We start from the raw sequence: 115,343 nt of genomic DNA, 5'->3' as shown, positions 1-115,343 counted from the left end.
GATGAAATACATGGGGACCATTTCAGGAATATGGATTATAAACCTATAGCCTTTGATGGTCTCATCGGACTTTCGCAAATCAATGTGCCCGCTAAAATAAGTTCCTTGAGCCTAAAGGAAATTGCGGGAAAACCCTATTATTGGATCAATGACCAATATTTGGTGGATGCCAAAAGTGGTAGCCTTAAAAAAGGGATTTCCGAACAAGAAGCCCTGGCCGTTGCAGAGCGGCAAATGTCACCGGATCTAAAGGTCAAAAGAGTGGAGGTCATCGATGAAACCGATAAGCATCATGAGTATCGGGAAAAAAAGTTACCTGCCTTTGTGATTTCCTATGATTCTTCAGAAGACATTAAGGCCTATGTGTCGGTGGAGGATGGTTCTTTTCAAACGGTGCGACACCGGAATTGGCGTTGGTTCGATTTTCTTTGGATGACCCACACCATGGATTATGAAAGCAGGGATGATTTTAATACCACCTTGCTTCGTGCCTTTTCCCTGTTGGGGTTGATAACCGTATTGAGCGGGTTCCTGCTATGGTTTATCAGCTCGCCCACAATTCGAAAACTAAAAAAGGGAAACAATAAACACTAAAATTTTAAAACCATGGAAAAATCAAAACATTCAAACAAGGGAAATTACAAAACCTTTTTTAGTATGCTGGCCTGCTCTTTCGTGGCAATGTACATCACAATGTATCTCAATACCTATGAATTCGACCACGTCTGGTTCAGTTTGACGCGATTCTATATGGTCTGTTTGGGAATAGCTGCAATGGCGGTCATAATGTGGTTCTTTATGCGCAAAATGTATACCGACAAGAAAATGAACATGGCCATATTGTTAGGTAGTTTGGTCTTGTTTCTTGGCTCCCTATTTCTTGTACGCGACCAAAAATCCACGGTAGGCGATGTGCTATGGATGAAGGCGATGATACCGCACCATTCCATTGCCATCCTGACCAGTGAACGTGCAGACATCAAAGACCCAGAGGTAAAGAAACTGACAGAGGAGATCATTGAGACCCAGCGTAGGGAAATTGCTGAAATGGAAAAAATGATCGAACGATTACAGAACGAAAAAAAATAGTGTGATGAAAAAGGAAAATATCATTTACATCGGAATTGCTGTAGCCATCGGATTGTTAATAGGGTACGTTATATTTGGGGGAAATTCCGAAACCACCATCGCGGATGATCATGACCATGATGCCGAAATGGCCTCGGAACAAATGTGGACTTGTTCCATGCACCCACAGATCATGCAGCCCGAACCTGGGGATTGCCCTATTTGTGGAATGGACTTGATCCCGGCCCATTCCTCTGGGGAAGGATTGGCCCAGGCACAGATTCGGATGACGCCGAACGCCATGGCCCTTGCAGGTGTGGAAACCATCACGGTAGGGATGGGCAGTTCGGACAACGGGGGACGTGCAAGACTTTCGGGCAAAGTGGCCGTCAACCAAGAATCCGATGCCGTGCAATCTGCCTATTTTGATGGAAGGATAGAAAAACTGAATGTCAATTTTGAGGGTGAGGAAGTCAAAAGAGGACAACTTTTGGCCACCATATACGCCCCCGAACTGGTTTCTGCCCAGCAAGAATTGATCACGGCCGCCAGTTTGAAATCGAGTCAGCCCGCATTGTACGCTGCGGTGCGCAACAAGTTGAAAATTTGGAAGTTATCGGATACCCAGATAGACCAAATCGAAAAGTCTGGACAGGTACGCCAAAACTTCCCAGTCTACGCCAACGTTTCTGGAGTGGTGTCCGGGATTTTGGTAGAGGAGGGAGACTACATCAAAACAGGCTCACCTTTGGTGAGGGTGGCCAACCTGAACACCGTATGGGCCATTTTTGATGCCTATGAAAACCAATTGGCCCTATTTAAAAAAGGTCAGACTTTAAAGGTCCATACCAAAGCCTACCCCAATGAATCCTTTGAGGCCAAAATATCCTTTGTGGATCCCATATTGAACAACAATAGCAGAACCTTGGAGGTCCGTGCCTCATTGGATAACCGAAAGGGGCTTTTGAAACCAGGGATGTTCGTCACAGGAGAAATCGAATTGTCGGGCAATGCAAATACTGAGACATTACAGATTCCCGAAAGTGCCGTACTCTGGACAGGGAAACGTTCTGTGGTCTATGTGAAACCCCATCCGGATGAAGCTGTTTTTGAAATGAGGGAAGTGCAGTTGGGCAATTTGGTGAACGGAAACTATGTGGTCGATTCAGGATTGCAGAGCGGAGAGGAAATTGTGGCGAAGGGAACTTTTACCGTGGATGCCGCTGCCCAGTTGCAAGGAAAAAAATCCATGATGAACCCAAGTGGTGGTGTATCCATGACAGGACATGAAGGCCATGGACAGATGAACATGGACATGGATTTTTCATCTGTAGTGAAAACTGATTTTAAAGGAATTTTGGAATATTACCTCAAATTGAAAGATGCCTTGGTGTCATCCCATCAGGAAAAAGCACAGCAGTTTGCAAAAAAGGGTGCCGAGGAGTCGGAAAAAGTGGCAGGAATGCAAATGGGCCCAAATGAAAAAACCTATTTTTCAAAATTGACGAACCAATTTTTGGCCCTATCCAAAGAAAGTTCCCTTGCTGGACAACGGGAAAAGTTTGTCCTTCTTTCCGAACAGATGATTGAAATCGGGAACCAAATGCAAGGCGTGGGGCAAACCATCTATGTACAAAAATGTCCGATGGCCAATAAAAATGAAGGGGCGAACTGGTTGAGTCTGGAGAAGGAAATCCGCAATCCGTACTACGGGGAAGCTATGCTCACTTGCGGGAGTATTGTACACGTTATCAATTAAAAAGAACCCCAAGATATTTTAGTTAATTTTTAGCCAATAAAAATCTTCGGATTTAAAACTGATATACATTTACTCTAGTTTTTTAATTTATTGACTTATGAAAAACGCAAAGTCAACTGGAAAGTCATCTCCTGCAAAAGCTGCTGCAAAGCCTGCTGCAAAGAAGACTACCCAAGCTACTGGTAAGAAGAAGTAACTTGGTATTTTTGGTTCCAAGCGAACCATTTACTGGATACAAAAAAAGAAACGCCCTGATGAAAATCAGGGCGTCCTATTTTTATAGGGTTTGGAATCTTACATCATTCCTGGCATTCCGCCGCCCATTGGAGGTCCAGCGGGTGAATCCTCTTTAATGTCAGTCAATGCACATTCTGTGGTCAAGATCATTCCTGCAACAGAAGCGGCATTTTCCAAAGCGATACGGGTCACTTTCTTAGGGTCGATGATCCCTGCTTGTAGCATGTCCACATACTTGTCGGATTTGGCATCGTAACCAAAATCTTTCTTGCCTTCAAGTACTTTGGCGATCACTACGGAACCTTCGCCACCGGCATTTTCAACGATGGTACGCAAAGGCGCCTCAATGGCCTTGGCAACGATCTGTACACCTGTGGTCTCGTCCAAAGAATCGGTGGCCAATTTTTCAAGCACTTTTTTGGCCCTTACCAAAGCAACGCCACCACCGGCCACGATACCTTCTTCCACAGCGGCACGCGTAGCGTGAAGGGCATCATCTACACGGTCTTTTTTCTCTTTCATTTCCACTTCGGAAGCGGCACCTACATAAAGAACGGCTACACCACCGGCCAATTTGGCCAAACGCTCTTGCAATTTTTCCTTGTCATAATCGGAAGTGGTGGTCTCGATCTGGGCCTTGATCTGGTTTACCCTGGCCTTGATCTCGGAAGCCTTTCCGTTTCCGTTCACGATGGTCGTATTGTCCTTGTCGATGGTCACGGTCTCGGCAGTACCCAACATATCCAAAGAGGCATTTTCCAAAGAGAACCCTCTTTCCTCAGAGATCACGGTACCTCCGGTCAAGATGGCGATGTCTTCCAACATCGCTTTTCTTCTGTCCCCAAAACCTGGTGCTTTTACAGCGGCAATTTTCAGCCCACCACGCAATTTGTTCACGACCAAAGTGGCCAAGGCTTGTCCTTCAACATCTTCGGCAATGATCAAAAGGGGTCTTCCAGATTGGGCCACTGGCTCAAGGATGGGAAGGATTTCCTGTAGGTTGGAGATTTTCTTGTCGAAAAGGAGGATATAAGGATTGTCCAGGTCGGCAATCATCTTATCGGTGTTGGTCACGAAGTAGGGCGAAAGGTATCCGCGGTCAAACTGCATTCCTTCCACTACGTCTACATAGGTATCGGTACCTTTTGCTTCTTCCACGGTGATCACACCTTCTTTTCCAACTTTGGCAAATGCGGTGGCGATAAGGTCACCGATTGCTTCATCGTTGTTTGCGGAGATAGAGGCCACTTGCTTGATCTTGTCAGAATCGTTGCCCACTTTTTTGGCCTGCTTTTCCAAATCGGCCACCAAGGTCTCAACAGCTTTGTCGATTCCTCGTTTCAGGTCCATAGGGTTTGCACCAGCGGCAACGTTCTTAAGTCCTTCTTTCACGATGGCCTGTGCCAATACGGTAGCGGTCGTGGTACCGTCACCGGCTTGATCATTAGTCTTGGAAGCTACTTCCTTCACCATTTGGGCACCCATGTCCTCTAGCGGATCTTCCAGTTCAATTTCTTTCGCCACGGATACACCATCCTTGGTCACTTGGGGTGCGCCGAAGGATTTGCTGATGATCACGTTTCTTCCCTTGGGTCCCAAGGTTACCTTAACGGCCTCGGCCAATTTGTCAACACCGCGTTTCAGGCCGTCGCGTGCGTCAATATCGAATTTAATGTCTTTTGCCATTTTACTATTTTTTTGTTTGAAAATTTAGATGCCCCAAACCTAATTTCTGTATTCCAGATAGGTCAAGGGAGTCACAGTTTCTATTGTTTTGGAAAATTCAATTATATGATTGCCAAAATATCACTCTCGCGCATCATCAAATAATCGGTACCGTCCAGTTTGAGCTCGGTACCGGCATATTTTCCATAGAGAACGGTATCGCCCACTTTTACGGTTACTTTTTCATCCTTTGTGCCAGGTCCAACCGCCACAACGTTTCCTTTTTGGGGTTTTTCCTTTGCGTTGTCAGGGATGATGATACCGGAAGCAGTCTTGGTCTCGGCCTGTAGAGGCTCAATCAATACCCTGTCTGCCAATGGTTTGATGTTTACTTTAGCCATATTTTTAATTTTTAGGTGTTTGTTTTTATAAAATTCTCGAAACATTTGGGCAGAAATTATGCCATTGCCCAAAAACTGACATTATGGAAAACAAAAATGCCAGCTTGTCATTCAAGCTGGCATTTTTGTAGGCTTTGTCACTATCTACTAGTTAAGGGTGTCCGTAGGATCGACATCTGTGGCAGGAACTTGTTCCGGGATTTCCTCGGGAACAGTTTCAGGGATCGTGGTCTCCGTGTCGTCTCCTTGCAACAGCTTGGAATCTGCCTGGCCATAGCTTCCCTTAAGGGAAACATTGGAAAGCAGGATCAACACGATCAGCAAAGTGGCCAGTGTCCAAGTACTTTTGTCCAAAAAGTCACCGGTCTTCTTCACACCTCCCACAACTTGGTTGCCCCCTCCACCGAAGGAAGATGACAGCCCACCACCTTTAGGGTTTTGGACCATGATGACCAACACCAACAAAAGGCACACGATAATGATCAATATCAAAAAAATTGTAAACGTGCTCATTTCTTATTCTTCTTTATCTCTTTGGAGGTTCTTCACCGCCTGAATTTGGTCTGCAAAGAAACCACTTTTTTCTGGATATTTCAAACTCAATATTTTATAGGCCTGAATTGCCTTTTTGTACTTTTTTTGCTCCAGATATACCTTGGCCAAAGTCTCTGTCATCAACTCGTTTTTATCAAACTTCGTAGACTCTTTTATGTTGACTTTCGGCTTTGCGTTTTCCTGCGGCACTATTTTGGGATTGCTCTCGATGAACTTGTCCAGCAACTCGAACTTTTTCTTCCGATCCAGTTCTTCCATCACCTCCTTGCCTGTCTCTGTCTCCTCGGTTTTGGACGTCAGTTGCAGCCATTGGGTGAAGGAATGTTTTTCCTTTTTGGTGAAAGGAAGGGGCTTGCCCAACTGCAGGTCGGTTTCCGCTTTGGTTTTTTCTTCCACGGGAATGGATGGTTCCTCGGGCGTTTTGGATTTGAACAGTTCTGGGTTCAAGATCTGTTCTGCGTCCTTGATGTTCTGGGGCAAGGCAAGCTCGTCGGCTTCGCCCATCATGCTCTCGGCATTTGGGTTGGGTTCTATTTCCTCGGAAATGGCTTTTTGGTCCTCCAGTTTGGAGCCCCGTCCCGCAATGGTATCCGCAATGTTGTTCTGGATAAATTCTTTGGAAGTGATGTAGTCGAACAGCACATCCCTGTCCGTGGTATAGGCCGCCGTGGTCTTCAGGGCGTTGTTGTACTTGTAGCTGTCCAGATTTTTCAATCCCTTCAAGTGCAGGGCCCTTGCCGCTTGAAAATAGGGATATTCCTCAATGATGTCCTCCAGTTCCCGGGTCTGTTTGGGGGACAGGATGGTATTGGAGTTTTGAAGAATATGTATAAAATCCGTTACGTTCATACGCGGTTACCAATTGCCCAAGGAAGCATTGAAAATGTCCTGTGTGAGGCGTTCAAATATTTCTTCATGCGCTGCTGCCTGAACCGATGTCAGGGAAGCGGTTGCATCAAAATCATAAAAAAAGGAGAAACGGCGTTCAAAATCCGCATCTTCCTTGGTCCTGTTGAAGAACCGTACGTTCACGCTCATGGTGAGGCGGTTCTGGGCGGTCCGTTGGTCGGAGGTGGCCGTCATCGGGATCACTTTGTATTCAATGATCTCCCCTTCGTACAACAGGTCACCGTTGCTTCCGGTAAGGGAAAGACTGGTGAGGTTGTTGATCATGTTCTGTAAAGCCTGGGTAAAATCCCGATCCAGTCCGGGCACAATGATGGAGCCCGGCGTTTGGTCGGCATAGTTCTGGAAAAAATTCACCTGAAAACTTTTGGCAGTCCCAATGTCCGCTCCTGAAAAATTGTACGCGCCACAACCGGATAAGAAGAAAATCAATCCCAGCAATCCAATCTTAAAACCATTTTTTTTCCTCATGGTATGTCCAAATAACATCATATCAAATTAGAGATCGTACTGTTTGATCTTTCGGTACAGGGTCCGTTCCGAAATACCCAACTCGGAAGCGGCCGCCTTTCGCTTGCCCCTGTTCCGCTCCAGTGATTTTTTGATGAGCTCTATCTCTTTTTCCTGTAAAGATAGGGTTTCTTCCTCTTGGATCTCTTCGGCAAAGTGGTATCGATCCTCCTGCGGCTGTTGTACTGGGGGTTGTATTTTTCCTTCTACAATGGGTTCGGGCAAATGGAGCACTTCGGCCATGGCTTCCTCTTCTTGCTCAATGTCCTCTTCAGGTTTCCCATAGATCTTGCGGATCAGGTTTTCATTTTCCTTCTGTACCTTTTTGGAATCGTTTTCCTTGAGGAGTTCCAAGGTCAGTTTTTTGAGGTCGTTCAGGTCTCCCTTCATGTCGAAGAGCACCTTGTAGAGGATTTCACGCTCATTGCTGAAATCACTTTCTTTTTTGGTCTGGCCTACCACGGCGGGCAGATTGGAACCGATGGCATCGGGCAGATAGCTTTTCAAAGTGGGGGCGGAGATGGTCCTGTTTTCCTCCAATACCGAAATCTGTTCGGCGATGTTCCGCAATTGCCTGATGTTCCCCGGCCAACGGTATTTCAACAATAGATGGACTGCATCGTCCTCCAGGCGAATGGTGGGCATTTTGTATTTCTGACCAAAATCCGAAGCAAATTTCCGGAACAGCAAATGGATGTCTTCCTGCCGTTCGCGTAGCGGGGGAATGTTGATCTCCACTGTGCTCAACCTATAATAAAGGTCTTCCCTGAACTTTTCCTTTTCAATGGCCTCGAACATGTTCACGTTGGTGGCCGCCACGATGCGGACATTGGTCTTTTGTACTTGGGAGGACCCAACTTTCAGGAATTCCCCGTTTTCCAACACACGGAGCAAACGCACCTGGGTGGTGAGGGGGAGTTCGCCCACTTCATCCAAGAAGATGGTTCCGCCATCGGCCACTTCAAAATAACCGCTTCGGGTCTGCGTGGCTCCGGTGAAGGCTCCTTTTTCGTGACCAAAAAGCTCACTGTCGATGGTGCCCTCGGGAATGGCCCCACAGTTCACTGCAATGTATTTGGCGTGCTTGCGGTGCGATAGGGAATGGATGATCTTGGGAATGGCTTCCTTTCCGACCCCACTTTCCCCTGTGACCAACACGGAAATGTCGGTCGGTGCCACTTGGATGGCCTTTTCTATGGCTCGGTTGAGCTTCACATCGTTGCCGATAAGCTCGAACCGTTGTTTTATCGATTGGATGCTCTCCATTAATATAAATTGTTCTTTGAATATTCAATGGCCTCGCCGATCAAGGTGGCAGAGGTACATTCATTGATCTTTACGTTTACAAAATCGCCCACTCTGTAGTGTTCCTTTGGAAAGACCACCACGGTGTTCTGCGAGTTTCGGCCCATCCAATGGGCATCGGATTTTTTGGAGGTTCCCTCTATGAGTACTTCTTCGGTCTTGCCCAGATGCTCTTGCGTGCGATAATGACTGTGCTTTTGTTGCAGGTCGATGATTTCCTGAAGACGTCTTTTCTTGGTCTCTTCGGGAATGTCATCCTCCATTTTACGCTCGGCCAAGGTTCCGGGTCTTTCAGAATAGGCGAACATGAACCCAAAATCGTATTTGACGTATTCCATCAAACTCAAGGTGTCCTGATGGTCTTCTTCTGTTTCTGTTGGGAAACCGGTGATCATATCCTGACTGATGGCACAATCGGGAATGATTTTTTTGATGTTGTCGATCAGTTCAAAATATTCCTCACGGGTATGCAGGCGGTTCATGGCCTTCAAGATCCTGTTGCTACCACTCTGTACGGGCAAGTGGATGTATTTGCAGATATTTTCATATTTGGCCATGGTCTCGATCACGTCCAAGGTCATGTCCTGCGGGTTGGAGGTGGAGAAACGGATGCGCATTTTGGGCTGTGCTTGGGCCACCAGTTCCAAAAGTTTGGCAAAGTTCACAGATGTGGCCTTTTGCATGTCCGAGGCCTTTTCAAAATCCTTCTTCAAACCGCCGCCATACCAAAGGTAACTGTCCACATTTTGTCCCAAAAGAGTAACTTCCTTAAACCCTCTTTCCCAAAGATCGTTCACTTCCTCCAAAATGGATTGGGGGTCACGGCTGCGCTCCCTGCCACGGGTAAAGGGCACTACACAGAAGGTGCACATGTTGTCGCAGCCACGGGTGATGGACACAAAAGCGGTCACCCCGTTGGAGTTGAGCCGTACAGGGGCCACATCGCCATAGGTTTCGTCCTTGGAAAGGATGACGTTCACGGCATTACGGCCCTCATCGATTTCTTGGATGAGGTTGGGCAGGTCCTTGTACGCATCAGGTCCCACGACCATGTCAACAATTTTTTCCTCTTCCAGGAATTTGCTCTTCAAGCGTTCCGCCATACATCCCAAAACGCCGACCTTCATGCCGGGATTCGTCTTTTTGACGGCGTTGAATTTTTCCAGACGCTTGCGCACGGTCTGTTCCGCCTTTTCGCGGATGGAGCAGGTGTTCACCAGGACCAGGTCGGCCTCTTCCAATAGCTGTGTGGTATTGAACCCTTCCTTGGCCAAAATCGACGCTACGATCTCACTGTCGGAAAAATTCATCTGACAGCCATAGCTCTCAATGTAGAGCTTTCGGGTGTTCTTTTCGTCCTTCTCCATAGCCAGGGTGCTTCCCTGTTGGCTTTCGTCTATTGTTTTCGCTACGCTTTCGTCCTTGATCATATTGGTGCAATGGGGTGCAAAGATAATGCTTATTCCATTTTAGTGACAATATGGCAGTATTTTTTAGGATTATATTGTGGATTCGGGAGTTAATGTTACCTTCAACACAAATAACATAACCATTGCCGATATGGATTTTGCCCATGTGTCCCAGCGTATTAGCGAAAGTGGCCCCACAGAGTTTGGGAGTGTGTTCAGCCGATCAGTGGAACTTTTCAAAAAAGTGTGGTTGCAAGGATTTATTACCTTGCTATTGACCTTTGCTGCATTGATTCCCTTTTATATTTTGATCTATGTGCCCATGCTGGCCATGGGAATCTCGGACCCCGAAGCCTTTGAGCATAACGAGATGCCACCCTTGTTTGCAGCCATCATGGTTATGGTCATGCCTATTTTTTCTGTTGGAGTGATGACCATTGGTCTGTGCTTGAACGCTGCTTTCTTGCGCATTTGCCGAAAGTATGATATGGATGAAATGGGCAGGGACGATTACTTTTTCTATTTCAAAAAGCCCTATTTGGCCAAGGCCCTTGTACTTTCGTTGTTGATGTTCGGACTCTCCTTGTTGGGATTGCTGGCCTGTGGACTTGGCATCATCTATTTGATGGTCCCCATGTCCCTTTTTCCCGCTTTCTTTGCTTTTGACCGGGAGCTGACGGCCATGGAAATCGTGAAATCAGGGTTTGCATTGGGCAACAAGAACTGGCTCATCATATTTGCCTTGGTGCTTGTGGCAGGATTGATTGCCCAATTGGGGGTCATCCTCTGTTTGGTGGGTGTTTTCTTTACGGCAATGTTTTCCAAGATTCCCATTTACTACATATATAAGGATGCCATCGGTCTGTCCATGGATGCTTGAATTTTTATAAGAGTTCGACGCAACTTTTTGAGAGATTTTTATCTATAAGGTTAAAATGCCGACTATTATGAAAAAGAAAATCCTTTTATTGCCATTTATGGCCCTACTGTTGTTGGTGTCTTGTACCGATGACGATTCCAGTGACAAATATGCCGATTATATCGTGGCCCGTCCGTTGGTGATGAGCAAGACGGAATTTGCCAACAGTGTTGACATCATAGCACCCAGACCCATTGAAGAATCGGGAAAGGTCTATACCTATAAAGATTACATTTTTGTGAATGACAAATACCAAGGCATCCATGTGATCGACAACCGTAATCCACAACAACCCGTGAAAATTGGATTCATCAACATTCCCGGCAATGTGGACATTTCGGTGAAGGACGATTATCTTTTTGCTGACAGCTTGGCGGATCTGGTGGTCATCGATATTTCCGACATCGACAACATTGCGTTGGTGAACCGCTTGGAAAACGTATTGCAGGGCGGTATGGTCTTCCCTTTTGAGGCCAACATCATAGAAGATGCGGAATACGATTACGAAAATGAGATCATTATAGGGTGGACGACCACTACAGAAAGAAGGCTGATCTCCGAAGCGGAAAAACAGGGTTGGGGCTTTTTTACGAATGACATGCTCGCCATGGAATCCGCAAATGGTGGAACAACGGGCCAAGGAGGTTCGCTCGCGAGGTTCAAGATCGTGGAAGATTATCTCTACGCCGTGGACAGCCATAACATCAATGTGTTCAATATCTCCGATATGGACAACCCACAGGCGTTGGAAGACGTGTATGCGGGTTTTGATATAGAGACCATTTTTTACAATGGCAGCTACCTTTTCTTGGGCAGCATGCGCGGAATGTATATATATGACATCACCGACCCTGCGGCTCCTTCCAAGGTTTCCGAGTTTGAGCATGGAACGGCCTGCGACCCGGTCGTGGTGGATGGCGATTATGCCTATGTGACCTTGCGCGGGGGAAATTGGTGCGGTGCCACCGAGAGCGGATTGTTCATTGTGGACATTTCGGACATTGCAAATCCCGAACTGGCAGTGCAGTACCCTATGGATGAACCCTATGGGTTGGGCATCAGGGAAGAAAAACTTTTTGTCTGTGATGGATCTTCCGGGCTGAAGGTCTATGACAAGACCGATATCAATGACCTGAAAGAGCTGAACCACTTTGAGGACATCGTCACTTTCGATGTCATTCCTTTGGAAAACCATCTGATCATGGTAGGGGACGGCATCCTGTATCAATATGAGTATCTGGACGGGGGCATCAAGCTTATCAGCCAGATAGGACTCAACTAAAAAGCACAAAAACCAAGTCAAATATCCCGTTTTCAGCGGGATATTTTTTTGATATGGGTTCCATAAAAACCCAAAATCGAAAAATTGATATACTTTTGTTACGACAAAAACCAGTGCATGCCAAAGAATTTAGTTATTGTAGAGTCCCCCGCTAAGGCAAAGACCATTGAAAAATTTCTAGGAAAAGAATACCAAGTCGAATCAAGTTTTGGGCACATAGTGGACCTTCCCTCAAAAGAACTGGGGGTGGATGTGGAAAACGATTTCAAACCAAAATATACCGTTGACAAGGATAAAAAGGCCTTGGTGAAAAAACTCAAGGACCTGGCCCAAAAGGCCGACACCATATGGCTCGCCAGTGATGAGGACCGCGAGGGAGAGGCCATTTCGTGGCACTTGGCGGAAGAACTGAAACTGGACAAGAGCAAGACCAAACGTATCGTGTTCAACTCCATCACCAAATCGGCGATCCAGAAAGCCATAGAAAACCCTAGGGACATCAACTATAACTTGGTGAATGCACAACAGGCCCGAAGGGTCCTTGACAGGTTGGTGGGCTATGAACTTTCACCTGTGCTCTGGAAAAAGATAAAACCGGGACTCTCCGCAGGTAGGGTGCAGTCCGTTGCGGTGCGGCTCATCGTGGAAAGGGAGCGGGAAATCGAGGGCTTTGCCCCCGAGGCATCGTTCCGGATAAAGGCAGAGTTCAAGACCGATGGAGGCAATGTCTTTTCGGCCAGGTTGAACAAGACCTTCCCGACCAAGGCAGAGGCCGAAAGCTTCCTCAAACAAAACATTGGCGCAGATTTTTCAGTGGCCGATCTGGACAAGAAACCGGCAAAGAAATCCCCGGCAGCACCGTTCACCACTTCTACCTTGCAACAGGAAGCCTCACGAAAGCTCTATTTTTCCGTCAGTCGCACCATGCAGGTTGCACAGCGGCTCTATGAAGCAGGTCTGATTACCTACATGAGAACGGACAGCGTGAACCTTTCCAATGAGGCATTGAGCGCCGCCAAGGAAGCCATTGTCCAAAACTATGGCGAGAACTATAGTCAAACAAGAAACTTTACGGGCAAGACCAAAGGAGCACAAGAGGCCCACGAGGCCATTCGCCCAACCGATATGAAATTGCAGTCCCCTTCCCTTGAAAGGGACCAATCCAAACTCTACGAACTGATCTGGAAACGGACCCTGGCCTCCCAAATGAGCGATGCACAGCTGGAACGCACCAATGTAAAGATCAAGGCCAGCACCCATCAAGAGGAATTTACCGCCAATGGTGAAGTGGTCAAGTTCGATGGGTTCCTTAAAGTATATCTGGAAGGTACCGATGATGAAGAGGGAGCGGAAGAGCAGGAGGGAATGCTGCCGGCCATGAAGGTGGGCGAGGCATTGCAGAATGTTTTTATTTCTGCCACGGAACGTTTTACCAGACCTCCCTATCGCTATACAGAGGCCTCTTTGGTGAAGAAATTGGAAGAACTCGGCATCGGAAGACCATCCACCTATGCGCCCACCATTTCCACCATCCAGAACAGGGGCTATGTGGAAAAGGGAAGCATTGAGGGCACGGAGCGGAAATACTTCCAACTGGTTTTGGAAAAAGGAAAGGTCGCAGAGGAACAACTTACCGAGATGGTAGGTTCGGACAAAGGAAAACTGGTCCCCACCGATATAGGAATGATCGTGAACGACTTTTTGGTGAGCAATTTCACCAAAATATTGGATTACAATTTCACGGCACAAGTGGAGGAGGATTTTGATGAGATAGCTACCGGCGAAGAGGACTGGCAGCAAATGATGAAAAATTTCTATAAGGACTTCCATCCCAATGTGTTGGAGGTCGAGGAAAATGCCGAAAGGGCCAGTGGGGAACGCATCTTGGGCGTAGATCCCAAATCGGGCAGGCAGGTTGCCGCCAGATTGGGCCGTTTTGGACCCATGGTGCAGATTGGGACCGTGGATGAAGAGGAAAAGCCGCTGTTTGCCAGTTTGCTCCCCGATCAGTCCATTGGGACCATCACTTTCGAGGAGGCGATGGAACTTTTCCAGTTGCCCCGGCAATTGGGGGAATATAAAGGAGAGGAAGTAGAGGCGAACGTGGGTCGGTATGGCCCATATGTCAGGTTCGGGAAAAAGTTCATCTCCTTGGATGCGGGCGAAAGTGCCTTTGATGTGGATCTGGCCCGTGCCATAGAGCTTATCAAGGAGAAGGAAAAAGCGGATGCGCCCATCGCTACCTATGAAGGCAAGGAAGTCACCAAGGGCAAGGGCAGGTTCGGTCCTTTCATCAAATGGGACGGCATGTTCATCAATGTGAACAAGAAATACGATTTTGACCATCTTTCCCAGTCCGATGTAGAGGAACTCATCGAGGACAAGAAGAAAAAGGAGGCTGAAAAAGTGGTCCAGGAGTGGCCCGAGGAAAAGATCAGGATAGAAAAGGCGAGATGGGGAAGGCACAACATTTTGAAAGGCAAGGTCAAAGTAGAGCTCTCCAAGGATGTGGATGCCACAAAGATCACTTTGGAAGAGGCAAAGGCCCTTTTGGAAAAGAAATCACCTAAGAAAAAAGCCAAGACAAAGAAATAATATGGCGTTCGATTTTTTGGTTCCCGTAAAGGACAGGGTGCTGGCACATATGGAACTGCTGCCCCAACAAGCCGTCGGCAAGAACATCCACATGCATACGGAAAAGGACGGACTTCCCGTGTTCGCCCATGCCGATGTGGCCATCTTTGGCGTATTGGAATCCAGGAACGCATTTGAAAAAAAACCCGAAAAATTGGATGTGGACGAAGTGCGCATCCAACTCTACCGCCTCATGATGGGCAACTGGAACTCCACCATCATAGACATCGGGGATGTGGAAGAGGGCGATACCGTCGAGGACACCTATTTTGTGGTAAAGGAAATTGTGGCGGAATTGCTGGAGGAAAACATCATACCTATTATAATAGGATATACCCAGGACATCACCTACCCCACTTACCGTGCCTTTGACAAGATCAAGGACATGGTGAACCTTGTGGCGATAGACAGCCGTTTTGATTTTGGGGAGGATGAGGAACTCATTTCCTCGCACTCCTACATGAGCAAGATCATCACTGACAAGCCCAACAACCTTTTCAATTTTTCCAACATAGGGTACCAGAGCTATTTCAATGCGCAGGAAGAAATCGATCTTATGGAGCGTCTTTTCTTTGATGCCTACAGGTTGGGCGAGATTGCCGCGAACATAGAACTGGCAGAGCCCATACTGCGCAGTAGCGATATCGTAAGCTTGGACCTTAGGGCCATACGCGCAAGCGAGATGGGACTGTCCAAGAACTTTTCCCCCAATGGCTTCACCGGAAGGGAAATATGCGCCATAGCCCGGTATGCCGGGATCAGCGACAGGGTCTCCCTGTTCGGGATCTACGAAGGGGAGAACTCCAACCAGGCCTTTCAGATGATTGCCCAGATCATCTGGTATTTCATAGAAGGGTTATCCTTTAGGATAAAGGAACAACCCAGCTCAAAAAGCGAAGACTTCACAAAATTCACCGTACCCACGGACACGGAAGAGCTTATCTTCTACAAGAGCCACGTGACCGAACGCTGGTGGGTGGAGGTGCCATCAATTTTGGGCGAGCATACTAAAACAAATTCGGTGGCGTTATTACCATGCACCGAAGGGGACTATTTGGATGCTTGCAACCAGAACATTCCCGAAAGGTGGTACAAAGCCTATAGAAAGGGCTTTCACTAAACAAATTAAATTTTACGCATTAATTGTTCTTGCACAATAATTTATTCAAAAATTAGTTTTGAGAGTAATGAATTTGTGTATCACAGTTTATAATCTTGAATCGAAAGTAATTTAACCTAAAGTATGAGAAAGCTATTCTTTTCATCCATGGCGCTTGTTTTTTTGCTCACCAGTTGTGGGTCCAAATCGAGGTCGAAAGGTGAACTAGTTGGGGTCAGTGGAAAAAAATGGCATCCAGAGAAGCCCTATGGCATGGAACTGATCCCGCGCGGCGCCTTTGTAATGGGGAAGGCCGAAGAGGATCAGGCAAAAGTGTTGAACGCCCCCACCAGAACGGTCACCGTACGTTCCTTCTATATGGATGATACGGAAATCACGAATAGTGAGTACCGACAGTTTGTGGAGTGGGTAAAGGATTCCATAGTCAGGACCAGATTGGCCATTTTGGCCGATGAACTTGGAATCGGACCAGAAGATGAGGGTATTGGAGAGTACGCCTTCAAGGATACCGATACCACCGAACTTTCAGTATATGACAAGTACATGCTCGACAATTATGCAGGACTTGGTGATACTGGTTATGAAGGAAGGGCTCTGAACAAGGATGTGGACCTGGTATGGGACACTTCCGAATATCCGGATGAGTATTACGCAGAAGTAATGGATTCCCTTTACATTCCCGAAGAGGAAAGCTATAACGGATTGAGGACCATCGACGTTACCAAATTGAAATACAAGTACAGTTGGATGGACATTGAGGCCGCTGCAAGAGCCAAGTCTGGAAGGAGAAAGGACTTCATCCGACACGAAGAATTCGAGATATACCCAGATACCACGGTTTGGATCAGGGATTTTGAATACTCCTACAACGAGCCCATGCACAACGACTATTTCTGGCACGATGCTTATAGTGACTACCCTGTTGTGGGTGTGAACTGGATGCAGGCCAAAGCCTTCTGCAACTGGAGGACCAAGTTCAAGAACGATGACCAAAAGTCGCGCGGCAAGCAGTTCGTGAACCAGTTCCGGTTGCCAACCGAGGCTGAGTGGGAATATGCCGCAAGAGGTGGAATCGAAGGAGGAACCTATCCTTGGGGTGGACCCTACGTGATCAGTGACACGGGTTGCTTTATGGCGAACTTCAAGCCACAACGAGGTGATTATGCAGCAGATGCAGCTTTATATACGGTAGAGGCCAAATCCTTCGAACCGAACGAGTACAACCTCTACAACATGGCCGGAAACGTATCTGAATGGACCAACTCCAGCTTTGATCAGAACGCCTACGAATATGTGTCCACCATGAACCCCAACATCGGTTCAGGGCAAAACCAAAGAAAAGTGATCCGCGGTGGATCTTGGAAAGATGTCGCCTACTTCCTTCAGGTAAGCACCAGGGACTATGAGTACCAAGATTCGGCCAGAAGCTATATCGGCTTCAGGACCGTCCAGGACTACATGGGCGAGGAGGACTCCACTAGGGGCCAAGGATTGCCGGACTAATTGAAACAATAAAAAAGAAAACAGAGAACATTATATAAATAAGCTTAGTTAGTAACCAAATACTTATTATTTATATAACTTAATTAAAACTAGAATTATGGCACAGTCAAAATCAACAAAAAAATTGTTTAACATGGCCTACGGGCTTGGGGCATCGGTAGTAATCATCGGTGCATTGTTCAAGATCCTTCACTGGGAGTTTGGACCACTTACCGGTGGACTTCTTCTTGCAGTTGGACTTATTACCGAAGCATTGATCTTCGCCATCAGTGCATTTGAACCAGTGGACGACGAATACGATTGGTCTTTGGTTTACCCAGAATTGGCAGGTGGCCAACAGAGTGGTTCCAAAAAGCAGGATGCCAAGGATGCCAAAGAAGCTGAAGGAATCCTTTCCAGAAAATTGGACGAGCTTTTGAAAGAAGCCAATATCGATGCCAAACTGTTCTCCAGTCTAGGGGAGAGCATCAAGAGTTTTGAAGGTGCCGCCAAAAATATAGCTCCTACCACGGATGCCATCCAGCACACCAAAAAATACTCTGAGGAATTGTCGCATGCCGCAGCCCAAATGGAATCTTTGAACAGCTTGTACAAAGTACAATTGGAAAGCGCCAGCCGTCAAGCTTCCATCAACGAGGAAGTGGTACAGAATGCAGGTGCATTGAAAGATCAGATGCAATCTTTGGCAACCAACCTTTCTTCATTGAACGGTGTTTACGGAGGTATGCTATCCGCCATGGGCAGCAGAAACTAATTAGAGATAGATTAGTCAAAACCAAACCCAGATCAAATTAATTTTTAAAATCTAATTAGAAAAACATGGCAGGAGGAAAACAATCACCACGTCAGAAGATGATCAACCTAATGTACTTGATCTTCATCGCGATGTTGGCCCTTAACATGAGCAAGGAAGTACTTGCGGCTTTCGGTCTGATGAACGAAAAGCTGGAGACGTCCAATGCAAAAACAACAGAAAACAACTTGGCATTCTTGGGCAGCTTGGAAACAAAGGCTTCCGAAAACGAAGCGGAATATGGAGAGCTGTACCAGAATGCACAGAAAGTCAAGGAACTTTCAGATTCGTACTATGACTATCTGGAAGGATTGAAAAAGGAAATGACCGCCGATTTGGAAAACCCAAAGGATTATGTGGTCATGGACAAATCCGATTATCTAGATCAGAAATTCTTCCAAGGGGACAATTTGGGCCCAGAAGGAAAGGAGTTCATGAAACAGATCAACGATTATCGTGAGGGAGTGATCAATGCTTTGCCAGAAGGTAAGTTCACCTCTGTGAAAGAAGCTGTAAAAGTTCGTTTTGCGACAGGTGACGCTGATGGTAAAGTGGAAAAAAGGGACGGTACCCGTCAAGATTGGATCAACTATCATTTCGAAGGGTTCCCATTGGTGGCCTCTTTGACCAAGTTGACCCAGTTGCAGGCAGACATCAAGACCACCGAACAAGAGGTGTTGAAAAACCTTTTGGAAGGTAACTTGACCGCCGCTGTTTCCTTGACCAACTTTGCAAGTTCATTGTCCGCTCCAAAAACTGCTTACTATGCAGGTGAAAAATACGATGGTAAGATCATCGTGAGCAAAACGGACAAGACATCCACTCCGGTGAAAGCCGAATTGACCTTGGACGGAAGACCAATGACCGAAGGCAAGGATTACGCGCTTGAGGCAGGAGGAATCAAAATGTTGATCAGTGCAGGAACCCCAGGTGACCATACCATTAAAGGGACCATGTACTTCATGCAGGATGGAAAAGAGGTGCCCGTTGAAGTGGACAACACTTTCGCGACCATCTCCATGCCCAACGCTGCTGTGATCTCTGCAGATAAGATGAACGTGGTGTACCGCGGTGTGGCCAACCCAATGACCATCTCCATTCCTGGTATTCCTGACAACAAGGTAACAGCTTCGGCTCCCGGACTTACCAGAAGAAGCGGTAGCAACTACATCATGAACCCTGGAACAGGAAGGGAAGTGACCATTACTGCCTCAGGTACATTGCCTGACGGTAAAGGGATCAGAACTTCAACAGAATTCCGTATCAAGGACATTCCAAGACCTAGTGGTACCGTTCGTGGTGAGGCCGGAAGCGTAAAAATGCCAAGGAAGAATTTGGAAATCGCTACGATTAGTGCTATGTTGGAAGACTTTGACTTCGATCTCAACCTTTCTGTAAGCGAGTTCAAGTTCAAAGTTCCTGGACAACCCACCGTAATCGTTAGTGGAAACAAATTGGATAGCAGGGCCAAATCTGTTCTGAGCAGGGCAGGTAGGGGAGAAAGCGTCCAGATATTTGATATCCAAGCTTACATCACCAACAACAAGGACTACAAGTTGAAAAAAGTATCTCCTGTAGTGGTCGAGCTTACAAACTAAAAAAAGTATACAAGTTATCATGAATTGGAAAAATGCATTACTGATCGGATTGTTGGGCGTGTTGCCCGTATCAATGATGGCACAGGCAAACATTTTGAATGCCAAACTGCCCAGCGATATTGGTAAGAAGACCCAGGCTCAAATTGAGCAGGACGCCGATGCCCCATTGAAATACGGATATGTGGATGACAGGGATATCCTCTGGTCCAAGACCGTATGGGAAATCGTTGACCTGGACGAGCGCGTCAACTTTCCATTGTACTACCCAACCGATACCATAGGTATTGGGGCGGACAGAAGGTCGCTGTACGATGTTTTGATGAAGAACATCAGGAACGGCAAGTTGACAGAAATCTATACAGATTCCTATTTTACCGAAAAGAGGAAGTTGGAAGACCTTTCTGCGACCTTGAGCAAAGTCGATACCACCGACCTCGGATACGAGCAAATGAATGCCGGAGAGCGTATTTCCCCAGAGTTCATCAACCAAAGGGACCTGACCGCTGCCGACATCGAAGAATACCGTATCAAAGGAATCTGGTATTTCGACAAACGCCAGGGAGAACTGAAGTACCGTCTATTGGGGATTGCACCCGTTGCTCCTGACGTCAACTTTATAGATGACGAATCCATGGATCCAGGGGAGAACAAAGTGGAACTGTTCTGGGTGTGGTATCCTGCTGCAAGGCAGATCCTGCACGAAGCGAAGGTGTACAACCAACGCAACTCGGCAAGGCCCATCTCCTTTGATATGCTTTTGAACGCAAGACGTTTCAACGGTGTGATCTACAAAGAGGAGAACGTCCATGAAGACCGTAAGATAGACGAGTATATCTTCGACAATGCATTGTTCCAGCTCTTGGAAGCCCAGAGGATCAAAGAGACCATCAGGGACAGGGAGCAGGATATGTGGGCGTATTAATGACGCTCAGCTTTGAAGGCCCTTGGGCATATCAGAGTTGTAAGCGGAATTAATCCCGATGAAAATCGGGGCCCCACCATATAATTTTCCAATTCAATATGAAATTACGCCGCAATGATCATTGCGGCGTTTTTTTGTGCCATTGTGGATGGAAGTTTGGTCACAATACGACACAGATGGTTAATTTTGTCCCATGTTGGACTATATAGTTGTCGGTATCGGGTTGGCAGGAATCTCCTTCTGCGAGACCCTCGAAAAGTATGGAAAGACCTTCAAGGTCGTCTCGGATGGATCCCAAAGAGCATCCCAAGTAGCCGGAGGGCTCTACAATCCAGTCATTTTAAAGCGCTTTACCATGGCTTGGAAGGCCCAACTCCTGATGGAACAGGCCATGCCTTTCTACAAAGACCTGGAGAAGAAATTGGGTGTCACACTGGACCATAAACTCCCCGTACTGCGCAGGTTCGCATCCATAGAGGAGCAAAATCTATGGTTTGAGGCCTTGGACAGACCAGGATTGGACCATTTTCTTTCCACTGACATTCTTCAGAACAACAATCCAAATCTGGATGCGCCTTTCGGGTTAGGAGAAGTCAAACACACTGGAAGGGTGGACACCGCCACCTTAGTGGAATCCTACAAAACGCATTTGGAGAGCAAAGGGATGCTGGAAACGGAATCCTTTGATTTTTCCAATTTCGGGCATCAGGAAGACCATGTTCAATATAAATCGATGACCGCCAAACGTATTGTTTTTGCATGTGGCTATGGTCTTAAGAACGACCCATTTTTTGGGTATTTGCCCCTGAATGGCACAAAAGGGGAACTGCTGGTCATCAAAGCTCCCGATTATAAGGAGAACAGCGTCATCAAATCATCCGTTTTCACTATTCCGTTGGGAGATGGACATTACATGCTCGGGGCTACCTACAAATGGAAGGACAAGACCAATGAGCCTACGGACGAATCCAAAAATGAGCTGTTGGACAAGTTGGGGACATTTCTGAAATGCGATTTTGAGATTGTGGACCATGTAGCCGGAATCCGGCCCACGGTAGTCGATAGAAGGCCATTGGTGGGGCAGCACCCTACCCACAAAAACCTGTATGTGCTGAACGGTTTCGGTTCCAGGGGAGTGCTCATAGCCCCTTATGCATCAAGCCAGTTGTTCAATGCCATAGAAAAAGGAACCCCATTGGATCCGGAGATGGACATCCAAAGGTTCACCAAGAAATACTATTCTGCCTAACCTTCCACTGCATGATGATGTTTGCTTGCTGAGGCATCATATTTGATGAAGAAATTGATCCAGATATTTCGGGACAAGCGGATGATCACGGGCATAAAAACAATCAACGTACCCACAATCGCAATAAAGGTGTTCACCAAATTGGTGCCGATGAAAAGGTAGGATATCACAAAAGCGGCAACGGCAAAGGCAATCCCCACCCCATAGCTCACATACATGGAACCATAAAAGAACGAGGGCTCAATCTTGTACTTGGTGCCACAATGGGAACAACGTTCATGCATCTTGAAAATTTGGGAAAGGGCATACGGATTGGGGTTCACATACATGCTTTCCTCATGGCACTTAGGACAACTTCCTGTTAAAATGCTGTACAGTTTGGTTCCTTTTTTTAACATTTGCACCGATTTTTAAGCAAAAATACGGATAAAGCCGCTTTTGCTATGTAATTCAGGTCACATAAAATGATAAATGTCCATAATCTTTCCGTAGCCTTTGGAGGCGAATATCTTTTCGAGGAAATCTCTTTCCGTCTGAACGGCGGTGACAGGGTAGGCCTCATTGGAAAGAACGGTGCGGGAAAGTCCACATTGCTCAAATTGCTCGCCAAGGAAATGCCCTTGGATGGGGGAACCATAGCCACAGAAAAGGAAATCAAGATCGGTTTTTTGAAGCAGGACATCGATTTTGATCTCGGAAGGACCGTTTTGGAAGAATCCTACCAGGCATTTTCGGAAATAAAGGCTTTGGAAGAGAAATTGGATCAAATCAACACTGGTCTGGCGGAGCGGACCGATTATGAAAGCGAGGGCTATCACCAACTGATGGTGGACCTGAACGATGTGACCCATCACTACGAGATTCTTGGAGGGTACAATTATCAAGGTGATACCGAGAAAGTTTTGCTCGGACTCGGTTTCAAAAGGGAAGACTTCAACAAGTTGACCGACACTTTTTCGGGCGGATGGCGTATGCGTATCGAGCTGGCCAAGCTTCTGTTGCAAAACAATGATGTGTTGCTGCTGGATGAGCCAACCAACCACTTGGACATCGAATCCATCATTTGGTTGGAGCAGTTCCTGAACAACTATTCCGGGGCGGTGGTCATCGTTTCCCACGATAAGATGTTCCTCGACAATGTCACCAACCGCACCATCGAAATCTCTTTGGGCCGGATCTATGACTACAACAAACCTTACAGCAAGTTCCTCGAACTCAGAAAAGAGATCAAGGAGCAGCAGCTCAGCGCCCAAAAGAACCAGGAAAAACAGATACAACAGACCGAACGATTGATAGAGAAGTTCCGCGCCAAGGCCAGCAAGGCATCCATGGCCCAATCGTTGATCAAGAAACTTGACAAGATAGAACGGATAGAGGTGGACGAAGAGGACAACGGAGTGATGAACCTTAGGTTCCCGGTGTCCGTGACGCCAGGAAAAGTGGTGGCCGAGCTGGAAAACCTATCCAAGAGCTACGGAAAAAAACAGGTACTGCAAAATATTGACCTGTTGGTGGAACGTGGCAGCAAGACCGCATTTGTTGGGCAGAACGGACAGGGTAAGACCACTTTGGCAAAAATCATGGTGGGCGAACTGGAGCATGAAGGCAGCATCAAGATGGGTCACAATGTGCAATTGGGCTATTTTGCCCAAAACCAGGCCGAATATCTGGATGGCAGCAAGACCATTTTGGACACCATGACCGATGCCGCCAATGAAAGTAACCGTAGCAAGGTCCGGGATATATTGGGCTCATTCCTGTTCAGGGGCGACGATGTGGACAAATACGTGAAAGTGCTCTCAGGAGGGGAACGGAACCGACTGGCACTGGCCAAAATGCTTCTTCAGCCCTTCAATGTGTTGGTGATGGACGAACCTACCAACCACTTGGACATCAAATCCAAAAATGTCCTGAAACAGGCCCTTCAGAACTTTGAGGGGACCTTGGTGCTCGTTTCCCACGACCGGGATTTTCTCCAAGGGCTCACCGACCGGGTGTATGAGTTCAAGGACGGGGGCATCAAGGAATATCTCGGGGATATCGATTTTTACTTGGAGCAGCGTAAGGTGGACGACTTTAGGAAAATCGAAAAGAAAGACGTCAGGGAAGAGAAAAAAAACCCCGTCGAAACCAAGGAAACGGATTACCGTACCCAGAAGAAGGAAAAATCCCTCAAGAACAGATTGAGCGGAGTGGAAAAAAAGATTTCCCAACTGGAACAGGATATAGCCGATATAGACCACGAACTTTTGATGGATTATGATGCCACTATAGCCAAACCTAACTTTTTTGATGGCTATCAGGGTAAGAAAAAACAACTGGAAGAGCTCATGGAAGAGTGGGAAAACATTTCCCACGAGTTGGAATCATTGGATTGATTTACCTTTTCTAGGGTTTAGACCACGTATTTGAACTGATTCACAACAATCCCAGTTCCATTTGCCGATTAAATTTGTAGGTTTTTTCATCTTTCACTTACTTTGTAGGTAAATTCTGTGTATCAAATAAGTAATCCATGATTCGATTGGCCATTTTCTTCGTATTCGTGACTTCCTTTGTAGGAATGTCATTTGCAAAGGGTCAAGTTCCCCACAATGAAAAAGAAGCTCTTGTAGCTTTGTATAATGGTACTAACGGGAGCCAGTGGAAGGTCTCTTGGGACTTGAATGCCCCGGTGGACACCTGGAAAGGTGTTGAGGTCAAGGACGGCCACGTTGTAGGAATAAACCTGTTCATGAACAACTTGAACGGTGTATTGCCCGAGGGAATGGGCAAATTGAAGCACTTGACACATTTGAACCTAGCTTTCAACAATATTACGGGTGTTCTGCCCAAGGATATCGTAAAGCTGGAAAAACTCAAAGTATTCCGCTTGGAGATGAACAGGATAAAAGGTTCACTTCCTGAAGGGATCGGCAGCATGCAACAATTGGAAGTGTTTTCCATGTTCAATAATTTCTTGACCGGAACTGTTCCTGATGGCTTTGGGAATCTTCACAATTTGAAGGAACTCAACCTGTCCAGTAACAATCTTGAGGGAAATATTCCAAAATCCATTGGAAACCTTACCAAGTTGGAAGTACTGGGCTTTTTTGAGAACAAGCTGAACGGAGGCATTCCGGCAGAGATTGGCAAATTGGGCAATTTGAAGGAACTGGTACTGGCCAACAACTACTTGGATGGGGAAATTCCAGTGGAGTTTGGACAACTCGCCAGCCTACAGATCCTACAACTACAGAACAACCGATTCAATGCCTATACAGGTCTTGAACACATGAATACGGACCAATTTCTGGTCTTTGACTCCGACAACAAGGCGTTGAACCCAAAATTCAACCAGATCCAAATGGACCGCACCCGTATGGCGGACACCAAGTTTGAGGACGACAACGAAAATTGAGTAGTTAGTTTATTACTTTAGTTTGTTTGGTTTGGGGATACAAAGTATCCCCTTTTTTATGGACTGAATTTTGGAAATGGGCATATCTTTGTTGTGAACAGGTATGATCAACTGCTATGGATGAGCATTTTTTCCAATGTCCGTATTGTTGGGAGGAAATTTCCTTTCTTTTGGATAGTTCCGTTCCCCGGCAGACCTATGTGGAAGATTGTGAAGTCTGTTGCAACCCCATAGAAGTGTCCTTGACCTTTGAAGAGCAAGAACTGATTGCCTTTGAGGCCCGCGAACTTGGGCAATAGAAAAGGCCGAAACTTTTGGTTCCGGCCCTTTCCGTGAGTGACACCCTATTGCCACAATTATGAAGTTGATTGAAGCAATGCCAGCAACAATGCTATTTTTGCACTATAAAGTTTACTGGTAAATCCTTACATAATCAATTTCCAAAGTATCTTCTGAAAAAGAATCGGGTACATCCCCACCCAGGTTGCCACCCATGGCAATGTTGAGGATGAGGTAGTGTTCTTTGTTGTAGGGCTTGTTGGGAGCATTGGCAAATTCATAGACCAAATTGCCATCCACATAGGTTTTGATGCTGCCACTGTTCCATTCCATGGAAAATACATGGAACTCAGATGATGCATCGGAAATGGAGACTTCACCACCTTCGTTTTGGTATTCCTCGGTATTCAGGTCGCCCCAGTGGAAGTGCGAAATAACCTTGTTTTTGTCCCATCCGGTCTGTTCCATGATGTCGATCTCGCCACACAAGGGCCATCCGACACTGCCATATTGATCACCAAAATAGTTTCCGGTCTCATTGGAGTTGGCCCCCAAGGTCCAAATGGCTGGCCAAGTTCCCGCTTCGCTTGGAAGTTTCGCCCGTACCTCGACACGCCCGTAGGTAAATGCAAGCTTCGCGTTCAATCTGGCCGAAGTATAGGACTTGGTGGAACCGTTATAGGTGTATTCTTCCTTCAGGGCCTTGATCTTGAGGGTGCCATCACTCACAAAAGAGTTCTCTGGCCTTGCGGTATAGTGTTGGAGTTCATTGTTGTGCCAACTTCCATTGTTTGGTGGAATGATCTGATAGTGCCATTTTTCCGCATCCGGGGCGCCGTCGTCATCAAACTCATCTGAAAAGACCAAGGCTGCAAACTCCTCGTCGGACCTGTACACTTCAACGGCCACGGTTTGGTTGATGAACTCCCCTGATGCCGAGTAGGCCCAGACCACAATATTATAGGAATGGGTGCCATCTTTGGTAAAGGTATATTCCATGGTGCCTGTTTGGCTTTCCATTTGGTCCGCACTTTCGAAGCGGAAGGCATACCTAGTGGCATTCTTGGCCGTTGCGGAAACCTGGACCTTTCCCGAACCATTTCCGTTGGGATTGGCATCGTTGGCCCCCACAAGGGTCACGTCCACCACCAGCTCGGTAGGGGCTCCGCCCGTTTCAGAATCGCTGGAACTGCAGGACAATGCAAAGACCAGGGTCAATAAGGATATGTTGAATACATTCATTTTGAATAGTTGAAGGATACGTGTTTTGTTCTTTTTTTTCATGGCAATCTGTTTGGGAAATCGGCCCCCACCTTTTGGCGGGAGCCTTTCCATTAACTAAACTAACTCAAACCAATCCATGGGAAATGGATTTTGCTTCATTTTTTTGATTATTTGTGGAAATACACATTGTCCACGAACAGCGTCATGGATCCTGCGGGCATGCCTGCATAGATCAATTGTGCAATATTGGCCCTCGTGGTCAATCCTGTAAAGTCCGAAAGTGGAATGTCCAATGAGATCCAAGTGTATTGCTCAGGATTTTCGATGGTGATTTCATGTTCCACGTCATCACCGCCACCATCGTAGGTGCCGTTGGCGCCAAAATCGACCAGTTTGATCCTGATCTGGGTGGCATCGGCTGTCCAGACATCGGTGTGGAAATGGGTCATTTCCGTAGAGTCGATTTGATTGGCCACGGTCTCGATTCCCACAAAGTTCAATCCGCTGTATTTTTTTACGTCGTCACCGTCAACCAAAACATCTTCGAGCGTGGCCGCTGACCAATCCGTTCTCCAGGTGTCCACGGGCACATTGGTGTAGGCATTGCTGAACATGGAGATCACATTGGCCTCAGGAACCGTTGGTGCAGTGGCTGCGGCCATGGGCTCTGTTGGAGGCGGTGTAAAGAAATAGATGTTGTCCAAAAAGATGGTGCCATTACCATCAAACTTCAATTGAATCACATCGGTCAAATCGACAACACTTGAGAATTCCGATAGCGGAATGTCCACGCTAACCCATTCACCGTTGGCAATGTCAAAGGCATAAGGAGTTTCCGCAGGCCCAGTGCTTATGAGCGATAAATTCAGACTTGAGGAATCCGCTGTCCAGAAATCCACGTGGATCATGGTCATTCCAGATACATCCAATGGAGAAGCGAATTGTGTGCCCTGATAGTTCAAGTTTTCATATTTCAAGGTGTTGTTGCCCGCTATAACCACTTGTGAAACAAGGGTTGCTTGGCCCCAATTGGGGTTGAAATCCGTTCCAGCTACATTGGTATAGGAATCGCTGAACACGGAGATGACACTGCCTTCAGGTACGATAGGTTCCGGTGCTCCGGATATCGGTTCGGTGGAGACACCTGCTTCATCGTAGAAATACACATTGTCCACAAATACGGTGTTTTGCTTGGAGGGTGCTCCCACAAAGATCAACTGGGCGATGTTGGCCCTAGTGGTCAATCCAGCGAAATCTGAAAGGGGAATGCTCAGGCTTACCCATTCTTCCTGTGCGGGATTTTCGATCACAATCTCGTGTTCCACATCGTCACCTCCGCCAAAGGCGGCATCTGCTCCAAAATCAACCAATTTGATCCTGAACTCCGTAGCATCTGCGGTCCAAATATCTACATGGAAATGGGTCATATCCGTGGCGTCGATTTGGTTGGCCACAGTTTCAGCACCAACAAAGCTCAGCGCACTATATTTTTTGACAGCATTGCCTTCAATGGTAATGTCTTCCAATGTGGCATCGGACCAATCGGTCCTCCAGGTATCCACAGGAACATTGGTATAGGCATCACTGAAAAGGGATATTACCTCCAATGGATCCACAGTGGGCGCGGGTGCCGGACTTGTCGGTTCGCCTGTTTCCCCTGGTTCTTCGGTGGTTCCGCCTTCGCTCATGACAATATCATCAAAATAGTGGGTGGTGGCGGCACCTTTGTACCCATTGAAGTTGAAAAATAGGACCAATCGGTCAAATTTATCGGTATCGCTAGGGGAGAAGGCAAAAGAGAGTTCTTCCCATTCGTTGGCCACAGTGGTGGTGGACTGTACTTCTTTGGCGATGGAACCATCCGCACTGTCCTCGAATTTCAGGAGTACGTTTTGGTCCGCCGCAGGGGAATATACCTTGATCTTGATGGTCTGCAATTCCGAGAAATCCACTTTGCTGGCCAAATCAAAGAAGAAACCGGCCCAGGGCTCCACACCTTCGGTTTGGGTATATTCCACGACTCTTTCGGAGGTGTTGATGCCGGAGGGATCAGGATTATCTACATATTCCACAGTGAACGAACCGTCCTTCTCGCCAAAAAAGGTAACTTCGGGACCACCACATTCAAAATCGATGCCGTCAGCAATTTCGGGCACAATGGTGGAAAACGTACAATCTCCTCCTGGTTCGGGCTCTGGTTCAGGCTCTGGTGCCACATAGGCGGAAGGTGGTGGCAAATCGTCCTCGTTTTCACAAGAAATTAGGACTGCCAAGATTCCCAATACAACGAATAGTGATAGGAAGTGCAGTCTTGGGCTTGGTCTGTTCCTGTTATTTTTATACTTGTTCATTTCTCGATGTTTTAGTTAATTCGGATTAGCTGACCGTTAGTTGTACCCATCGTTTTGTGGGTAATTGGGGCCCAAAAGGTCCATTTGTTGTTGGGGAATGGGCCAGTTCTGCATGTATTCCCTCAAAAGCACCTTCGGGTTTCCTTCGGGATAGGACTCGTTCATGTTGTCGTTGTTCATGTGGTCCAGAAGGAATTCGTACAGTTTTCCAGTTCTTTTCAAGGTGAACCAACGTTGTCCTTCAAAGGCGAGTTCACGGGCCTCTTCATCCAAAATGGCCTGTAAGTCGATGGTGTTCACAGGGTCCGTATTGGCCCTTTCCCTTACCTCGTTCAAGTATTCCAATGCCTTGGGAGTATTGTTCAGCATCATATGGGCCTCTGCTCCAATCAGATAGGTTTCTGCCAATCGGTAGATCATGATGTTCTTGAAATGGTTCCTATCGGTGGGTTCCACGGTTTCATCAAAGAACTTGAGCACGCCTGGATTCTGTCTCCTGTAATAGAGCATGAACTCATTTTGGTCGGTTTCGCTGTTCTCATAAAGATCCAATGGATCACCTAGCTGTTTTCCGGGAGGAAGTGCGGTTTCATCGTTATAGGCATATTCAAAGATGTAATAGGTGTTGTTTTTCCGGTTGTCGTCGGGATCTTCATTGAGCAAATCTATCATGTATTGGTTCAATGAAATGAATCCTGCACCGGCCCCTCCATTTTCAATGGATTGGATGAGTCCTGGCGCATCTGCATTGGAGGATACCATGTTCCAACTCATGATGTGGGGGCTGCCCCCGCCTATGGTTTCCCTTTCGAAATTGATGGCAAACAAGGTTTCGGAATGGTTCAGCTCGCCGGCGAACACCTCTTCCGTGGCCACTAGGCTGTGGTTGCCGCTATTGATGACAGCATCCGCTTGCGCTGCAGCTTCGGCCCAGTCTTCTTCCCAAAGGGCAACTTTGGCCCTAAGGTGCCTTGCGGCTCCCTGACCCCATCTTCCAAATTGCGCTGGATTATAGTCCAAGTGCTCGATGGCAAAATCCAAATCGGAACGCAGTAGTGCAAAAATCTCTTCTTCGGAAGATTTGTCCTGTGGCACATCGAAGGCATTTTCGGGCGTGGTCGGCTCGGTCGTGATGAAGATGTTGTTGAAGAGTCTGTAGAGGGTGAAAAAAGCATTGGCCCTCATACACTTGGCCTCCGCAAGGATTTGGTTCCTTCTATCCTCGTCAATGTCCTCCAAGTTCTCTGCCCCTCGGATCACGGCGTTGGCCCTGTCCACCATGCGATAATTATGCTCCCAATGGGCATTGATTCCGGATGTTGTACCATAATCCCCAAGGCTTGCGCCCCAAAGCAACCTACTGTACAGGGAAACCTCCCCGGTGATTCCCACACCCAAGTCACTTTTTGCTTGCAGGATGAGGGGGTAAGTGCCGTTCAAGCTAAGGTCCTGGTAGATGTTCCTGTTTAGGGTGTACAGACCTACCACAGCATTTTCCAATCCTTCAGGAGTGGTGTAAAGGAATTCGACTGAATCGTCAGAAAAAAGTTCATCTTTCAGAAAATCTTTTTCACATGATGTGAATGCGGCTAAGACAATCAGTATTACCAATGCTTTTTTTGATATTATATATTGAAATATATGTTTCATGACAAGTTTTTTTAGAATCCTAATTTGACACCAAGGGTTATGTTCCGTGTTTCAGGAAATGCAGTTTCTTCGCCATTCACTGGGTTTTGTTCCGGGCTATATGATTTAAAGTCCGTGAACGTGAAGAGGTTGGTCCCCGTGACATAGACCTTGGCATTTTGTAGTCCAATTTTGGAGAGCGTTTCCTTCGGGATGTTGTAGCCCAAAGTGAGGGTCCTCAAGCGCACATAGGAAGCATCTCTTACGGCAAAGGAATAGAGATGTAAATGGGTGTCCGGTTTTGGCCTTGGGTATTCCGTGGAGGGATATTCGGGCGTATAGTATTTGGTCCTAATTCCATTGATGGCCCCTTTCCACAATTCTCCATTGGCAAGTACAGGGTTTAACTTAGTGGCTCCTTGAACAATGAAAATGTCGGCAAAGAGGTCAAAATTCTTGTAAGATATGGTATTGGTTATTGAACCATACCAATCGGGATCGGCGTTGATGAACACATTGTCCCTGTCATCGATCTGTCCGTTTCCGTCTTGGTCAACGACCCTTACGTCCCCGGGTTGCGCCAATGGGTTTCCAGAGCCGGCAATATCGTCACCCACTTGATAGATTCCATCATATTTCGGCCCCCAAATAGGGTTCAGGGACTGGCCCACGGACAACCTTCTTCCCGATGTGTCAGTGATGTCGATTGGAATTCCATTTTCATCAGTTTCACCTGTAAGAGAAATTACTTCATTTCTATTACTGGAAAAGATAAGTCCCAAGGACCAACTAAAATTTTGTTTTCTTATCAGGTTTGAGGTCAATGTAGCTTCAACACCTCTGTTTTGAACCTCACCCACATTAAAGCGGATTACATTGAAACCGGTCGTTCCTGCAATGGTTCTATTTAGCAATAAATCGGTAGTATTAGCTTTATAATATTCCACACTGCCTTCAAAGAAATTGTTGAACAGCCTGAAATCGACCCCAGTGTTCAAGGTAGTGGTGGTCTCCCATTTTAGGTTTGGATTAGGGAGTCGTGATGATGCTGTAGAACCTGCAACAGTTTCCGTGGATTGTGTGGAAGTATTATAAAAAACGTAGGGGAGGTTATCCGCCACTCCCAAGGATTCCAACGGGTCGATGCCCTGATTTCCTGTGGCACCGTAGCTGACCCTTAGTTTCAATTCGTTGATGGCCTCAACATTTTGAAGGAATGGCTCGTTCTGCATTTTCCAAGCCACGGAAACCGCAGGGAAGAATCCCCATTTGTTGTTTTCCGCAAAAACCGATGCGCCATCCGCCCGGGCAGTGGCTTCCAATAGGTAGCGATCTAAGTAACCATAACGTACCCTTCCCAAAAAGGAAAGGAGCCTACGTCTGGAAACATCCCTTGGGTTGTTGAGCAAGGTAGTGGCATTACCATTGTAGCCTAATGCATCATAGGTGAAACCAGACTTATCTATTTGGGTGTACTCGTTGCGCTGCTCATCAAAGGCTTGCACAAAGGTTAGGTTTAGATTGTGGTTATCATTGATTTGTGGTGAGTAGTCCACAATGTTTTCCACAAGAGCCTGTTTGAACAGGGTGTTGGACAATACGCCAAGCCCATCCATGCCCTCATCCCCTGCCGAATGCAGTGAGCTTCTGTAAATGCCCCTGTTGGTATTCCTGTTCCGCAGGAAAGTCTTCAGGGTATAGCTTAGGTTAGGTGTGAAGTTATAGACCAAACTGAGGTTCACGTCCGTAAGGTTGATCTTGGTTTCGTCGGTGGATTCCCTTTGGTCCCAAAGAGGATTTATATTGTCCGTTGCCGTAGGGCCCAAATAGAACTTTACCAGCTCGCCTTCATCATCGAAAGGCTTTGCCAAAGGAGTGATCGTGGTGAAGTCCAACCCACCGGTTTCCCTGTCTTGGTTTGCGTTTTGGTAGTTGATGATCCCCCTGAACACCAATTTGTCCGTAAGCTGCTGCTCAATGTTCAGTTTGAAGGTGCCCCTGTCAAAACTGGAATTGGGGATAATCCCTTCCTGGGTAAAATAGTTGACACTGGAGAAGATCTTGGTTTTCTCCGTCCCAGAAGAAAAACTAAGGGAGTGGCTCTGGATCACGGCATCACGAAGCACAAGGTCTTCCCAGTCCACAAAATTGCGGTTTTCTATGGCTTCCAGTTCAAAAGGGGAGAAAATGTTCTCGTCGTTGAGGTAATCCCCCGTGAACCTGTTCCTGTTGGCCTCCCTTCTAAGGTCGATGAACTGTTGGCCGTCATATTGGTTAAAATTCTTGGTCAATGTCTGAATGGTGGTATATCCATGGTAATCTATGGTTGCCTTTCCCGTGCGACCTGTCTTTGTGGTGACCAAGATGACCCCATTGGAAGCCCTAGATCCGTAAATGGCGGTGGAAGAGGCATCCTTTAAGATCTCGATGTTGGCAATATCATCTGGAGCCACATCGTTGAGGTTGTCAAAAGGCAGACCGTCCACAATGATCAAGGGTGAGTTGCCGTTCGGTGCCACCGATACATTTCCACGAATCACAATATTGGAGCCTCCACCGGGCCGTGCATCACCCAGATTCACCTGTACCCCCGCAGCCCTACCTCTCAACATTTCAGAAACGTTGGTGGTGGGAACATTGGTGGCTTCCTCTACTGCAACACTGGTCACGGAACCAATGACGTTACTTTTCTTTTGGGTACCATACCCGACTACGATTACCTCGTCCAAGGCCTGGGTATCCTCCTGCAGGACGATGTTGATGACATCCTGTGCGCCCACTTGGACTTCCTGCGTCACAAAACCAATGTAGCTGAATACAAGAATATCAGTGTTGGAGACACCATCAATGGTGAATTCCCCATCAAAATCCGTCACGACCCCATTGGTGGTGCCTTTGATCAGGACATTGACCCCGGGCATGGGGCCAGTGTTGTCAGATACTGTTCCTGTAATGGTCTTTGTTTGTGAAAATCCATAAGCAGTGCATAGGAGCACCAGCAATTTTACAATGCCATATCTCATTTTGAGTAATTTAGTTTGATGGTAAAGTAAAACGCTTAACGTCTTCTTAACAAAAGATATACCTCTATATAAAACCTACATTGGCAATTGAGAGGGGGTTAATTTGAGATATTATCAGAAAATCCCTTTAAAATATGATGATTTGAAAATATTGTGCCAATTGAATTATGACGGTGTAAATCGATGGAAACGCATCCAAAAAAGGCAATTGTAGGGTCAATGTAGAGGTGATTTAAGTATTTGTAGAGTAATGCAGTACCGAAGTAGAGTTCCCCTAGAAGTTCAAAATATACTCTATCAGGTTATCCTCGTGTGGGAGGTCGAACTTTTTGCGTAGCCTATAACGTTTCATTTCAACACTTTTCACGGATATGTTAAGGAGTGGGGCTATTTCCTTGGACGAAAGATTTAATCTTAAATAGGCGCAGAGCCGGAGGTCGTTGTTGGTCAAGCTGTCGTGTTTTGCCTTGATCCTTTTCAAAAAATCCTTGTCCGCATTGTTGAAGGCGTCCTCAAAAAACTTCCAATCGTCCTCGCTGTTGATGTTCCTGTCTATCTCCCTGAGCACGGATTTGATATTGCTGTCCTTGTTGGGAATGTTGTTCAACTGTGATTTCAGGGAGGAAAGAAATTTATTCTTCTTCAGGATGCTCATGGTGGATATGGCCAGTTCCCGGCTCTTGTTGTCTATCTCGTCCTGGAGTTTTTCGTTCAATAATTGGGAAATCCGTTCCTTTTCCTGCAGTTTTCTCCGTTCCAGTTCCTTTTGGTTCTTCTGGATGAGGGACTCCTGTTTTTTCCTGTAATATCTTTTATAAATTCGATGGACCAAGAAAAACAATAAGGACACCGCGAGGATATAGAGAAAGACGGCCAAGTTCGAAAGATACCAAGGACGCATCACGGAAAAGCTGTAGGAGGCCACGTTTTCGGTGAGGTTGTTTCCCACCATGGCCCTTACGCTAAAAGTGTATTCACCAAAGGGCAGGTTTTTAAAAGTGGTCTCTGGGGTATCGGACCATCCGCTCCAATCGTTGTAAAGACCTTCCAGTCTGTGTTGGTACCTCACTTCGGTATATTTGTCAAACTCAGGGACGCTGTACTCGAAAATGAGATTGTTGTCGGCATATTTGAATTCTCCTTCCAACTGGATAGGCGCCTTGGTAGAGACATCACGGTAATCCCCATAATAGATGGTGTTGATCTTGATGCTGCTCGTGATCGGTCTCACCTTATCCAGATTCAGGGACACATATCCGTTAGAGCTCCCGATGAGGTATTCGTTCTCTGCAATGATGGAAATATTCTCAAAACCGGATACACCCAAATTGCTTCTCAGGGCACTGGGCATGGAAATGTGGGTGTCGCTCAATTTCCCGCTCAAGGTGCTTTGGGTGATATATTTGATCCCATTGTCGGTAAAGAACCACAATTTTTGGCCCGAAGTATCCGGAATAATGATGCTGATCGGCCTTTCATTTTCTTTGAATACCATCTGGGTCATACTGCTGTCCAAGGAGATTTGCTTTAATTGATCTTCAACGGAATATATGCCAGTATAGGTTTTATAATACAATCGATTCTTGAACTGGAAAATATTGGAGCTATGTCCGATGGGTTCCACGTTCGTCATGTTCGTCACGCGGCGGAGGTCCGGGTCCAGTTCAATTTGGTATAGCCCCTTTTGTTCATGGTTGACCACGACTTCGAGGGAATCTATCTCAAAAAATCGACTGGAAATGGTGAAGCCCTCGATGACATTGCGCAGTGACCAAGCACCCATTTTCTTCTCCAGAACGCTGAGTCCATTGTAGTTTCCTTGCAGGACAAGGTTTTCGGTATGTTTCAAAGGTTTTACGGCCCAAGTGCCCCTAAAATCGGATACAAGTTCCGCTCGATTTTCTTCCACCACAAAAGTTCCACTATTATGCCCACAGAAAATGGTGGAGTCCACCAATTGCAGGCTCCAGACCTGGCCTTCCGTACCATTTATCAATTTAAATTCATCGGAAACATCCGTTCTTCTTGAAAAAAGACCTTGATTGGTACCCAAGTACAGACGATTTTTGTGGCGCATAGCGGCATAGACCAACCCTATTTTCCCAAGTTTGTCCACATATTCGTTAAAGGGCGAATATAGGTTGATGACACTGAGGCCGTTGTCCAGGCCAAGCCATAGATTGTGGTCCATGTCCTCAAAAAGGGAAAGTACGGTGTTGTTGTTGAGCCCCTTGGCCTGATTGATGTTCCGTATCAGTTTGCCTTCCTTCGATAAGTGATAAAAGCCATTGGAAATGCTGCCTAGCACAAAGGTGCCATCATCCAATCTGATACTGCTGTACAGTTTGACAAACGTGTCATCCATGTCCGTTGGCCATGGTGTAAGTATCTCAAAATCATATCGATAAAACTTTGCATCCTCAGTAATGACCAAAAGAACATCGCCCAATTCATACAGGCCGATGATGGATCTGTTCGCCAAAATGGGGTCGTTTTCCACTAGTACAGGTTCTCCGTTTTCAATGGTGAAAAGACCTTGTTTCGCCCTTTGGAAATAGACTTTGTCCTTGATCAGATGTAGTTTGGCCTTGGCCGAATTGGCCTCTAGCGCCCGGAAAGTGTCCTCTGCGTTGTCATAGATGTAGATCCTGTCCAATGATTGGAACAGCACCCAATGGTCCAGCGCTAAGATGTCCCAGAATTCCTCGTCTTCGGAGAGCGGGGAATCCAATCGGTCCGATAGCGAGGTGTAGGAAAGTTGTCCGGTTTCTTCTTTGGTCCAGAAACCAAATTCCCGATACGATCCTGTGTAAATTTTTTCCCCAATGGCCTTTACCGACCGAATAATGGAAGGGGAAGGCAGTTGATATTTATGCCAAGTGTTCCCATCAAATTCCAATAAACTGAAATGGTTGGCAATGTAAATGTTCCTTGTGGAGGACTGGGAAATGCCCCAATTTTGGTATTCCCCATTGTATTCTTTTGGGCTATAGTTCTGGATGGGGGGTAGTTCTTGCGAGAGCAATCCCCAGCAGAAGGATAGGAGAAAATAGGTATAAAAGGACCTCAATCCAGTCAGGTTTTTTGTCAGTTGATGGATGGTGAAGATAAAAAAATAGCACAACACTTGAACCCTCAACTTTTTAGCGTGTGGTGATAGTGAAAAATGGGTAGATTGAGATTATTACGAACAGAAAGCCTTCTCCCTTTCCCTTTTGGCAATGGATTTTTGGAAATAAAGGATAGCGATTCCGATGCACGCTCCGGTCAACGCAAGCAAGGCGCCCACAACGCTGGAATACGGCACCCCGAGCCCAAAGACCATGGGGAGGCCCCCGAGATAGGCCCCGGAAGCGTTGCCCATATTAAAGGCACTTTGGTTCATGGAGGACCCCAGTTTCTCCGCCCCTTTGGCAGCTTTGATGATGGCCGTTTGAATGGGAGTTGCTACAGAAAAGGTAATCACTCCAATAATAAAACTGATGATGAATATGGCAGTGGTACTGTGGGCCATCAGTGCATTGGCAATGAGAATAACGGTCATGCTGAGCAAACTTATGACCACGGATTTGACCGGACTGAAGATTTCCACCATCTTGGCGCCCAAAAAGTTACCGACGAACATCCCCAATCCGGCCACGATCATTACGTAGCTCACACTGGTTTCGGGAAGTCCTGTGACCGAGATGACCAATGGGGCGATATAGCTGTACCAAGCAAAGAAGCCTCCCGTACCCACGGTGGTCAGGGCTATCAGGGCCCATAATTTTTTGTTCTTGATGCCTTTTGTCGCAGGTTGGCCTTCTTGAATCTCCGATTCGTCGAACGAATCCTTGGGCATCCAAAAGAAGAGACTCGCCAAAGTGGCCAGTCCAGCTACTCCGACCAGCAAAAAGGATAGGCTCCAGTGCCACTCTTGTCCAATATAGGTTCCGAGCGGAACGCCTATCACGTTGGCGATGGTGAGCCCCGAGAACATAATGGCCATGGCCTGTGCCGCCTTTCCGGGTTTGGCCAAGTAGCCCGATACCACTGCGCCGATACCAAAAAAAGCACCGTGGGGCATTCCTGATAAAAACCGGAACAAAAGCATGATCCAATAGTTGCCCGAAAATGCGGATAGGGTATTGAAGACCGTGAACCATAGCATCAGGAACAAAAGTGACTTTTTTGGGGTAAGCTTGTTGGTCAACCGGGCCATAAAAGGGGCACCTATCACAACGCCCAGGGCATATATAGCGATAAAGTGGCCCGATGTGGAGATGGAAATGGCCATGGACTCCGCTATGTTCGGAAGAATGCCCATGATCACAAATTCCGTTAGACCAATGCCAAACCCACCTATGGCAAGGGAAAGCAAGGCTTTTTTGTTTGTATGTCCCAAATTGTCGTTCAAGCTTAAAGTCTTTTTGAAGTAAAGGAAACAGCAAAAGTACGGAGGATCTGGGAAAAGGCCTGCAAGCATTTTTTCCAAAACCTATTTGATATTATCTTTTGTGGAAAGCCAAACAAATCGATAACAGAAAGTGAAGATAACCGCTTTGGTTGGAACAGCCCTGGACAAAGGTGACAATTCAATAAAATTCAAAAAATGAGCTAATGTTTTTGAAGAAGAAAATAGGCCAGGGCTGTTTTATAGGTCCAATGTAGGTCCATGGATAGCAATAGGGGGAAATCCTTATCCAAGATTACCCTTGCCGATGTAGGAGAACTCTTTTTTATAATGCAGAAGCCCCGCTACTTGGAGCGGGGCTTCTGCATATATTGATATTTAAGGAAAAGGTGGGCGGGGAAGGAATATGATAGCTAATTCAAACAGACTCCTGAGAATTCAACAAAACTTAATGGATTTTGTCTTTTTAGAAGTAAGTCCTATTGCCGCCCAACCTTGTTTCATCATCTATGACAAAGCAACCAATTAGTGGAGCCCAAAGAGTACTTTTAAAACGGCAAGTACTTGTTTTAACATAAATTTTCTTTCTTTAGGCCATTTGCATTTCATACTTATGGGCAGCACTCCTATAATCATTGGGGCTGATTCCTATATTCCTTTTAAAGGCGGTATAGAAACTGTTCTTGCTGTTGAAGCCTACTTCATACATGATGGCTTTGACGCTCATGCTTGGGTTGGATGTCAATAGGCGTTTTGCTTCCTTGATACGGTATTCGTTCAAGAACGAATAAAAGTTCATGGAAAAATAGGTGTTGATGACCTGGGATACTTTGTATCTGTTATGCTTGATGTGTTTTGCAAGGTCATCAAGGCCCATATCGTTGTTTCGGTATATTTTGTCCTCGTCGAAGGCTTTCATGATCTTGGCCCTTATTTTGAAGGCCTGCTCTTTGGTCAATCCAGACTTTTCATACTTTTTCTGGTTGCTGTGTGAAGTTATTTTGTTGTCCTGTTCGTTAAAATACTTCAATACGATTTGTTGGAGTATTCTTTTCATGTGATTGATGATTTTTGATTGATGATGAATGTGGTTACAATTTAAGAAAATATGAAGCCAGAATGCCTATGGTCTAGATTTTAAAGGAAGGCTAGAAGACAGGTTTATTTGAAAAAAAGTATTGTAAATAATTGATTTTCAAACTTATAATATTATTGTGCCTTGCTGTAAGAGTCATGTTAAAGTTTTGTCAATGCTTTTTATAAAAGAATAAAAGACAACTTAGGGATTTCCATGTTAAAAACAAGTCAAAAATGAACAAAGTGAACAATTCGGTGATATCGGTATCAAGCGACACTTTTTTGATAGGGACTTTGCCGTTTTACCACGGCACAGACCCTAAGGACAAGCTTGTTTCGGACATTGTTGAGGACCAACATTTTGTTCTTTCCCTCCCCGGCCTTTCTTTCATAATAGGCCTTCAGTTCCGGATCGTGCCTGACTGCGGCAAGTGCGCACATATGCAACTGCTTTTTCATCGTCTTGTTTGCCATATGGTGCACCCTGGCACGTTTCTGGATACTGGAACCGGAGGTGTGCTCGAAGGGCACCACGCCACAGTAGCAGGCAAGCTGTTTGGGATTTTCGTACTTGGTGAAAAAATTGGTGTAGATGGTAAAGTATAGGGCCGTGAACATACCTATCCCCGTGACGGAAGTCGCCAGTCGCACCGTGGTGTTCAATCTTTCATGGGAGAGCACAAGGGCCTCTATCTCGGCCTCCATGCGGCGGATCTCGTCGTTGAGGCACTTGGTGGTCTTTTTGATGTGCCTTTGGACCAGTTTTCCAAGTTCCGGGTCAAAGGTCTTGAGTTCATTGGGGTGCTTGCCCAGGTCCGCCCTGAACCTGACCAGTTGGTCCCTTACCTTGAGCAGGGCATTGACCTTTTCCAGGATCTCAGGCACCGGTCTGTACAGTTCGATCTCGTTGTGGTTCTTGGCGGCGTACCGTGCGATCCGGATGGCGTCCAGCCTATCGTTCTTGCCACGCTGTATCCCTAGGCTACGTGTGATCCTCAACGACATCTCGACACAAAGATTGGCCTGTTTTTCGAGCAGCCTTGCGATGACCAGCCTGCCGTATATACCGGTATGTTCCAGACAGACCAGGGTGTTTTCCAAGGGTATGCCCCTGTTCTTGAGCAGCCTTATGAACGCCCTGGTACCCTTTTGTGAATTGTCGAACACGAACGAGGCCGTGTCGTCCCCTTCGATAATGGCGATGTCAAAGGACTTTTTGGATATGTCCACGCCAACAAAATACTTGAAGTCAGATTTTTCCATGATAAAAAAGTTTAAAAAATGAGAGACCCATGAATTAGACACAACCGACAACTGAACGATTATCCAATCCCTGATAATAGGCCTTCAAGCCTGAATTTCCATATGATGCAGGCCCAGAAGATGACCGATAAAGCATTTAATCCTACCTTATAAGTCCTGAACTTTGAATAGCAATTAATACGTCTTTATCGGTCTGGTTGCCGTCCAATATCATTGAGGTTCCAAGGTAGGCAATACCCGAATCCTTCTCAATGGACAGCGATATATGTTCCGGTCCTATACCAAGGGATATTGATGTAATGATATCTGAACCATATCGAAACCCTGGACAATAGGCCTTGAAGCCTGAATTTCCATCTGATGCCGTTCAGAGATGACCGATAAAAGGATTTGAAAAGCATAAGTCCTGGACTTTCCCTGCGCCTAATCCTCCTTTATCGGTCGGTGGCCACTTACGGTCACCGAGGGTATTCCCGAGTTAAAGACGACCTTTATTCAAACAACGATCATCTTAAAGGAAAAGCTCTATGTAAATGGTCGACGCTAAACTAAGGGAATAGCAAGAGGGTGATGCGCAAAATGCGCCATCACGGTTGTTTTCGGGTCTTCAACAAATTGAAAACCAGTTAATTAATTTGATTTTGGAATACAGTACAAAATCGGGGTCTACAGTAGGATTTTCCGAAATCTACTGTAAATCCTTTGGGAAGCCCTGTAAACACTGGAAATTTTTGACGAAAAAATTGGCGCAATTTGACGAAAAAACAAAATTGGGCCTTTGGAAAAGCAATCAACAAATCACAGAATAAAGAAAGGAACCGGTGGTCAAGAACTGTTTTGGAAAGAGTTATCTGAAGTTTGAAGTAATGGAATGGAGATTGAAACGGAATTAAATTGAAGCCAACAAACCTTTGGATTATCTCAAAGGATGAGAGGAATGTTTTGATGGATGGAATTACCTCGCTCAGTAAATTAGTTAAGGGTAAGATTTGGGGCTTGCAGCACTCCACTTCGTTGCGTTCGCCTTTATCCTGATTTCCAATTGGGACCAGGAGATTTTAAAGCACCGTTTTATTGAACTTTTAGTTTGAAACGATTCTACTGATTCTAAAGAGTTTACTTTTTCCGTACACTTAATTGGTTTCCCACTTAGACCCTTTTTTACCCCTATATTTAAACTCTATTTCTCAATACTGATTGACCACTATTCTATCCTTTCGCCGAAAACCAAATTTTAACAACTAGAAAATTCCTACATTTATAAAAGTTCAAAAAAACGATGAAGGATATTAATGAGAAAAGCTTATTGAACATTTTAAAAATTGCTCATGATGTATCCATGCGTGGAAAAGGTATTTCATTGGATACGGCCATTAAAAAATCAAAGTACAACAATATTAGACCCTTCTTAACGGCAGAAATATTAGAATCATTTATAGCCAAGAATGAATATTTGATAAATGAGTGGGTTATGTATTCTGAAGACAAACGAACCGTCGGAGGTTTTTATATTGGTAAAAATGAAATAGGAAGTTGTAAAAATCCAGAATTTAAAATTAATTATGATTCGATGAACCAAACAGTCGCAAATTATATCCTAAAAGAATTGGATTACTGGATAAATGAAAACTAAAGTTAATGGCCTCAATCAAACAATGAAGTATTACTTTCCATTGATTTTAATATTCTTGTCATGCAATCAGAATACACGGTTTGATAGTGTGAAATGGAAGAATGCTGGAGGTGAAAGTATAGTACTGGATAAAAGATTCAAATTTTATTGTGAATAGGATACTGAAAATATTTATACTAGTGCTCTTTGGAAGTAATTTTATTCTTTATTTCTGGTCCATAAATGAGGGTAGGCAGGTACTTGGATATACAGGAAACTACTATGAAAATATTCCGAAAACTTTTGAATATTATTTTTTATGGGTTATCCCATATTGGTGGTTTTATTTACTCATTTTTAGTTTCTTCTTTTCTATTTTAATACACATGACAAAAAGAGGTAAAAGAGCCGAAAATGAAACACTCTAAAGTTCAAATAAACGATTAGTAACTCCATGAGATATTTCTGTTTGTCAGTTTTTTTTATTCTGGTTTCAACTGAAATCTTTTCTCAAGATTCTTTTAGTCTAGGATACTCCAATAAAGGATGGAATTATGGATCTGCTGGAGCAATGTTTCAAAGAAGTGTTTTGGTATTGAACAGAGATAGTACTTATTTAGAAATCCATGAATCCTATTTAACGAGGAAATTGTATAAGAAGAACCTACCGTGGGACTTGAAAAGGACTTTCGGGGAATTCAAGGTTACTGGAGATACATTGATTTTAAAAGATAAAGATAACCCGAGTAGGATACCTGAGATTTTTATCATCAAAAGTAACAGGCGAATTAAGCATTTTGATAGTGATTTGAAAACCGAGTACCCAAAAAGTTGGAAAAAAATATTGTCTCCTAAATTAGGGGACTTGCGAATTAAATAATCAAAGTTCAAACAAACGATGAATCACGAAATTCTAATCTTACAGCAATCACCAAGAATAGAGATGGTATTCTATGAAGATGAATTTGAAATGAAGAAGTCTGGTTCCGTATTAATTGACAAAATGAAATATTCTCAACTTAAAAGTGTTGAGTTTGTTAAAGGAAGAATTCCATGGTTCTCAGGAATACTCACAACTATCATAGATTTGATAATGGGACACGGAGTTGGACAATGGAAAAGAGGCAAGGGGAAACTTGAATTGACCACTACTGACCATAGTTATACCGTTGAGCTTGTAAATTATGATCGAGAACAAACTCCTGAAGCTGTGAAAATGATTAACGAAAAGTTCAAATAAACGATTAATAAGAAAGTAGCGGATTGAAATTCCTAAAAGTCATATCAGATAAATTGAAAACTAATAGAGTCCAAAGATTAGTTTATGGCTTAGGACTACTCCTTTGGATTATTATATGGATTGATGATATTAAGTTTTACAATTTGGAAAGTTCAATTGGAATAAAATACTATTGGATAATATTGATTCCAACTTTTATTCTGATTGGACAAATTATATTTAACAGCAAAATTTTATGGTTGGCTTCTGTTGCTCTTTTTGGGTTTTATACTTTATGGACAATTTGGAATATTATTTTTCTAGGCATCTTAATTGATTACCATCGTGATTTTGTTCCTGAATCTTTCTGGACATTTGATAGGATTTCCATTTGGGTTTTTATAATCCTGATATTAGTAATAATAAACTGGTTGATTTGGAAAATCAAACCAATTGAAAAAGACCTGCAGAATAATTAAACAAGCTAAAGTTCAAATAAACAATTCCAATAAAAGATGATCAGATACATCGATTATATTCCATTTTAGGTGTATATAGATGTATTTCACATCTATATAAACTGTAAGCTCCCCCTAAATAGAACTGCGTTCTTTTCCAATTTCACCAAGATTATTGTCTTAAATTTATTGAACAAAAATTCATAATGCACCAAAAAACATCAAATTTTTTGTGCCAAAATAAAATTTTTTGGATTCTGTACCTATTCTGTACCCATGGTAAAAAATAAAGGCCCCCGATTTCTCGGAGGCCTTGCCTGCTCTAGTAGCGGGAACTGGACTCGAACCAGTGACCTTCGGGTTATGAGCCCGACGAGCTACCTACTGCTCTATCCCGCGATGTGGACGGCAAATATACAACCTTTTTTGCATCATTTCCAAACTAAAGTCAATATTCCTTTTTCATTGGGGTCTTTCCAGACTAAAATCCATAAATTCGGACTTTTGACTTTATGAAAGCAATCAACGATTTTCTGTCCTGGGTTTTGCCCTACACAGAATGGCCCATGTTCATCCTGCTCATTGGTGGGGGACTCTTCTTGGTTTTTTATTCAAAGTTTGTACCCTACCGGTATTTTGGCCATGCGATAGCCGTGGTCTCTGGCAAATACGATGACAAAAACGCCAAAGGGGATGTGAGCTCCTTTCAGGCCTTGTCGGCAGCTGTGGCGGCCACTGTTGGTCTGGGGAACATATCGGGTGTGGCCATTGCCATACATGACGGAGGGCCAGGGGTCGTTTTTTGGATTTGGATGACCGCTCTTTTGGGCATGGGCATCAAGTTTTATTCCGGGAGCTTGGCCATTATGTTCCGGGATACCGATAGCGACGGAAAATTACAGGGCGGCCCCATGTTCTACATTACCAGGGGCATGGGCAAATGGGCGCGTCCCATGGCCGTTTTTTTCAGTATTTGTGGACTCTTCGGGTTTTTGGGGGTATTTACCGCCAATCAGTTTACGGAGGCCTTTATGGGCGTGGTGAAACCACAGGAAACCCTTTTTGTGGCCAGTGAGTTCAACTGGAAACTGGGAATTGGTTTCCTTTTGGCCATTATTACCTCCATTGTCATTTTCGGGGGACTTTCCAAAATTGCGAAGGTGGCTTCCGCTATTGTTCCTTTCATGGTAGGGGTATATCTCATAGCGGTCATTTTTGTGATGGCCAACAATTCAGGACAAGTGCTTCCTGCCCTCAAAATGATTTTTGTGGAAGCCTGGAATTTCGATTCCATTGTCACCGGGGGCTTTTGGGGCCTCGTCATTGTTGGTGTGCGCCGTGCCATGTTCTCCAATGAGGCGGGTCTGGGAAGTGCACCCATGTACCACGGGCAGTCCCGAAACGATGAGCCCACAAAGGAAGGATTGGTGGCCATGCTGGGCCCTTTCATCGATACCATCATGGTCTGTACATTCACCGCGGTGGTCATCATTTTGAGTGGGGCCTATTTGGAGGATGGTAGTGGCATCACCATGACCATGTCCGCTTTTGAAAAGACCCTCTACGGTTTTGGGGACATCCTTTTGATGGTCATTGTCACGGCATTTGCACTTTCCACCCTGTTCACCTATTCCTATTATGGGGTAAAGTGTCTTTCATTTCTCACCACCCCAAAAATTGGAAAGTGGTACAATGTATTCTTTGTAGTGATGGTCGTTTTTGCCACGGTGGCCTCTTTGGATTTGGTAAAAAACCTTATCGATCTATCTTATGCGCTCATGGTGATACCCAATATGATCGCAGTGTTGTACCTTGCACCCAAAGTGAATGCGGCATCCAAGCAGTATTTTATAAAAAAGAAGCAAAGTGGCACATAAGGCAGGTTTTGTAAATATTATAGGCAACCCCAATGTGGGGAAATCCACGCTGATGAACGCTTTTGTGGGCGAGAAACTGTCCATTATCACTTCCAAGGCGCAGACCACTCGCCACCGGATTTTGGGAATCGTCAATGGGGACGACTTCCAAATGATCCTTTCAGACACCCCAGGAATCATAAAGCCGGCCTACGAACTCCAGACCTCCATGATGGATTTTGTGAAATCCGCTTTTGAGGATGCCGATGTGCTCCTCTACATGGTCGAAATCGGGGAGAAGGCCCTCAAGGACGAAACTTTTTTCAAAAAAATAGAACACAGTCAGATCCCGGTACTGTTACTGCTCAACAAAATTGACACCTCGGACCAGCAAGTGTTGGAAGAGCAGGTGCAACATTGGAAGGACCTTCTGCCCAATGCCGAGATCCATCCCATTTCCGCTCTGGAAAACTTTAATGTCAAGGAAGTGTTCGACCGCATTTTGGAACTTTTGCCCGAGGCTCCTCCCTATTACCCCAAGGACCAATTGACGGACAAGCCCGAGCGATTTTTTGTGAACGAGACCATCCGTGAAAAGATCTTGTTGCACTATAAAAAGGAAATCCCCTATTCCGTGGAAGTGGAGACCGAGGAATTTCTGGAAGATGAGGACATTATCCGGATACGCTCCGTGATCATGGTGGAGCGCGATACCCAAAAGGGGATCATTATCGGCCATAAGGGGAGTGCCCTAAAAAGGGTCGGGGTCGAGGCCCGGAAGGATCTTGAGAAATTCTTTGACAAACAAGTACACATCGAACTGTATGTGAAGGTCAACAAGAACTGGCGCAGCAATGCCCAACAGCTACGCCGGTTCGGATATAACGGATAGATTTTTTCAGACTTTTTGAAAACCGGCTATGGTTTCCCTGAACATGGATTTCAACTGGTCCATTTGTCCCGCTCCCTTTGATTTTCCCAACCGCCCAAAAGCATAAAGGGCAAACCAGATCACGATCAAAAAGAACATGCCCACCATCAAAAAAGTAATATCCTTCCCCAAGGAATGGTTGGAGTAAGCAAAAATGCCCAAGATGATAAATAGCGTGCCCACCCCAAAATGGAGGAACATAAAAAACGTCCAAAGTGTCGGGTTGGGACCAAATACCCCACGGATGTTGCTCACGCCCTCTTCGTAGGAAGAAAGTTCGAGGTGCAATTGGGGGGTCCAGAAGTTGGTCTCCGCCTTTCGGAACTTGATAAAGATGTGTTCATCGAGCCTGCTGATCAAAAAACCATCCTTTTTGTGGGTGTCGTAGGTGCGCTTCAACGTTTCCATATCGGTCCGTAAGGCAACATGGAATCGGGGCCTTAAAACAATCTCGTGGGTCAGGTCGCTCATAACAGTTTGAAAATGATAAAAAAAGGTATCATTTTTTCTTCATAATAAATGGTACTTTTGCCAAAATTTAATGCAGATGGGAGCTATCGTAGCTATCGTAGGGAGGCCCAATGTGGGCAAGTCCACTTTTTTTAACCGATTGATCCGTCGTCGTGAGGCAATCGTGGATGCCGTGAGCGGCGTTACCCGTGACCGCCATTATGGAAAAAGTGATTGGAACGGCAAGGAATTTTCGTTGATCGACACCGGAGGATACGTATTGGGAAGTGACGATATTTTTGAAAAGGAAATCGACAAACAAGTGGAACTGGCCATTGGGGAGGCCGACGCCATCATTTTTATGGTGGATGTGGAATCTGGAGTCACGGGCATGGATGAAGATGTGGCCAAACTGTTGCGAAAAGTCAACAAGCCTGTTTTCCTCGCCGTGAACAAAGTGGACAATGCCCAGCGTATGGCCGATGCCGTGGAATTCTATGCCTTGGGATTGGGTGAATACTATACCCTGTCCAGCATCAATGGCAGTGGGACCGGGGAATTGTTGGATGCCTTGGTGGAAGTGCTTCCCGATGTGAAGGAAGAAGAAAGTGAACTGCCCCGTTTTGCGGTGGTGGGTCGCCCGAATGCGGGAAAATCATCCTTTATCAATGCGTTGATCGGGGAGGACAGATACATCGTTACTGATATTGCCGGGACCACTCGGGACAGTATCGACACGCGGTACAACCAGTTCGGTTTTGAGTTCAATTTGGTGGATACTGCCGGAATCCGCAGAAAATCCAAGGTAAAGGAAGATTTGGAGTTTTACTCCGTGATGCGCTCCATCCGGGCCATTGAGCATTGTGATGTATGTATCTTGATGTTGGATGCCACAAGAGGTTTTGACGGACAGGTTGAAAATATCTTTTGGTTGGCCCAGCGCAACAATAAGGGCATTGTGATCTTGGTGAACAAATGGGACTTGGTGGAAAAGGACACCAACTCTGTGAAGGAATACACGGCCATGATCAAGGAGGCCATCTCCCCATTTGAGGATGTCCCCATCCTTTTCATATCGGTGATGACCAAACAACGTATCTACAAGGCCATTGAAACGGCTGTGGATGTGTACAAAAACCGTTCAAAGAAAATCGTGACCCGAAAATTGAACGATATCATGTTGCCCATTATCGAGAACACCCCGCCTCCGGCCTACAAGGGCAAATATGTGAAGATCAAGTTCTGTACCCAATTGCCAACGCCTTATCCCCAATTTGCGTTCTTCTGTAATTTACCGCAGTACGTGCGCGATCCCTATAAACGCTTTTTGGAGAACAAGTTGCGCGAAAACTTTGATTTTACCGGGGTTCCGATTACCATTTTTATGCGGAAGAAGTAATATGTTCAACTAATCTTCCGAAGCCCTTCGGACCTGCACTTCTTGTTGTATGCGATTGCCCAAATTGTCCACCGCGGTAAGGGTATATTCCCCAGGTCCAATATCCAAAATAAGCTCGTGGAAATTTTCCGTTTTGCCCACATAGGCATCATCCACATACCAATAAACAATGGCATTGTTCTGTTGATGGGCCAACTTTAGAACAATGTCCTGGGATTTGGTGCCGAGGTCTTTGGGCAGTAATACAGCTTCATCGGGTTTCGGATAGATGAATTCCATCAGTTGATTGTTCATTTCGGAACAATTGTCCATGAAAGGTGGCAATTGTTTGTAATTGGGGTTGGAAAGTGCGTAATAGTACTCTAGGGTGGGGGGCAGCACAAACCAGTTTTGGGCCACCATGTTTTCCAAGGGATAGCATTCCGAGTTGACCCGATAGCTTTCCGAAGCGTCCAAAAACAACTGCTGGTGAAAGGGGCAAGGCCCGCTTCGGGTGCCATGGGTGGGCACATATTCTTTTTTGACATCGTCACAAAAAACAGAGGCCCGATACCCACTTTGCGAACAAATATCCACCTCCACAAGGTCATCAAAAGGTTCTTGGAACCATCCACTTTGTGGGAGGGCGTCCAGCACATCGAACAACAAGGGGGCAGCTGCAGTGATTCCCGTCAGGCCTGGTCTTCCCTCGCCATCGGCATTGCCGGCCCATACCCCAATGGCATATTTCGGCGTCACCCCAACGGCCCAAGCATCTTTGAACCCAAAACTGGTGCCCGTTTTCCAGGCAATGGGCTGGGAGGAATCAAAAAAATGCCAGTTTTCGTCTCCTTCGGGCCGGTTCACCTCATACATGGATTGGAAGGTGGCATAAATAGCCCCGGCACCAAAAATGGGAGGGTCGAACTGCTGTTTTCCAAAATCGATTTCTTCTTCGATCAAATAACTGGCTTTGACAAATTCGTTGGTGCGATAGGTGCTGGAATGGGTCACATAATGGTTCAGGCCCGATGCCAGCGAGGCATAGGATTTCGTGATTTCCCAAAGGGAACTTTCGGCCCCACCCAATATCAAGGAAAGGCCATAATGGGAAGAAGGCCTGTCCAGTGATTTCATGTTCATTTTGTGGAGCTTGTTGTAAAATTTTTGAAGACCGTATTCCCGTAACAACCGCACTGCGGGCACATTCAAAGAGCGCGACAGGGCCCTGCTGGCAGGTACGGCTCCCATATAGGTTTTGTCAAAATTTTGGGGATGGTAGCCGTTGATCACGGTCGGGACATCCTCCACCAAGCTATGGGGCAACAACTGGCCTTCATCCAGTAGGGCGGCAAACAAAAATGGTTTTAAGGTGCTACCCGTACTTCGGCTTTTGGTGATGATGTCCACGTAATTGGCATGCTCTTCTCCGGAAGGCGAATTGCCTACATAACCCAATACGTTGCGGGTTTTCACATCGAGCACCAAAATGGCCAGATTATGGATTTCGTTGCTCTTCAATTGGCGATAGTGCCTTTCGGCCAAAAGGTTCAATCGTTGCTGTAAAAATCTGTCAATGGAAGTGGTGATGCGCTCCCCTGGATGTTCGTTTCGGATGCGTTCCGTAAGATGGGGTGCCACATCGGGCAAAGGGACCGGTTTTTGGGGCAAGGGCTCTGCAATGGCCAGATCATAGGTGGTGGCGTCGATGCTGCCTTTTTCCTTCAATTTTTTCAATAATGCGTTTCGTTTTTCCAATAATAATTGCTCATTCTTGCCCGGGAAAATGAGCGATGGGGCATTGGGCAATACGGCCAAGGATGCGGCTTGGCCCCAACTCAATTCGTGTGCGGGGATACCAAAATAGCGCCAAGCGGCAGTTTCCAATCCCACTACATTCCCGCCATAAGGGGTGTGGGAGGCGTACAACCGTAAAATCTCTTTTTTGGAGGACCTCAATTCCAATCGGGTGGCCATGAAAATTTCAACTACTTTTTCTGCATAGGTCCGGGACTTGTTCTTTCTGCTCAATCGGATGACCTGTTGGGTGATGGTGCTGCCTCCCCTTCGGGATTTTTTGGTCAGATTATGGCCTATGGCCTTTACAATGGAGACGGGATTGAAACCGGGATGCTGGTAAAAATATTCATCCTCGAACATCAGGATGCATTCCTCAAAACGATTGGGGACCGAGTCCATTTCTGGGAACCGCCACTGACCATCATCGGCAATCCGCGCCCCGATCAAAGTGCCCTCGGAGCTGTTCACCACTGTTGAGGTAGGGTCTTCAAAAAGATTTTTGGGCAGACAGAACAACCACAAAACCAAGAAGGCCATGAAAATGGCCAACTTGATCTTATGTCGGTATGCAAATTTTTTCGATCGTTCCCAAAAATCGTTCATGCAAAACTCATCACTGTACCACTTTGATCCAATTGCCTTTGTTCCTCGCTTGGTAGTTGTTATCGTACATGGCCTCCACTTGGGCTCCGGGCAAATAATACCCACCTAGGAAAGAAGCATTCAGTTTGATGGTAAAGGTGGTCGATTTTTTTGCCCCCAAATCAAAATACAGATGGGTACGGTCGTCACGGGTATCCACATAATCTGCTTTGGCAGCATTGGCATCGGCACCGCCCGCATAGGAAGTATCCACAATTTCCCATCCACTGGGCACAATATGGGTCAATGCCACATTCTCGACATAGTCGTTGGAATTATTGAAGACCGTGACCACCGCTTGGAATTCTGTTCCTTGTCGTAGCTCGGAAACATCCATCGCATTGCCCAGGGCATCTTTGTAGGCCACATTGAGGCTGAGGTTCTGCTGTTGAGCCAGCTCTTCTCCCACGGGCAATTTCCCGGTCTGGGTCAAAGTGGCATAAATGGTATTGCCCTGTTTGTTGCTCACTTGTATTTCATTTTTGAAGGAAGTGATGACAAGTCCCCGTTGCGCAATGGCCCTATCGGTTTTGACCACCACCTCTTTTCCGTTGTTAGTATAGGCAATGTCGATGGATTTACCGCCATTTTTCATCACCATTTTGGAAAGGGACAATAAGGCAAATGCAGTTTCTTGGGTGCTGTACCAACTTTGGGAAGATAGGTTTTTGGCCAAGGAAACGGAAAGTTCCCGCTGCTGGGAATCCCCCAAAATCACCATGGTTTCCAACGCCATGGCCCTGTTTCGGAAAACGGAACCATAGGTTCTATAGTTGTAATTGTTGGGCGTAAAGTTGATGTTGGCCTTTTGCGCAATCTCCTGGGCCACTTCTTTCTTTCCGGCCAAGGCATAGGCAGCTGCCAAACGCCATTTGGCCTCATTGCTCAAATTCTTGGTTTCACGAAGACGGTTCATGGCGGCCAACTCGGGCTGCTGTGCCAAGGCCAAGGTATAGAGGCGATACGCTTGAGAAATATCATCATTGTAACCCGAACTTTGATTGCTCCATTGACGGGCGGTCATTTTCTGGTACTTCAACCAGTTGGACAAGAAGGTCAAGGGCAGTTGATAGCCCTGTTGTTTGGCTTCCAGCATAAAATGTCCTGCATACGAAGTGCCCCAATCATCGGCATTTCCATAACCGGGCCAATAGCTGAGACCACCTTCGGGGGTTTGGAAATCACCCAGTTTTTTGATGGCCGCCTTTACATTTTTCTCGATGTCCTTTTTTCGTTCAAAAGTGATGTCGAGCACATCCGCCAAGAACAATTGTGGGAAAGCTGCCGAAGTGGTCTGTTCCACACAACCGTGGGGGTATCGCAACAGGTAGTCCATCCGCTTGCTGAAGTCCATGGGGGGCAAGGTCGAGAATTCGATAAAGGCCTCATTGGTGCCCGAGGTGCCAAAGGTTTCAAAAGGAATCGTCATACTGCCATTGGCATCGATGGTGTAGAGTTCGCTTTTGGTGGTGATGGGATTGGGATTTTCCACATCGATCTCCGTTTTGCTGCTCGCACTTTCCCCGGCGCCACTGGCCGAAACGGTAATGGTCTGGAAGGCGGAAGCGGGTTTTACTTTGAAATCAAAGTTCACGATCTGTTCCCCAACGGCATTGAACGTGATGTTCTTGGTGGTTTCCCCGATGGGTTCCAAAGCCTTGCCTGCCTCGATGGAGACCTTTACGTTTTTCACTTTGGCTTCCATGGCGAAGACGGTCACCGGAATGGTCACGGTTTCTCCGGGGGACAATTTCCTTGGGATGGAGGTCAGTACCATCAGAGGTTTACGAACGGGTGTGGTTTTCTCGGCATTGCCGTAAGCGCTGTTTTTGTTTCCAGCCACGACCATGGTGCGCACCGAGCCCACATAGTTGGGCATATCGATGGTATGCGATGCCTTTTCGCCTGCCTTCAAGGTGAATGGGCCCAAATAGGTGACCACCGGCTTGAAGCGTTGTGCCTTTCGGTTTTTGGCCCCCGCTCCAATGTCACCTCCACCGATGGCGTAGATGTTGTCCACACTCACGGAATAGGCACCCATCACATCATCAAAAATATCGAAGGTCTTTACGCCCAAAGCCTGTCGGGCATAAAAGGAAGCATGGATGTCTGGGGTTTTAAAACGGGTCAAATCCAAAAGACCATCATCCACAACGGCCAAAGAATAGGTCATGGGCTTTTTGTTGGCTTCTGAAACGGTGACTTTGTACGATGTCTCGGGTTCCAGTACTTCGGGCATCGAAATTTGTGGCTCCAGCAAGGTGGCCGGATTCTCCACCAACAAGGGCACGACGCCATACAAGCGGATGGGCATGTCGTTCGCCACTTGTCCATGCGGTTGCAACAACGAGATGTTGATGTAGGCATTCGGTGCCATCTCTGCAATAATGGGAATGGTGGCCTTGGTTTCCTTAGCGGAGGTCTCCACCCATTGTTGTGACAATACTTCAGTGCCATTTTCGATACTGATCAAGGCTCTTCCGCCCCTGTCCGAAGGGAAGGTGATAGTGGCCTGCTCACCCAGTTTGTAATTTTCTTTATCCGCGGAGAACACCAAGATCTTGGAGCTTTCGGAATCGCCTGAAGGTCTTCTCCACCAATTGCGGTAGAAATAGGCTGTGCGTCCTGTGGCATGCCCCGCCTCATCGATCACCCGAATAAGGAATCGCCCGCCATCATCATCGGGAACATTTAGGTTGAAGCTGCCCTTGCCATCCGCTCCGGTGGTCACCGTCATTTCCTTGAACGGACTGTGTACGGTGGCATTCTCATATCGGGAAAGATTGTCGTACCCCCGGTTCCACCACCAGCGCCATTCAATTTTGAACACTTGGACCTTTAGTTTCCGGTTTCCGGATGGTCTGCCTTGGTCGTCCACGGAAATCACACCAAAGGTGTTGTTCTCATCCGTGAGGAATGAACCGTATTGTTTGGCTTCCGGTGAACGCAATCCCACAAAATGGGAGTAAGGGGCCACATTTTTACTGAAGACATCGATGGAAAAATCCCCCCCGCCTTCAAATACCTTGGTGGTGAAAGTGGCCTGCAACATGCCGGGCGCATTGCCGTTCACATTGATTTTTTCGTTGATGGCCAATTCCCCGTTCGCATCCAGTTTGGAAGAGACCCATTGGAGCTCGGTTTCATTAAAATTGCGTGCAGGGTCTTGGAAGACATAGTCCTTGAATTTCGGGAACGGATTGTATGCTTGGTTCAAAGTGGCGTTGATGTCGATTTTCAGGTTACGGGCGGGAGCTCCGTGCAACCATTGCACGATGGCCTTACCACTGTTGTTGGTGTTGGCCTTCAGTACCTCATTGTCAAAGGAAAAATTCACTTTCAAGCGGTTGGGCTTCACAGTGGCCACTTTCAATGTTTTGTTGAACTGGGCACCGCCCACAATGATCTTTGCAAACCAGTTGCCGGTTGGTGCATCGGCTTGGGTAGGGATGGGGAAGTAGTAGAAGTTTTGCTCTTTTTTGGCGAACAACCCTTCGGAAACAGGGATGGTTCCCTCGGTCAATACATTGCGTTGAACCAGTTTGCCACGGGCATCGCTTACCTCTAAGGTGACTGGGTGCCCTTTGGGCAGTGGATTGGCCTTGTCATCCAATGCAAAGGTGAGGTGGATCACGTCGCCAGGACGGTGGACACCTCTTTCAGTATAGACAAACCCTTGCAGGCCGCGTTGCAATTCTTCCCCGGAAACATCGAATGTGCTCAGGGATAGGGCATTACCGTCGGCCAGTTTGGCATAGGCAAAATTGTTGTTCTTTTCGGCTACGGCGAAGGAAACATTCTTTTCCCCGTCATAAATAGTGAGCCCAGATTCGTCCGTGGTGACTTCGCCCATCAATTGCTGCTGGAAATTATACAGTTTGATCTTGGTATTGGCCTCCGGTTTGGTGGTCAATAGGTTGGTGGCCGCAAAATGGTAGGATTGGTTTTTTCCTTTTTTCACGATGAGACCTAGGTCACTCCCCAAAAGGTTGGTGGCCGCAATCCGCTCATAATTGTAGTAGGCCCTGTGGCATGGATTGTCACGTTCCTCCCAATTGTAATCGTAGTTTCTCCAGTAATAGACTTCATTGTCCCAATAGCGCTCTTCCAAGGACTCATCGTCCATATCTTGGGAGGCATAGTCGGTATCGGTTTCCTCAGTGGTCTCGGGTTCATCACAGGCATAGGTGGTATGTTCCTTTTTGAAACTGAACTCGACACGGTATAGAGATCCTGGGTGCACTTTGATCAAATTGGATAGGTCCAAGGCATGGGCCTTCCAATAGCTGGAATTTTCGTTGTTGTTTTCGGTCAAGGAAATCACTTTGTAGGCCACCCTTCGTCCCACAGGTCTCATATCCGGATCGTAGTCTTGGGTAAGATTGTAGTTTTGGAGGTATTGGAGCATGTTGTTCTCAAAGACCTGGATGACGCGCACTTCAACTGCGGATAGGTTCACGGTCTCAAAATAGATGGGCGTGGACGCGGCATTGGGCAAAATGGTTCCTTTGGAAATTAGACGCACGGCCGGTTTCAATTGTTCAAAGGAGACCAGTTCGGAAAAGGTGTTCTTGAGGGCAAACCCATATTCACTTTTAATGCCCTCAAAGGCGTTCACACGCACCTCGCCCAAAATACGGTTGGAAGGATAGACCCGCAGGACATTGCCATCAATTTCGTAGCGAAGGCTCTCGGCATTTTCGATGGTCACCAGACCGTTCAGGTTTTGGTTTTGTTTGAGAGGTTCGGAGAAATTCAGGGTCAATACCGCATTGGGGGACGATGAGGTCCTGGCATCGACTACCACAAATTTGTTCAGCCCGGGAATGGTATAATTTTCCGACCCTTCGTTTTCGATGCCCAGTTCCTTGCCTGTCCAACTGATGGTCAGTTCGCTATCTTCCGTTTTTCTGGAGATACTGTCGATCTTGAAACTGAAATATTGTGCATTTTCAGAGGCATTGTCCCATTTTACGGCAATTGGTTTGTCGCCCTGCTTCACGGAAAGAATGCTGCCCACTTTGTCCCCTTGCAAAATATCGGATGCATCCAAGGTTCCCGTCAGATATTGCCAGTCCTTGCTGTACGATTGTAGGTTGCCCAAGTTGATCTTGAAGTTTGGAGCAATGGTCTTAAAGCTAAAGGTGTATTTTTTGAACTCACTTTCAATATCCTCAAAAAGTTTGTTCAGGGCCAGTGTCACCACATACTCCGTATTGGGCTTCAGGTATTCGGAGGGTTGGAAGGTGATTTCCCTGCCATTTTCGATGACCAGTTTACCCTCGACGTTCGGGGAGATCTTTAGATATTCCTTTGGAAGTTCCTGGGTCAGTTCAAACTGCTCCAACTGTTGTGCAAGGGCAATCTGGATAGGGGAGGAAATACTTTGGTTGCCTTGGGTGTGGTAACTGATGTAGTCCTTGAATTTGAAGAGGTTGTCGGTTTCACTGGAATCTCCTTTTTTTTTACAGGAGACGACCAAAATCAGCAAGAAAACGGAGATGATTCTAACATATTGGGACATGGTAAAGCTTGGAATTGATTACACTTGATTTTGCCCCACCAAGATAGCTAAAATTGGACAAGGTGCCGGGTTAAGTTTACGGATGGCCGTTTTGGACTGATGTGTGGCAGAAACCAAGGGTTTTTGTTGTGAAAAAATTAAGATTTGAGGCATTTATCCACAAACTTATCTCAAAGTTTAGTTAAATCGCCCCGACCTAATTTACCAAACTGATATTTTGGAGTCCAAACCGATATGAACCAAAAAAACAAACAAGCCATTGAGAAGAATCTTTACCTATCTCGCTTTTGTTTCCCTCTTTTTTTCTTTTACGTCAACTTACGGTCAGGACTTCCTGATCAAGGGAAAAATTGTTGATGCCACAAGTGGTAACCCCCTTGAAGCAGCAACCATTTATGCGGAAACTGTCAAGGACAGTGTCCTGATCAGCTATACCATCACCAATGCGGATGGAAATTTTACACTGGAGGGGCGAACGTCCTACAAGAAGGCCAGATTGGGCATTTCCTATAATGGCTATAAGTCCCGTTCAATGGAAGTGGACCTCAAACCAAGTTTGGAATTGGAGAACATTGCCTTGGAAGAGCAGGCCCAAGAACTGCAAGGGGTGGACGTTGTGGGGGAGCGCGTGCCCATCACCATACGGCAGGATACGCTGGAGTTCAATGCCGATTCCTTCAAGACCCGACCCGATGCCACTGTCGAGGATGTGCTGAAAAAGCTCCCCGGCGTTGAGGTGGCCAGCGACGGTACGATTACGGTGAATGGAAAAGAGGTGAACAAAGTTTTGGTGAACGGGCAGGTGTTTTTCAGTACCGATCCCAAAGTGGCCACCAAAAGTCTTTCCAAAGATGTGATCAGCAAGATCCAAATTTCCAATAGCAAGACGAAGGAACAGGAGTTCATTGGAGAGGAAGGAGATGGGGAGAACAAGACTATCAACCTCTTGCTCAAGGAAGACAAGAAAAAGGGGTATATGGGACGGCTTTCCGGCGGATATGGTACGGACGACCGCTATCAGGCCAATGGACTGGTCAACTATTTCAACGACACCCAACGGATAAGCGTTTTGGGGAGCAGCAACAACATTAATAATCCCGGTTTTTCCTTTGATGAGATCTATGAAATGGTCGGAAATTCGAGGGGCGGGGGCATAGGGTTCAACCGCAATGGCGGTTTTTCCATAGGAAATATGTCCTTTGGCTTTGGGGAGGGAATCACTACCTCGTCCACCATCGGGACCAGTTATGCGGACCAAAAGAAGGACAAATACCGGATGGATGGCAATTATTTCTATGCCTTCAGTGATTCCTATAACGATGAAAAGACGGCTAGGGAAAACATTTTGCCGGACGGAAGTTTCTTTACCGATACCGAATCCAATTTTGTGGGCACCACCATTTCCAACCAGGCAGCGGCCAATCTGGAATTTGATGTGGACAAGACCACGAGGGTGACCATACAGCCCAGTTTCAGTGTGAACAACACCAATTCGACCAACGCGGAGAATACCGTTTCCACGGATGAGGAAGGAAATGTCATCAACGACAATATGTCCTTGGAGACTTCGGATGGGTTCCAGCGCAATTTCAGCAACAGGTTGGAGGTGATGAAGAAACTGGATACGTTGGGAAAATATGTCCGGGTGTATTTTGAAAACAACAACCGGGTGAACGACTCGGAGTCTTTCTTGAACTCTGAACGGAACATTTATGGGGACGATCCCAGTCAGCAGATCTTGGACCAAAGGACCACGATCGACAATGCCAACGATTCCTACGAACTTGGGGCCTCTTTCCGTCAACCGCTGAACAAGGACCTCTATTTGGATTTTCGCTACAGTTACAACAACAATGAGCAGCAGAACGAGCGTTCCGTTTCCGATTTTGATGAAGGTACCGGAGAATACATTTACAACTCGACCCTCAGCTCAGACTTCGATTTCAACGCGAGGAAGCATGTTCCCGAAATTGGGATAGGGTCCAACGGAAAGAAATTTAGGTTCAATGTCAGGGCCAGAATGGAGCAGATAGCGCTTGACAATGAGGATTTCATACAAGCTACATCCTTTTCCAAGAATTATAACAACCTGCTTTTCGGTTCCCATTTCAATTATAATATTGGGGCCAGCAAAAGGGCGAGTATCAACTACAATACAAGGCTGAATGTGCCTTCGGTGAACCAATTACAGCCGGTGCCCAATGTGAGCAACCCTTTGAACATAATTGTGGGTAACCCCAACCTGGGTCCGGAGATCACCCATAGCCTTTACCTCAATTACAATGACTACAATTGGAAAGATAGAACTGGACTCTTTGTCTATTCGGGGATGAACTTTGAGAAGGACAAAGTCGTTTCCATAACCACCACCGATGAGGACTTTATCCGGACGACCACTTATGAGAATGTGGGGGGCAATTACAGCATGTGGGCCGGGGTAAATTTTTCCAAACAAATCAAAAGGGACAGTCTGTACACATTGAAGTTCACGGTGAATCCCTATACCAATATCAATCGACAAGTTGGATTCACGAATGGCAGTAAGCTGGAAGCCATGAACGTGAGCCTCAACCCAAGGGTGGGCCTTATGTTCAATTATAAGGAAATGATCGAAGTGGAACCCGAATATACCCTTGGCATCAATTCCACGAGGTACAATCTGGACAATGTGGACGATATCGACTTCACCACCCACAACATGACATTTAGATTGACCACCTATTGGCCCCAAAACTTGGTCTGGGGCAATGACATTACCTATAGCTACAATGGCAATTTGGGAGCAGGGTTCGATAAGGATGCCATTTTTTGGAACATGAGCCTAGGGCTTCAGATGTTCAAAAAGAAGGCAACGCTCAAAGTATTGGCCTATGATTTGCTCAACCAGAACATCAACACCCGAAGGACCACAGGACAGGATTTTGTCCAAGATTTCCAAGGAACGGTGCTCAAACGCTATTTCATGGGCAGTCTCACCATCAAGTTTGATTCTTTTGGAGGTGGTGGCGCTCCCGAACAAGGTAGGGGAGGCCGTCGCTTTATGAGGCTTTGATTTTAATGGAAAAGATATAAGAAAAAGGTTGCTTGGAGTTTTGGCGTAAGAGGGATTTACCAACCACCTGAGGCACCGCCTCCGCCAAATCCTCCGCCGCCGAAGCCTCCACTGAATCCACCGCCGCTAAAACCGCCGCCGCTTCCAAATCCGCCCGAGGAACCGGAGCTACGGCCCATATTGCTCAGGATGATCATGTCCCAGATGTCGAGGCCACTGCCCCTGCGTCCGCCGTTTCCACCGCCGCCCTTGTTCTTTCGGCTCCATAGAATGATCATGATCACGATGAAGATGATGAAAGGAAAAAGAGCTTCAAAAGGGAAGCGTCGGTTGCCAAAGGTCCTGTCCTCCGTAAACTCGCCCGTAAGCACTTTGAAGATGGCATCAGAACCCTTGTCAAGACCGCTATAATAGTCCCCCTTTTTAAATTCGGGAATGATGACGGACTCGATGATGCGTTTGGACATGAGGTCGGTGAGTGCACCCTCTACGCCGTATCCAGTGTTGATGGCGATCCTTCTATCGTCCCGGGCCAAAAGAATCAATATGCCATTGTCCTTGTCCGCTTGGCCAATGCCCCATTGGTGTCCCCATTGGGCACCCAAATAGGTAATGTCCTCCCCCTCGGTGGTGGCGATGATGGCCACAACGATCTGGGTAGAGGTGCTGTCGGAATAGTGGATGAGTTTTTGCTCCAGGGCCCTGTTCTGGGCATTGGACAGAAGGTTCACGTAGTCATAGACACTGGTCTGCTCTTGTGGTTTTTTGGGTATGGTGAATTGTCCCCAAGCCAAGGAGACGCACAACAAAGCCAGTATGAGGTTACCCTTTGGATATGGCATCGCTCAGTTCGTTGGTGTCGTTATGGTTCCATGGAAAATGGGTCTCCAGTTCTTTGCCGGCCATCAAAATGCCGTCGACAATCCCTTGCTTGAAGTCCCCTTTCTTAAAATGGGAGGCAATGACATCTTTGGTGGTGTCCCAAAATCCTTTGGGCACAGCGCGGTCAATGCCACTGCCGCCATAGATCACAAATTTATGGTCATCCACGGCAACGTAGATTAGGACTCCGTTGTCTTCCTTGGTGTTGTCCATCTTCAGAAAATGGAATACCTGTTGTGCCCTGCTAAAGTGGTCCATTTTTGCTGTGGCCTCGATATGGACACGGATTTCCCCGGAAGTGTTTTTTTCTGCCTTGACAATGGCGTCAATGATTTCCTGTTCCTCCTCGGCAGTCAAAAATTCCTCTACGTGCGACATGCTTAATCGAATTCAAAGTTCACGTCCGGCGCATTCTCAGATCCGGGATTGGAACTGAAGAGTGCGATGGGATCAAAGTTGGCGATGCTGGCAATGATGTTGGTGGGGATCTGTTGGATCTTGATGTTGTATTCCCCGGCCAGTTCATTGAAACGGTTGCGTTCCACATTGATCCTGTTCTCCGTACCCTCCAACTGCGACTGCAGTTCCAAAAAGTTTTGGTTGGCCTTCAGGTCGGGATAGCGCTCCACGGTCACCAAAAGCCGGGAGAGAGCGGATGACAAACCGGTCTGGGCCTGTTGGAATTCCGCAAGCTGTTCTGGGGTGATGTTGTTCGCGTCAATGGTGGTGGAGGTTGCCTTGGCCCTGGCCTCGATCACATCCGATAAGGTCTCGCGCTCAAAATCGGCAGCACCCTGAACGGTCTTCACCAAGTTGCCGATGAGGTCGCTTCGTCGTTGATAGGAGCTTTCCACATTGGCCCATTGCTTGGTGGCCTGCCCCTTCATGTTCACCAGTGTATTGTTCGTGCTCACGTACCACCCCACCAATACCACGGCTAGGACGATCAGTACAATGACGGCTATGATGCCTTTTTTCATTTTCGTTAGGTTTTAGTGTTATAGTTGTTCTTTGATCTTTAGTAGCTCCGCCCTTACCTTTTGCAGTTTTTGGATGACATCAAAGGTGGACAGTGTTTTTTCCTTTTCCTCGTTCAGATGGATTTTGGCACCTTCCAGGGTAAAACCACGTTCTTTCACCAAGTGATAGATCAGTTGTAGGTTTTTGATGTCGTCCGGTGTGAATTTTCGGTTGCCCTTGGCATTTTTCTTGGGCTGCAGCACGTCGAACTCCTTTTCCCAAAAACGGATCAGGGAAGTGTTCACCCCAAAGGCCTTGGCCACTTCGCCAATGCCATAGTATCGTTTTTCAGGAAGGTCTATGTGCATTAATCCAAGGATTGGTTCTCTTGATTGGCATATTTGAGCATGTTCTCAAACTCTTCTGCCGTCAAACTTCCGTAGTAGAAGTTGATGGGGTTGATGCGCTCCCCGTCCTTGAAGACCTCGTAGTGCAAATGTGGTGCTTCCGAACGACCTGTGTTCCCCACAAAACCGATAAGATCGCCCCGTTTCACCTTTTGACCCACCGTCACGTTGTACTTGCTCAAGTGTCCATAGAGGGTAATGTAGCCATATCCGTGATCGATCCGGATGTGCTTTCCATATCCCGAGGATTGGTTGTCGGCACGGGTCACTTTCCCATCGCCCGTCGCATAGATGGGGGAGCCACGTGGAGCCGTAAAGTCCATTCCCCAGTGCATTTTCCGGGCCTTGGTGAAGGGATCGGACCGCCAGCCGTAGCCCGAGGCCATCCGTGTCAAATCTTCATTGCTCACCGGTTGGATGGCAGGGATAGAGGCCAAAAGCTTCTCTTTTTCCTCGGCCAACTTGGCAATCTCATCCAAGGATTTCGATTGGATCACCATCTGTTTTTGGATGATGTCCAAACGCTTGGTCGCATTGATGATGATATCGGAATTGTTGAAGCCTTCCAGGGATTTGTACCTGTTGATTCCCCCGAAACCAGCCTTTCGCTGCTCTTCGGGAATGGGATTTGCCTCAAAATATAAGCGGTAAATGTTGTTGTCGCGATCTTCGATATTGGCCAGTACCTGCTCCATTTGCTCCATCTTCTTGTTCAGGATCTCAAATTGAAGCTCATAGTTCCTGACCTCACGTTCTAAGGAAAGTTCCTTGGGCGTGTTCACCCATTTTGTGTTGAGTAGGATGACGAGCCCCAAAAAACCAAATAGCGCGGAACCCAGGACGAACAGAAAGATGTTTCTGTACTTCTTGGATTTTTTCGGCTCTATCTTTCGATAGGAAAGGGTATCCGGGTCGTAATAGTACTTAACTTTAGACATGAATGGATTTTATCCTATTTTTGCTGACCTGTTGGACAGGCTCTTTTTATCAAAACAAGCAAATATAAAAATTGTTTTGCTATGAGTGTTAAATTTAAGAAAACCCTAGGAATTCAATGACATCCCAAGAAGTTAGAACCCAATATTTAAACTTTTTCAAAGAAAAGGGCCATAAAATCGTGCCCTCTGCCCCCATGGTGATGAAGGACGACCCGACCCTCATGTTCACCAATGCGGGTATGAACCAATTCAAGGAGTTTTTCTTGGGGAATTCCAAACCCAAACACCCAAGGGTGGCCGATACCCAAAAATGCCTTAGGGTGAGCGGCAAGCATAACGATCTGGAAGAAGTGGGCAAGGACACCTATCACCACACCATGTTCGAGATGCTGGGCAACTGGAGTTTTGGGGATTACTTCAAAAAAGAAGCCATACAGTGGGCCTGGGAACTGCTCACCGAAGTCTATAAAATAGACAAGAACAATCTATATGTGTCTGTTTTTGAGGGCAGCGATGATGATGGACTGGCCATGGACCAAGAGGCCTACGACCTTTGGAAGGCCATTGTGCCCGTAGAGCGCATCATCATGGGCAACAAGAAGGACAATTTCTGGGAAATGGGCGATCAGGGACCCTGCGGCCCCTGTTCCGAGATCCATGTGGATATCCGTTCCGCGGAGGAGAAGAAGAAAGTGCCGGGTGCCTCCTTGGTGAACCAGGACCATCCGCAAGTGGTGGAAATCTGGAACCTGGTCTTTATGCAATTCAACAGAAAGGCAGATGGAAGCTTGGAGAGCCTTCCCGCAAAACATATTGATACAGGAATGGGCTTTGAGCGTCTGTGCATGGTGCTGCAGGGTGTCCAATCCAATTATGATACCGATGTATTTACGCCCCTTATTCGCGAAATAGGAATCATCACGGGGAAAAAATACGGAAAGGACGAAAAGACCGATATCGCCATTCGGGTGATCGCGGATCATGTGAGGGCCGTTGCCTTTTCCATTGCCGATGGACAATTGCCCAGCAACACCGGGGCAGGGTATGTCATCCGAAGGATCTTGCGCCGTGCCATCCGATATGGGTTCACCTTTTTGGATACCAACAAGCCGTTTATCTATAGGTTGGTCAAAGTGTTGGCCGAGCAAATGGGCAAGGCGTTCCCCGAATTGAAGGAACAATACCAGTTGATCGAGAATGTGATCAAGGAAGAAGAGAGTTCGTTCCTGAGCACTTTGGAGCAGGGATTGGTGCTGTTGGACTCCGTGATCAAATCTTCGGAGGACAAAACCATCAGTGGCGAAAAAGCCTTTGAACTTTACGATACCTTCGGTTTTCCGATCGACCTTACTTCTTTGATCTTGGAGGAAAAGGGGTATCAATTGGATGTGGCAGGCTTCAACAAGGCCTTGCAGGAACAAAAGGACCGATCCCGGGCAGCATCCGAAGTGTCAAAAGGCGATTGGACCGTGCTGAAACAGGATTCCGAGCAGGAATTTATCGGGTACGACAGTCTGGAGGCCAATGTAAGACTGGTGAAATATCGAAAAATCAGTAGTAAAAAAGAAGGGGACCAGTACCAGTTGGTGTTCAATCTGACCCCATTTTACGCAGAAGGAGGCGGTCAGGTCGGGGACAAAGGCTATCTGGAGGCCCCCAATGGCGACGTCACCTATATTGTGGACACCAAACGGGAGAACAACGAGATCGTACATTTTGCAGAATCGCTTCCTGAAGACCTGAAGGGGAACTTCAAGGCGGTGGTGGACAAAAAGCAGCGTTGGCGAACGGCGTGCAACCATACTGCTACGCACCTGTTGCACCAAGCCCTGCGTGAGGTTTTGGGTACGCATGTGGAGCAAAAAGGCTCTGCGGTACACTCGAAATACCTGCGTTTTGATTTTTCCCATTTTGCCAAGCTTTCCGTGGAGGAACTGCGAAAAGTGGAAAACTTTGTCAATGCCCGTATCGATGGTCATTTGCCGTTGGAGGAAAACAGGAACGTTCCCATACAAAAAGCCATGGAGGAAGGGGCGATGGCCCTTTTTGGTGAAAAATATGGCGATACCGTCCGTACCATCCGCTTTGGGCAGTCCATTGAGCTTTGTGGTGGGACGCATGTAAAGAACACGGCGGATATTTGGCACTTCAAGATAGTGTCCGAAGGAGCCGTGGCAGCCGGAATCCGAAGGATCGAGGCCATCACCTCGGATGCCGTGAAGGAATTCTATTTTACGAACAACCGTATGCTCTTCGAGATCAAGGACCTTTTGCACAATGCCCAAGATCCCGTGAAAGCCGTGGCAGGGCTGCAGGAAGAAAATACCGCCCTCAAAAAACAAGTGGAGCAATTGCTGAAGGATAAGGCCAAAGGATTGAAAAGTGAGCTGATCTCCGAATTGGAAACAGTGGGCGATATCCAGTTTTTGGCCAAAAAGGTAGATCTGGATGCTGCGGGCATCAAGGACCTTTCGTTTGAGATCGGGGGGCAGGTGGAAAACCTCTTCCTTTTGCTTGCCGCTGAGAACGATGGGAAAGCGTTGCTTTCCTGCTACATTTCCAAGGATTTGGCCACGGCCAAAGGCCTGAATGCAGGCACCATAGTCCGGGAACTGGGCAAATACATCCAAGGCGGTGGCGGGGGGCAACCCTTCTTTGCGACCGCTGGGGGCAAAAACCCAGAGGGCATCCCGGAAGCACTTGACAAAGCGAAGGCATATCTTAGCTAATGGATCTACAGACCAAAGTACCTATACAGCCAGCTGACAATCCCATCGATTATCAGGGCAAAGTGCTGTTGTTGGGTTCTTGTTTTGTAGAAAATATGGGGGCAAAGTTCGGTTACTTCCAGTTTCGGAACAGCTTGAATCCTTTTGGTATTTTCTTTCATCCGTTGGCCATCGAAAATTTGGTGCAGCGTGCTGTGGATGAATCAATCTATTCAGCAGATGAAATTTTTGAGCAAGACGGTATTTGGCATTGTTTCGATGCCCATTCCGAATTGCGCTCCAATGACAGGGACACTCTCCTACAACTCCTCAACCAAAGGTTGATGGAAACCAATAGAAGTCTGGAAACCGCTTCCCACATCATCATCACATTGGGCACTGCTTGGGTGTACCGAAATGTCGTTTCAAAAAAGATAGTGGCCAATTGCCATAAAGTGCCTCAACGGGAGTTCCAAAAAGAATTGTTGGCCCCAGAGGAAATACAGACCAGTTTGGAAAACTGCCTGGCACTGGTGAGAAAAATGAACCCGGGTGCCCAGTTGATTTTTACCGTTTCGCCAGTGCGCCACCTCAAGGACGGTTTTGTGGAAAACCAACGGAGCAAGGCGCATCTTATCTCAGCAGTTCATTCCGTTTTGTCATCTCGAGCGCCCGCCTGCCGGACGGACAGGCAGTCGAGAGAACTGGCGTATTTCCCTGCATACGAAATCATGATGGACGAGCTTCGCGACTATCGTTTTTATGGGAAGGACATGCTGCACCCCAACGAACTGGCCGTGGACTATATTTGGGACAAGTTCAGGTCGGTTTGGATCTCTCCCGAAAGTGTGTCCCTAATGGAGGAAGTGGACAGCGTCCGAAAAGGGTTGGCACACAGGCCTTTCAACCCGGATTCCCATAGCCACCAAAAGTTCAGGACATCGCTCCAAGCAAAAATTACGTATCTTCAAGAGAGGTTTCCTTTCATGAAATTCGAATAGATGAAGAAAGTACTTATAGGAGCGGTCATTGCGCTGGCCTCGGTTTTGATCTATAGATCATGCGCCGATGACCGGGAGCAAAAGACCATTTTGGAGGAAAATTCCATGCTCATACAGCAAGAACTAAAAAACGTTTCCAAGTTGATCGTCACCGAAGGGCATTTTGCCGAGGTGTACAACTACAAGGATTCCAAAGAACTGTTCGGTCCGCTCATCACGGCCCATAAAAAGGCCTTGGTGGTGGTCAACGCCGATGTGACCATCGCCTACGACATGGCCCAGATCCAATATGAGGTGGACGAGGAAAACAGGGTGTTGAAGATCACCCAGATTCCGGAGCCGGAGATCAAGATCAGTCCCGATTTTGAGTACTACGATGTTACGGCGGACTATCTAAACCCCTTCAATGCGGGAGATTACAATGCCATCAAACGAAATGTGAACGCTTCGCTGATGAAAAAAATCGAGGCTTCTTCCCTGCGTTCCAATGCCGAAAACCGTTTGGTGAGCGAACTTTCCCGAATCTTGGTGCTCACGAACACCATGGGTTGGACCTTGGTCCATGAAAATATGCCTGTGGAAAATATGGGGCAATTGGAACAAATTTTAGATTGATTTGTCACATTTGGCATTTTGGTGCGTCTATAAGGTAGATCAATCAATACAATCTATGTTTAAAAGAGTTCTGCCAACCGCCCTTTTAGCCATTTTTTTATTTTCCTGTCACCAAAAACCCGAACCGGATATCAGTTATGCCATAGCTCCCGTCATGGTTGACAGCACAACGCAACTCCAGATCAGAATGACCTTGCCGGCAAGCCCGGACGGTACCACCCTTCTGTCTTTTCCCAATGAAGCATGGGGACAGGAAGGACTTTTCGGGACGTTGGGGAAGATGCAATTGCTGAACGTGGAGGGAGCGTTGAAAAAGGATGTGGATAGCAGTCGCATTGTGCTGATGCATCCGAAGGGCATCAAAAAGTTGGAGTTTGAGTATTTCCTCAAGCAGGATTTCGATGACGGACTTTCAACGAGGAGAATTTATCGGCCCATCATCAACAACACCTATTTCCATGCATTTTCCCATAATATGTTCATGGTGCCCCAACAGAGAGAGGGCCATCAGAACATTGTGTTGGACTGGTCGGCCTTTCCGAAGGATTACACCATTCACAATAGTTTTGGAAGCCAGGAAAAGGTGCAAGTGTTGAAGGATATGGATATGGACCTTTTTGGAAACGCCATTTTTGTGGGGGGTGATTTTCGGGTGTCCCAGGGGAATATCCAAGGCAATACGATCAGTCTGGCCACCCGCGGTGAATGGGTGCCTTTTCAAGAAGAAGATGTTTTTCAAGTGTTGGAACAAACCCTGACCTGCCAACGGAATTTTTGGAACGACCATTCCCAGGAATACTTCACCGTCACCTTGCAGCCCTTTCCCCAAGAGAACGGAAGCAGTTTTCAAGGTACGGGTTTGACCAACTCCTTTGCCACCTCCATTTCCAACAACGATTTTACGGATATCGAACAATTGGTGTACCTGTTCAACCATGAGTTGATGCACAACTGGATCGGACATACCATCAAGAACGACAATGAGGAAGAGCAATATTGGTTTAGTGAGGGTTTTACCGAATATTATACCTTCAAAAATATTGCAACCAACAAGATCAATGGTTTGACTGGGGCCTTTTATATCAACGAGATGAACCGTACCATACGTGATCTCTATGCTTCCCCAGTGGTGGAAGCCCCCAATGCCGATATCAACTACGATAATTTTTGGGGCAATCGGGATTATTCCAAATTACCCTATTGGAGAGGGGCCGTTTTTGCTTTTTATCTGGACCAAAAGATCCAACAGATCAGTAAGGAAAAACAAGGTTTGGACGATGTGATGCACCAGATTTACACCGATGCGACCACCAAGGGCCAAAAATTGGAACACGATTATTTTATTGGGGTGATGAACGGATATTGGGAAGGGGACTTTGAAAGTTTCTTCCGCAAACATATCATCGAGGGCCAAAAAATCGATCTCGGAGGGTTTTTTGATGGGCTGGGATTGGATTATGAGCCCATGAGCGACATATACGAACTAGGATTTGAGTTTGATGGGGACCGAAAGAAAATTGAGCGGGTAGTGGAAGGAAGTAAGGCTTGGGAGGCTGGACTTAGGGAAGGGGATGAGGTCTATTCCCGAAGTATTTGGCAGGGAAGTATTGAGCACCAAGTGGAGCTTGGACTGAAACGTAATGGTGAAAAATTCCAGGTCGCTTATTACCCGATCAGAAAGGCAGAGGTGCCCCAATTGAAACCAACTGCCTCCAACATAAAAAAACTGGGTTTTTAACTCACCAAATGGGCATTCACCAGTTGTATGCCGTCATCTATCAAATGGCCCACTTTGGGGTTGTCTCGTTTGATGTTTTCCAAATGCTCCAAGATTTCTTGCTGAAACCCAAGATCATTGCCCTGTTTGGCCAATTCGTACAGTTCCGTGGGCAATAACCAGTCCTGTGGGTGTTCGTTCTTGAGGGCTTGGAACACTTTGTTGCGGGAAATGGTGGTGTTCTTTCCTTCCCTGAAATCACGGATTTGCTGGTAATACTGGTCCAGTTGGATCCTTTTTGGACTCTTTTTCGGTTTAATAGTGCTTTCGGTAATCTGATGGGTGATGAGGTCAAAGCTGTGCAGGTCGGCAGGTCCGTTGTAAGCCGAGACCACTTTTTGGCCCACGGCCATGTGGTACAGCCCCCATTCCGGTTGGAATAGCGTTTCTCCCTTGTAGGTCACGGTACAGTTCTCAAAAGTGATCAAGATGATCTTGCCCATCAGGTTGCGCGTACCGGTAATGATGGTGCCCTCCACCGTGATGCCTCCTTCAAATTCCAAGGCAATCTGTTCGCCTTCATAGATTTTATAGGCCTTGAGGTCACGTGGGCCCATGTCCTCGATGGCAATGTTTATCCCCTTCAGTTTTCCGATGGGGGAACCGAAACCATACGCATGGTGGGCAGTGCTGTGCCCCACCAGTTCCTTTTCACGGTAGGAGAGTGCCGTTGCACCCTTCGTTTGGATGTAGATGGGCTTGCCCTCATGCTCGATCACCTTGTGGAACTCCCCGGAAATCTGTAGGCCCGTGCTCAGTTCCACCGTACCCAATGCTTTGGAGGCAATCAATTTTTGGATGCCGGAAAGGCCACCCGTACGCAGGGCCATGGAATTGGCAAAATCCTCCAAAACTTGGCTCAAAAAGGCAAAGTCTGGGGTAACGAACAGTTGTGGCTGAGGTTTGGTAATGTCAAATTCGGTATGGACCGCCTCTAGGGAATACGGCAATTTCTTCACTTTGTCGGTCATGCACCAAGCACTTTCCCCAATGGACGATAAGAGGCCTGCTCCATAAATTTTCGGGTTGTCCACCGTACCGATCAGGCCATACTCCACCGTCCACCAATGCAGGTTGCGGATAAGGGCCATTTCGCTGGGGGTCCCCATGTTCTCCTGCAAGTGTTCAATGTGCTTTTCCGCCTTGTCAATATCTTCCTGTGGTGTGCCATGGGCCTCTTTGATGATGGAAAGATGCCGCACGGCGTTGTAGAGTTCATAGTCCTTGGCACTCGATATCGCTTTGCAGCCAATTTCCCCGAAGCGTCTCAGGTATTCCGCATATTCCGGATTGGCGATGATGGGCGCATGTCCGGCCCCTTCGTGGATGATATCGGGAGCAGGGGTGTATTCAATGTTTTCCAATTGGCGGATGTCCGAAGCGATGACCAGCACATTGTAGGCTTGGAATTCCATAAAGGCCGATGGCGGAATGAATCCGTCCACCGCAACCGCCGCCCAACCAATTTCCTTCAAGATGCGGTTCATGCCATACATGTTGGGGATATGGTCAATGGAGATGCCTGTTTTCTTCAATCCATCCACATAGGAACTGTGTGCCACACGGCTCAGGTAGTCCACATTTTTTCGCATCACATAGCGCCATACGGCCTGGTCTATGGCCGTGTACTCCTCATAGTTCTGTGGTTTGATGAACTGTTTTAAGTGTTTCGGCAGTTTGTCCAGTATGGGATTGGATTCGTAGCTCATATGTACTTTTATATTATCGTTGTGCAATCTGAATGAAATTTGTCAGTTCGAGTGATTTTTCGAAAGAAAAATTATATCGAGAACCAGAATTTCAAGTCTAAAAACCGATTCTCGATACTAAATTCCTCTGGAATTTCACTCGAATTGACGGTTTTTGGAATAACTGGCCTTTATGATGCACATTAAAATTTATATGATTTAAAGATACGAAATAGGAAATGGTTTCTCCCATCAAGGAAAATGAAGTGCAATAAAAAACCGCCCTAAGGGCGGTCTATATCTTAATTGGAAGCCACGGACATGTTGGGCGGATATTCCTGAAGGATCTGTGAAACAAATTCCTTGATGCGCTGCTCTTTTTTCTCGATGCTCTTGGTGTTGTTCAGCGTGCCTACACCACGTCCTTGCCACACCAATTCTTTTTTGTTGGCGTCGATCACATCAATGTAAAGGGAACCTTCGGTACTGGTGCTCACGTTGTTGCCTCCCCAGCCCCAGCCCCAACCGGGACCCCAGACCCAAGGATTGTAGAAACCTCCATAGCCCCAGCCAAAGTTGTTGTTGTACACGTCCACACGCTCACGCTCCTTGGTGAAGATGCTGATGAGCACATCTGGGTTGTCGGATTTCACAAAACCACGGGAGCCTAGCTCGGCCTCAATGGCACGAAGAATGCGTTTTTTGTCCAGATCCGATATTTGGGCTTTGTCAATACCCGTTTTGTAAAAAGCATAGCTTTTATAGGTGTTGAAATCAGCTTTTTGATCGTAATCGGAAACGACCCGTACCGAACTGCACGAGGCCAAAAGAACAAGGGTCAATGCGACCAGCGGAATGAGTTTGAAATTTTTCATGGCACTTTTTTTATTTCTTTGAGATTATGATGAATACGGCACAAATATTATGCCGAACACGATCTTAGTTTCTCCTATTGATCTTCGCATTGTAGCCATACGGACAATGGCGGCATCCACTTTCGCAGCAATATCCCCGTTTGAGAAGGTATTGCTCGGTAAAGACCCGATAGCCCTCTTCCGAAAGGTAATAATCGCCCTCTTCCAAGGGAATGCGTTCTTTCATGCGCAGCATCAATTCGTCTTATAAAGTTAAGTGATCTTGATGAAAGCCCCTAACGTTTTAAGATTTTGGAAGCAAGGTGCTTATTCACCGAAATTGTTGATGGTATTGTCGGCTGTGGCCAATTTCCTGTGTTTTTTGCTGTTATATTTGTTGGGAACCCTTGAACGTTTTCAGGTGATAGTAGTCTTTAGACATTTCTTCTATAAAAATTATGTGGGACTCTCGCTTTGGCCCTTCATCATCCTAAAAGAGGATTCCCTGAAGGACGACGCCGTGCTCATCAACCATGAGCGCATCCACCTGAAACAACAGCAGGAACTCCTGATAGTGCCCTTCTACCTGCTCTATATTTCCGAATGGCTCATACGGACCGTCCTCTACATGGACAGTTACCGGGCCTACCAGAACATCAGTTTTGAACGTGAGGCCTATGCCAATGAAGCGGATATGCAGTATCTTTCCATGCGGAAAATCTTCGGGTTTTTGAACTATTTGATGCGATAATATTTAGTGCCGAATACTAGGTAAGCGTTGCACAGGTTTAGCTGAGAAGCTTTTCAATTTTATCGGGGTCCTGGAAATTGCCCCAAAAATATTCCACTTCGATCAATTCATCCAAAATCCTATAAAACATGGTGGTGTGCTTGGTGATGAATGCCTCGCGGCTTACCCTGTTGTATGGGGAGACCTTGAACATTTCAGGATGGGTTCTGATGTTTTCAATGGTCTCTTCCACTAGGTCTATGAAAGCAAGGGCCTCTTTTTGGGTCCACACTTCCATAAGGTAGTCCAATATGGCATTAAAGGATTTCTCGGCCTCGAAGGTCCAGACTACCTTCACCGGGAAATTCTTTTTCTGGCATCGGAGATAACGGATTCGTGTTTCAAAACACGACCTGCTGCACTGTCTTTGCGGCTACGCTCTAGGGCTTGTTTGATTTCAAAAGCTTTGGCATCCTCAGGGAAAAGAAGCGTACTCAATTTGACCATCTCGGAAATACTGAAACTACGCTTTTTAAGTTTGTTGTAGAAAGTGGCCCTAGAAACACCCAACTCATTGATAATGTGTTCTTTTTTGAATTTACTTTCCTCTATATATATGTGGAGGTTTTCAAGCAGGGTTTTATAATTCAGGACTACGTCTAACATTTTGATTTATATTTGTCTATAAAAGCAATACAAATATAATAAGATATTCCATACGAAAAGTGTTTTGAACACCCCCAATCAGCATATCGACCTGCCCCTTCTCCATGAAAAGGGGGTGACCCTGTACATCAAACGGGAGGATGCCATCCATCCGCTTATTTCGGGAAACAAGTACCGCAAGCTCAAATACAATCTGGAGCAAGCCAAAAAACAGGGCCATTCCACGCTGCTCACCTTTGGTGGGGCCTTTTCCAACCACATTGCGGCCGTGGCCTGCGCCGGAAAGGAACAGGGTTTTGGGACCATTGGCGTGATACGTGGGGAGGAGTTGGCCCACAGTTGGCAGGACAATCCCACTTTGGCCTTGGCCCATCGGCAGGGGATGCGGTTCCATTTTGTTTCGCGGAGAGATTATCGGAACAAAAATGAGGCACCTTTTCGCCATACGTTGAAAGAACACTTTGGAGCATATTACCTGCTTCCCGAGGGCGGTACAAATGCATTGGCGGTGCGGGGCTGCGAGGAGATCTTGACCAAAGCGGATGCCGATTTCGACCATATCTGTTGTGCGGTGGGCACTGGGGGCACTTTGGCCGGGATCATCAATTCGACAAAAGAAGGGCAGAACGTTCTGGGTTTTCCCGCGTTGAAGGGCGATTTTTTGAACGATGATATTCGTACATTTGCCCGCAATGATCGGTGGCGATTGGTGACCGATTATCATTTTGGGGGCTATGCCAAGGTGGATCGGGAACTGGTGACATTCATCAACCGCTTTAGGGATGAAACCAGGATTCCGTTGGACCCCATCTACACGGGAAAGATGCTTTTTGGTATTTTTGACCTTGTAAAACAGGATGTTTTCCCCAAAGGCACCCGAATCTTGGCCATCCACACGGGCGGATTGCAGGGCATTTTGGGCATGAACCTTGTGTTGGAAAAAAAGAATTTACCGTTATTGGACCTATGATCAAGCGAATTGGATATGTACTCTTGGTGGCCCTCCTGCTCACAGGTTGCGGTGCCAAAAAAAGAAGGACCACCCACCGAAAGGGAGCCCCTGTCATCAGCAGGACGGAGACCAAGGAAAACACCAAGGTGACCGCGGAAGAGCGGACCGAGGGGTCCAACCTCTATCCCATGCCCGAAGACCCGGGTAGGTTCGAGAAGTTTCCCATTTCGGATACGGAGGAATACATCAAGACCTTTGCCGAGATTGCCCAGTATGAAATGCGTGCCTTTGGCATTCCCGCCAGCATCACCTTGGCGCAGGGCATTCTGGAAAGTGGTTCCGGGCGCGGGGAGCTTACCCTGAAGACGAACAACCACTTTGGGATCAAGTGCCATACGGGTTGGGAAGGCGAGTTCGATTTTCATGATGACGATGCCAAGGGAGAGTGTTTCCGCAAGTACAACCACCCCATGTTCTCCTTTCGCGACCATAGTCTGTTCCTGACGACCCGATCGCGCTATGCCTTTTTGTTCAATTACCGACGGGACGATTATAAAAAATGGGCCCATGGCCTCAAACAGGCGGGCTATGCCACGGACCGTCAATATCCGCAGAAATTAATCGCCCTGATCGAACGCTACGAGCTGCACAAATATGACGAGGCCGTCGTGGAAACCAGCGACGAACCCGTTCGGCAGCCCGTGACCGAGGACACGCCCGAACCGGAAGTCACCTTGACCCATACCGTGGTGAAGGGGGACACCTTGTATGCCATATCCAGAAAATATGAGATTTCCGTGGATGAACTGAAGCGGATGAACCGATTGAACGACAACACCATCTCCATCGGGCAGGTGCTCCATGTCGGTGTGCAGTGATTTTGTCACATCGAGCGCAGTCGAGATGTGATGAAGTATGTCGTTCTCGACGGCGCTCGAACTGACATTGGGCACGTCAACCTGAACTTGTTTCAGGTTCTCATAAATGTTGTGGGAATTGGGCCCTGAGCGGAGTCGAAGGGCGATAAGGTAGGTCGAGAACTGCTTCCGTCCCATTCCCTTCTCGATACAATTCGCCAGGGCGAATCACTCGAACTGACAAAAACGGTTTCCTTGAAAGTGGAAGGATGTGTACCTTTGCTATCGATTTGTCATCCTGAGCAGTTTCCTGAGCGTAGTCGAAGGAATAAGCGAAGGATCTCACGGTAAATTTTATTTGATCATGGGATGCCGAAACGGGTTCGGCATGACGAACTTTGTAACGAAAAATCGAAGATTCAGCGTAACTCATCGTTATTGGGCTTGAAATTCTGGTTCTCGATACGATTTTTCTTTTTGAAAAATCACTCGAACTGACAAAAATGAATTAAAAAGATTCCCGTCTTCACGGGAATAGGGAAATATGATCTACCAACGAAGCAGTGCCCTCTTCGCAGCGGCCAAAAAATACATTCCAGGAGGCGTTAACTCACCCGTTCGGGCGTTTAAAGCGGTAGGGGGCGACCCCATTTTTGTAAAAGAGGCCAAGGGTGCCTACCTCTACGATGTGGACGGCAACCAACTCATCGACTACATTGCCTCGTGGGGGCCACTGATCTTGGGCCATGCCTACGAGCCCGTGATCAACGCCGTAATCGAAAAGGCCAAAAAGGGGACGTCCTTTGGGATGCCCACCGAAATAGAGACGGAACTGGCCCAACTGGCCGTTTCCATGGTGCCGAACATTGACCAGATCCGTTTTGTGAACAGTGGCACCGAGGCCTGTATGAGTGCAGTGCGCCTTGCGCGCGGGTACACGGGCAAGGACAAGATCATCAAGTTTTCAGGTTGCTACCACGGCCACTCCGACTCGTTTTTGATACAGGCGGGGAGCGGGGCGGTTACCTTTGGCAGTCCCAACAGCCCAGGGGTCACGCAGGGCACGGCCAAGGACACCCTGCTGGCGAATTTTAACGATCTGGAAGGGGTAAAGGCCCTCGTGGCAGCGAACCAAGGCGAGATTGCGGCCATCATTTTGGAGCCCGTGCCGGGCAATATGGGCTGCATTATCCCCCAGCCCGGTTTTATGAAAGGCTTGCGCGAACTCTGCACCCAAGAAGGCATTTTGTTGCTCTTTGATGAGGTGATGACGGGCTTTCGATTGGGCAAAGGTGGGGCACAGGAAGCTTTGGGCATCGATGCCGATATCGTGATGTTCGGAAAGGTGATCGGGGGCGGACTGCCCGTGGGGGCGTTTGCGGCCCGTGCGGAGATCATGTCGCACTTGGCGCCCGAAGGACCGGTATATCAAGCCGGGACCTTGAGTGGAAACCCGTTGGCCATGAGTGCCGGACTCGCCATGCTCACCGAGCTGAACAACCGTCCCGAAGTGTTTGACAGTTTGGCCGAAAAAACGGAATACCTGCATAAGGGGATTGCCGCCACCTTGACCGAAAAAGGAGTGGAACACCAGATCAACCGCTTTGGCAGTATGATCTCCGTACATTTTACGGCGGAACCCGTGGTGGATTTTGCCAGTGCGGCCAAGGGCAACAACGATACCTTTAAGAAATACTTCCACGGGATGCTGGACAACGGGGTGTACTTACCGCCCTCGGCCTTTGAAAGCTATTTTCTCAACGATGCGCTCAGCTATGCGGATTTGGACAGGACGATTGAAGCAGTGGGGAGGGTGTTTTAAAAACGCATTGCCAATCCAAAACCATTTTGGTTGTTGAGTATAAAAAATTCTGGCTGAAATTGATAGCTTGATTTTTGTGCCACAGCAATATTATAGCTGTCCACACCTTTGTTGATATTATTAAATGCCCTAAACGAAAGATAAAAGGCCGAAAGCCCCAATGCTCCACCAATATAGGCAAGCTCCCAAGTTGGATCGCGATCTGCTGATTGTTGTCCTAGCGGAATGCCTATCAATACACCACCTGTAAAAGCAAGAATAGCGGAAAAAGTATTTTGGGATTTGCCTTTTTTGATGAGCAAATTAGCCTCTTCAACAGAAGCCGTGGCATCCAAAAGTTCTTTCCAGTTCAAGCGCTTACCATCTTTAAAAAAGCGATACCCAAGTAGGCCTGCTTTCATTTCGATTTCTGGTTCTACGGTTGGGGACTGGTTTTGAGAAAAACTAGAACAAAGAGTAAAGCAATAAAGGAATATGGTTAAGAAGTGTTTTTTCATGGTTGAGGTTGTATTTAGTATTTAAATTAAGGTTTTGTGGGCACCAAAAGTTCCCGGACATCTACATCCAACACCTTGGCGATTTGTCGCAAAACAGGAATGCTGGGCTGGGTATTGTTGTTGCAGTAATTGGTGACCACTACATAGCTTTTACCGATTTGCTCTGCCAACCAAGTTTGGGTTCTGCCTTGTTGTTTTAAAACTTCTTTGATACGGTTCATAATGTAAAATGATACACCAACCTATTACTATGTAATAGGAATTTGTAGCATATTACAATTGGTGTATTTAAACTATAGCAAAATACAATACATAAAAATATTGCGAAATAATATAAAACGATATATATTTATATTGAAATACAATAACTTTTATTGGGGATGCACAACAAAACATTGGTAATACGGCTTATCCAACAAGATTTAAAGCATAGCCAACTTACTGAACAGTTACGACAAATGGGCTTGGATGATGGCGGATTGTACTCCTTGGATTTGATGACGATTGTGGCCGAATTTATGGAAGTGCCACCAAAAAAAATGGAACGGTTTGCCGAAATCTATGGATGCTATTTGGATGAAGCGACAGCATATCCCATCAGTTATTTAGGGGGGCACTTATTGCCCGTGGCGGAGCGTTGCCATGAAAAATTGTCACAGTCTTTGAAGGATTGTTGACTTCTGTCTATGCGGGTTTGGACAGGATGATTGAGACGTTGGTTCACAAGCATTAACCAACTATTGACGTATTAAGCGTCGTTGAGGATAATTTTATAAAAAATCAAAGTAAAAATAAAACTACTGGTCAGGACAAAACAAAATAAACCGAAAGTGCTTGATTCAAGTATTTTCAAAATAAAAATGAAATGTTCTTCCAAATATTCTTTTGAGCTACTTGTAATAAAAGCGAGAAAACAATTTACCATTGATGAAATCACAGTTGTTTTATTCAGGGATATCAATCTTGAAAAACTTTTATGGGTTTTCATTAATGATACAGTTTCACTGTCACTTTGAATTAAAAGGGCAAGAATAGCTAGTAAAAAACCAAAAAGGGTTGAGGTAATTCCGACAATCTTATCAAAAAAACTTTCAGTGATTAGAAAGCATGCTTTTTCCCAATTGAAAAACAAAACAATGGTAATTGACACCCCAATTATTAAGGGTATTAACTTCTCAATCCAGTATCCAATGGTTTTATCCATTTATGAAAAAATTGAATCTAAGTCTTGTTTACAGTTTTCATGTAACTCCTTTATTTTTGAACTTCTTTGTAATTCTAATAGATTAGAGTTTTCTCTAGGCTCATCTATTGAAATATGTTTAATATAGCGATTTGCTATTAAATCAAGATGTTGTAATTTCTTCAGGTCGTTTCCGTAACCAGATACAATTACTTTTTGAACGTTTTGATTAGATTTCGTCTTAAGTAGGTTTTTTGCATCATCTAAAAATTCCTTTACAGTTTTCGAAGTTAACCCTTTACTTGTTTTTTTATTTTTAGCATCAACTTCAAATTTAGCATGTAATTTACTAGAATTTAACTTGTTGGCTGACTTGCATACCTGTGAGAGTGCTCCGTTTTGGTGTTTTAAATCTTCAATAATTTTATTTGGATATGCAATTTGAATTTCAACCGATTTATGAAATTTCATATTTAAAATTCTATTGTATTCATTTGAAGTCAAAACCACTTCGAGGTTAATTTTGAATTTTTTAAAGAGAGTTGAATTAGATTGCTTGAGAGCTAAATAAATATAGCTTACAAAATGGTCTAAATAGGACCCGAATTTATTTATTTCATACATTAATATTTGTCTGTCTACATCGTAGAGAAATACATTGGCATATGCTAAGCCTTCGTCTTTGTTTAATCCTATTTTTGATAACGATTTTGCTGTTTTGTTTTTTTTTGGAGGCACATTGTTCCTTCGACTTGTCTCTAACAATCCAACTATCAGATTTGGTTTTTTGTCAAAAATCTTCATTTCCATATCCTTGCCCTTAAATATGACTTCTTGTCCATTTATATCGGATGATTTTAGAATATCTTCAAATTTCAATTGGCTTTCTTTTTCACCATTGAAGGTTTTCATGCTTACTTTATAAAATTCGATTTTCTTTTTTTTAAGTGCCATAAGTTTAAAATTTTAACACAAAGGTTTAGCTGGGAATTTATTTTTCATAATGTCGTATCAAACATTCTCAAAAAATTGAACAGCAAAGGAGCAAAAGGATTTAATAACTTCTTTATCCAGGTCAAACTCCTTTCTATTACCTAAATAATTTGTTGAAGTTGGTGTTGTTTCTTTTCCTTCCATTAACTCAGTAACTGTGATACATTTGATGTGTTTTTTGGAAACTAAGATGATATAGGCGTTTTCATAAGGATAATCCTTAGGCAAATCTTTCAGTTTGAACTCACCACTTGCCCTAAATTTCACTTCTAAGAAATAAACTGCTTTTGACCTTTGATCCTGGATTACAAAATCTGGCATCCTTCTTATCTCTTGAGCCACATCCGAGCGTACGCCTTTAAGAAGTTCCATAATGCCAGGAATGGTATTTTCCATACCATATCTGAATACATTGTATCCTAAACTTAAGAATAGTTCTTGAATCAAAGTTTCAGCAATACGACCTTTAATCATTCCATAGCGATAATTGAAATCTTTATCGCTTAATCCTTTTGTTCCAGTATTCTCAGATTCTTCTTCAGTTTCCGAGATATTTTGGCTTTTATAACAAGGATAACAAAGACCACCTTCGAATTTGGTGTACTCCCCGCATTCAATACATTCAGGCATTTTGTAAGTTTTGACTCAAATTCAATTCCTCAAATTTATTTTTTCGGACGTTTAGGTGGTTTCAGAGACGGTGTGTTTCCGGGTGTATCCTTATTGTCTCTTTGTCGCTGATCAGGCTTTCCTGTTGACTTCGCTATTCTTTTCGGTCCTGGCTTAAGTCCCATATTTTTTGTTTTATTTGTTTTTAGTACTCTCTCGGTTTGGTCAAACTTGTTGACCAATTAATTTATTTGATCGTAAAACATATTTATATACAGCCAAATTGGGATGTTGCCGATGTGTTTGATGCTTCTAACGCAGAGCAGAACTAATTCTAGTAAAGTATGGGGAGGGGCTGCGAATGCCAAAATACTAATTCCCAGCCAATTGTAATTATGGAAAAACCTTAAAAAAACTAGGGATTTTCCCTAATCTCAATCGCAGATTGACAAATATCAATACGTTAGAAGTCGGGAGTCGGGAGTCGGGGTTCAGTAGGCAGTTGCAGTTTGCAGTAAATCAGTAGGCAGGGGGCGGTATGCAGGTTCGCCCATCTTACGTCTTAGGCCTATCATCTTACGTCCAAGAAGCTAGTCTTTGTCCTTCTTGTTCTTTTGATTGGCGGTTTGCTGCACGTCGGAAAAGTCAATATCGTCGTCCACCATGTTTTTGAAGGCTTCTATCCACCCATTTTTAAAGATGTTGAGCACGGTGGTCCAGGTCTCGGTGTCCACTTGCTTCAGGTCGCCCTCAATGGGCACTTTCGTGGCGAGGGTGTTTTCCTTGTGGTTCTTCAAAATAAACTTGAAAAAGCCCACAAAACCTTCCCAAAGGGTCTCCAAAAAAGCATCGTCCTTGCCAATGAACTTGGCATCCTTGAGGATGGGCTTCAACGAGCCCTGCAGGTACCCATCGGCAATGACCACCTCGGTGTAGAAGTTGAAGATGCCCTTATCAAAATCGATGCCGGCGTAGTGGTCCGTAAAATCGTTGAGGGCGGTGGCGTTCGCATTTTCAAGGGACAGGGCAAGGTCCATATCGGGAATCTGCTTTACGAGATCCATCTGGCCCTCCAAATGCAGGTCCCCACCTCCAAAGCTCACCGCATTTGCAGAAAGGTTGCTGGGCAGGCGGGCCTCGGTGCGCACCACATTGCGGAGGTTGGTGGCGTAGAGTTCCAAATTGTCCAAATGCAGGTCTATATTGGGGTCGGCATTGAGCTGCACAAAGGCCACCTTGCCGCCATGGATCTCCAGTTTGTTGATGTCTATGGGCACCAGGTCGGTCAGGGCCTTGGTCCAATCATCAAAATCGGGGTCTTCCGGCGTTTCCGTTTGTTGGTCCTCGAACACATAGATCAAGGAAGGCCGGGTCATGTTGATCTCGCTCACGATCCGCCCCTTGAAAAGTGCCGACCATTCGATGGAGATGTGCGTCCTTTCAAAATCGAGAAAGGGAATCTCCGTGTCGGCGTTCACCTTGTTCAAATAGAGCTGTTTTATGGTATAGGCCCCGGTGATGAGGGAAAGGTCAATGTCCTCCACATGGCCATAATACCCAGGGATGTCGGCCAGGACCTTGTTCACATAATTCTTCACGATGTAGGGCAGCACCAATCGAAAGGCGATCAACAGCACTAGGATGATGGCCGGGATCAAAAACCGTTTTCTTTGGTAGAAGCGTTTTCTTTCTTTTGCCATGTCTATGTATTTCTTTTCTTTTTTCCATTGCCGGTAACAGTGTCCACCAAGCCGGCCTTCACATTGATCCAAAGGTAGTTGAAGAAGGATTTGTCGGTGTTCCGATCCACTTTAAAGGTACCGTGGCGGTAGCCGTCCGCATCGGTGTCCGAATTTTTGCGCGCAAAGATATTGACCACGGCGGTGAGCACTTTGTTCACGCCCGAGCGATCCTTTTTCAGGACCTTGAACTCGAACTGGTCGTAGTTCATCTTCATCTCGCCACTGGATTTCAACTCATTGCCGCTCATGGTGAAGTACAGTTGGTTGACGGACCCGCTCACTTCCGCCGTGAGGTTGGTCTTTAAAAAAGGATTGATTTCCGTTGAGTCAAAATTGGACAGGGAACCCATGGCCAAAAAATCGTTGGACTTGTTCTGCGGGTCGAAGGACCAGTCAAGGTCCAAGAGGCCGTCGCCCATCAATTGGGAGCGGGTCTCTATTTTGACATTGCCGCTTCCATGGCTGTGTAGGTTGGTAATGGTGGCGTCCAGATCGGTGAACTTGACGCTTTTGGGATCTACATCGGTCTCCAGCCGCTCCTCGTAGGTGATGGTCCCATCCGTGATACCGATGGAGTCCACCTGAAGGTCAAAATCCAAGTCGCGTAGGGCCTGGTTGTACAATTTTTTATGGGTGGTGTCGTCCGGCAACAGTTTGTCGCGATACACGTGGAAAATGGGCCGTTCCAATTGCAGCTGGGCCAACCGCAGTTGCAGGGTCCCGTTGGCAGGGCCAAAATCGAACTGCTCCAAACGGAGGGTGTCGATGGTGAGGTCATAGTGGTCGTGTTCCACCACCAGTTTTTTGGACAGTTCCTGTTTGCCATACTTGCTTTTCAGCTCCAAGTGGTGCACCTGTCCTTCGTTGGCGTTGAGTTGGAGCTGTTGGAGACGGAGGAACTCGAATGGTCCCAAATCGCAGTACAATTGTTGGGTATCCAAGCGGAATTCACCATAGGTGAAGGGCAATTGCTGTTGGAGGGTCATGCCGTCCACAAGAATGTCCTCAACCTGCAGGTCGATGCCCTCGATCTGCAATTGCACGCTGTCAGAATCCGCTCGGAACTGTGTTAGGCCACCTTTGCTGATGGTCAATTTTCGAATGTCCAGTTGGGGAAAAGTGCCCTTGCCGTTCTTTTTTGGCAGGCTGTCCTTTCCCTTTTTTCGATAGGTGAAGATGGGTTCTTCGAGGTGCAGGCCCGCAATGGACACATCACCATTTTTGAGCAGGGGAAGGTAACCGAGGCCCGATAGGGTAATGTCCTTGGCTACCAGTCCGAAAGTATTGCCACTGTCCGCGGCGGTCACATTTTGAAGGCTGATGCGCCCCGCCAGCACATTGGTGCTGATTTTGTCGTAGTGTAGTTGTATGCCCGTAGATGTTTCCTTGGCAAGGGCCTGCTTTACTTTATGGGTAAAAATAATCTGGGCGATTATCCCGATCAGGGCCAAGATGCCCATCGCCCAAAGCCATATTCGTATTCGAGTGGACCTTTTTTTTTGCGACATATTTTTTTTGATGTGTTCCTTATTGATGTACGATGGGCGTGAGGGGTTTAGCTTTCCGTATCCAAAAAAGATGAGATTTCGGAAGGGGTCGTTATTTGGAGGGTCCGGTCCTTGTTGACCAAGATGGGTTGATGGAAGGCCTGTGGGCAGTTGTGCAGGATGTTGAACCAGTCATTGTCATCGACGATGTTCGTGGCCTTTCCATAGGCGGCTATAAAATCGGGGTGGTTGGTATTGATGAGTTTCCCCACAGGTTTGCCCAGCCTGCTTGCCAGTTCGGACCATTGGGTGCCCGTGACCTTGGTCTTGGCGATGTCGATTTCCAATACCTTTTTGTCTGATGCCCTGATATAGCCCAAGGCCTGCTTGCCAATACTGGTTGCGGAACTGTAATAAAACTTGACTTCCCGATCGTTTGTAGCAATTACCCCCATGATAGATTGAATTATCCTTTTTCCCAAAGTAGCGATTCCATGGAGGATTCCTTAACGCTATCCATTTATTTGATGTCGTAAAACAGAAAAGCGGGGCAATCTCTTGCCCCGCCATTCACACAAACTAACTCAAACTACACGTCAAAAAGGCGATAATGATAACAAACAATCCGGTAACTTTGAGCAGTTCTATGAGTCCATCCATATAGTTATAATGGAAGGAACAATACGTTGTGTCCGCTTACAGACGTTCGTAGGTGAACTGGAAATGCCCCCTTTCCCCTTCGGTGCTGGTATAGGCCGTAAAGTTCAGTTTATAGTAATTGCCATCGACATCCTTCAGCACATAGTATCGATCATCACTGATGACTCCACCAAAAGCATCTCTCCAACCGCTCCCTACAACTGACCTGTTGTCATATACCAAAGCGGATTCGTCCACATCGGCCATCGTAAAGTCGGCATAGGAGGGAACGTCAAATTCGGTTACTTCATCGGTATCTGGATCTACTTCATATAAAGTGACTTGGTAGAGCCCTACGCCTCCCAACGTATTGTGCACCACATAGTCAGAGAAGGTAAGCCCCGCCACATTTTCACCTTGATAGCCATAATAGGTGAACACCCCACTCAGGTTGATGTCCCATTGCTCCTTGGGAGGCTCCACATTCACGGTTTCGCCATTGGTCAGGCTAAAGGCAGTAATGTTATGGGCAGCATCTTTGGGAACTGTCACTTCGGATAGGGTAGTGGTCTCGTTCAAATCGGCGTATTGAATGGTATAGCTGTTGCCATCGCTCAAAATTCTCACTTTGATAATGGGTCGTAGGTCGCCCGTTGTCTTAATGCTTCCCACAGGTGCTGGCTCGGTGGGGATTTCTTTTCCTAGACTTACCAAATACACATAATTTTCCTCAGGCGTAGTGGATATTTCTGAAAAGACAGTACCTTCCAGTGTACCCTCCGGACTATCGGTGAACGAGATTCCTTGCTCAAGATTTCCATACTGGTTATAGCCCACGGGCAATCCGACCAACAATTCGGCTACGGTGCTTACATTGACCGTGGTGGGTTGGAACATGGCATCCAAAGCATTCAACTCCATGGGTGCGGGCAGGTCACTGCTCTCGGTCACTGAAAGAAGGTCGGTCACCCCCGTAAGTTCCACGGCAGAAACGGATAGGGAACTGTTCAGGAACACACGGTTTTCTGCACCGTTATAGAGTCCAATTTCCCATAGGTCACGTCGCACAGCGGTCTGTACTCCTGTGCTGAAATCAAAATAGACTTGGTTGGGTTGGTTGGACCCTCCATTTTCCGTATCGATGATGCCACTGGTGGCCGCAATAGGGGTATAGCTCACCAGGGCAGAGGACGTAGATCCCGCGGACCAATCCGCATCGCTAAAGCCATCTATGGTAAAAGTAACGGACTTGGTGGTCCCCTCTATGGCATTGGTAAGCTTGTTGAAGGTGAAACTGGCATTTGTATCGCCGGATGCCACAGGCACTGAAATGGTGCCGGAACTTCCATCGGGCGAAGTGGTAAAATCTGTTCCGTATTCGGCATTGTCCCCGGAATAGGAAACGGTAATGGTGCCATTTTCCGAAGCCGCTCGGGAAAAATTCAGGACAATCTCCTTGGAAGTTTCCTCTTCCGTGGTGCTTACTGTGGCGCTGGAAAAAGTGGCCGTGAAGTCGATTAGGTTTTCGCCGTCATCATCACTACAGGAACTGAGGACGAGCATCAATGCAATTGCTTTTAAAAGAATCGTTTTTTTCATTGGTTTTAATTAAAGTTTAGATTGTATAAAAGTTTTAGAAAATAAGATCTCCCATTGCCGAACAAACGGCTGGAGGATACGGAAGCGCCATGGGCACCTGAAGGCACGTCCGAGGCATTCACCCGGACGATGTCGAAGATGTTCCTGGCCCCAAGGGTAATGTTGAAATTCTTAGTGATGTTGGTCCTCACCGAGGCATCCATCCACGTGAAATCATCGGTCTGCCCGATCACGGGACCGTCCGTATCGTTCAGGACCACTTGCGTCCTTCCGTTATATTTCAATTGGGCGGACAAAGTGGTGTGGATGGAAGGGATGGTATAGCCCACCGAGGATTGTAGGTTAAAGCTTCACAGATAATCACTGTTGCTCGCTAGGGATTCGTCAATGGCCGTGGACTCCCCCAGATAGGTGGCACCGAAGGAAAGCTGCCAGCGGTCCATGATCAGGGAATTTTCCAACGAAAAACCCAGGATCTTTGAATAGTCCACATTGGCGAAGGTGAATAGGTTTCTGTCCTCCTCATCCGTGGTGACCACCGAGGCTATTTTGTCCTTGATGTCAAAATAATAGGACTTGAAAGCGGTTTTCAGCATGCTACTCTCTCCGAGGCGGAACTTGTCCTCCAGATTCAAGAAAATGGAAATGCCATCTTCGGGGTTTAGATCGGGATTGCCCTGTACGTTGTGGTTGGAATCCACAAAGTAGAAGAAAAGCTCCTCAAAGTTGGGTGCCCTGAACGCTGAGCCAAATATGGCCTTTACCTTGAAGGTGTCCGTGATGTCATAGGTGGAGGAAAGGGACCAGATGAGTTTGTTGCCGAACTGGGAATTGTTCGTGTATCGTGCTCCGGGGAAGATGGAAAACCTATCCGAGATATTGAAATCGGCCACTCCGAAAAAATCATAGTTCTCCAAGGTGTTTTCCACCACATCGTTGGAATATTCACCCGTGGCAATGGCATCAAAACCGGTCTGATGGGTGAATTCGTATCCCAACTGCAGGTTAAAAAAATCTGATGTGGGGACCATATTGCTTACAAAGCCCTTGGAGTACCAAATTTCAGAGGATTGGCTCAGGTTGTCCGCCGTGTAGGACTCAATGCCCCGTTGCTGGATGTTATAGACGTATTGTTTGTAGTACCGCTTTTGGGTCTGTTGGGAAAAGGAAAGATTATAGATGGTCTGGCCTTTGAGCGGTCCGGAAATGTTGAGGTTGTTCATCACCCTTTGGGTATCGAAAGTTTCATCAAGGGCCGTGGGTACCACCATGCCGGTGTCGCTGTTCAGCCTGCCGTTCACATTGCGGTTATACACGGATACGGTCTCATCATAGTACTGGAACTTGTAGAAGACGTTGTGCTTGCCAACGGATGTGTTGAGGTTTGCGAAGGCGGTCAACTGCTCTTTGGGGTTCCATTCCATGCCCCGAAGCCCGTCATTGACCACGGTGTTGTCCTGTATATTCACATAATTTCTGCCTTGGTAGCCATTATAGAAACCCGCAAAATCATTTCTGGAGCCGCCTATGGAAATACTGGTCTTCTCACTGAGTTGATGGCTCAACTTTGCATTTTGGATATGTCGGCCCTTATCGAACCATTCGTATTCATCGCCCACCGTTTCTTCTTGGACGGACAATTGGAGTTGCCATTTGGCATGGTCCAGACCGCGTTTGGTGACGATATTGATCACCCCTGCCACGGCATTGTCCCCATAGAGCACGCCCATGGAACCTTCCACGATCTCGATCCGTTCCACATCTTCCAGGTTGATCTGTGTGATGTCTATATTGTTGCCCATGCCATTGTCGCTGGCCATCGGAATGCCGTCGATGAGCACTTTCACGTACTGTCCGTCCAGACCGAACATGCTGATGGTGGACCTCCCTGTGGAGGGGTCGGGGGTGACCGTGATGTTGAGGTTGTAGTTAAGGATATCCGCAAGATTGTTGCCCGCCACGTTGGCAATATCCTTTTGGTCCAGGACACCCACGGCAAAAAGTTTTTTGCTGAGCGACATCACCTGGCTTTCCCCGGTGACCACCACTTCGTTAAGGTTTTGCATGGACATGGAGTCTTTTTCCATGTTTTTTTTTTCTTGGGCGTGACCTATCGCACAGATAAAGAGGAAAGTAATAAGGAATTCCTTATATTTATTTAGACTCATTCTATATAATTGTTGGGGCAAATATATATTTTATTTTAATTCAATCTAAATAAAATTAGTAGTTTTGTCCTTTAACATTCTGAAAACAACTAACAGATACCCGTATGAAAAAATCGATTATTTTTTTGATGCTCTTGGTAGGAGGGGCCTCAATGACACATTCACAGGAAAAGAAGGAACTCGACCGAAAGGCCATTATGGACATGTGCGGTTGCTATGAGGTCACTTTTAAATATACCGAGACCTTTGCGCCGGAAATCGACTATGAGAAAAAACTGGACTATACCTCCAAGGCTCTGGAGCTTGCCTTGCCCATTATTGACGAGGAGAACAAAATATCCTTACAGCATTTGTTGGTGATCAATGATAGTACGGTGATCAAGCACTGGAGACAGGATTGGTTGTTCGAGAACCAGAAAGTGTTCCACTACAATGGGGACAATACTTGGAATTTTACCCAGTTGACTGCGGATGCCGTGAAAGGACAATGGACCCAAAAGGTATATCAAGTGGACGACAGCCCAAGGTATTCTGGCTCTTCCACGTGGGTGCACTACGATGGAAAGCATTTTTGGGAGAACACGAGCGATTCCCCACTGCCCCGAAGGGAGTATTCCAAGCGAAGTGATTACAATGTGATGGCAAGGGGCAACAGACAGGAAATCACTTCCTATGGATGGGTGCACGAGCAGGACAATGACAAGATCATCCGAAAAGAGGGTGAGGAAGATGTGTTGTTGGCGCAGGAGAAAGGGTTCAATATCTACAAAAAGGTAGCCGATGCAGATTGCAAGGTGGCCGCTGATTGGTGGGCAGCCCATAAGGAATTTTGGGCCAAGGCTCGTGCCGCTTGGGACGAGGTCTATGAAAGAGAGGGAGACCTTACGCTCCTAAAGCAAGTGGACGGGCAGCCAATGTTCGTACAATTTTACAGTTTGGAAGAGAAAAATGCGGACAAAGGGCAGATCTTGGATGTGATCAACAACTTTATTTCGGACAAGAAAAAAGGGGGCAATGCTGGCAAATAAGTTGAGGCTATCTGGCTTAATGGCACTTTGTGCGGTTTTTTTCTTGCTGGGCTTCAAGGCGGAAAAGATTCCCCCAAAGTTGAAGGAGAAGCTGGACAATGCGGTGCTGACCACATTTGAGGTAGAGGACTTTACTCTGGAATTGATAGCGGTGGACCCCAAACTGAACCAGAAAACACCATCGGAATTGGGCGGGGACAATCTGTTCAAGGTCATTGCCAATGGTTCCACCTTGGGGTATGCCTATCTGGGCGAGGCCCCGAGCATGAAGGACGTGTTTGACTATGTGGTGCTCTTCAATCCAGACCTGAGCATCAAAAAATCAAAAATATTGATATACCGTGAAGATCATGGCCGCCAAGTGGGCAGCCAGCGATGGCTGAAGCAGTTCATCGGCAGAAAGTCAGGCGAAAGTTTGGCCTATGGCCAGGACATCGATGGGATTTCCGGGGCGACCATCTCTGCAAAATCCATGACCTTGGCGGTGAGCAATATCCTGGAAAGCATGCAGGTATTGCAGGACAATACAGTGTTTTGACCAAAGTAGGTTAATTTAATTCGGAAAGGCCGTTCCATTTTGGAGCGGCTTTTTTTGTCACATTGTTTCCGAAAGATGGACATACAACATACCGGATAGGATGGCCAATCCAAAGCTCAAAAGGGTGCCGATGAGGACATATTCGGTCAGTTTTCGGTTTTTGCCCTTGTTCAGGTCGCCGAAACGGAACACGGATTTGGCAGCGATGAGCAATCCGATGGCCGCCCATTGTTGGATCAGGATAAACCCGAACACGAAGAGTCGCTCCAGCATACCGATATAGGTACCCGCATTTTTCAACGAGCCGCCCTCACCTGATTCATCTTCCTTGGCAATCTCATCGATATAGGGAGCCAGCAGCATCCGCATAATGATGCCGGACACAAAGGTGACAAACACCAGAAAAGTAACAAACAAAAGGCTTTTCTCTCCCCAAAGACCTGAAAAATTGATGGGGAACGGTTCAATCCAGTACACCATGGCCGCAATGACCAAAAGGTGCAATACTTGATCCAACACAAAGAGCCAGCGGTAGTTTTTTGGGTTGGTGAGGTAAAGTTTTCCCAAATCGATGAGGAGATGGGTCACTACAATACAGGCCACTGCGCCCAAATATCGGAATTGGAGAATGAGCAACAGGGTCAATAGATGTACCCCGATGTGAAAATATAGATATTTGGATTTTCCTTTCTTTTGAAGTTTGTCTTCTACCCAACGGGCAGGTTGCAACACAAAATCCCCTATAAAATGGGCCAAAATGAGTTTTAGGGCGAGTAGTGTCATAAGTGGACGAGTTGGGTTTTGTAAAAATCGATCATTTTTTGCACTTCGTCAAAACCGGCCTTTTTCAGTTCCTCGCTGATGTTCCCCTGTGATTTGCCGAGCAACGATGCCAGCTCCCTTTGGTTCATTTCCGGATTTTCGATGGCACTTTTCACCGTTTTTGAGATGGCGGGCGTCCAATTGTCCATGGTCAACGAGGCCAGTTCCAAGAGCAGGTTGATGTGCCCATCAAAACCGGTATGGGACGTTTTTATAGCCAAGTTCTGCTTTTTTAGGTTTTCGAAGCACTTGCCCGAATATACAAAAGCTTCCCCATTGGACTCCGTGACTTTTTTTGCATTGTATGTCTTTTCTCCCAACCCAATGGCTATCCGTACGTCCATTTGGCGCACTTGTTTCAGGCAGGCCTTTATGTACAGGGCGGCTTCCAGTGCCTTTTCCGGTTCGGTCTGCAACTGAAAACTATCGCCCCTATAAATTTCCCAATCGGAAGGCTCTTTGCCATAGCGGTCCAGGGCCTGCTTCAAGAGGGGGAGCCATTCGGAAGTCTTGTGTTCCGTGGAATTTTTGATATCACCTGTGAGTACTGCAACCATTTGCTCTAATTGAAATATCCGTCAAAAAGCAGATAATTTAAAATATCTGTTTATTTACAGATAATCAAATATATCTGTTTATTTGCAGATAATCAAAAATATCTGTAAAAGTTTTTGGGAGAATAGGTACATGGCGCTTGATGCAAAGAAGCATAAAAAAAGAAGCCGCGACCATGGCACGGCGCGGCTCCTCAAAAATCAACAAAAAACATTATCCTCTGCTTCCTCTCTGCTGCATTCTCTTTTTGCCATGCATGGCTTTTTGCTTTTTCATCTTTTTCCATGACTGGTATTGCTCGTCATCCAGTATTTCCTTCATTTTGGTCTGGAGAGCAATCTGGTGGTCCAACCGGGCATTCTCCATTTCAAACCTTTCTTCGGAAGTGGGTTTCTGCCATTCGCCACTTTCCCTTTTCGCCTTCATTTCTTCCCATTTCTCCTTGCGCGATGTGGCCTCTTCCAGATGGAGCTTCATTATTTTTTCCTGCTGGGCCTTGGTAAGGTCCAGGGCCAAGGTCATTTTTTTGGTCTGCAATGTGGCCATCTGTTCGGCGGTCAGGTCCATTTCTGGGCCTTTTCGAAATCTTTGACCCTCACTTTTTTGGGCTACCGCACCAAGACTGGTGAGCAACAACACCATTACTGCTAATCGTTTCATATGCTTCATTTTTAATGATTTGTTCCTTGGACGGCGATAGGGTCCATCGGTTTAATCACAAAAGCATGAATTGGGACATTTTTAGCAATGGGTGTTGGAAGGAGACTATCTGTTTTCCTCCTCAAGGTCTTTTTTGGGATCTTCCAAATCTTCGGCATCTTGGAACTCAGCCTCTACGTAAGTTTTGGAATTGAGATTGTCTTGGAAACGGTCTTGTTGCTCCACTTCGTAGTAAATGATGGAAGCAATCACAAAACAGGAAAAATAGATGAGGCTTTTTGTCTTGTAGGTCATGATGTGTTGATTTGGGATTACTAAAGTAATAAAACCATTTCACAATCAGACTGCTATGTTGCGAAAACCACTATTTTATATGTGAAAAGGACAAAAAATAAGGTGTAGCCAGCTTTGACACCGACTACACCTTAAAGGAAAATTTCCTACAAAGAATGTCTATTTGGGATCTAGGATCAGATCGATGCGTTCCAGGGCATCCTGCAGATGGTATCGGCTCATGGCATCAGAGGTGCGCGACAGTCCGTTTCGGATGTCCCTCTTCAGATTGTTGAGCTCCCCCCTGGCCACGGAACGGATATCCGATTGGCTCGTATTGATGGCCGTGGATTTGCGATATCCCCCAAAATCCTCTTGTTTTTCCTGGCTTTCAGCGGTCATGAGGTAACCCAAACGATCGATGTGCGCTTTTTGAAGGTTCCTTCTGTAAGTGTCTATCGCTTTTCCGCTTCGGGTCTCGGACCAAATTCCGTTGCGAAGGTCTTGCATCATTTCCAGAAGGCCATAGGCATTTTTTCCATTGATGGTCTCGTTTTCGATGATCCGTGCCAATTTGCCCAACTGCAACATGGTATTGAGGTAGCGCTCTTGCATGGAACGGATGCGCTCCACCGATCCAGAATATTCGATTTTGTTGAAAATGCTTTGGTCGATCAACCATTCTGGCGTCTCAAAAAGTTGTTCCTGCATGAATTTCATGCTGTTCTTTTGGTGTTCTTTGCTCACATGGGTATAAACAGCCCCTTCTTGATCGGCTGTTTTGTGGTATTCGTAAACGCCACCTATGTTGTTGGATACGTGTCCCATATATCTTTGGAACTGACCCACGACCTGACCATATAATATTTCCAGGTTATCGTAGTTCTCACCGGCTTCGGTGGTCCATTCCATAAGATTGGGCACAATGCGTTTCAGGTTGGCGATACCGTACATACTTGCCTTGATGGCATCGTCGCCCAAGTCCTCGGTCTGTGAACTGGGATCGTGGATGTCGCCCACTTGTTGGTGGCCAAATCGGTACATGGGGTCTCCGGCATGCTCCAAGATCCAGCTGTTCAATATGGGTTTTTCTTCTTCTGCAGTCTTGTCCAAAATGGGTCGGTAGCCCCAGTTGATGGAGTATTTGTCGTACACGCCGATATTGGGCATCAGGGCAACTCCATCGTCACCGGGCTGCGCCACATAATTGAACCGTGCATAGTCCATAATGGAAGGAGCGGTACCATTTTTCTGGGTGAAACTTGCCGAACGCAAGGAATCCACGGGATAGGCAACACTGCTGCCCATGTTGTGTGGCAGTCCCAAGGTGTGGCCCACTTCATGGGAAGAAACAAAACGGATCAGCCTGCCCATGATATCCTTTTTGAACTCCACTTTCCGAGCCTCTGGGTTGATGGCCGCCGTTTGGACAAAATACCAGTTGCGCAGCAAGGTCATTACATTATGGTACCAATTGATGTCGGATTCCAAGATCTCACCGCTTCTGGGGTCGCTCACGTGGGGGCCATTGGCATTGGGAATTGGGGAGGCCAAGTAACGCACTACGGAATATCGCACATCCTCAGGGGACCATTCGGGGTCTTCTTCGGGCGATGGAGGGTCTTTGGCGATGATGGCATTCTTGAAACCTGCGGCTTCAAAGGCCACTTGCCAATCTTCGATACCTTGTTTGATGAAGGGAACCCATTCTTTTGGAGTGGCACGGTCCACATAATATACAATGGGCTTTTTGGGCTCCACGAGTTCTCCGGCCTTGAATTTTTCAATGTCCTCATCCTTGACCTCCAATCTCCAGCGGTCCAGATAGGTCACTGTTTTGCTCTCTTGGGCGTCCAGGCCATAATCTACCTGACCTCTGGCAAACCAGCCTACACGTTCATCAAAGTAGCGGCGCTTCATAGGCTCTTTGGGCAATAGGATCATGGAGTTGTTGATCTCAATGGAAATAGATCCCAAACTGGAGTTGCTCGGTGGGTCACTGGATGCATAGGTCTTCACGTGGCGTGCCTCTATGTTCAAGGGATAACTTTTGATGGACTCGATATAGCTCCTCTCATTGTCCAATCGGGACACCTTGTAGCGTTTGCGGTACCCGTCGGGCAGCCCCAGGGCGTTTACATCCTTGGTGAACAGAGGGTCCACTTCAATGACCGTAGCGGGGTTGAGCGAATCTTTTTTGTTGAACGCCTTGATGTCGAACGCATAAAGTACAGGTTCAAAATTGGAATTGACAACGGCTTCGTGCACGGGAAGTGAATCGGCGGCGACATTTTCATAGGATGCGACACGCAATAGGATCTGCTTGGGCTTTTTTTCCCAACGCAGCACTTGGGTGTTGATTTTGCCCCCGCCAAAACCGATGCCCGTGGCAGTTTTGGAGATACGGCTCACCATCAACATTTCCCGGTTCAATAGCGAATCGGGGATTTCATAGTAATATTTGTCATCGACCGTATGGACACTGAAAAGACCTGCGTCCGTTTTGGCGTCTTTGGTGATGACTTTGTCATAAGGCTGGATTTCCCCTGGTTTGGGTTTGTCCTCCTTTTTTTGCTCGGTGTCTTTCTTTTTCTTTTTGAAAAGTTGGGCCTCCGCGGTTTGGTAACAGCCCAATAAAACCATCAATACGAATAGTTGGGGTAAAACTCTTTTTATCATTATATGTTAGTTTGGATAACTTAAAACATCCAAAGAACCTAAAAATGATCAAAACATACTGTTAAATAAATACTAACGCAAAATTTTTTTACAGAAAAATGAAACCTTCGGGAGTCCTGCGTTTTATTGGCACTCCCCGCTGAAACCCCACCTATTGCTGGGTTGGTGGGGAATCGGTTTTTCGTTAAAATATCGTAAAAGCTGTAACAATTCAAAATGTCCATAGTCTTATAAGCATATCATCAATCAAAAAATTCAATCAAAAAATGAACAAGTTATTAATCATCTATGGTAGTGTTCTATTGTGTAGTTCCGCCATGGCAAACGACCAGCAAAAAACCGTGGTTGTACAGGACAGACCTGAGACCGTCGGTACATTGGAGAACAATTTTACGGCATTGAACATCGATGCTGATTGGAGTGGATCAACCAACGAGATGTCCGATTGGACCTATGAGTTGAATTTGAATGAAATAGAGTATATAGAGGAAGAGCCGGAAATAGACCTCGGTTTTGATACCTCGGATTATCTTCCAAAGGATTTTAATCCCTATGCAAGCTATTTTGATCTGAATTCCGTCATATATCTCGAAAACGAAGTTGAACCAAGTCTAGGATTTGATACCCAAAAATATCTTCCTACAGATTTTGACCCTTATTCCGAGGTGGTGGACGTACATTCCATCAACTATATGGAAGACGAGGATATGGATCTTGGCTTCAATACGTGGGACTATCTGCCCGAGGGTTTTTCGCCCTATGAGGTCTATGTGGATCTAAAATCCATCCCTTATGTGGAGGACGAGATCGAACTGGAACTGGGATTGGACAGTACTTACGAACTTCCTGCAGATTTTGACCCCTACACCAGTGTGGTGGCCATAAGCGGCATCAACTATATGGAAGATGAAGAAATGGAATTGGGCTTCGATACGTCAAAGTATCTCCCTGAAGGTTTTGATCCTTACTCAGGGTCAATACAGTAAAATGTTTTTCATTTTACAACTTATTTGAGTTAGCTGGAAAACCCCTCGATTGAGGGGTTTTTGTTTTTCCAACCTTTTTTGAAGTAAATTGACGGATGATCTTTTGGTTAACAAAAAAATAACACCGCTTCTATCAAAATAAGGATCTGCAACAAAAAAGTGGCGTTATTGCGAAATGTGCAATATTTACATCCTTGGGGAATATCTTTTTCAATATATGCCAATGTGGGGCAAAATATATTTCGAATCTGATTTTTCCGGCCTTCGTTAACAAAAGGCTAATTATAATAATCTTTACAATTTGGGGTCATACCTTTGTACCATCAGAAAGCTGGTTCCATAGCCAGTGTTGATAAGAGTGAGTAACATAAGGTTGAGTTAGTTTCTTACATTTTTTTGAGTTAGTTAGTTTGTGAATGGCCCCTCTGGACAGAGGGGCCATTTATTTTTTAGAAAAGTATGGGAATGACGAACTGGAACGTCAAGACCAATAGGCCCACGGCAATCAGGTTGAGAATGACCCCGACCCTGGCCATTTGAGGGATTTTCACATACCCACTGGCGAACACGATGGCGTTTGGGGGTGTGGCCATGGGAAGCATGAAGGCACAGCTACTGGCAATGGTGACGGGAATAAGCAGATACAGGATGGGCACATCCAAACCTATGGCAATACCAGCCACAACGGGTGCCAAGACGGCCACTAGGGCCACATTGCTCATCAGTTCCGTCATAAAGAGCATCAACAGGATCAGCAAGGTGGCCGTGAACAGGATAGTGATTTCGCTTTGCGCAATGGCATTGGCCACCATATCCACGATTCCACTGGTGGACATTCCCTCAGCAAGCGCAAGCCCGCCGCCGAACAATATCAAAATGCCCCAGGCCAGTTTGGAGGTATCCTTCCATTCGATGATGAAATCTCCCTTTTTGATGTTGTAGGGTATAGCGAAGAGCGTAATTGCCGCAAAAATGCTGATCATGGTATCGGTAAGGCCCAGTTGTGGGAAAATATTGTTGATCAAGGTCCTAAAGATCCAAAGGAACACGGTAATGCCAAATATGATCAGGACCATCTTTTCCTTTCCTGAAGTAGGTCCCAGTTTCTCAAGCTCGGTATGGATCACTTCTTTGGATGCATTGAACTTGAGCCCACGACTGGGGAACATCCATTTCACCAGGACCAGATAGGATATGCCGATCATGATGATGGAAAATGGCAGGCCGATGGTCATCCACTTCAAAAAGGAGATCTCAATATTGTACTCGTTTTCCAAAAGGCCGATCAAGACGGAGTTTGGAGGTGTTCCTATCACGGTCGCAATCCCTCCTGCGTTGGCCGAAAAGGCGATACCGAGCATCACGCTCAGGGCAAAGTTCTCATCGTTCTTGGTGAAACCGTCCGCATCATTGATCAGGAGGTTGATCACGGACAGTGCTATGGGCAGCATCACCACGGTACTGGCGGTATTGCTGATCCACATGCTCAAGGTCGCCGTGGCGATCATGAACCCCAAAATGACCTTGTTGGGCGTGGTCCCCGTCAGTCGGATGATGTTCAGGGCGATTCGTTTATGCAGATTGACCTTTTCCAAGGCCAGGGCCATCACAAATCCACCAAAGAAGAGGAACACGATGGGACTGCCATAATTGGCGCCTACCTCCGCAATGGGCAAGATTTTCAGGATGGGCAGCAAAAGCAGGGGCAAAAGGGCCGTCACTGATATGGAAACCGCTTCGGTGATCCACCAGATCAACATCCAGATGGCGACCGAAATCACGGGATCCCCTTTTTCCGAAACCAGTTCGAAGGGTAAATTGTTCAATATCAAGAAAGCGACGGGCCCCAGAACGAGCCCTATTTTTTTGCTTAGTTCCATATGGGATCCTAAGCTATGCTTTTTTGGGAAAACTTAAAAATGGTTATTTGGCTTTGGCAAAAAGCCCATCATCCGTTTTGGAGACTTCAAAAATGCCAAGTTTGGCCAAGTTTTTCGTGCTCTTGTCCCATTTTTTGCCGCTCAAACCACTTTTGTCCTTCAGTTCGCCCAATGGCATTTGGCCAACAGGTTTCAATAGGTCCATGATGATTTTTTCCTCTTCGGAAAGTTCCACCTTTTTCTTTTCAGGACGCATTTGAGGGAAGAACAGCACTTCTTGGATGGAGGAATTGTTGGTCATCAACATCACCAAACGGTCTATCCCGATGCCAATGCCGGAGGTTGGGGGCATGCCATATTCCAAGGCACGAAGGAAATCTTGATCGATGAACATGGCCTCATCGTCCCCTTTTTCGGAGAGTTTAAGCTGGTCCTCAAAACGTTCCCGCTGGTCAATGGGGTCGTTCAGCTCGGAATAGGCATTGGCCAGTTCCTTACCGTTCACCATTAGCTCAAAACGTTCCGTGAGCTTTGGATTGTTGCGGTGCTCTTTCGTCAATGGGCTCATTTCCTTCGGATAGTCGATGATGAAGGTAGGTTGAATGTAATGGTGCTCACATTTTTCGCCAAAGATCTCATCGATCAATTTGCCCACGCCCATGGTATCGTCCACCTCAATGCCCAATGTTTTGGCCGTATTGCGAAGTTCATCCTCATCCATGCCGGCTACATCGTGGCCCGTGTGTATTTTGATGGCCTCCAGGATCGGGACCCTTGGATACGGAGCCTTGAACTCGATATCGTGTGCGCCCACCTTGACCTTGCTGCTTCCAGTGGCATCTACGGCCACTTTTTCCAACAGTTTTTCAGTGGTGTCCATCATCCAGTTGTAATCCTTGTAGGCCACGTAGAGTTCCATAACGGTAAACTCGGGGTTGTGGGTGCGATCCATGCCTTCGTTGCGGAAATCCTTGGCAAACTCATATACACCGTCAAAACCACCCACGATCAATCGTTTCAGATACAGTTCGTTGGCAATACGGAGGTACAAAGGAATGTTCAGCGCATTGTGATGCGTCAAAAATGGACGTGCCGCGGCTCCACCGGGAATGGGTTGCAAAATGGGGGTCTCCACCTCCAAATAACCCTTTGCGTTGTAAAACTCACGGATGCTGTTGGTGATCTTGGTCCTTTTGATGAAGGTGTCCTTCACCTGGGGGTTCACCACAAGGTCCACATACCGTTGGCGGTATCGAAGTTCAGGGTCGTTGAAGGCATCATGCACGGTCCCGTCCTCATCTACCTTTGGTAGGGGAAGGGGGCGCAACGATTTGCTGAGCAGGGTGAAGTTTTTCACCATCACCGTTTGTTCGCCAACTTGGGTGGTGAACAGTTCGCCTTCCACACCGATGATGTCACCGATGTCCAATAATTTTTTATAGACCTCATTGTACAGATCTTTGTCGTCACCAGGGCAGATCTCGTCCCGGTTAAAATAGACCTGAATGCGCCCCTCACTGTCCTGAAGCTCGGCAAAGGATGCCTTGCCCTGGATTCTGCGGGACATCAACCTACCGGAAATCACCACCTTTTTCCCTTCCTTAAAATCATTCTTGATGCCCTTGGTCGTGGCATCCACAGGATACAATGCTGCTGGATAGGGGTCGATGCCCATTTCCCTGAGTTTGGTCAATTTTTCCCTTCGAACGATCTCTTGTTCCGATAGTTGCATAGTCTGTAAAAAAATTAAAGCGCAAAATTACACTTTTGCGCTTTAATTCACTCCCTTGACCGGGTTTAATATGCATAATTGGGGGTGTATGACTTTTTTAGGAGGATCTGGGCCATGTCCTCCTCCAAGCTTTCCAACGGACTTTCCACGATACGGTTGACCTCTTTTCCATTTTTGAAAAAGATGATGGTGGGCACTTTGATGATGTTCAACCCCTTTTCCTCCCCAGTTGGACTGGTTTTATAGAACTCTTTTCGGTAATCCAAAGCAATGATTTCCAATTGTTCCATTGGAAATTCAGCCGTTTCCAAGATTTTGATGAACTTTGGGCTTTGCCGTTTGCTGTCCCCGCACCAGGTACCCAAAAAGAGTTTGATGTCGTATTTGGTCAATTTCTTTTTGAATAGGTTCAGCATGGTCTCGTCCACACTATAGTCGTTATGGCCCTTATGGAACCAATTGTTATACGGCTCGGATTGCAGGCCGTCCAGATTGATTTTTCCGACCAATAATTTTTGGCCGTTTTCCAGTTCAATTTCTTGGTTGAATTCTTGTGCCGAAACAATGGCAATGCATAGCATAAGTAGTGTTGTTAAAATGTGTTTCATGATTTTCCAGATGTATGATTATGCCGGAAAATTCCATAAAAACGAGGCTTGGAAGCGGTTTGTGAAGGTGGAAATGGGTTCTAGACCGGGGGTTGAAATTTACTTTTTGAAGAGGGAGACAATCTCTTCGCGGGACGAAATGTCCAGCTTTTTGTAGAGGTTGTTGATGTGTGTCTTCACCGTGCTCAGGCTCACGAAAAGTTCGGTGGCGATCTCCTTGTTGCTCTTGTCCATCAGGATGAGCTGCACGATCTTCTGTTCCTGTGGGGTGAGTCTTTGGAAAAGGGAATTGCCCTTGGTCTTGGCCGTTTTTTTTCGGTTCAGGAAAAAATAGACATTGCCCAGAAGGGAGAGCAAGAGAAGGATGAGAACGGGCCATTTCCATTGCAGGGATTTGGGCTTGTTGAAGTTCGCCAGTTCTTGGTCCGTACTGATTTCCGCAAGATATTCCTGGGTGAAACTGGAATTGGGATAGGCGGATTGCAATCTTTTGGAAAGGCGGTCGTAATAATCCGTACTGCCCAAGTTTTGAAGATAGAAACCATAGGTTTCATTCCTTTTGTCCGATAAAAAATCATAGATAAAGAGCTCTGCCAGCGGTTCTTGGGACGTTTTTCCAAAGTTCTGGAGGACATCGAACCATTTTTCGAGGTTCAGTTTTTTGTTGGCCTCGCTGTGATACTCCATAAAGTCATAGGCCATTTGTTCCTTCAACAGTTGCACCTCCAGCAGCAGGGAAGAGTTCGGGTTGGTGGACGCAATGGTACAGAGCGCCTGGTTCTCAAAAGAAGTGGGAAATTGTACCGTGTCCTTGTTGTTGGCAATGAAAAGAACGCTCTTGCTGTTGTTGCACTGTCCCAAAAAATGCTGGGCACCTTCTTCGGAACAGCCATCCACATGGATGCGATAGATGCGGTTGTCCGTTTTCAAGTTGTTCCCCTCAAACTGAAAATGGCCCAGGGAATCCACAATGCTCTTCTTCACGATCTGGTCCAGATACACGCGGGACGATTTGCGGTAATCCTCCACCACGGACAAATAGATGGGACTGCCCACATTTTCCTTGGAAACCTCCCCAGAAAAATGGTATTGGGCCATCAGGGCAGAGGTGTTCAAAAAAAGCAGGGCTAGGACAAAAAAACGCATGTTTCGTTCAAAAATGTTCCTAAAAGTAATGGTTTTATGTAACAAAAGCCCCAAAATGCCTACTTATAGGTATCATCAATCAAAATCAAAAATCATGAGTTTCTGGCGTGTTTTGCTGGCCATATTTTTTCCGCCCCTTTCGGTGATCGGGAAAGGTTGTGGGTCTTTCCTTATTGTATTACTTTTGACGCTTTGCGGATGGGTTCCCGGTGTGATCGGGGCATTGGTCATCCTCAACAAAGCGAACTAAAGAAACCAACATGAAAAAAATCCAAATCTTGATAGGTGCCATCATCCTTGGCCTGGGCATTTCCTGTAATTTCACTGAAGAGATCCATCTGAAGGAAGATGGTTCGGGCAAACTGTCCATCAATTTTGATGGGTCGGAACTGATGCAAATGGCAGGGGAGGAAATGGCCAAGACCAACGAGAAGGCCGTGGATTCCATTATTTCCTTTAAGGAATTGTTGGAAGAGCGCAAGGACAGCATTGCCCAATTATCTCCCAAGGAGCAGGCCATAGCGAAAAGCTTGGAACCCTTCGACCTTCGAATGGTGATGAACCCGGAAGAAAAGGTGATGACCTTTGATCTGTATGGGGATTTTTCTGATATCAGTGAAATGAACAATGCTTTCAATACCTTTCAGGAGGCCAGCTTGATGGGATCCAACAAGGCCCAACAGCCGTCTCCCGTTCCTGCATCGGAACAATCCACTGAAGTGGACTACACTTTTACCAAGAACAAATTTACCCGATCGGCCCGAATTGTGAACATGGAGCTTTTCCAGCAGAGCATGGACAGCTTGCAGGGCGCGGAGATGTTTCTTTCGGGATCAACCTATACGCTCAAATACCATTTCCCCAAAAGGGTAAAATCCACCACTTTGGAGGAGGCCACCTTCAGTGCCGATGGGAAGACCTTGATCTATGAGGTGAGTTTCCTGGAGCTGATGAAGAACCCTTCCTTGCTAGATCTTGAGGTGGAGTTGGAGGACTAGTTTTCCTCCACAGGGCTTCGTATCTTTGTGGGATGAACAAGAAAGTTGCCCTACAGGACCTCGGCCATAAGGAGTATAAGGAAACTTGGGACTACCAAGAGGCCCTCTTCAAGGCCATTGTGGACACCAAGATCCGAAACCGACGGGAGGCTGCCGGACTGGAGACCCCGAACCATTTTCTGTTCGTGGAGCATCCGCATGTCTATACCTTGGGTAAGAGCGGGGACATGAGCAATTTGCTGGTGGACGAAAAGGCCCTGGAGGCCAAGGGTGCCACGTTTTACAAGATCAACAGGGGAGGGGACATTACCTACCACGGCCCCGGGCAGATTGTGGGCTACCCCATTCTGGACCTTGACAATTTTTTTACGGATATCCATAAATATTTACGGTTTTTGGAAGAAATGGTGATCCTGACCCTAGCGGAATATGGACTGAAGGCCGAACGTTCCGAAGGGGAGACCGGGGTGTGGCTGGATGTGGGCACTCCCTTTGCCCGAAAGATCTGCGCCATGGGCGTGCGCGCGAGCCGCTGGGTGACCATGCACGGTTTTGCCCTCAATGTGAACGCCGACCTGGGCTATTTTGACCTGATGATCCCCTGTGGCATCAGGGACAAGGCAGTGACCTCGCTGAATGTGGAGTTGGGCCAGAAAGAGGTGGATGTGGAGGAAGTGAAAGCCAAGCTGCTAAAGCACTTTGCCACTCTTTTTGAAGCGGAACTGGTTAGGGAAACGGCTACTGGGGTTTAGGCATTCCGGATTGTTTACTATCTTTCTCCTTGTAAACTTGCTATGATAAGTAGCAGCCTCACGTTTATAGATCCAAGTAATATTGAATATATTGACAAAGACCGAATTTGCTTATGAACTATAAGTTGCTCTTACTTTTCATTTCTATACCTGCATTGACTTGTGCCCAAGAATTTTCGGATAAAGAAGTGCTTGAAAGTCAATTGCCAATCCTATACAATGTGAATCTTGGGTTGTTTTCGCTGGACAAATATTCAAAGGATTATGAAATCGATACCGTGGCACAGGTTGTATATTATGACGGGCCAATTCAAGAGAATCTTGTATTGGATGTAGACGATTTGGAATATGACGTGAGTATCGCTGAATTGTCCTACCCGGGGATGGGCATAGGAAACAGGGTGCAGCAATTTATAGAATTGAAAATCACATCTGGAAAAGATGTGAAACTACCAAAAAGCCAATTGAAAATTGTTGAACATCAACTTACGGATTCCAATAATAAAGAGATTGTTTTAAGAGATTCCTTGGGCTATCCCCAAGGAGGCGGGGCCAATGTGAGCTGTCAGGTTTTTTACTTGAAGAACTTAGGATTTGGGGCTATAAAAGGACACGTTGACTTACAGTTCAGATTGTTGACGGGTTATGAAAATCACAAAATAAGCCTAGGGCAAGATTCATCAATCAAGATAGGGAGCAAAATGATTAAGATTCTGGAATATGGCAAAAACTATGTTTTGTTAAAGGGAGATAAAAATGTATTGAAAAATTTAGCATACAGTAACCTAACAGATGACAATTTTCCCGTTGTCGGCAAGGAAGGTGGGGTAGGAATTGGCGCAGCCCCGGGTGATGTAAACAGTTACCCCGAAGGTGCAACTATGTCCATATCGTCACCTTCCAGTAAAACGACTTTGCCAACACCGTTTTTTGAACCTAGAATCAAGAACATGTCTTTCAAAGAATATAAAGTATTCTTTAATGAGAACATGGAGGCTTTTCGGAGTGAAGAACATATGTGTTTGATAAAATTCAATACCGAAATCATAAATCTATTTCTGCATTTGCCCAAGTATGGGATAAAGCCTTCAAAAAAAATCCATATAGATGCCAAAATCAGTAAAAGATGATCATAGTTCTCAGAGTGCATTTTAATTTTTTTCTCGCTAACTTCACTTATAGGTCGATATAATTAAAAATGAATCATATCTTAGAACAATAAGTACAACACCATAAAACAGACAAAAAACCGAGGTGCAAGCCTCGGTTTTTTGTTTCAATACTACCGGATGTTATCTGCTGAGCTGCGTCAGTACAGTACTGCCCATCAGTTTGCCGCTTTTGTTGTAGGATTCCTGTTTTACCATACCCACCCCCTCGGCCAACCAAATGCGCGACGGCATGGTCTGGTTGCCCATCATCATTTTGGTACGGGTCTCACTATAGATCACGTAGCAGTCAAAAGTGCCCGCCGGAGTGGTGAGGTTCTCCTTTTTCTCCACCTTTCGATTGATGGTCTCCACGTTCATGTTCATGTTCACGGCACCGCCCATTTTCATTTTGAGGTTCACATTGCTGTCGGGTAGTGCCTGGCCCACGGAAAGGTCATTGGGTAGCTCCACGTCGGTTCCGCTGATGTCCATTTCTACATCCCCGAACTGGCTCATCATCTGTTCGTTCATCAAAGATTTGAAGTCGATGCGCACCACGTTTCCATCACAGCTGATGCCGTAATCGGAGGTATAGGTGTTCCCCTTATCGTCTGAAAACTCGAGCACCATGGTGGCGGAAACGGTATCGCCAGATTCGGTCACATTGGTGACCTTGTAATCCATCTGTCCATCTTCCTTTCCTTTTTTATCGTAGTTGGTGTACTGTAGGGAGGTCCCTTCCACCAAAGGGTAATATTGGCTGCAACTGGATTGCGCCATGGTTGTCCCGACCGTAAAACATACGGCGGCGAGCAAGAGAAAATAGTGTTTCATGTTTTGGTTGTTTATTTAGATTTTGATGAATTCGACCCTTCGGTTCTGGGCCTTTCCTGCAGGGGTGCTGTTGTCCCCGACCGGGGCGCTCTCCCCTTTTCCTTCGGAGGTCAGGCGGTCAGCAGGAATACCATACACGGATACCAGTGCATTTTTAACGGCTTCGGCCCGCTCTTTGGAAAGTTTCAGGTTGTTCTCATCGGAACCATCGGAATCCGTGTGCCCCACAATGTTGAGCTTCATTGTGGTCTCTTGTTTCAGGACCTGGGATATCTGTAGGATGATGCCCATGGACTGGGGCTGGATGTTGGCCGAGCCTACGTCAAAAAGAATACCATTGGTAGAAACTTTTCCTTCGGAAATGAGCTTTCTTCGGAGGTCCACCCCGCCTTCGGCCACTTTCAGGTTGCTGATAAAGATCTGTTCCTTGACATCCTTCAGTCCGTTCACATTGAACTTTAGGGTGGTGATCTTGTTCTCTGGGACCATTTTGGGGATGTCCACATATTTTTCCTCGTTCACCCACAGCCTGAACCTGGCCTTGTTCACCGCAATGGAGATGTGTGGCTGGTTGAGCACCGCTTTCCGGATATCGGCCTTTACATCGCTGTTGATCAATGATCCCTCACCACGGATATAGTTTCTCAAACCGATACTGAACAGGGCATACTGGCCCACGGGGATGAAAACCTCTACATGATGGTCCCCCTTTTCGAAGTTCTTGTCGTCGCTCAAGAACAGCTCAATGCCTGCCGTTGAGGAAGTTTGGCCGTCTATGCCGTTGGTCAGCAGGTCAAATTCAATGGTGTACTCCTCGGGTAGATCGGGCATGTTGGGGAGGTAATAGATGCCATATCCAGGGACGAGTTCCATCCACCTTTGTGGCGATTGGTTGATGGTGACCACCTCGCCGCTGCCGTTGGTGTTCCACTTGGAAGGAAAGTCACCAATAAAATCATCGGCGAAATCATCGAAGAACAAAAGTTTGTCCCCGGGCACATAATCAAACTTGCTGTAAACGGTAATGGATTTGGCCGTAGGCTGCCCAGACTTTCCTGTGCCGGAGTTGCTGGTGTTAGAGGGCGATCCGTTTCCCTGAGGAGTGGTATCCGGGGCCTCATTTCCGCCAGAGCCAGGTTCGAGGATGCTGTCCAGGGCCTGGTCTGTTTTTTTGGAAGTTTCATTTTCCACTCGGCGCTCAATGGTGCGTTCCGCGGCACTTTCGGCCTTTTTGGCCAATTTTTTAAGAAATTGCGCATTCATACTTGCCCCAACCATAAGTGCCAAAATCAAGCAATAGAGGGGTCTGTTGGAGGTTTTCATTCAATAGTGTTTTTTAGTTGAGTAAATAGTATTCCTCCACAAAGTACTGCCATGGAGTTTTTTATAAGCACAAAAGTGTGTGTGTTGCATGCAGAATTGTGTGGGTTGTTTCCGGGGTCAGTTCATTTTGTACACGATCAAGGAATTGTCCTGGTCCTTGGCCACCAATTCCAGTTTTTTGTCATTGTCCATATCCGTGAGGTCCATGAGCGAGCTTCCATATACGGGAAAACCGGAAATGGGTTCCGCCTGGCTGTCATAGAGATGGATTTTTTGGTTCTGGATGTCGGTTACGCCCACATAGATCTTGTCGTAGATGTAGAATATTTTGGGCTTGGTATATACGCCCAGGTCCAGTTCCACTTTCTTGCCCCTGATGCTGAGGATATTGTCGTCCATGAATACCAGGGTGTTGCTGGTGGCATACATGCCATGGTCCTTGTTCATGTTGAAATTGGTCGCCGTCAATTGTCCTTTGGTGTCTATCTGATGCAGTACCCCATCGGTATTGGTCACCGAAAATTTGTTCTTATAGAGGAATACCTCGTTGGTGGAAAAATCGATTTTTTCGGCCACTTTGATGCGTTCGCCTCCTGCACGGTGCAATATCTTTAAGGTATTGTCCTCCAGTTTGAAGACCAGATAATCCTTGTTCGCCACCCGAAAATGTTTTGGAGCGCCCAAAATGTTGCTGGGGGCTTCCGTAAAGGTGAAGCCACTCACGATCTTCGCTTGGTTATTGTACATGAACACCTTTTTCCCTTGGGTGATCACAAACCGGTAATCCTTTCGGCCATCATAGTCAAAAATGGCCAACGGATTCAGGTTGCCTCCTTCAAAATCGATCTTGAAAGGCGGTACATCTTCTCCGTTGCGGTCCACGATCATAAATTGATCATTGGTGCAAAACGCCAATTGCAACCTTCCATTTTTGTAAATGTCCACTTGTTGGATGGGGCCTTGGACCCGGCTATCCAGCTTTTTGGTCCAGAGCACTTTGCCCTCTGTGGAGATCAGGTAGAGCACATTGTTTTTGTCCTGCACCACGATTTCCTGTTTGTTGGTCCTATGGTTCTTCACAAACTGCGGATCTAGGGCCAGGTCGGTGTCCAGTTCAAGGGTGAAAAGGGGTGAGACCGTATTGCTTTCCTGTACCGTGCCTATTTTGGAGGCCAGTATATTGAAATGGGCAAAATCGGTATCCGCTACAAGTTGGGAAGCAATGGCATATTCATCGAGCTCCGTTTTTTTGATGGATTCGGCCACTTCAGGTGCCAGATCCTGTTCGGCAAAAAAGTCGATGCCCGAATCGCCCGATATGAATAGGATACTGGACTCGTTGGCCAGCGGTGCCTTCGCTGTTTTGTAGAGAGTGGAATTGGTAAAGGAAGCCCCACTTTTGTAATTGCTGATCACCGTCTGCAAAGGCTCTATTTCCTCTGCAAAAATGAAACTGTTTTCCAGAATGGTGCAGAAGTTGGATTCAAAGTCCTTGACCAAAGGCGCAAATGCCCCTGTCAGGAAATTTTTGTCCTGTACCCCCAAGACCTCGCTTCCCTGATAGGAGTCGGAAGAAGTCTTGCCGCTGTCAAGAAAATCATAGAGGCTTTCGGTGCCAAAGGAATTCAGCAATACCACTTTTTGGTTGTTCAGATAGACGATGCCCACTTCCTCTATGGTGTTGAAAAGAGAATCCACCACTTTGGTCCTGTCCAAATAGGTATTCTGGTTTTTGGCGAAGACCTGGTAATCGTCAAAAGTGTAAGAGATCAACGCCTGGGTGTTCATAGGGGCATACTGGGGCGTTTTGTTGGCCAAGGGCGATGTCCCTTTGAACAGGTTGATGAAGTTTTTGGTGGAATCCGGTGCCATGGCAATGCCATTGAGGCTCACCTTATCGGAATTTGCGCTGAAATCCAAGGATACCCATTCGGACAATGGTTTTTTGGCTTTGTCGTCCTTGAATGAAAGAAGAGAGGGGTTTTCATCCAGGTTCAGGAAAAAGGTGGCCGATTTGTTGGGCGATGTGGTCTCGTAGAGCTTTCTCAAAGTTGGGTTGATGGGGCCGGTATCTTTCGTCCGTATCATGTTTTCCATGAGCAGCAGGGAAGAGGCCATCCGTATTTGCTGTCCTTCGACCACGCTATAGATCTCATTTGCGCCCAGGGTATATTTGGTAATGGAGGTGTTCTGGTAGGTCAAGGTTTCCACGGTCTTGTCCGTCACTTTTTCCAGATTGAAAATATCGGGATTGTTCGGGGCGACCATAACAAAGTCATAGTTGTCCTTGCCTACCTCGTACAATGCTAAAAGACAGGTCGCCTTGGTGGACATATATCCTAGCTGTTCCAGTTTTGTCCAAAGTCCTTCATAAATGGAAAGCCCCTTGATCTTGGTCAAAAAAGAGTTGTTCTTCAACTCGCTCTTAAAATTGGATAGGTTTTGGATCTTGATGACCAATGTGGGGTCGGGGGGGAGGTACTCCAATAGTGAATCCTTGGTCTTGACCTCTTTGTTGCAAGAAAGGGTCAAAACGGTGAGCAAGCAGAACCATATCTTAAATCTCATCGCCGAAGTTTCAAACAAAGTTAGGATTTTTAAATATCCAGTGTCAATTGTTCGGGGAGTTGTCTGAAGCTTTTTCGATGATAGGGGCTTAGTCCGTATTGTTTTATGGCTTCCCGGTGTTCCTTGGTGGGGTAGCCTTTGTTCTTTTTCCAATTGTACATGGGAAATTCCTCATGGATTTTGGCCATGTATTCATCCCTATGGGTTTTGGCCAGTATGGATGCCGCGGCAATGCTCATGTATTTCCCATCGCCCTTCACGATACATTCATGGCCAATGTTGGGGTAGGGGTTGAAGCGGTTTCCGTCCACCAATATAAAGGAAGGGGTTTTTGTCATGGCATCCAATGCCCGGTGCATGGCCAAAAAGGAGGCGTTCAAGATGTTGATCTCATCGATCTCATCCTGAAATACATGGCATACGGAAAAAGAGACAGCCTGCTGTTCCAGGATTTCCCTGAGGACATCGCGTTTGGGTTGAGATAACTGCTTGGAATCGTTCAGGATATCATTTGAGAAGCCTTCGGGCAGAATGATGGCAGCTGCGGTCACAGGACCTGCCAAACAGCCCCTTCCGGCTTCATCCGTTCCTGCTTCAAGAATATTTTTGTAATAAGATTTTAACATATGTCTTAAATAATTAACATAAATTCATTAAGAAATAACAAGTTTGTAAATAATTTGTTAAAAATTTTATTATACTGTTGATAAACAGTGATGTGTGCTGGGTTAATATGTTAATTTTAAAAAAATAAATGGTAAAATTTCTTCTGTGATATAGCATTTAAACTTGTTAATTTTTTTGAATATTAACTTTTTATATTGATTTTTGGATCGACTAATTCAAAAAATGAAATAAATGAGAGCTAAGTTAGCATGGATGCTAACACCATTATTGGTGTTGTGCATATCTTTCTCTTACGGACAAGAGAAAACTATTTCAGGAAATGTGACTGACCAAGGTGGTTTGCCGCTTCCTGGTGTCTCCATTGTGGTAGTGGGAACTGCGCAGGGAACACAAACAGATTTTGATGGTAATTATTCTGTCACGGCCAGCACCGGTCAGGTGTTGCGGTTCAGCTACATTGGCCAGAAGACGGTGGAAAGAACGGTAGGGGCATCTACTACCATCAATGTGCAGATGGAAGAGGATGCACAGGCCTTGGAAGAAGTTATCGTAACAGGTCAGGGTTCCGGTATAGCTAGAAGAAAACTATCTACCACGGTAGACGTGCTCGATGCGGAGGAAATTGATAGGCTTCCGGCAAATCAAATTGACCAATTGCTGCAATCTACTACTCCTAGTGCACAGATACGATTGAGTTCTGGACAACCAGGTACGGCGTCCATTATTAGGACACGAGGGCCAATTTCGGCAGCTTCATCGTCTACTCCTGTAATTATTGTTGACGGAATCCGTGTAGATAACCTTAACTCCAATCCGAACCAAGGTATCGGCACGGGGGGTGCCAACATTTCAGCCATGGCGGATATACCTATGGAGTCCATTGAGAGAATCGAATACATTAAAGGTGGTGCCGCGACAACTTTGTATGGTGCGGATGCGGCCAACGGTGTCATTCAGATCATCACTAAAAAAGGTAAAGCTGGTAAATCAACCGTTTTCTTTGAGAGTAATTTGGGGGTTATTAAAGCCACTTCAGATTACCTAAGGTATGAAAGGACCAAAGAGGCCATCTTTGAGCCAGGACTTTCTCAAGAATATAGAATTGGTATTAGTGGAGGTTCTGAAAAATTCACTTATAACTTTGGAGGTAGCCTGTATGTGGACGACTCGTTCAATGACTTGAACAAACAAGTGAAGAGAAGCTTTACTTTTGGTTTGGGAGCTCAGGTAACCGATAAATTAAAGTACCAAGGTTCATTCTCCTATGTTGGCTTTGAATCCAACTTGGATTTTAATGCTAATACAAGTTTTTCTAGATTTTCAAATTTTGAAAACGGTGCTAGAGGTAATTTGGACGAGTTGACGGAGGAAGAATGGATTGTTGAGAGAGATAGGGCCCGATTGATAGGAAGTTTGGTTGATATACAAAGTGTGACCAATCGCTTGACTGCTTCCAATAAGTTTATATATGATTTTAACGATGCCCTCCAGGCCAATGCGACTGTGGGTATTGATTATAGGACAACAACCCAAGAACGGAATGACACCAATGCAATGTTGATTGCAATGGATGCAGTTGTTGAAGGTACTACTGATCAAGCGTCGTTTACTAGGATGATAAGGAATTCATTTACGGCAACTGCTGACATTAACTTGACTCACAAGGCCGATCTTGATAATTTTTCCTTTGTGACCATTGTAGGTGGTCAATTCTTTAGAACGGCTGATAGGCAAACCCGAGTTGACGGATCAGGAGGTGTTGATGGCACTAGGTCTATCAATCAATTCCCTACGGTTACGGCTGGAGACTATGTTTTGGAAAATGCCAACTACGGATTGTACTTCTTGGAAAATATAGGGTTGTACGATGTGGCCTTTGTGGAATTGGGAGGTAGATTGGATGCCAATACCGCAGCTGGATCGGATACAGAGGCGTTGTTCCTGCCTAAGGTTGGTGTGACATATAATGTGTCGGATCATGATTTTTACAGGCAGAGTGGAATTTATGATGTGTTATCGACGGTTAAATTGAGGGCCAACTATGGGGAGGCGACCAACTTTGCCCGCCCTTTTTCTCAAGACAGAACCTTTGCCTTGGAATCTTTCTTGGGACAACCAGCGTTTAGGTTCGATCAACCTGGAAACCCAGATTTGATTTCTGAGACAGTAAAGACCACTGAATTTGGTTTGGAATTAGGCTTTTTTACCAATAGACTAAACTTGAGCGGTACAAGATATAAAGCAATTACAGAAGACGCTTTGTTTACGCCAACGCAACCACCTTCCTCAGGGCTTTTGAACCAAATCCAAAACATTGGTGAGATTGAGAACTCTGGATGGGAATTTGCAATGGATGCATGGTTGGTCCAAACAGAAAAACACCAATTGAAGCTAAGTGTATCCTATAATACAAACGATAACTTGGTGAAAAGCTCCGGTGGTGCGGCGCCATTTGTTGTTGGTGGATTCACGGTTGCTGGCTCTTGGGTAGAAGAAGGACAAAGTCTGGGTTACTTACGAGGAACCAAAGCAGTTCTTCAAGAAGATGGCACATATGCTTTTGAGCCCAACAGTTTTCTAGGGAAAACTTTTGCTCCAAATTTCGGTTCGGTCAGTTTGAACTATTCATGGGGCAATTTCAATTTCTTTGCTTCTGGAGATTATCAGTTTGGAGGGAAAATTGTGGATTTGAGCTTCTTGTTGAGAGTATTGAACGGTGTTGATGGAGAAGGCATACCAGAGGAGTTGTATGGACAAACCTCGCCTTTCAATTACGTTAACTTTGTGACGTATGACAGTGATTTCTTCAAAGTAAGAAATTTGGGAGCATCGTACAGCTTTGGTGATATGTTGAAACCGTTCAGCAATGTTACCTTCGGTCTGTCTGTTACAAACCCATTTAACTGGACAGCTGGTAACTTTGACCCAGAAACAACAGGTTCTGGTATTGGGGCGCAGAATGGTTTTGCCAGTGGTGGTTTTGCTTATGGCACGGAATCTATGCCAAGAGTTTACATGAGCTCCCTTAAATTTCAATTTTAAATGTATAAGAACATGAAAAAAATAATGATAAAATTTGGTGCAATTTTACTTTTGGTAGGTTGTACCGGGGATTTTAAGGATGTGGTCAACTTCACTGATGTGGAAAACCCCAATCTTTCGGAATCTTCAGTTGTGGGGCAGCCAAACTCTGCGACAATATGGGCGACAGGTTTGGAAAGACAGTTGGCCAACGCATTCAACGAGACCCTTATTCTAGCCGAATTGGGTTCTGATAACTATGTGAATACACAGACCTTCTTCAACCAATTTTTGGATGACCTGGATATTAGGACTACTGATCCAGATATTCGTGACGCACAAAATCAGATTGCCAGAATTGCAAAAATGGCAATTTTCGGATTGGAAGAGGTAGGACCTAATGATCCTGAATATACTGCAGAATTGGAAGCTGAATTCAATTTTTATCTTGGATTGTCAAGATTATTGGCAGGAATGTATTTCTCCGCATTGCCACAGGAGACGCTTGGTGTGCCAATCAGCTCGGCAGAAAACTTGCAATCAGCAATAGAGTCGTTTAATGCGGCCATAGCTACATCAGCCAAGCCAGAGTATCATTTGGCTAGGGCCAGGGCTTATTACTATCTAGGAAATAAGACCGAAGCAGTAGCTTCGGCAAACGCCGCTTTGGCTTTGGATGATACATTTTCAAGAACTGTCAAGTTTGATCAAAAGAATGGTCCTACCAATACAATGGACGATGCTTTGTTTGGTCGAGGAACTTTTGATGATCTTCAACCATTGCCTACATTGGATTTCTTGGATCCAAAATATTCTAGAATAGATGATGAAGTTGATGCTCCTGTACACTACTTGAAGGCCGAAGAAGCCTACTTGATTTTGGCAGAGGCCAATCTTGCCGATGGAAATGTTCCTGCGGCACAGGCCAATTTGGAAGATTTGTTGGATTTAGTGGATACTAGAGAGGTAAGGAATATTGATGATGGGGCGGAAGGAAGAACCGAAAGAAATCCTGGAACAAGACCTGACAACGCTTCTGTAATTGTAAATGGTAGGTCCGGACTTGTTTTGGACAGGCAGGCAGGTAACGTGGATGTGCCTTCAGTTTCCGGAACCTCTTTGACTCCTGCTGACATAGCTGGTATGGCAAATAATGATGCTGCTTTGGTATTGCTTTATAGAACAAGACAGGAAATATTCATAGCGGAAGGCTTGAGGTTTGTGGATATGGGTGTTAAGCTCGTAATCAATGAAAACGAGATTTTCCAAAATGATAATGTTTCTGAAGGAGATCCCAGCACTGTTGCCGTGATACCATCCTTTATTGCCAGTGTTGTTGCCGATTTGGATGCTATTACATATGATGCTGACGCAGGTGTGGCTACCACTGCAATAGATTTGAATGAAGTTTTGGTATCAAACAAAAGCTCAGACCAAGTATTGCCCTTCCATTAAGAAAGGGATTTATGATATTGAAAAGGCCGGTTTTACCGGCCTTTTTTCGTCTTTAATCCTAGGGTTGTCATTGTGAAGTATCTTGATTAAAATGTAGTGGCACTGAAATTGATTTTAATTGACATGGGCCTATGGTGTCCATTTTATGAATATATTCGCTTTTGTCCTGTTTTTCTGTTCTGCAAAAAATATACCTTTGCCCAAGTCTAGGTCGGAAACATGAAGTATTGTCTTTTATTTTTTTTCTTTATAATAGTATTCAGTGCATCCGCACAGCAAGACTCCCTCCCGCCCCAAAAGGAGGTGGACTCCATCAAAGTGCTTCAAACGGACACATTGCAGGTGAAACGGCGGAGCTCCGCAAAAATGGATTCCATCCAGACCAAAAAATTAAAGCCTAAAGGAAATCCCCCCCAGGCCAAGCAAGTGGATTCGGTGACCATAAGGGATTACAAGATCATATCTTACCAGAGGGACACCACTTATTTGGATACCACGCTTACCATATATAAGGAATACAAGTACAATTACCTTAGAAAGGACGATTTCGAACTCATGCCCTTTGCCAATATGGGGCAACAGTACAACGAATTGGGAAAGGATTTCTCCTCCGTGTCCTACTATCCAAGGATGGGCGCAGAAGCAGAGCACTTGGGGTATTTTGAAAAGGAAGACATTCCCTATTATAATGTCCCTACGCCAATGACAGAGCTCATGTTCAAAACAACGATGGAGCAGGGCCAGTTTTTGGATGCATTGCTCACATTCAATCTTTCAAAAAAATTCAATGCTTCTGTGGCGTATACTGGTTTCCGGTCTTTGGGAAAATATAGGTATGAGCAGGCCCAGGACGGCAAGTTTAGGTTTACGTTCAATTATGAGACACAAAACGGCAGATATGGACTTAGGGGGCACATAGCGGCGCAGGAGCTCGAAGATGAGGAAAGTGGTGGCTTGTCGGACAGGAGTCAGTTCGAGGGAGATGATGATGATTTTCAGGATAGGGCAAAAATTGATCTGCTCTACACCAATGCCGAAAATCGCATCTTGGGTAAGCGCTATTTTTTTGATCATAAGTTGAAACTGGTCAACCATAAAAAGGATTCCACGGATACGGATCCCACCACTTTGGCCATAGGCCATGAATTTGCCTATGAGACCAAGCTGTATGATTTTAACCAGACCGCCCAGAACGATGCCTTTGGTGAAGACCCGTTTTTGGTTCCCATTGAGGACCGGGCAAGGCTGAAGACCATGTTCAATAAAGGAAGCGTGGAGTTTTCGAACAAGACCTTGGGGAAATTGTCCGGGAACATTGCCCTGTACAATTACAACTATTTTTTCAATAGCTTGCTGATTACCGAGGAGCAAACCATCCAAAACAAATTGGACGGACAGGAAATATCGGTCGGCGGAGCCTACTCCAATAGGATAGGACCTTTGTTTTTGAAAGGAAATGTCAACTATACCGTTTCAGGGGAGCTCACGGGCAATAACTTTGATGGGATGGTCCGTTACAGGATAAATGACAATTATGTTGTCACCGGTACTATAAATGCCTCCTCGCGCATGCCCAATTTCAACTATCTGCTGTACCAAAGTGATTATAGGAACTTCAATTGGCAGAACAATGACACTTTTGAAAATATAAGGGCAAAGACCATCAAATTCAGTTTCGAATCAAAGAATTACGGACTTTTGGAGGCACAGTACAGCACATTGGACAACTACACCTACTTCGCTTCAACGGCCACGCAGGAGCAAATAGACAATGCGCAGGAAACAGCATTTGTGAGGCCGTTTCAAGAATCCGGCACTGTAAACCACCTAAAGTTGAAATACGCCAAGGAAATCAAATGGCGCAAGTGGGCACTCATGAACACGGTCATGTACCAAAATGTTACACAGGACAACCAAGTATTGAACCTGCCCGAGTTGGTGACAAGGAACACATTATATTTTTCCAGTGATGTGTTCAAAAAGGCGATGTTCTTACAGACAGGGGTCACCTTCAAATATTTTACCGCCTACCATATGAATGCCTTCAACCCGCTGCTAGGGGAGTTTTACATACAGAACAATGAAGAGTTGGGAGGATATCCGTTATTGGATATCTTTATAAATGCCAAAGTGAGGCAAACAAGGATTTATTTGAAGGCGGAACACCTGAATTCCATCTTTTCCCAGCCCAATTATTATTCTGCACCCAACTATCCCTATCGTGATTTTGTGATCCGATTTGGGTTGGTCTGGAATTTCTTTTCATAAAAATTTTAGGGAGTTTGAAAATGTCAATGTTGAAAAACAAGCACTTACATTTTTATGAAATTTTATTTCAAAAAAATACGTGAAAACATTTTGCGGAGTCGGAATAACGTTCTTATATTTGCACCCGCTTAGCTGATAAGGCAGGGCGCTCCGGGAAGGGTCGAGAGGTGTTTACCGGGGGAAAAAGAGAAAAAGTTCATATACATATTGCAATAGACAGCGTAAGAAAAGAATAGAACCATTTTGATGTCAAGGACTGGGAATTGTTC

The 115,343-nt window shown here is 46.1% G+C and carries 94 protein-coding genes and 1 tRNA gene (1 of these 95 running past the window's edge); 41 read left to right on the top strand and 54 right to left on the bottom strand.

All coding sequences use genetic code 11. The features are described from left to right. The 3 genes in view from SD450_RS15185 to SD450_RS15175 are tightly spaced (at most 12 nt apart) and all read left to right on the top strand, a layout consistent with a single transcriptional unit that may run on beyond the window. Positions 1–594: the 3' portion of a hypothetical protein gene (locus SD450_RS15185; RefSeq protein ID WP_318345311.1), read on the top strand. The gene continues 120 nt to the left of window position 1, outside the view; only the last 594 of its 714 coding nucleotides appear in the window; the start codon falls outside the window, past its left edge; its stop codon occupies positions 592–594. A gap of 12 nt (positions 595–606) precedes the next feature. Continuing rightward, entirely contained in the window at positions 607–1,089 is a 483-nt protein-coding gene (locus SD450_RS15180; protein ID WP_318345310.1) for a DUF305 domain-containing protein, read from the top strand. 4 nt (positions 1,090–1,093) lie between these two features. Next, positions 1,094–2,827, top strand: a complete 1,734-nt coding sequence (locus SD450_RS15175; protein ID WP_318345309.1) for an efflux RND transporter periplasmic adaptor subunit — start codon at positions 1,094–1,096, stop codon at positions 2,825–2,827. A 294-nt stretch (positions 2,828–3,121) separates the two neighbouring features. Here the strand turns inward: SD450_RS15175 and groL are convergent, their stop codons facing one another. The 7 genes from groL to miaB form a co-directional block, all read right to left on the bottom strand. Next, positions 3,122–4,750 (bottom strand): chaperonin GroEL, encoded by a 1,629-nt coding sequence (gene groL / locus SD450_RS15170; RefSeq protein ID WP_318345308.1) that lies wholly within the window; start codon positions 4,748–4,750, stop codon positions 3,122–3,124. A gap of 101 nt (positions 4,751–4,851) precedes the next feature. Next, a complete protein-coding gene (locus SD450_RS15165) occupies positions 4,852–5,130 on the bottom strand; it encodes a co-chaperone GroES (protein ID WP_318345307.1) in 279 nt (92 codons plus the stop codon). Between the two features lie 147 nt (positions 5,131–5,277). Then, positions 5,278–5,643 (bottom strand): preprotein translocase subunit SecG, encoded by a 366-nt coding sequence (gene secG / locus SD450_RS15160; RefSeq protein WP_072875682.1) that lies wholly within the window; start codon positions 5,641–5,643, stop codon positions 5,278–5,280. 3 nt (positions 5,644–5,646) lie between these two features. Then, positions 5,647–6,534 carry a hypothetical protein gene (locus SD450_RS15155; RefSeq protein WP_318345306.1) on the bottom strand — a complete coding sequence of 296 codons (888 nt, stop codon included), beginning with the start codon at positions 6,532–6,534 and terminating at the stop codon, positions 5,647–5,649. Positions 6,535–6,540: 6 nt separating this feature from the next. After that, positions 6,541–7,062, bottom strand: coding sequence for an LptE family protein (locus SD450_RS15150; RefSeq protein ID WP_318345305.1), 522 nt, complete (start codon positions 7,060–7,062; stop codon positions 6,541–6,543). Between the two features lie 27 nt (positions 7,063–7,089). After that, the gene (locus tag SD450_RS15145) at positions 7,090–8,367 is read right to left on the bottom strand and encodes a sigma-54 interaction domain-containing protein (protein WP_318345304.1); all 1,278 of its coding nucleotides are present in this window, start codon (positions 8,365–8,367) and stop codon (positions 7,090–7,092) included. After that, a complete protein-coding gene (gene miaB / locus SD450_RS15140; protein ID WP_318345303.1) occupies positions 8,367–9,836 on the bottom strand; it encodes a tRNA (N6-isopentenyl adenosine(37)-C2)-methylthiotransferase MiaB in 1,470 nt (489 codons plus the stop codon). The genes SD450_RS15145 and miaB overlap by 1 nt, the downstream gene beginning before the upstream one ends. 130 nt (positions 9,837–9,966) lie before the next feature. Between miaB and SD450_RS15135 the strand changes: the two genes are divergently transcribed. From SD450_RS15135 to SD450_RS15095, 9 genes are all read left to right on the top strand, one after another. Next, positions 9,967–10,695: a hypothetical protein gene (locus tag SD450_RS15135; RefSeq protein WP_318345302.1), complete on the top strand. Its 729-nt coding sequence runs from the start codon at positions 9,967–9,969 to the stop codon at positions 10,693–10,695. A gap of 67 nt (positions 10,696–10,762) precedes the next feature. Further along, positions 10,763–12,016 (top strand): LVIVD repeat-containing protein, encoded by a 1,254-nt coding sequence (locus SD450_RS15130; protein WP_318345301.1) that lies wholly within the window; start codon positions 10,763–10,765, stop codon positions 12,014–12,016. Between the two features lie 117 nt (positions 12,017–12,133). Then, on the top strand, positions 12,134–14,611 hold the full coding sequence (gene topA / locus SD450_RS15125; RefSeq protein ID WP_318345300.1) for a type I DNA topoisomerase: 2,478 nt from the start codon (positions 12,134–12,136) through the stop codon (positions 14,609–14,611). Position 14,612: 1 nt separating this feature from the next. Beyond that, a complete protein-coding gene (locus SD450_RS15120; RefSeq protein ID WP_318345299.1) occupies positions 14,613–15,770 on the top strand; it encodes a formimidoylglutamase in 1,158 nt (385 codons plus the stop codon). 123 nt (positions 15,771–15,893) lie between these two features. After that, positions 15,894–17,273, top strand: a complete 1,380-nt coding sequence (gene porK / locus SD450_RS15115; protein ID WP_318345298.1) for a T9SS ring complex lipoprotein PorK/GldK — start codon at positions 15,894–15,896, stop codon at positions 17,271–17,273. 97 nt (positions 17,274–17,370) lie between these two features. Further along, positions 17,371–18,027 carry a type IX secretion system motor protein PorL/GldL gene (gene porL, locus SD450_RS15110; RefSeq protein ID WP_318345297.1) on the top strand — a complete coding sequence of 219 codons (657 nt, stop codon included), beginning with the start codon at positions 17,371–17,373 and terminating at the stop codon, positions 18,025–18,027. A gap of 65 nt (positions 18,028–18,092) precedes the next feature. After that, the gene (porM, locus tag SD450_RS15105; RefSeq protein ID WP_318345296.1) at positions 18,093–19,664 is read left to right on the top strand and encodes a type IX secretion system motor protein PorM/GldM; all 1,572 of its coding nucleotides are present in this window, start codon (positions 18,093–18,095) and stop codon (positions 19,662–19,664) included. A gap of 19 nt (positions 19,665–19,683) precedes the next feature. Next, the gene (gene porN, locus SD450_RS15100; protein ID WP_318345295.1) at positions 19,684–20,586 is read left to right on the top strand and encodes a type IX secretion system ring subunit PorN/GldN; all 903 of its coding nucleotides are present in this window, start codon (positions 19,684–19,686) and stop codon (positions 20,584–20,586) included. A 193-nt stretch (positions 20,587–20,779) separates the two neighbouring features. Further along, positions 20,780–21,835, top strand: coding sequence for an NAD(P)/FAD-dependent oxidoreductase (locus tag SD450_RS15095; RefSeq protein ID WP_318345294.1), 1,056 nt, complete (start codon positions 20,780–20,782; stop codon positions 21,833–21,835). Here SD450_RS15095 and SD450_RS15090 read toward each other — a convergent pair. Further along, a complete protein-coding gene (locus tag SD450_RS15090) occupies positions 21,832–22,233 on the bottom strand; it encodes a DUF983 domain-containing protein (RefSeq protein ID WP_318345293.1) in 402 nt (133 codons plus the stop codon). The two genes, SD450_RS15095 and SD450_RS15090, sit on opposite strands and share 4 nt — an antisense overlap. 66 nt (positions 22,234–22,299) lie before the next feature. On the opposite strand from SD450_RS15090, the gene SD450_RS15085 reads away from it, so the two are divergent. From SD450_RS15085 to SD450_RS15075, 3 genes are all read left to right on the top strand, one after another. Further along, the gene (locus SD450_RS15085; protein WP_318345292.1) at positions 22,300–24,213 is read left to right on the top strand and encodes an ABC-F family ATP-binding cassette domain-containing protein; all 1,914 of its coding nucleotides are present in this window, start codon (positions 22,300–22,302) and stop codon (positions 24,211–24,213) included. Between the two features lie 137 nt (positions 24,214–24,350). Next, the gene (locus SD450_RS15080) at positions 24,351–25,235 is read left to right on the top strand and encodes a leucine-rich repeat domain-containing protein (RefSeq protein WP_318345291.1); all 885 of its coding nucleotides are present in this window, start codon (positions 24,351–24,353) and stop codon (positions 25,233–25,235) included. Positions 25,236–25,351: 116 nt separating this feature from the next. Next, the gene (locus tag SD450_RS15075) at positions 25,352–25,534 is read left to right on the top strand and encodes a CPXCG motif-containing cysteine-rich protein (RefSeq protein ID WP_318345290.1); all 183 of its coding nucleotides are present in this window, start codon (positions 25,352–25,354) and stop codon (positions 25,532–25,534) included. A 112-nt stretch (positions 25,535–25,646) separates the two neighbouring features. Here SD450_RS15075 and SD450_RS15070 read toward each other — a convergent pair whose 3' ends face one another. The 8 genes from SD450_RS15070 to SD450_RS15035 all read right to left on the bottom strand — a co-directional run bounded on the left by SD450_RS15070 (position 25,647) and on the right by SD450_RS15035 (position 40,474). Continuing rightward, the gene (locus SD450_RS15070; protein WP_318345289.1) at positions 25,647–26,798 is read right to left on the bottom strand and encodes a glycoside hydrolase family 16 protein; all 1,152 of its coding nucleotides are present in this window, start codon (positions 26,796–26,798) and stop codon (positions 25,647–25,649) included. A gap of 107 nt (positions 26,799–26,905) precedes the next feature. Next, positions 26,906–29,089 (bottom strand): hypothetical protein, encoded by a 2,184-nt coding sequence (locus SD450_RS15065; RefSeq protein WP_318345288.1) that lies wholly within the window; start codon positions 29,087–29,089, stop codon positions 26,906–26,908. A 36-nt stretch (positions 29,090–29,125) separates the two neighbouring features. Next, the gene (locus SD450_RS15060; RefSeq protein ID WP_318345287.1) at positions 29,126–30,739 is read right to left on the bottom strand and encodes a RagB/SusD family nutrient uptake outer membrane protein; all 1,614 of its coding nucleotides are present in this window, start codon (positions 30,737–30,739) and stop codon (positions 29,126–29,128) included. A gap of 11 nt (positions 30,740–30,750) precedes the next feature. Continuing rightward, entirely contained in the window at positions 30,751–33,741 is a 2,991-nt protein-coding gene (locus SD450_RS15055; RefSeq protein WP_318345286.1) for a SusC/RagA family TonB-linked outer membrane protein, read from the bottom strand. Positions 33,742–34,015: 274 nt separating this feature from the next. After that, complete coding sequence (locus SD450_RS15050) at positions 34,016–36,811, bottom strand: helix-turn-helix and ligand-binding sensor domain-containing protein (RefSeq protein ID WP_318345285.1); 2,796 nt, start codon at positions 36,809–36,811, stop codon at positions 34,016–34,018. Between the two features lie 114 nt (positions 36,812–36,925). After that, complete coding sequence (locus SD450_RS15045) at positions 36,926–38,137, bottom strand: MFS transporter (protein WP_318345284.1); 1,212 nt, start codon at positions 38,135–38,137, stop codon at positions 36,926–36,928. 586 nt (positions 38,138–38,723) lie between these two features. After that, positions 38,724–39,191 carry a helix-turn-helix domain-containing protein gene (locus tag SD450_RS15040; RefSeq protein WP_318345283.1) on the bottom strand — a complete coding sequence of 156 codons (468 nt, stop codon included), beginning with the start codon at positions 39,189–39,191 and terminating at the stop codon, positions 38,724–38,726. A 287-nt stretch (positions 39,192–39,478) separates the two neighbouring features. Then, positions 39,479–40,474 carry an IS110 family RNA-guided transposase gene (locus SD450_RS15035; RefSeq protein ID WP_318345282.1) on the bottom strand — a complete coding sequence of 332 codons (996 nt, stop codon included), beginning with the start codon at positions 40,472–40,474 and terminating at the stop codon, positions 39,479–39,481. Positions 40,475–41,753: 1,279 nt separating this feature from the next. On the opposite strand from SD450_RS15035, the gene SD450_RS15030 reads away from it, so the two are divergent. From SD450_RS15030 to SD450_RS15020, 3 genes are all read left to right on the top strand, one after another. Beyond that, a complete protein-coding gene (locus SD450_RS15030; RefSeq protein ID WP_318345281.1) occupies positions 41,754–42,107 on the top strand; it encodes a hypothetical protein in 354 nt (117 codons plus the stop codon). Between the two features lie 877 nt (positions 42,108–42,984). Then, positions 42,985–43,326, top strand: coding sequence for a hypothetical protein (locus SD450_RS15025; protein WP_318345280.1), 342 nt, complete (start codon positions 42,985–42,987; stop codon positions 43,324–43,326). 53 nt (positions 43,327–43,379) lie between these two features. After that, entirely contained in the window at positions 43,380–43,784 is a 405-nt protein-coding gene (locus SD450_RS15020; RefSeq protein ID WP_318345279.1) for a hypothetical protein, read from the top strand. A gap of 305 nt (positions 43,785–44,089) precedes the next feature. Here the strand turns inward: SD450_RS15020 and SD450_RS15015 are convergent. Further along, positions 44,090–44,162: transfer RNA gene (locus SD450_RS15015), tRNA-Met, on the bottom strand. A gap of 113 nt (positions 44,163–44,275) precedes the next feature. Between SD450_RS15015 and SD450_RS15010 the strand changes: the two genes are divergently transcribed. After that, positions 44,276–45,640: an alanine/glycine:cation symporter family protein gene (locus SD450_RS15010; protein ID WP_318345278.1), complete on the top strand. Its 1,365-nt coding sequence runs from the start codon at positions 44,276–44,278 to the stop codon at positions 45,638–45,640. Beyond that, a complete protein-coding gene (gene era / locus SD450_RS15005; protein WP_318345277.1) occupies positions 45,630–46,511 on the top strand; it encodes a GTPase Era in 882 nt (293 codons plus the stop codon). The genes SD450_RS15010 and era overlap by 11 nt, the downstream gene beginning before the upstream one ends. Before the next feature lie 6 nt (positions 46,512–46,517). Here the strand turns inward: era and SD450_RS15000 are convergent, their stop codons facing one another. Beyond that, positions 46,518–47,021: a GTP-binding protein gene (locus SD450_RS15000; RefSeq protein WP_318345276.1), complete on the bottom strand. Its 504-nt coding sequence runs from the start codon at positions 47,019–47,021 to the stop codon at positions 46,518–46,520. Positions 47,022–47,097: 76 nt separating this feature from the next. Here SD450_RS15000 and der point away from each other — a divergent pair, with 76 nt between their 5' ends. Continuing rightward, the gene (gene der, locus SD450_RS14995) at positions 47,098–48,399 is read left to right on the top strand and encodes a ribosome biogenesis GTPase Der (RefSeq protein WP_318345275.1); all 1,302 of its coding nucleotides are present in this window, start codon (positions 47,098–47,100) and stop codon (positions 48,397–48,399) included. Positions 48,400–48,408: 9 nt separating this feature from the next. Here der and pbpC read toward each other — a convergent pair whose 3' ends face one another. Then, the gene (pbpC, locus tag SD450_RS14990; RefSeq protein ID WP_318345274.1) at positions 48,409–50,781 is read right to left on the bottom strand and encodes a penicillin-binding protein 1C; all 2,373 of its coding nucleotides are present in this window, start codon (positions 50,779–50,781) and stop codon (positions 48,409–48,411) included. 10 nt (positions 50,782–50,791) lie between these two features. Then, positions 50,792–56,344 carry an alpha-2-macroglobulin family protein gene (locus SD450_RS14985; protein ID WP_318345273.1) on the bottom strand — a complete coding sequence of 1,851 codons (5,553 nt, stop codon included), beginning with the start codon at positions 56,342–56,344 and terminating at the stop codon, positions 50,792–50,794. A gap of 259 nt (positions 56,345–56,603) precedes the next feature. On the opposite strand from SD450_RS14985, the gene SD450_RS14980 reads away from it, so the two are divergent. After that, the gene (locus SD450_RS14980) at positions 56,604–59,396 is read left to right on the top strand and encodes an outer membrane beta-barrel protein (RefSeq protein ID WP_318345272.1); all 2,793 of its coding nucleotides are present in this window, start codon (positions 56,604–56,606) and stop codon (positions 59,394–59,396) included. Positions 59,397–59,452: 56 nt separating this feature from the next. Here SD450_RS14980 and SD450_RS14975 read toward each other — a convergent pair whose 3' ends face one another. From SD450_RS14975 to SD450_RS14955, 5 genes are read right to left on the bottom strand one after another with little or no spacing between them, the layout of a single operon-like run. Continuing rightward, complete coding sequence (locus tag SD450_RS14975; RefSeq protein WP_318345271.1) at positions 59,453–60,238, bottom strand: TPM domain-containing protein; 786 nt, start codon at positions 60,236–60,238, stop codon at positions 59,453–59,455. Further along, entirely contained in the window at positions 60,219–60,656 is a 438-nt protein-coding gene (locus tag SD450_RS14970) for a TPM domain-containing protein (protein WP_318345270.1), read from the bottom strand. Before SD450_RS14970 ends, SD450_RS14975 begins: the two co-directional genes overlap by 20 nt. 2 nt (positions 60,657–60,658) lie before the next feature. Next, a complete protein-coding gene (locus SD450_RS14965) occupies positions 60,659–61,258 on the bottom strand; it encodes a LemA family protein (protein WP_318345269.1) in 600 nt (199 codons plus the stop codon). An 18-nt stretch (positions 61,259–61,276) separates the two neighbouring features. After that, positions 61,277–61,606: a MerR family transcriptional regulator gene (locus SD450_RS14960; protein ID WP_318345268.1), complete on the bottom strand. Its 330-nt coding sequence runs from the start codon at positions 61,604–61,606 to the stop codon at positions 61,277–61,279. After that, complete coding sequence (locus tag SD450_RS14955) at positions 61,606–62,583, bottom strand: M23 family metallopeptidase (protein ID WP_318345267.1); 978 nt, start codon at positions 62,581–62,583, stop codon at positions 61,606–61,608. The genes SD450_RS14960 and SD450_RS14955 overlap by 1 nt, the downstream gene beginning before the upstream one ends. A 116-nt stretch (positions 62,584–62,699) precedes the next feature. On the opposite strand from SD450_RS14955, the gene alaS reads away from it, so the two are divergent. The 4 genes from alaS to SD450_RS14935 are packed head-to-tail and all read left to right on the top strand — an operon-like array spanning position 62,700 to position 68,645. After that, positions 62,700–65,312 carry an alanine--tRNA ligase gene (gene alaS, locus SD450_RS14950; protein WP_318345266.1) on the top strand — a complete coding sequence of 871 codons (2,613 nt, stop codon included), beginning with the start codon at positions 62,700–62,702 and terminating at the stop codon, positions 65,310–65,312. Then, the gene (locus tag SD450_RS14945) at positions 65,312–66,292 is read left to right on the top strand and encodes a GSCFA domain-containing protein (protein ID WP_318345265.1); all 981 of its coding nucleotides are present in this window, start codon (positions 65,312–65,314) and stop codon (positions 66,290–66,292) included. The genes alaS and SD450_RS14945 overlap by 1 nt, the downstream gene beginning before the upstream one ends. Continuing rightward, the gene (locus SD450_RS14940; protein ID WP_318345264.1) at positions 66,293–66,907 is read left to right on the top strand and encodes a DUF4230 domain-containing protein; all 615 of its coding nucleotides are present in this window, start codon (positions 66,293–66,295) and stop codon (positions 66,905–66,907) included. It begins immediately after the preceding gene. A gap of 55 nt (positions 66,908–66,962) precedes the next feature. Continuing rightward, positions 66,963–68,645: a M1 family aminopeptidase gene (locus SD450_RS14935; protein ID WP_318345263.1), complete on the top strand. Its 1,683-nt coding sequence runs from the start codon at positions 66,963–66,965 to the stop codon at positions 68,643–68,645. Here SD450_RS14935 and SD450_RS14930 read toward each other — a convergent pair. From SD450_RS14930 to SD450_RS14920, 3 genes are all read right to left on the bottom strand, one after another. Then, positions 68,642–70,393, bottom strand: a complete 1,752-nt coding sequence (locus SD450_RS14930; RefSeq protein WP_318345262.1) for an aromatic amino acid hydroxylase — start codon at positions 70,391–70,393, stop codon at positions 68,642–68,644. The two genes, SD450_RS14935 and SD450_RS14930, sit on opposite strands and share 4 nt — an antisense overlap. Before the next feature lie 281 nt (positions 70,394–70,674). Continuing rightward, a complete protein-coding gene (locus SD450_RS14925; protein WP_318345261.1) occupies positions 70,675–71,247 on the bottom strand; it encodes a DUF4136 domain-containing protein in 573 nt (190 codons plus the stop codon). A 64-nt stretch (positions 71,248–71,311) separates the two neighbouring features. Beyond that, on the bottom strand, positions 71,312–71,473 hold the full coding sequence (locus SD450_RS14920) for a DUF5522 domain-containing protein (protein ID WP_318345260.1): 162 nt from the start codon (positions 71,471–71,473) through the stop codon (positions 71,312–71,314). A 174-nt stretch (positions 71,474–71,647) separates the two neighbouring features. Between SD450_RS14920 and SD450_RS14915 the strand changes: the two genes are divergently transcribed. Next, entirely contained in the window at positions 71,648–71,977 is a 330-nt protein-coding gene (locus tag SD450_RS14915; protein ID WP_318345259.1) for a hypothetical protein, read from the top strand. Between the two features lie 37 nt (positions 71,978–72,014). On the opposite strand, the gene SD450_RS14910 is transcribed toward SD450_RS14915, so the two are convergent. Then, a complete protein-coding gene (locus tag SD450_RS14910) occupies positions 72,015–72,314 on the bottom strand; it encodes a type II toxin-antitoxin system RelE/ParE family toxin (protein WP_318345258.1) in 300 nt (99 codons plus the stop codon). Continuing rightward, complete coding sequence (locus SD450_RS14905; protein ID WP_318345257.1) at positions 72,311–72,622, bottom strand: hypothetical protein; 312 nt, start codon at positions 72,620–72,622, stop codon at positions 72,311–72,313. Before SD450_RS14905 ends, SD450_RS14910 begins: the two co-directional genes overlap by 4 nt. 64 nt (positions 72,623–72,686) lie before the next feature. Between SD450_RS14905 and SD450_RS14900 the strand changes: the two genes are divergently transcribed. The 3 genes from SD450_RS14900 to hemL all read left to right on the top strand — a co-directional run bounded on the left by SD450_RS14900 (position 72,687) and on the right by hemL (position 76,253). Further along, positions 72,687–73,592, top strand: coding sequence for a 1-aminocyclopropane-1-carboxylate deaminase/D-cysteine desulfhydrase (locus SD450_RS14900; protein WP_318345256.1), 906 nt, complete (start codon positions 72,687–72,689; stop codon positions 73,590–73,592). Continuing rightward, positions 73,589–74,452, top strand: coding sequence for a glucosaminidase domain-containing protein (locus tag SD450_RS14895; protein WP_318345255.1), 864 nt, complete (start codon positions 73,589–73,591; stop codon positions 74,450–74,452). The genes SD450_RS14900 and SD450_RS14895 overlap by 4 nt, the downstream gene beginning before the upstream one ends. A 523-nt stretch (positions 74,453–74,975) precedes the next feature. Next, a complete protein-coding gene (hemL, locus tag SD450_RS14890) occupies positions 74,976–76,253 on the top strand; it encodes a glutamate-1-semialdehyde 2,1-aminomutase (protein ID WP_318345254.1) in 1,278 nt (425 codons plus the stop codon). Here the strand turns inward: hemL and SD450_RS14885 are convergent. Then, entirely contained in the window at positions 76,250–76,750 is a 501-nt protein-coding gene (locus SD450_RS14885) for a hypothetical protein (RefSeq protein ID WP_318345253.1), read from the bottom strand. The genes hemL and SD450_RS14885 overlap by 4 nt on opposite strands. Before the next feature lie 26 nt (positions 76,751–76,776). After that, complete coding sequence (locus SD450_RS14880; RefSeq protein ID WP_318345252.1) at positions 76,777–76,971, bottom strand: helix-turn-helix transcriptional regulator; 195 nt, start codon at positions 76,969–76,971, stop codon at positions 76,777–76,779. A gap of 159 nt (positions 76,972–77,130) precedes the next feature. Here SD450_RS14880 and SD450_RS14875 point away from each other — a divergent pair, with 159 nt between their 5' ends. Then, positions 77,131–77,427, top strand: coding sequence for a hypothetical protein (locus tag SD450_RS14875; protein ID WP_318345251.1), 297 nt, complete (start codon positions 77,131–77,133; stop codon positions 77,425–77,427). Between the two features lie 71 nt (positions 77,428–77,498). Here the strand turns inward: SD450_RS14875 and SD450_RS14870 are convergent, their stop codons facing one another. The 9 genes from SD450_RS14870 to SD450_RS14835 form a co-directional block, all read right to left on the bottom strand. After that, positions 77,499–77,954 (bottom strand): hypothetical protein, encoded by a 456-nt coding sequence (locus tag SD450_RS14870; RefSeq protein WP_318345250.1) that lies wholly within the window; start codon positions 77,952–77,954, stop codon positions 77,499–77,501. After that, positions 77,955–78,887: a DUF6731 family protein gene (locus SD450_RS14865; RefSeq protein WP_318345249.1), complete on the bottom strand. Its 933-nt coding sequence runs from the start codon at positions 78,885–78,887 to the stop codon at positions 77,955–77,957. 57 nt (positions 78,888–78,944) lie between these two features. Then, entirely contained in the window at positions 78,945–79,556 is a 612-nt protein-coding gene (locus SD450_RS14860; RefSeq protein WP_318345248.1) for a hypothetical protein, read from the bottom strand. A 569-nt stretch (positions 79,557–80,125) separates the two neighbouring features. Next, the gene (locus tag SD450_RS14855; RefSeq protein ID WP_318345247.1) at positions 80,126–81,235 is read right to left on the bottom strand and encodes a DUF748 domain-containing protein; all 1,110 of its coding nucleotides are present in this window, start codon (positions 81,233–81,235) and stop codon (positions 80,126–80,128) included. A 2-nt stretch (positions 81,236–81,237) separates the two neighbouring features. Continuing rightward, complete coding sequence (locus SD450_RS14850; protein ID WP_318345246.1) at positions 81,238–82,785, bottom strand: AsmA family protein; 1,548 nt, start codon at positions 82,783–82,785, stop codon at positions 81,238–81,240. Between the two features lie 47 nt (positions 82,786–82,832). Further along, positions 82,833–83,219 carry an arsenate reductase family protein gene (locus tag SD450_RS14845; protein WP_318345245.1) on the bottom strand — a complete coding sequence of 129 codons (387 nt, stop codon included), beginning with the start codon at positions 83,217–83,219 and terminating at the stop codon, positions 82,833–82,835. A gap of 241 nt (positions 83,220–83,460) precedes the next feature. Further along, the gene (locus SD450_RS14840) at positions 83,461–85,002 is read right to left on the bottom strand and encodes an HmuY family protein (RefSeq protein WP_318345244.1); all 1,542 of its coding nucleotides are present in this window, start codon (positions 85,000–85,002) and stop codon (positions 83,461–83,463) included. Between the two features lie 5 nt (positions 85,003–85,007). Then, complete coding sequence (locus tag SD450_RS19550) at positions 85,008–85,331, bottom strand: hypothetical protein (RefSeq protein ID WP_404828253.1); 324 nt, start codon at positions 85,329–85,331, stop codon at positions 85,008–85,010. Positions 85,332–85,352: 21 nt separating this feature from the next. After that, on the bottom strand, positions 85,353–87,089 hold the full coding sequence (locus SD450_RS14835; protein ID WP_404828252.1) for a TonB-dependent receptor plug domain-containing protein: 1,737 nt from the start codon (positions 87,087–87,089) through the stop codon (positions 85,353–85,355). Between the two features lie 185 nt (positions 87,090–87,274). Here SD450_RS14835 and SD450_RS14830 point away from each other — a divergent pair, with 185 nt between their 5' ends. Beyond that, on the top strand, positions 87,275–88,198 hold the full coding sequence (locus SD450_RS14830; RefSeq protein ID WP_318345243.1) for a DUF6607 family protein: 924 nt from the start codon (positions 87,275–87,277) through the stop codon (positions 88,196–88,198). Next, positions 88,185–88,736 carry an FMN-binding protein gene (locus SD450_RS14825; RefSeq protein WP_318345242.1) on the top strand — a complete coding sequence of 184 codons (552 nt, stop codon included), beginning with the start codon at positions 88,185–88,187 and terminating at the stop codon, positions 88,734–88,736. The genes SD450_RS14830 and SD450_RS14825 overlap by 14 nt, the downstream gene beginning before the upstream one ends. A 57-nt stretch (positions 88,737–88,793) precedes the next feature. Here SD450_RS14825 and SD450_RS14820 read toward each other — a convergent pair whose 3' ends face one another. From SD450_RS14820 to SD450_RS14800, 5 genes are all read right to left on the bottom strand, one after another. After that, a complete protein-coding gene (locus tag SD450_RS14820) occupies positions 88,794–89,519 on the bottom strand; it encodes a DUF3307 domain-containing protein (protein ID WP_318345241.1) in 726 nt (241 codons plus the stop codon). After that, complete coding sequence (locus tag SD450_RS14815) at positions 89,516–90,115, bottom strand: transcriptional regulator (protein WP_318345240.1); 600 nt, start codon at positions 90,113–90,115, stop codon at positions 89,516–89,518. Before SD450_RS14815 ends, SD450_RS14820 begins: the two co-directional genes overlap by 4 nt. A gap of 211 nt (positions 90,116–90,326) precedes the next feature. After that, on the bottom strand, positions 90,327–90,773 hold the full coding sequence (locus SD450_RS14810; protein ID WP_318345239.1) for a hypothetical protein: 447 nt from the start codon (positions 90,771–90,773) through the stop codon (positions 90,327–90,329). 105 nt (positions 90,774–90,878) lie between these two features. Continuing rightward, positions 90,879–91,067, bottom strand: coding sequence for a hypothetical protein (locus tag SD450_RS14805; RefSeq protein ID WP_318345238.1), 189 nt, complete (start codon positions 91,065–91,067; stop codon positions 90,879–90,881). A 159-nt stretch (positions 91,068–91,226) separates the two neighbouring features. Then, positions 91,227–93,725: a zinc-dependent metalloprotease gene (locus SD450_RS14800; protein WP_318345237.1), complete on the bottom strand. Its 2,499-nt coding sequence runs from the start codon at positions 93,723–93,725 to the stop codon at positions 91,227–91,229. A gap of 266 nt (positions 93,726–93,991) precedes the next feature. Between SD450_RS14800 and SD450_RS14795 the strand changes: the two genes are divergently transcribed. Next, on the top strand, positions 93,992–94,711 hold the full coding sequence (locus SD450_RS14795) for a hypothetical protein (protein ID WP_318345236.1): 720 nt from the start codon (positions 93,992–93,994) through the stop codon (positions 94,709–94,711). Positions 94,712–95,160: 449 nt separating this feature from the next. On the opposite strand, the gene SD450_RS14790 is transcribed toward SD450_RS14795, so the two are convergent. From SD450_RS14790 to SD450_RS14775, 4 genes are all read right to left on the bottom strand, one after another. Beyond that, the gene (locus SD450_RS14790; RefSeq protein WP_318345235.1) at positions 95,161–96,591 is read right to left on the bottom strand and encodes an SLC13 family permease; all 1,431 of its coding nucleotides are present in this window, start codon (positions 96,589–96,591) and stop codon (positions 95,161–95,163) included. Positions 96,592–96,634: 43 nt separating this feature from the next. Next, on the bottom strand, positions 96,635–98,323 hold the full coding sequence (gene lysS, locus SD450_RS14785) for a lysine--tRNA ligase (protein ID WP_318345234.1): 1,689 nt from the start codon (positions 98,321–98,323) through the stop codon (positions 96,635–96,637). Positions 98,324–98,388: 65 nt separating this feature from the next. Continuing rightward, on the bottom strand, positions 98,389–98,931 hold the full coding sequence (locus tag SD450_RS14780; RefSeq protein ID WP_318345233.1) for a thioredoxin family protein: 543 nt from the start codon (positions 98,929–98,931) through the stop codon (positions 98,389–98,391). A gap of 99 nt (positions 98,932–99,030) precedes the next feature. Then, a complete protein-coding gene (locus SD450_RS14775) occupies positions 99,031–100,077 on the bottom strand; it encodes a response regulator transcription factor (RefSeq protein WP_318345232.1) in 1,047 nt (348 codons plus the stop codon). A 94-nt stretch (positions 100,078–100,171) separates the two neighbouring features. On the opposite strand from SD450_RS14775, the gene SD450_RS14770 reads away from it, so the two are divergent. The 4 genes from SD450_RS14770 to SD450_RS14755 all read left to right on the top strand — a co-directional run bounded on the left by SD450_RS14770 (position 100,172) and on the right by SD450_RS14755 (position 102,957). Further along, positions 100,172–100,327 (top strand): YqaE/Pmp3 family membrane protein, encoded by a 156-nt coding sequence (locus tag SD450_RS14770; protein WP_072883040.1) that lies wholly within the window; start codon positions 100,172–100,174, stop codon positions 100,325–100,327. Between the two features lie 10 nt (positions 100,328–100,337). Further along, a complete protein-coding gene (locus tag SD450_RS14765) occupies positions 100,338–101,075 on the top strand; it encodes a hypothetical protein (RefSeq protein WP_318345231.1) in 738 nt (245 codons plus the stop codon). A gap of 32 nt (positions 101,076–101,107) precedes the next feature. Continuing rightward, a complete protein-coding gene (lipB, locus tag SD450_RS14760; RefSeq protein WP_318345230.1) occupies positions 101,108–101,827 on the top strand; it encodes a lipoyl(octanoyl) transferase LipB in 720 nt (239 codons plus the stop codon). Positions 101,828–101,940: 113 nt separating this feature from the next. Then, the gene (locus SD450_RS14755) at positions 101,941–102,957 is read left to right on the top strand and encodes a hypothetical protein (protein ID WP_318345229.1); all 1,017 of its coding nucleotides are present in this window, start codon (positions 101,941–101,943) and stop codon (positions 102,955–102,957) included. Between the two features lie 162 nt (positions 102,958–103,119). Here the strand turns inward: SD450_RS14755 and SD450_RS14750 are convergent, their stop codons facing one another. The 4 genes from SD450_RS14750 to SD450_RS14735 form a co-directional block, all read right to left on the bottom strand. After that, positions 103,120–103,812: a TapB family protein gene (locus SD450_RS14750; RefSeq protein ID WP_318345228.1), complete on the bottom strand. Its 693-nt coding sequence runs from the start codon at positions 103,810–103,812 to the stop codon at positions 103,120–103,122. Between the two features lie 15 nt (positions 103,813–103,827). Beyond that, positions 103,828–105,135, bottom strand: a complete 1,308-nt coding sequence (locus SD450_RS14745; RefSeq protein WP_318345227.1) for an OmpA family protein — start codon at positions 105,133–105,135, stop codon at positions 103,828–103,830. 117 nt (positions 105,136–105,252) lie between these two features. Next, the gene (locus SD450_RS14740; protein ID WP_318345226.1) at positions 105,253–107,703 is read right to left on the bottom strand and encodes a ribonuclease HII; all 2,451 of its coding nucleotides are present in this window, start codon (positions 107,701–107,703) and stop codon (positions 105,253–105,255) included. A 29-nt stretch (positions 107,704–107,732) separates the two neighbouring features. Further along, a complete protein-coding gene (locus SD450_RS14735; protein ID WP_318345225.1) occupies positions 107,733–108,329 on the bottom strand; it encodes a ribonuclease HII in 597 nt (198 codons plus the stop codon). 232 nt (positions 108,330–108,561) lie between these two features. Between SD450_RS14735 and SD450_RS14730 the strand changes: the two genes are divergently transcribed. From SD450_RS14730 to SD450_RS14720, 3 genes are all read left to right on the top strand, one after another. After that, a complete protein-coding gene (locus SD450_RS14730; protein ID WP_318345224.1) occupies positions 108,562–111,372 on the top strand; it encodes a TonB-dependent receptor domain-containing protein in 2,811 nt (936 codons plus the stop codon). Positions 111,373–111,384: 12 nt separating this feature from the next. Beyond that, entirely contained in the window at positions 111,385–112,806 is a 1,422-nt protein-coding gene (locus tag SD450_RS14725) for a hypothetical protein (protein WP_318345223.1), read from the top strand. A 219-nt stretch (positions 112,807–113,025) separates the two neighbouring features. Beyond that, a complete protein-coding gene (locus SD450_RS14720) occupies positions 113,026–115,074 on the top strand; it encodes a putative porin (RefSeq protein WP_318345222.1) in 2,049 nt (682 codons plus the stop codon). The last annotated feature ends 269 nt before the right edge of the window (positions 115,075–115,343 follow it).

The organism is Flagellimonas baculiformis (genome assembly GCF_033441575.1).
In the GTDB taxonomy this organism is placed as follows: Bacteria; Bacteroidota; Bacteroidia; order Flavobacteriales; family Flavobacteriaceae; genus Flagellimonas; species Flagellimonas baculiformis.
Note: the sequence above shows the minus strand (reverse complement) of the source record. Positions and strands in the feature narration are given on the sequence as shown.

Excerpts from the sequence above, each read along its gene's own strand:
- SD450_RS15180 (WP_318345310.1), top strand. The coding sequence starts at position 607 with ATGGAAAAATCAAAACATTCAAACAAGGGAAATTACAAAACCTTTTTT.
- SD450_RS15175 (WP_318345309.1), top strand. The coding sequence starts at position 1,094 with ATGAAAAAGGAAAATATCATTTACATCGGAATTGCTGTAGCCATCGGA.
- groL (WP_318345308.1), bottom strand. The coding sequence starts at position 4,750 with ATGGCAAAAGACATTAAATTCGATATTGACGCACGCGACGGCCTGAAA.
- SD450_RS15165 (WP_318345307.1), bottom strand. The coding sequence starts at position 5,130 with ATGGCTAAAGTAAACATCAAACCATTGGCAGACAGGGTATTGATTGAG.
- secG (WP_072875682.1), bottom strand. The coding sequence starts at position 5,643 with ATGAGCACGTTTACAATTTTTTTGATATTGATCATTATCGTGTGCCTT.
- SD450_RS15155 (WP_318345306.1), bottom strand. The coding sequence starts at position 6,534 with ATGAACGTAACGGATTTTATACATATTCTTCAAAACTCCAATACCATC.
- SD450_RS15150 (WP_318345305.1), bottom strand. The coding sequence starts at position 7,062 with ATGAGGAAAAAAAATGGTTTTAAGATTGGATTGCTGGGATTGATTTTC.
- SD450_RS15145 (WP_318345304.1), bottom strand. The coding sequence starts at position 8,367 with ATGGAGAGCATCCAATCGATAAAACAACGGTTCGAGCTTATCGGCAAC.
- miaB (WP_318345303.1), bottom strand. The coding sequence starts at position 9,836 with ATGATCAAGGACGAAAGCGTAGCGAAAACAATAGACGAAAGCCAACAG.
- SD450_RS15135 (WP_318345302.1), top strand. The coding sequence starts at position 9,967 with ATGGATTTTGCCCATGTGTCCCAGCGTATTAGCGAAAGTGGCCCCACA.
- SD450_RS15130 (WP_318345301.1), top strand. The coding sequence starts at position 10,763 with ATGAAAAAGAAAATCCTTTTATTGCCATTTATGGCCCTACTGTTGTTG.
- topA (WP_318345300.1), top strand. The coding sequence starts at position 12,134 with ATGCCAAAGAATTTAGTTATTGTAGAGTCCCCCGCTAAGGCAAAGACC.
- SD450_RS15120 (WP_318345299.1), top strand. The coding sequence starts at position 14,613 with ATGGCGTTCGATTTTTTGGTTCCCGTAAAGGACAGGGTGCTGGCACAT.
- porK (WP_318345298.1), top strand. The coding sequence starts at position 15,894 with ATGAGAAAGCTATTCTTTTCATCCATGGCGCTTGTTTTTTTGCTCACC.
- porL (WP_318345297.1), top strand. The coding sequence starts at position 17,371 with ATGGCACAGTCAAAATCAACAAAAAAATTGTTTAACATGGCCTACGGG.
- porM (WP_318345296.1), top strand. The coding sequence starts at position 18,093 with ATGGCAGGAGGAAAACAATCACCACGTCAGAAGATGATCAACCTAATG.
- porN (WP_318345295.1), top strand. The coding sequence starts at position 19,684 with ATGAATTGGAAAAATGCATTACTGATCGGATTGTTGGGCGTGTTGCCC.
- SD450_RS15095 (WP_318345294.1), top strand. The coding sequence starts at position 20,780 with ATGTTGGACTATATAGTTGTCGGTATCGGGTTGGCAGGAATCTCCTTC.
- SD450_RS15090 (WP_318345293.1), bottom strand. The coding sequence starts at position 22,233 with ATGTTAAAAAAAGGAACCAAACTGTACAGCATTTTAACAGGAAGTTGT.
- SD450_RS15085 (WP_318345292.1), top strand. The coding sequence starts at position 22,300 with ATGATAAATGTCCATAATCTTTCCGTAGCCTTTGGAGGCGAATATCTT.
- SD450_RS15080 (WP_318345291.1), top strand. The coding sequence starts at position 24,351 with ATGATTCGATTGGCCATTTTCTTCGTATTCGTGACTTCCTTTGTAGGA.
- SD450_RS15075 (WP_318345290.1), top strand. The coding sequence starts at position 25,352 with ATGGATGAGCATTTTTTCCAATGTCCGTATTGTTGGGAGGAAATTTCC.
- SD450_RS15070 (WP_318345289.1), bottom strand. The coding sequence starts at position 26,798 with ATGAAAAAAAAGAACAAAACACGTATCCTTCAACTATTCAAAATGAAT.
- SD450_RS15065 (WP_318345288.1), bottom strand. The coding sequence starts at position 29,089 with ATGAACAAGTATAAAAATAACAGGAACAGACCAAGCCCAAGACTGCAC.
- SD450_RS15060 (WP_318345287.1), bottom strand. The coding sequence starts at position 30,739 with ATGAAACATATATTTCAATATATAATATCAAAAAAAGCATTGGTAATA.
- SD450_RS15055 (WP_318345286.1), bottom strand. The coding sequence starts at position 33,741 with ATGAGATATGGCATTGTAAAATTGCTGGTGCTCCTATGCACTGCTTAT.
- SD450_RS15040 (WP_318345283.1), bottom strand. The coding sequence starts at position 39,191 with ATGAAAAGAATACTCCAACAAATCGTATTGAAGTATTTTAACGAACAG.
- SD450_RS15035 (WP_318345282.1), bottom strand. The coding sequence starts at position 40,474 with ATGGAAAAATCTGACTTCAAGTATTTTGTTGGCGTGGACATATCCAAA.
- SD450_RS15030 (WP_318345281.1), top strand. The coding sequence starts at position 41,754 with ATGAAGGATATTAATGAGAAAAGCTTATTGAACATTTTAAAAATTGCT.
- SD450_RS15025 (WP_318345280.1), top strand. The coding sequence starts at position 42,985 with ATGAATCACGAAATTCTAATCTTACAGCAATCACCAAGAATAGAGATG.
- SD450_RS15010 (WP_318345278.1), top strand. The coding sequence starts at position 44,276 with ATGAAAGCAATCAACGATTTTCTGTCCTGGGTTTTGCCCTACACAGAA.
- SD450_RS15000 (WP_318345276.1), bottom strand. The coding sequence starts at position 47,021 with ATGAGCGACCTGACCCACGAGATTGTTTTAAGGCCCCGATTCCATGTT.
- der (WP_318345275.1), top strand. The coding sequence starts at position 47,098 with ATGGGAGCTATCGTAGCTATCGTAGGGAGGCCCAATGTGGGCAAGTCC.
- pbpC (WP_318345274.1), bottom strand. The coding sequence starts at position 50,781 with ATGAACGATTTTTGGGAACGATCGAAAAAATTTGCATACCGACATAAG.
- SD450_RS14985 (WP_318345273.1), bottom strand. The coding sequence starts at position 56,344 with ATGTCCCAATATGTTAGAATCATCTCCGTTTTCTTGCTGATTTTGGTC.
- SD450_RS14975 (WP_318345271.1), bottom strand. The coding sequence starts at position 60,238 with ATGCCATATCCAAAGGGTAACCTCATACTGGCTTTGTTGTGCGTCTCC.
- SD450_RS14970 (WP_318345270.1), bottom strand. The coding sequence starts at position 60,656 with ATGTCGCACGTAGAGGAATTTTTGACTGCCGAGGAGGAACAGGAAATC.
- SD450_RS14965 (WP_318345269.1), bottom strand. The coding sequence starts at position 61,258 with ATGAAAAAAGGCATCATAGCCGTCATTGTACTGATCGTCCTAGCCGTG.
- SD450_RS14960 (WP_318345268.1), bottom strand. The coding sequence starts at position 61,606 with ATGCACATAGACCTTCCTGAAAAACGATACTATGGCATTGGCGAAGTG.
- SD450_RS14955 (WP_318345267.1), bottom strand. The coding sequence starts at position 62,583 with ATGTCTAAAGTTAAGTACTATTACGACCCGGATACCCTTTCCTATCGA.
- alaS (WP_318345266.1), top strand. The coding sequence starts at position 62,700 with ATGACATCCCAAGAAGTTAGAACCCAATATTTAAACTTTTTCAAAGAA.
- SD450_RS14945 (WP_318345265.1), top strand. The coding sequence starts at position 65,312 with ATGGATCTACAGACCAAAGTACCTATACAGCCAGCTGACAATCCCATC.
- SD450_RS14940 (WP_318345264.1), top strand. The coding sequence starts at position 66,293 with ATGAAGAAAGTACTTATAGGAGCGGTCATTGCGCTGGCCTCGGTTTTG.
- SD450_RS14935 (WP_318345263.1), top strand. The coding sequence starts at position 66,963 with ATGTTTAAAAGAGTTCTGCCAACCGCCCTTTTAGCCATTTTTTTATTT.
- SD450_RS14930 (WP_318345262.1), bottom strand. The coding sequence starts at position 70,393 with ATGAGCTACGAATCCAATCCCATACTGGACAAACTGCCGAAACACTTA.
- SD450_RS14925 (WP_318345261.1), bottom strand. The coding sequence starts at position 71,247 with ATGAAAAATTTCAAACTCATTCCGCTGGTCGCATTGACCCTTGTTCTT.
- SD450_RS14920 (WP_318345260.1), bottom strand. The coding sequence starts at position 71,473 with ATGAAAGAACGCATTCCCTTGGAAGAGGGCGATTATTACCTTTCGGAA.
- SD450_RS14905 (WP_318345257.1), bottom strand. The coding sequence starts at position 72,622 with ATGTTAGACGTAGTCCTGAATTATAAAACCCTGCTTGAAAACCTCCAC.
- SD450_RS14895 (WP_318345255.1), top strand. The coding sequence starts at position 73,589 with ATGATCAAGCGAATTGGATATGTACTCTTGGTGGCCCTCCTGCTCACA.
- hemL (WP_318345254.1), top strand. The coding sequence starts at position 74,976 with ATGATCTACCAACGAAGCAGTGCCCTCTTCGCAGCGGCCAAAAAATAC.
- SD450_RS14885 (WP_318345253.1), bottom strand. The coding sequence starts at position 76,750 with ATGAAAAAACACTTCTTAACCATATTCCTTTATTGCTTTACTCTTTGT.
- SD450_RS14880 (WP_318345252.1), bottom strand. The coding sequence starts at position 76,971 with ATGAACCGTATCAAAGAAGTTTTAAAACAACAAGGCAGAACCCAAACT.
- SD450_RS14875 (WP_318345251.1), top strand. The coding sequence starts at position 77,131 with ATGCACAACAAAACATTGGTAATACGGCTTATCCAACAAGATTTAAAG.
- SD450_RS14870 (WP_318345250.1), bottom strand. The coding sequence starts at position 77,954 with ATGGATAAAACCATTGGATACTGGATTGAGAAGTTAATACCCTTAATA.
- SD450_RS14865 (WP_318345249.1), bottom strand. The coding sequence starts at position 78,887 with ATGGCACTTAAAAAAAAGAAAATCGAATTTTATAAAGTAAGCATGAAA.
- SD450_RS14860 (WP_318345248.1), bottom strand. The coding sequence starts at position 79,556 with ATGCCTGAATGTATTGAATGCGGGGAGTACACCAAATTCGAAGGTGGT.
- SD450_RS14855 (WP_318345247.1), bottom strand. The coding sequence starts at position 81,235 with ATGGCAAAAGAAAGAAAACGCTTCTACCAAAGAAAACGGTTTTTGATC.
- SD450_RS14850 (WP_318345246.1), bottom strand. The coding sequence starts at position 82,785 with ATGTCGCAAAAAAAAAGGTCCACTCGAATACGAATATGGCTTTGGGCG.
- SD450_RS14845 (WP_318345245.1), bottom strand. The coding sequence starts at position 83,219 with ATGGGGGTAATTGCTACAAACGATCGGGAAGTCAAGTTTTATTACAGT.
- SD450_RS14840 (WP_318345244.1), bottom strand. The coding sequence starts at position 85,002 with ATGAAAAAAACGATTCTTTTAAAAGCAATTGCATTGATGCTCGTCCTC.
- SD450_RS14835 (WP_404828252.1), bottom strand. The coding sequence starts at position 87,089 with ATGGAAAAAGACTCCATGTCCATGCAAAACCTTAACGAAGTGGTGGTC.
- SD450_RS14830 (WP_318345243.1), top strand. The coding sequence starts at position 87,275 with ATGAAAAAATCGATTATTTTTTTGATGCTCTTGGTAGGAGGGGCCTCA.
- SD450_RS14825 (WP_318345242.1), top strand. The coding sequence starts at position 88,185 with ATGCTGGCAAATAAGTTGAGGCTATCTGGCTTAATGGCACTTTGTGCG.
- SD450_RS14820 (WP_318345241.1), bottom strand. The coding sequence starts at position 89,519 with ATGACACTACTCGCCCTAAAACTCATTTTGGCCCATTTTATAGGGGAT.
- SD450_RS14815 (WP_318345240.1), bottom strand. The coding sequence starts at position 90,115 with ATGGTTGCAGTACTCACAGGTGATATCAAAAATTCCACGGAACACAAG.
- SD450_RS14810 (WP_318345239.1), bottom strand. The coding sequence starts at position 90,773 with ATGAAACGATTAGCAGTAATGGTGTTGTTGCTCACCAGTCTTGGTGCG.
- SD450_RS14805 (WP_318345238.1), bottom strand. The coding sequence starts at position 91,067 with ATGACCTACAAGACAAAAAGCCTCATCTATTTTTCCTGTTTTGTGATT.
- SD450_RS14800 (WP_318345237.1), bottom strand. The coding sequence starts at position 93,725 with ATGATAAAAAGAGTTTTACCCCAACTATTCGTATTGATGGTTTTATTG.
- SD450_RS14795 (WP_318345236.1), top strand. The coding sequence starts at position 93,992 with ATGAACAAGTTATTAATCATCTATGGTAGTGTTCTATTGTGTAGTTCC.
- SD450_RS14790 (WP_318345235.1), bottom strand. The coding sequence starts at position 96,591 with ATGGAACTAAGCAAAAAAATAGGGCTCGTTCTGGGGCCCGTCGCTTTC.
- lysS (WP_318345234.1), bottom strand. The coding sequence starts at position 98,323 with ATGCAACTATCGGAACAAGAGATCGTTCGAAGGGAAAAATTGACCAAA.
- SD450_RS14780 (WP_318345233.1), bottom strand. The coding sequence starts at position 98,931 with ATGAAACACATTTTAACAACACTACTTATGCTATGCATTGCCATTGTT.
- SD450_RS14775 (WP_318345232.1), bottom strand. The coding sequence starts at position 100,077 with ATGCGTTTTTTTGTCCTAGCCCTGCTTTTTTTGAACACCTCTGCCCTG.
- SD450_RS14770 (WP_072883040.1), top strand. The coding sequence starts at position 100,172 with ATGAGTTTCTGGCGTGTTTTGCTGGCCATATTTTTTCCGCCCCTTTCG.
- SD450_RS14765 (WP_318345231.1), top strand. The coding sequence starts at position 100,338 with ATGAAAAAAATCCAAATCTTGATAGGTGCCATCATCCTTGGCCTGGGC.
- lipB (WP_318345230.1), top strand. The coding sequence starts at position 101,108 with ATGAACAAGAAAGTTGCCCTACAGGACCTCGGCCATAAGGAGTATAAG.
- SD450_RS14755 (WP_318345229.1), top strand. The coding sequence starts at position 101,941 with ATGAACTATAAGTTGCTCTTACTTTTCATTTCTATACCTGCATTGACT.
- SD450_RS14750 (WP_318345228.1), bottom strand. The coding sequence starts at position 103,812 with ATGAAACACTATTTTCTCTTGCTCGCCGCCGTATGTTTTACGGTCGGG.
- SD450_RS14745 (WP_318345227.1), bottom strand. The coding sequence starts at position 105,135 with ATGAAAACCTCCAACAGACCCCTCTATTGCTTGATTTTGGCACTTATG.
- SD450_RS14740 (WP_318345226.1), bottom strand. The coding sequence starts at position 107,703 with ATGAGATTTAAGATATGGTTCTGCTTGCTCACCGTTTTGACCCTTTCT.
- SD450_RS14735 (WP_318345225.1), bottom strand. The coding sequence starts at position 108,329 with ATGTTAAAATCTTATTACAAAAATATTCTTGAAGCAGGAACGGATGAA.
- SD450_RS14730 (WP_318345224.1), top strand. The coding sequence starts at position 108,562 with ATGAGAGCTAAGTTAGCATGGATGCTAACACCATTATTGGTGTTGTGC.
- SD450_RS14725 (WP_318345223.1), top strand. The coding sequence starts at position 111,385 with ATGAAAAAAATAATGATAAAATTTGGTGCAATTTTACTTTTGGTAGGT.
- SD450_RS14720 (WP_318345222.1), top strand. The coding sequence starts at position 113,026 with ATGAAGTATTGTCTTTTATTTTTTTTCTTTATAATAGTATTCAGTGCA.